This is a genomic window from Massilia pseudoviolaceinigra, assembly GCF_030846505.1.
Lineage (GTDB): Bacteria > Pseudomonadota > Gammaproteobacteria > Burkholderiales > Burkholderiaceae_D > Telluria_A > Telluria_A violaceinigra.
In genome coordinates this window covers 57,672-173,014 of record NZ_JAVCWL010000012.1, presented here as the reverse complement: position 1 = coordinate 173,014, position 115,343 = coordinate 57,672, and the positions used below count along the sequence as shown (strand labels likewise).

The 115,343-nt window shown below is 62.7% G+C and carries 99 protein-coding genes (1 of these 99 only partly in view); 37 read left to right on the top strand and 62 right to left on the bottom strand.

The window, feature by feature from the left end; translation table 11 throughout:
• Positions 1 to 112 precede the first annotated feature (112 nt).
• Positions 113 to 772: a hypothetical protein gene (locus RBA40_RS14050; RefSeq protein ID WP_306648439.1), complete on the top strand. Its 660-nt coding sequence runs from the start codon at positions 113 to 115 to the stop codon at positions 770 to 772.
• 76 nt (positions 773 to 848) lie between these two features.
• Here RBA40_RS14050 and RBA40_RS14045 read toward each other — a convergent pair whose 3' ends face one another.
• Positions 849 to 3,071 carry a bifunctional SulP family inorganic anion transporter/carbonic anhydrase gene (locus tag RBA40_RS14045; protein ID WP_306648438.1) on the bottom strand — a complete coding sequence of 741 codons (2,223 nt, stop codon included), beginning with the start codon at positions 3,069 to 3,071 and terminating at the stop codon, positions 849 to 851.
• 1,047 nt (positions 3,072 to 4,118) lie between these two features.
• Complete coding sequence (gene dsbD, locus RBA40_RS14040; RefSeq protein ID WP_306648437.1) at positions 4,119 to 5,990, bottom strand: protein-disulfide reductase DsbD; 1,872 nt, start codon at positions 5,988 to 5,990, stop codon at positions 4,119 to 4,121.
• A 332-nt stretch (positions 5,991 to 6,322) separates the two neighbouring features.
• On the opposite strand from dsbD, the gene RBA40_RS14035 reads away from it, so the two are divergent.
• The 5 genes from RBA40_RS14035 (at position 6,323) to RBA40_RS14015 (ending at position 8,762) form a co-directional block, all read left to right on the top strand.
• Positions 6,323 to 6,679: a hypothetical protein gene (locus RBA40_RS14035; RefSeq protein ID WP_306648436.1), complete on the top strand. Its 357-nt coding sequence runs from the start codon at positions 6,323 to 6,325 to the stop codon at positions 6,677 to 6,679.
• Between the two features lie 167 nt (positions 6,680 to 6,846).
• Positions 6,847 to 7,128 (top strand): pentapeptide repeat-containing protein, encoded by a 282-nt coding sequence (locus tag RBA40_RS14030; RefSeq protein WP_306648435.1) that lies wholly within the window; start codon positions 6,847 to 6,849, stop codon positions 7,126 to 7,128.
• A 522-nt stretch (positions 7,129 to 7,650) separates the two neighbouring features.
• A complete protein-coding gene (locus RBA40_RS14025) occupies positions 7,651 to 7,926 on the top strand; it encodes a hypothetical protein (protein WP_306648434.1) in 276 nt (91 codons plus the stop codon).
• 180 nt (positions 7,927 to 8,106) lie between these two features.
• Positions 8,107 to 8,262 carry a hypothetical protein gene (locus RBA40_RS14020; protein WP_306648433.1) on the top strand — a complete coding sequence of 52 codons (156 nt, stop codon included), beginning with the start codon at positions 8,107 to 8,109 and terminating at the stop codon, positions 8,260 to 8,262.
• Between the two features lie 317 nt (positions 8,263 to 8,579).
• Complete coding sequence (locus tag RBA40_RS14015) at positions 8,580 to 8,762, top strand: hypothetical protein (RefSeq protein WP_306648432.1); 183 nt, start codon at positions 8,580 to 8,582, stop codon at positions 8,760 to 8,762.
• A 405-nt stretch (positions 8,763 to 9,167) separates the two neighbouring features.
• Here the strand turns inward: RBA40_RS14015 and rplQ are convergent, their stop codons facing one another.
• From rplQ to RBA40_RS13870, 29 genes are all read right to left on the bottom strand, one after another.
• On the bottom strand, positions 9,168 to 9,563 hold the full coding sequence (gene rplQ, locus RBA40_RS14010; protein ID WP_099873839.1) for a 50S ribosomal protein L17: 396 nt from the start codon (positions 9,561 to 9,563) through the stop codon (positions 9,168 to 9,170).
• A 111-nt stretch (positions 9,564 to 9,674) separates the two neighbouring features.
• Positions 9,675 to 10,652 (bottom strand): DNA-directed RNA polymerase subunit alpha, encoded by a 978-nt coding sequence (locus tag RBA40_RS14005; RefSeq protein ID WP_054265842.1) that lies wholly within the window; start codon positions 10,650 to 10,652, stop codon positions 9,675 to 9,677.
• A gap of 164 nt (positions 10,653 to 10,816) precedes the next feature.
• Positions 10,817 to 11,440 carry a 30S ribosomal protein S4 gene (gene rpsD / locus RBA40_RS14000; protein ID WP_054265841.1) on the bottom strand — a complete coding sequence of 208 codons (624 nt, stop codon included), beginning with the start codon at positions 11,438 to 11,440 and terminating at the stop codon, positions 10,817 to 10,819.
• A gap of 229 nt (positions 11,441 to 11,669) precedes the next feature.
• A complete protein-coding gene (gene rpsK / locus RBA40_RS13995; RefSeq protein WP_008444339.1) occupies positions 11,670 to 12,074 on the bottom strand; it encodes a 30S ribosomal protein S11 in 405 nt (134 codons plus the stop codon).
• 12 nt (positions 12,075 to 12,086) lie between these two features.
• A complete protein-coding gene (gene rpsM / locus RBA40_RS13990; RefSeq protein ID WP_054265840.1) occupies positions 12,087 to 12,452 on the bottom strand; it encodes a 30S ribosomal protein S13 in 366 nt (121 codons plus the stop codon).
• A gap of 28 nt (positions 12,453 to 12,480) precedes the next feature.
• Entirely contained in the window at positions 12,481 to 12,594 is a 114-nt protein-coding gene (rpmJ, locus tag RBA40_RS13985) for a 50S ribosomal protein L36 (protein ID WP_010394471.1), read from the bottom strand.
• A 37-nt stretch (positions 12,595 to 12,631) separates the two neighbouring features.
• Positions 12,632 to 12,850, bottom strand: coding sequence for a translation initiation factor IF-1 (gene infA, locus RBA40_RS13980; protein ID WP_005663428.1), 219 nt, complete (start codon positions 12,848 to 12,850; stop codon positions 12,632 to 12,634).
• 36 nt (positions 12,851 to 12,886) lie between these two features.
• Positions 12,887 to 14,221 (bottom strand): preprotein translocase subunit SecY, encoded by a 1,335-nt coding sequence (gene secY, locus RBA40_RS13975; RefSeq protein ID WP_099873838.1) that lies wholly within the window; start codon positions 14,219 to 14,221, stop codon positions 12,887 to 12,889.
• Between the two features lie 32 nt (positions 14,222 to 14,253).
• A complete protein-coding gene (gene rplO / locus RBA40_RS13970; protein WP_054265838.1) occupies positions 14,254 to 14,685 on the bottom strand; it encodes a 50S ribosomal protein L15 in 432 nt (143 codons plus the stop codon).
• A 28-nt stretch (positions 14,686 to 14,713) separates the two neighbouring features.
• A complete protein-coding gene (rpmD, locus tag RBA40_RS13965; RefSeq protein ID WP_054265837.1) occupies positions 14,714 to 14,902 on the bottom strand; it encodes a 50S ribosomal protein L30 in 189 nt (62 codons plus the stop codon).
• 10 nt (positions 14,903 to 14,912) lie between these two features.
• Entirely contained in the window at positions 14,913 to 15,431 is a 519-nt protein-coding gene (gene rpsE, locus RBA40_RS13960) for a 30S ribosomal protein S5 (protein WP_054265836.1), read from the bottom strand.
• 12 nt (positions 15,432 to 15,443) lie between these two features.
• A complete protein-coding gene (rplR, locus tag RBA40_RS13955) occupies positions 15,444 to 15,806 on the bottom strand; it encodes a 50S ribosomal protein L18 (protein WP_054265835.1) in 363 nt (120 codons plus the stop codon).
• An 11-nt stretch (positions 15,807 to 15,817) separates the two neighbouring features.
• The gene (rplF, locus tag RBA40_RS13950) at positions 15,818 to 16,351 is read right to left on the bottom strand and encodes a 50S ribosomal protein L6 (protein WP_054265834.1); all 534 of its coding nucleotides are present in this window, start codon (positions 16,349 to 16,351) and stop codon (positions 15,818 to 15,820) included.
• Positions 16,352 to 16,363: 12 nt separating this feature from the next.
• Positions 16,364 to 16,759 carry a 30S ribosomal protein S8 gene (gene rpsH / locus RBA40_RS13945; RefSeq protein WP_054265833.1) on the bottom strand — a complete coding sequence of 132 codons (396 nt, stop codon included), beginning with the start codon at positions 16,757 to 16,759 and terminating at the stop codon, positions 16,364 to 16,366.
• Between the two features lie 14 nt (positions 16,760 to 16,773).
• Entirely contained in the window at positions 16,774 to 17,079 is a 306-nt protein-coding gene (gene rpsN, locus RBA40_RS13940; RefSeq protein WP_054265832.1) for a 30S ribosomal protein S14, read from the bottom strand.
• 4 nt (positions 17,080 to 17,083) lie between these two features.
• On the bottom strand, positions 17,084 to 17,623 hold the full coding sequence (rplE, locus tag RBA40_RS13935; protein WP_054265831.1) for a 50S ribosomal protein L5: 540 nt from the start codon (positions 17,621 to 17,623) through the stop codon (positions 17,084 to 17,086).
• Between the two features lie 6 nt (positions 17,624 to 17,629).
• On the bottom strand, positions 17,630 to 17,944 hold the full coding sequence (rplX, locus tag RBA40_RS13930; RefSeq protein ID WP_099873836.1) for a 50S ribosomal protein L24: 315 nt from the start codon (positions 17,942 to 17,944) through the stop codon (positions 17,630 to 17,632).
• Between the two features lie 9 nt (positions 17,945 to 17,953).
• Positions 17,954 to 18,322 (bottom strand): 50S ribosomal protein L14, encoded by a 369-nt coding sequence (gene rplN / locus RBA40_RS13925; protein WP_008444317.1) that lies wholly within the window; start codon positions 18,320 to 18,322, stop codon positions 17,954 to 17,956.
• 331 nt (positions 18,323 to 18,653) lie between these two features.
• Positions 18,654 to 18,926 carry a 30S ribosomal protein S17 gene (rpsQ, locus tag RBA40_RS13920; protein ID WP_054265829.1) on the bottom strand — a complete coding sequence of 91 codons (273 nt, stop codon included), beginning with the start codon at positions 18,924 to 18,926 and terminating at the stop codon, positions 18,654 to 18,656.
• Entirely contained in the window at positions 18,923 to 19,114 is a 192-nt protein-coding gene (rpmC, locus tag RBA40_RS13915) for a 50S ribosomal protein L29 (RefSeq protein ID WP_054265828.1), read from the bottom strand. Before rpmC ends, rpsQ begins: the two co-directional genes overlap by 4 nt.
• Positions 19,115 to 19,126: 12 nt before the next feature.
• On the bottom strand, positions 19,127 to 19,546 hold the full coding sequence (gene rplP, locus RBA40_RS13910; protein ID WP_054265827.1) for a 50S ribosomal protein L16: 420 nt from the start codon (positions 19,544 to 19,546) through the stop codon (positions 19,127 to 19,129).
• Positions 19,547 to 19,548: 2 nt separating this feature from the next.
• The gene (gene rpsC / locus RBA40_RS13905) at positions 19,549 to 20,397 is read right to left on the bottom strand and encodes a 30S ribosomal protein S3 (protein ID WP_054265826.1); all 849 of its coding nucleotides are present in this window, start codon (positions 20,395 to 20,397) and stop codon (positions 19,549 to 19,551) included.
• Between the two features lie 9 nt (positions 20,398 to 20,406).
• Entirely contained in the window at positions 20,407 to 20,739 is a 333-nt protein-coding gene (gene rplV, locus RBA40_RS13900) for a 50S ribosomal protein L22 (protein ID WP_181002795.1), read from the bottom strand.
• Entirely contained in the window at positions 20,736 to 21,011 is a 276-nt protein-coding gene (rpsS, locus tag RBA40_RS13895; protein WP_054265824.1) for a 30S ribosomal protein S19, read from the bottom strand. Before rpsS ends, rplV begins: the two co-directional genes overlap by 4 nt.
• A 9-nt stretch (positions 21,012 to 21,020) precedes the next feature.
• Complete coding sequence (gene rplB / locus RBA40_RS13890) at positions 21,021 to 21,848, bottom strand: 50S ribosomal protein L2 (RefSeq protein WP_054265823.1); 828 nt, start codon at positions 21,846 to 21,848, stop codon at positions 21,021 to 21,023.
• On the bottom strand, positions 21,848 to 22,165 hold the full coding sequence (rplW, locus tag RBA40_RS13885; protein WP_054265822.1) for a 50S ribosomal protein L23: 318 nt from the start codon (positions 22,163 to 22,165) through the stop codon (positions 21,848 to 21,850). The genes rplB and rplW overlap by 1 nt, the downstream gene beginning before the upstream one ends.
• Positions 22,162 to 22,782: a 50S ribosomal protein L4 gene (gene rplD / locus RBA40_RS13880; protein ID WP_099873835.1), complete on the bottom strand. Its 621-nt coding sequence runs from the start codon at positions 22,780 to 22,782 to the stop codon at positions 22,162 to 22,164. The genes rplW and rplD overlap by 4 nt, the downstream gene beginning before the upstream one ends.
• A 2-nt stretch (positions 22,783 to 22,784) precedes the next feature.
• The gene (gene rplC, locus RBA40_RS13875; RefSeq protein ID WP_099873834.1) at positions 22,785 to 23,441 is read right to left on the bottom strand and encodes a 50S ribosomal protein L3; all 657 of its coding nucleotides are present in this window, start codon (positions 23,439 to 23,441) and stop codon (positions 22,785 to 22,787) included.
• Positions 23,442 to 23,803: 362 nt separating this feature from the next.
• Entirely contained in the window at positions 23,804 to 24,307 is a 504-nt protein-coding gene (locus tag RBA40_RS13870) for a hypothetical protein (RefSeq protein WP_306648431.1), read from the bottom strand.
• 255 nt (positions 24,308 to 24,562) lie between these two features.
• On the opposite strand from RBA40_RS13870, the gene RBA40_RS13865 reads away from it, so the two are divergent.
• The 9 genes from RBA40_RS13865 to RBA40_RS13825 all read left to right on the top strand — a co-directional run bounded on the left by RBA40_RS13865 (position 24,563) and on the right by RBA40_RS13825 (position 36,046).
• Complete coding sequence (locus RBA40_RS13865; protein WP_306648430.1) at positions 24,563 to 25,138, top strand: TerD family protein; 576 nt, start codon at positions 24,563 to 24,565, stop codon at positions 25,136 to 25,138.
• Positions 25,139 to 25,340: 202 nt separating this feature from the next.
• Positions 25,341 to 26,678, top strand: coding sequence for a VWA domain-containing protein (locus RBA40_RS13860; RefSeq protein WP_306648429.1), 1,338 nt, complete (start codon positions 25,341 to 25,343; stop codon positions 26,676 to 26,678).
• Between the two features lie 39 nt (positions 26,679 to 26,717).
• Positions 26,718 to 27,752, top strand: coding sequence for an ATP-grasp domain-containing protein (locus tag RBA40_RS13855; protein ID WP_306648428.1), 1,035 nt, complete (start codon positions 26,718 to 26,720; stop codon positions 27,750 to 27,752).
• A gap of 2 nt (positions 27,753 to 27,754) precedes the next feature.
• On the top strand, positions 27,755 to 28,918 hold the full coding sequence (locus tag RBA40_RS13850) for a phosphoribosyltransferase domain-containing protein (RefSeq protein WP_306648427.1): 1,164 nt from the start codon (positions 27,755 to 27,757) through the stop codon (positions 28,916 to 28,918).
• Positions 28,899 to 29,666 carry an HAD family hydrolase gene (locus RBA40_RS13845; protein ID WP_306648426.1) on the top strand — a complete coding sequence of 256 codons (768 nt, stop codon included), beginning with the start codon at positions 28,899 to 28,901 and terminating at the stop codon, positions 29,664 to 29,666. The genes RBA40_RS13850 and RBA40_RS13845 overlap by 20 nt, the downstream gene beginning before the upstream one ends.
• On the top strand, positions 29,663 to 30,754 hold the full coding sequence (locus RBA40_RS13840) for a cysteine protease StiP family protein (RefSeq protein WP_306648425.1): 1,092 nt from the start codon (positions 29,663 to 29,665) through the stop codon (positions 30,752 to 30,754). The genes RBA40_RS13845 and RBA40_RS13840 overlap by 4 nt, the downstream gene beginning before the upstream one ends.
• Positions 30,747 to 31,661, top strand: a complete 915-nt coding sequence (locus RBA40_RS13835) for an HpcH/HpaI aldolase/citrate lyase family protein (protein ID WP_306648424.1) — start codon at positions 30,747 to 30,749, stop codon at positions 31,659 to 31,661. Before RBA40_RS13840 ends, RBA40_RS13835 begins: the two co-directional genes overlap by 8 nt.
• A gap of 28 nt (positions 31,662 to 31,689) precedes the next feature.
• Positions 31,690 to 32,880, top strand: a complete 1,191-nt coding sequence (locus tag RBA40_RS13830; RefSeq protein ID WP_306648423.1) for a TerD family protein — start codon at positions 31,690 to 31,692, stop codon at positions 32,878 to 32,880.
• Positions 32,881 to 33,169: 289 nt separating this feature from the next.
• Positions 33,170 to 36,046 (top strand): bifunctional diguanylate cyclase/phosphodiesterase, encoded by a 2,877-nt coding sequence (locus RBA40_RS13825; protein ID WP_306648422.1) that lies wholly within the window; start codon positions 33,170 to 33,172, stop codon positions 36,044 to 36,046.
• Between the two features lie 72 nt (positions 36,047 to 36,118).
• Here RBA40_RS13825 and creD read toward each other — a convergent pair whose 3' ends face one another.
• The 3 genes from creD to creB all read right to left on the bottom strand — a co-directional run bounded on the left by creD (position 36,119) and on the right by creB (position 39,808).
• Positions 36,119 to 37,552, bottom strand: a complete 1,434-nt coding sequence (gene creD, locus RBA40_RS13820; protein WP_306648421.1) for a cell envelope integrity protein CreD — start codon at positions 37,550 to 37,552, stop codon at positions 36,119 to 36,121.
• A gap of 145 nt (positions 37,553 to 37,697) precedes the next feature.
• Positions 37,698 to 39,128 (bottom strand): two-component system sensor histidine kinase CreC, encoded by a 1,431-nt coding sequence (gene creC / locus RBA40_RS13815; RefSeq protein WP_306648420.1) that lies wholly within the window; start codon positions 39,126 to 39,128, stop codon positions 37,698 to 37,700.
• On the bottom strand, positions 39,125 to 39,808 hold the full coding sequence (gene creB, locus RBA40_RS13810; protein ID WP_306648419.1) for a two-component system response regulator CreB: 684 nt from the start codon (positions 39,806 to 39,808) through the stop codon (positions 39,125 to 39,127). Before creB ends, creC begins: the two co-directional genes overlap by 4 nt.
• A gap of 235 nt (positions 39,809 to 40,043) precedes the next feature.
• On the opposite strand from creB, the gene RBA40_RS13805 reads away from it, so the two are divergent.
• Positions 40,044 to 40,739, top strand: a complete 696-nt coding sequence (locus tag RBA40_RS13805) for a PEP-CTERM sorting domain-containing protein (protein ID WP_306648418.1) — start codon at positions 40,044 to 40,046, stop codon at positions 40,737 to 40,739.
• Between the two features lie 6 nt (positions 40,740 to 40,745).
• Here RBA40_RS13805 and RBA40_RS13800 read toward each other — a convergent pair whose 3' ends face one another.
• From RBA40_RS13800 to RBA40_RS13770, 7 genes are all read right to left on the bottom strand, one after another.
• Positions 40,746 to 42,650, bottom strand: coding sequence for an alpha/beta hydrolase family protein (locus tag RBA40_RS13800; protein WP_306648417.1), 1,905 nt, complete (start codon positions 42,648 to 42,650; stop codon positions 40,746 to 40,748).
• 266 nt (positions 42,651 to 42,916) lie between these two features.
• Positions 42,917 to 43,234 carry a 30S ribosomal protein S10 gene (gene rpsJ, locus RBA40_RS13795; protein WP_005663509.1) on the bottom strand — a complete coding sequence of 106 codons (318 nt, stop codon included), beginning with the start codon at positions 43,232 to 43,234 and terminating at the stop codon, positions 42,917 to 42,919.
• A 112-nt stretch (positions 43,235 to 43,346) separates the two neighbouring features.
• Entirely contained in the window at positions 43,347 to 44,552 is a 1,206-nt protein-coding gene (tuf, locus tag RBA40_RS13790; protein ID WP_099873741.1) for an elongation factor Tu, read from the bottom strand.
• Between the two features lie 195 nt (positions 44,553 to 44,747).
• Positions 44,748 to 46,853: an elongation factor G gene (gene fusA, locus RBA40_RS13785; RefSeq protein WP_166881493.1), complete on the bottom strand. Its 2,106-nt coding sequence runs from the start codon at positions 46,851 to 46,853 to the stop codon at positions 44,748 to 44,750.
• A 132-nt stretch (positions 46,854 to 46,985) separates the two neighbouring features.
• On the bottom strand, positions 46,986 to 47,456 hold the full coding sequence (rpsG, locus tag RBA40_RS13780; protein ID WP_054265804.1) for a 30S ribosomal protein S7: 471 nt from the start codon (positions 47,454 to 47,456) through the stop codon (positions 46,986 to 46,988).
• Positions 47,457 to 47,583: 127 nt separating this feature from the next.
• Positions 47,584 to 47,967, bottom strand: a complete 384-nt coding sequence (gene rpsL / locus RBA40_RS13775; protein ID WP_025603541.1) for a 30S ribosomal protein S12 — start codon at positions 47,965 to 47,967, stop codon at positions 47,584 to 47,586.
• Between the two features lie 454 nt (positions 47,968 to 48,421).
• A complete protein-coding gene (locus RBA40_RS13770; protein WP_306648416.1) occupies positions 48,422 to 49,165 on the bottom strand; it encodes a M48 family metalloprotease in 744 nt (247 codons plus the stop codon).
• A 180-nt stretch (positions 49,166 to 49,345) separates the two neighbouring features.
• Here RBA40_RS13770 and RBA40_RS13765 point away from each other — a divergent pair, with 180 nt between their 5' ends.
• Complete coding sequence (locus tag RBA40_RS13765) at positions 49,346 to 51,166, top strand: phosphoethanolamine transferase (protein ID WP_306648415.1); 1,821 nt, start codon at positions 49,346 to 49,348, stop codon at positions 51,164 to 51,166.
• A 58-nt stretch (positions 51,167 to 51,224) separates the two neighbouring features.
• Here the strand turns inward: RBA40_RS13765 and RBA40_RS13760 are convergent, their stop codons facing one another.
• Positions 51,225 to 52,856, bottom strand: a complete 1,632-nt coding sequence (locus tag RBA40_RS13760) for a MutS-related protein (protein ID WP_306648414.1) — start codon at positions 52,854 to 52,856, stop codon at positions 51,225 to 51,227.
• Positions 52,857 to 53,079: 223 nt separating this feature from the next.
• Here RBA40_RS13760 and RBA40_RS13755 point away from each other — a divergent pair, with 223 nt between their 5' ends.
• From RBA40_RS13755 to RBA40_RS13720, 8 genes are all read left to right on the top strand, one after another.
• Positions 53,080 to 54,348, top strand: a complete 1,269-nt coding sequence (locus tag RBA40_RS13755; protein ID WP_306648413.1) for an efflux RND transporter periplasmic adaptor subunit — start codon at positions 53,080 to 53,082, stop codon at positions 54,346 to 54,348.
• 31 nt (positions 54,349 to 54,379) lie between these two features.
• On the top strand, positions 54,380 to 55,096 hold the full coding sequence (locus tag RBA40_RS13750; protein ID WP_306648412.1) for an ABC transporter ATP-binding protein: 717 nt from the start codon (positions 54,380 to 54,382) through the stop codon (positions 55,094 to 55,096).
• 9 nt (positions 55,097 to 55,105) lie between these two features.
• Positions 55,106 to 56,419: an ABC transporter permease gene (locus RBA40_RS13745; RefSeq protein WP_306648411.1), complete on the top strand. Its 1,314-nt coding sequence runs from the start codon at positions 55,106 to 55,108 to the stop codon at positions 56,417 to 56,419.
• A gap of 10 nt (positions 56,420 to 56,429) precedes the next feature.
• The gene (locus RBA40_RS13740) at positions 56,430 to 57,668 is read left to right on the top strand and encodes an ABC transporter permease (protein ID WP_306648410.1); all 1,239 of its coding nucleotides are present in this window, start codon (positions 56,430 to 56,432) and stop codon (positions 57,666 to 57,668) included.
• 39 nt (positions 57,669 to 57,707) lie between these two features.
• The gene (locus RBA40_RS13735) at positions 57,708 to 59,042 is read left to right on the top strand and encodes a sigma-54-dependent transcriptional regulator (protein WP_306648409.1); all 1,335 of its coding nucleotides are present in this window, start codon (positions 57,708 to 57,710) and stop codon (positions 59,040 to 59,042) included.
• A gap of 2 nt (positions 59,043 to 59,044) precedes the next feature.
• A complete protein-coding gene (locus RBA40_RS13730) occupies positions 59,045 to 60,376 on the top strand; it encodes a sensor histidine kinase (RefSeq protein ID WP_374710496.1) in 1,332 nt (443 codons plus the stop codon).
• A 46-nt stretch (positions 60,377 to 60,422) separates the two neighbouring features.
• A complete protein-coding gene (locus tag RBA40_RS13725; RefSeq protein ID WP_306648408.1) occupies positions 60,423 to 61,196 on the top strand; it encodes a spermine/spermidine synthase domain-containing protein in 774 nt (257 codons plus the stop codon).
• Positions 61,197 to 61,427: 231 nt separating this feature from the next.
• Positions 61,428 to 63,905 (top strand): TonB-dependent receptor plug domain-containing protein, encoded by a 2,478-nt coding sequence (locus tag RBA40_RS13720; RefSeq protein ID WP_306648407.1) that lies wholly within the window; start codon positions 61,428 to 61,430, stop codon positions 63,903 to 63,905.
• A gap of 62 nt (positions 63,906 to 63,967) precedes the next feature.
• On the opposite strand, the gene RBA40_RS13715 is transcribed toward RBA40_RS13720, so the two are convergent.
• The 11 genes from RBA40_RS13715 to RBA40_RS13665 form a co-directional block, all read right to left on the bottom strand.
• Positions 63,968 to 64,846, bottom strand: coding sequence for a DUF817 domain-containing protein (locus RBA40_RS13715; protein ID WP_306648406.1), 879 nt, complete (start codon positions 64,844 to 64,846; stop codon positions 63,968 to 63,970).
• 94 nt (positions 64,847 to 64,940) lie between these two features.
• Positions 64,941 to 66,473: a hypothetical protein gene (locus RBA40_RS13710; RefSeq protein WP_306648405.1), complete on the bottom strand. Its 1,533-nt coding sequence runs from the start codon at positions 66,471 to 66,473 to the stop codon at positions 64,941 to 64,943.
• A complete protein-coding gene (locus tag RBA40_RS13705) occupies positions 66,470 to 68,425 on the bottom strand; it encodes a DUF4175 family protein (RefSeq protein WP_306648404.1) in 1,956 nt (651 codons plus the stop codon). The genes RBA40_RS13710 and RBA40_RS13705 overlap by 4 nt, the downstream gene beginning before the upstream one ends.
• Positions 68,409 to 69,389, bottom strand: coding sequence for a BatA domain-containing protein (locus RBA40_RS13700; RefSeq protein WP_306648403.1), 981 nt, complete (start codon positions 69,387 to 69,389; stop codon positions 68,409 to 68,411). Before RBA40_RS13700 ends, RBA40_RS13705 begins: the two co-directional genes overlap by 17 nt.
• The gene (locus RBA40_RS13695; protein WP_306648402.1) at positions 69,386 to 70,273 is read right to left on the bottom strand and encodes a DUF58 domain-containing protein; all 888 of its coding nucleotides are present in this window, start codon (positions 70,271 to 70,273) and stop codon (positions 69,386 to 69,388) included. Before RBA40_RS13695 ends, RBA40_RS13700 begins: the two co-directional genes overlap by 4 nt.
• Positions 70,274 to 70,280: 7 nt before the next feature.
• Positions 70,281 to 71,279: an AAA family ATPase gene (locus RBA40_RS13690; protein ID WP_374710495.1), complete on the bottom strand. Its 999-nt coding sequence runs from the start codon at positions 71,277 to 71,279 to the stop codon at positions 70,281 to 70,283.
• A gap of 2 nt (positions 71,280 to 71,281) precedes the next feature.
• Complete coding sequence (locus tag RBA40_RS13685) at positions 71,282 to 71,902, bottom strand: DUF4159 domain-containing protein (RefSeq protein WP_306648400.1); 621 nt, start codon at positions 71,900 to 71,902, stop codon at positions 71,282 to 71,284.
• Positions 71,903 to 71,916: 14 nt separating this feature from the next.
• Positions 71,917 to 73,254 (bottom strand): TldD/PmbA family protein, encoded by a 1,338-nt coding sequence (locus tag RBA40_RS13680; protein ID WP_306648399.1) that lies wholly within the window; start codon positions 73,252 to 73,254, stop codon positions 71,917 to 71,919.
• Between the two features lie 14 nt (positions 73,255 to 73,268).
• Positions 73,269 to 74,906, bottom strand: a complete 1,638-nt coding sequence (locus RBA40_RS13675) for a TldD/PmbA family protein (protein ID WP_306648398.1) — start codon at positions 74,904 to 74,906, stop codon at positions 73,269 to 73,271.
• A 63-nt stretch (positions 74,907 to 74,969) separates the two neighbouring features.
• On the bottom strand, positions 74,970 to 76,307 hold the full coding sequence (locus RBA40_RS13670) for a TldD/PmbA family protein (protein WP_306648397.1): 1,338 nt from the start codon (positions 76,305 to 76,307) through the stop codon (positions 74,970 to 74,972).
• 15 nt (positions 76,308 to 76,322) lie between these two features.
• The gene (locus RBA40_RS13665; protein WP_306648396.1) at positions 76,323 to 77,960 is read right to left on the bottom strand and encodes a TldD/PmbA family protein; all 1,638 of its coding nucleotides are present in this window, start codon (positions 77,958 to 77,960) and stop codon (positions 76,323 to 76,325) included.
• Between the two features lie 376 nt (positions 77,961 to 78,336).
• Between RBA40_RS13665 and RBA40_RS13660 the strand changes: the two genes are divergently transcribed.
• The 4 genes from RBA40_RS13660 (at position 78,337) to RBA40_RS13645 (ending at position 84,475) form a co-directional block, all read left to right on the top strand.
• Complete coding sequence (locus RBA40_RS13660) at positions 78,337 to 79,134, top strand: class I SAM-dependent methyltransferase (RefSeq protein ID WP_306648395.1); 798 nt, start codon at positions 78,337 to 78,339, stop codon at positions 79,132 to 79,134.
• Between the two features lie 131 nt (positions 79,135 to 79,265).
• Positions 79,266 to 80,804 (top strand): S1C family serine protease, encoded by a 1,539-nt coding sequence (locus RBA40_RS13655; protein WP_306648394.1) that lies wholly within the window; start codon positions 79,266 to 79,268, stop codon positions 80,802 to 80,804.
• 147 nt (positions 80,805 to 80,951) lie between these two features.
• On the top strand, positions 80,952 to 83,285 hold the full coding sequence (locus RBA40_RS13650; protein WP_306648393.1) for a TonB-dependent receptor domain-containing protein: 2,334 nt from the start codon (positions 80,952 to 80,954) through the stop codon (positions 83,283 to 83,285).
• A gap of 29 nt (positions 83,286 to 83,314) precedes the next feature.
• Entirely contained in the window at positions 83,315 to 84,475 is a 1,161-nt protein-coding gene (locus RBA40_RS13645) for a hemin-degrading factor (RefSeq protein WP_306648392.1), read from the top strand.
• 7 nt (positions 84,476 to 84,482) lie between these two features.
• On the opposite strand, the gene RBA40_RS13640 is transcribed toward RBA40_RS13645, so the two are convergent.
• Both RBA40_RS13640 and RBA40_RS13635 read right to left on the bottom strand, forming a co-directional pair.
• A complete protein-coding gene (locus RBA40_RS13640; protein ID WP_306648454.1) occupies positions 84,483 to 86,120 on the bottom strand; it encodes a serine hydrolase in 1,638 nt (545 codons plus the stop codon).
• Positions 86,121 to 86,141: 21 nt separating this feature from the next.
• Positions 86,142 to 88,007 (bottom strand): M1 family metallopeptidase, encoded by a 1,866-nt coding sequence (locus tag RBA40_RS13635; protein WP_306648391.1) that lies wholly within the window; start codon positions 88,005 to 88,007, stop codon positions 86,142 to 86,144.
• A gap of 160 nt (positions 88,008 to 88,167) precedes the next feature.
• Here RBA40_RS13635 and RBA40_RS13630 point away from each other — a divergent pair, with 160 nt between their 5' ends.
• Positions 88,168 to 88,746, top strand: a complete 579-nt coding sequence (locus tag RBA40_RS13630; protein WP_306648390.1) for a TMEM165/GDT1 family protein — start codon at positions 88,168 to 88,170, stop codon at positions 88,744 to 88,746.
• A 268-nt stretch (positions 88,747 to 89,014) separates the two neighbouring features.
• Here RBA40_RS13630 and RBA40_RS13625 read toward each other — a convergent pair whose 3' ends face one another.
• From RBA40_RS13625 to RBA40_RS13615, 3 genes are all read right to left on the bottom strand, one after another.
• The gene (locus RBA40_RS13625; protein WP_306648389.1) at positions 89,015 to 91,762 is read right to left on the bottom strand and encodes an Ig-like domain-containing protein; all 2,748 of its coding nucleotides are present in this window, start codon (positions 91,760 to 91,762) and stop codon (positions 89,015 to 89,017) included.
• Positions 91,763 to 92,079: 317 nt separating this feature from the next.
• The gene (locus RBA40_RS13620) at positions 92,080 to 100,827 is read right to left on the bottom strand and encodes a GH36-type glycosyl hydrolase domain-containing protein (RefSeq protein ID WP_374710494.1); all 8,748 of its coding nucleotides are present in this window, start codon (positions 100,825 to 100,827) and stop codon (positions 92,080 to 92,082) included.
• Positions 100,828 to 101,127: 300 nt separating this feature from the next.
• Positions 101,128 to 103,242: an aminotransferase class V-fold PLP-dependent enzyme gene (locus RBA40_RS13615; protein ID WP_306648388.1), complete on the bottom strand. Its 2,115-nt coding sequence runs from the start codon at positions 103,240 to 103,242 to the stop codon at positions 101,128 to 101,130.
• A 150-nt stretch (positions 103,243 to 103,392) separates the two neighbouring features.
• On the opposite strand from RBA40_RS13615, the gene RBA40_RS13610 reads away from it, so the two are divergent.
• The 3 genes from RBA40_RS13610 (at position 103,393) to RBA40_RS13600 (ending at position 106,836) form a co-directional block, all read left to right on the top strand.
• Positions 103,393 to 103,878 carry an Lrp/AsnC family transcriptional regulator gene (locus tag RBA40_RS13610; RefSeq protein WP_306648387.1) on the top strand — a complete coding sequence of 162 codons (486 nt, stop codon included), beginning with the start codon at positions 103,393 to 103,395 and terminating at the stop codon, positions 103,876 to 103,878.
• Between the two features lie 67 nt (positions 103,879 to 103,945).
• Positions 103,946 to 105,079, top strand: coding sequence for a branched-chain amino acid ABC transporter substrate-binding protein (locus tag RBA40_RS13605; RefSeq protein WP_306648386.1), 1,134 nt, complete (start codon positions 103,946 to 103,948; stop codon positions 105,077 to 105,079).
• The gene (locus RBA40_RS13600; protein ID WP_306648385.1) at positions 105,079 to 106,836 is read left to right on the top strand and encodes a DUF885 family protein; all 1,758 of its coding nucleotides are present in this window, start codon (positions 105,079 to 105,081) and stop codon (positions 106,834 to 106,836) included. The genes RBA40_RS13605 and RBA40_RS13600 overlap by 1 nt, the downstream gene beginning before the upstream one ends.
• A gap of 3 nt (positions 106,837 to 106,839) precedes the next feature.
• Here the strand turns inward: RBA40_RS13600 and RBA40_RS13595 are convergent, their stop codons facing one another.
• Positions 106,840 to 107,145, bottom strand: coding sequence for a tetratricopeptide repeat protein (locus tag RBA40_RS13595; protein ID WP_306648384.1), 306 nt, complete (start codon positions 107,143 to 107,145; stop codon positions 106,840 to 106,842).
• Positions 107,146 to 107,157: 12 nt separating this feature from the next.
• Positions 107,158 to 108,579 carry an MFS transporter gene (locus RBA40_RS13590; protein ID WP_306648383.1) on the bottom strand — a complete coding sequence of 474 codons (1,422 nt, stop codon included), beginning with the start codon at positions 108,577 to 108,579 and terminating at the stop codon, positions 107,158 to 107,160.
• Between the two features lie 92 nt (positions 108,580 to 108,671).
• Here RBA40_RS13590 and RBA40_RS13585 point away from each other — a divergent pair, with 92 nt between their 5' ends.
• The 4 genes from RBA40_RS13585 to RBA40_RS13570 all read left to right on the top strand — a co-directional run bounded on the left by RBA40_RS13585 (position 108,672) and on the right by RBA40_RS13570 (position 112,263).
• Positions 108,672 to 109,307, top strand: a complete 636-nt coding sequence (locus RBA40_RS13585; RefSeq protein ID WP_306648382.1) for a helix-turn-helix transcriptional regulator — start codon at positions 108,672 to 108,674, stop codon at positions 109,305 to 109,307.
• 64 nt (positions 109,308 to 109,371) lie between these two features.
• A complete protein-coding gene (locus tag RBA40_RS13580) occupies positions 109,372 to 109,704 on the top strand; it encodes a DUF3817 domain-containing protein (RefSeq protein WP_306648381.1) in 333 nt (110 codons plus the stop codon).
• 299 nt (positions 109,705 to 110,003) lie between these two features.
• On the top strand, positions 110,004 to 111,821 hold the full coding sequence (locus RBA40_RS13575) for a DUF885 domain-containing protein (RefSeq protein WP_306648380.1): 1,818 nt from the start codon (positions 110,004 to 110,006) through the stop codon (positions 111,819 to 111,821).
• 67 nt (positions 111,822 to 111,888) lie between these two features.
• On the top strand, positions 111,889 to 112,263 hold the full coding sequence (locus tag RBA40_RS13570) for a hypothetical protein (protein WP_306648379.1): 375 nt from the start codon (positions 111,889 to 111,891) through the stop codon (positions 112,261 to 112,263).
• A 90-nt stretch (positions 112,264 to 112,353) separates the two neighbouring features.
• Here RBA40_RS13570 and RBA40_RS13565 read toward each other — a convergent pair whose 3' ends face one another.
• Together RBA40_RS13565 and RBA40_RS13560 are read right to left on the bottom strand one after the other, a co-directional pair.
• The gene (locus RBA40_RS13565) at positions 112,354 to 114,042 is read right to left on the bottom strand and encodes a M14 family zinc carboxypeptidase (protein WP_306648378.1); all 1,689 of its coding nucleotides are present in this window, start codon (positions 114,040 to 114,042) and stop codon (positions 112,354 to 112,356) included.
• Positions 114,043 to 114,097: 55 nt separating this feature from the next.
• Positions 114,098 to 115,343, bottom strand: partial view of a sensor histidine kinase gene (locus RBA40_RS13560; protein ID WP_306625151.1) — the 3' portion only. It continues 248 nt past the right edge of the window; only the last 1,246 of its 1,494 coding nucleotides appear in the window; the start codon falls outside the window, past its right edge — the gene reads right to left on this strand; it ends in the stop codon at positions 114,098 to 114,100.

The following is a 115,343-nucleotide window of genomic DNA, read 5'->3' as shown; positions in this document are numbered from 1 at the left end:
AGTGCGGGCATTCCTGCAAAGTGTAACGTGGTGTATCCTCGAGAAAATCTATCCGCGCGGCAATTCCAAACCATTTTCCGGCTGCGGTATCAAACCATATTCCGGGGGCAGCATGAGCACGATGGTGTACGACAAGACCGACAAGGGTCGAGAGGAAATTTCCACACGCAAAAATCAACTGTCGTCGCGCCTGCGCACGATCCTGGTGATGATCGACGGGCGCCATTCGCTCGAGGATTTGCTGCGCAATTTCGCCGGCATTGGCGTGACTGCGGACAGCGTCAAGGAATTACTGCAAGAAGGCTACATTTTCCTCGCCAGCGGTGAAGAGCCGGCGGCGCCGGCGGCGCCCAAGTTGCCGGCATCGGCGCGGGCGCGTCAGGTGGCGCGGCGCGTGGCTGGGGCCGAGGGCGCCCACCACGACGACCTGCACGACGACGGGGCAGCGCCGCTGCCTGCGGTCGCCAGCGCCGACGCGCCATCCGCGCCGGCGCTGGCCGAGAGCCAGCTCGATGACGCCACGCGCTTTCGCCATCTGTACGACTTCTACAACCAGACCATCAAGAGCACGATCGGGCTGCGCGGCATCATGCTGCAGCTGAAGGTGGAAAAGTGCAATAACGTCGACGACTTCCGTGCGCTGCGCCTGCAGTACCTGGAAGCGGTGCTCAAGGCCAAGGGCAGCGAAATGGCGCGCAGCCTGCGCGGCCGCCTAGACGAGCTGCTGGGCGGCAAGCCCACGCACGACGACTTCACCCTTCCGGACAATTAAGTTCCCGCGGCCCGCAGCGGCCGCATGCATTCCCCGACGCGGGCGCCGCGATGGCATTGCGTGCCCGCTCAACGGCTCAGGCCGCCTCAGGCGCGTGCAATCGCTGGAACAGTGCGATCTTCTCCTCCGTGACGAGTTCGCCGAACTGCACTTTGCCGACGGCTATATCGTGGTAAGCGCCGACCAGGCCGATCTCGCCCCGCTGCAGGCATCCACGCAGGTAGTCGCTGCTGTTGACGATTTCAGCGAGTGAATTCTCGACGTTCTGAAGCGCGACCTTCTCGAGCACCGACTTTTCGCCAGCGGCGATATCGTGCGCCGAACATTGGCACTGCCGGATGGCCAGCTCGATCTTGCCGGTGATCGCGCCGATGCTGTGCGCCTGTTCGCCCTTCATCGCCAGGCCGATCGCGCCGCAGTTGGAGTGCCCTTTCACGACAATCAGTTTGGCGCCGAGCTTGGACGCGATTTCCAGGCTGCCGATAATCTCGCGGCTGATGATGTTGCCGGCGATGCGAATGGTCAGCAGATCGCCCAGGCCGGCGTCAAAAATCAGTTCCGGGGATGTCCGCGAGTCGATGCAGTTGACCACCACGGCCATGGGGTGCTGGCTGGCGGCGGTGGCGCCGACCTGATGGTGGTAGTACTTTTCGGTACAGCGTCCCTCGAAAAACCGCTGATTCCCATCGCGCAGCAATTGCAGCACTTCTTCAGGGCGCAGCCTTTTCTGGGTTTCCTTATCCAGCACGGTGACGAACTGGATCGGATCGCTCAGGCTGTACTTCTCGCGCAGGCCGATCACGTTCAGCTGAACGTTACGTTCGGCCGCCACCACATCGCGGAAGTCCTGGATGGTTTCCAGTACATCGTGGTCGATGAAGTCCGCATTGCTTGCGTCGATCAGCACCTTCGAGCCGTTGGGCGTCTCCCACAGCGCGGTTTTGATGGTGGCCTTGTTCAGGAACGACACCTGGTTCGGCAAGACCATTTTGATGACTTCGCCGATGTGCAGACGGTACTGCTCAAGCGAGTAGGGATTGCGGAAATTGCTGCCCGCGAGATAAAACATACTGGTCGCAAGGCCGATCAGCACGCCCATCAGCAGGTCGGTGAACACGATAGCGACCACCGTGATGGCAAACGGCAGGAATTGCGACCAGCCTTTTTGGTACATGTCACGAAACAGCGACACTTTTGCCAGCTTGTATCCGGTCATGATGAGGATCGCCGCCAGGGCCGACAAGGGAATCAGATTGAGTACCGGACTTAAAACCAGGACGCTGGCGAGCATGAAAAAACCATGCAGGATGGCGGAGGCCTTGGTCTTGTTGCCGGTCTGGATATTGACCGAGCTGCGCACGATAACCGACGTCACCGGAAGGGCGCCGAACAGCCCTGCGAAAATATTGCCCACGCCTTGCGCGAGCAGTTCGCGATTCGGCGGCGTTTCCCGTTTATGGGGATCGAGTTTGTCCACCGCCTCGATGTTGAGCAGGGTTTCCAAGGAAGCGACGATCGCAATGGTGATGCCGACCACCCACACATCGCCGTTGGTGAAATGGGCGAAGGTGGGCAGGTGCAGATAGGCGCCCAGGTTACTGGTGTCGATAGGCGGCAGGTGCACCAGATGGTCCTTGCCGATCGCCAGCCAGGGCATGGAGTTCGTGAACACCAGATTGAGTAATACGCCCAGCACGACCACGAACAGCGAGGCGGGCAGCAACTTGAGATTCTTCAGCGGTGTTTTATCCCAGCAATACAGAACCAGCACCGACAGCACGGCAATGACAACCGCGCCCGGAGTGAGCACATCGAAGGCGCGGATAATATCCGAGAACGTATTTTCTCCGTTCGGCTGGATAAAAGAGAAACCGTCATCGCTCTGTTTATCATAGCCGATCGCATGCGGAATCTGCTTGAGTATCAGGAGAATACCGATGGCCGCGAGCAGGCCTTTGATTACATTGGAGGGTATATAGTTCGCGATAAAGCCGGCACGGAAAACACCCATCGCCAATTGCAGACATCCCGCGATCAGAACCGAGGTGAGCAGGAGCTCGAACGATCCCAGCTTGGTAATCGACGCCAATATCACGGCGGCGAGGCCGGCCGCCGGGCCGCTGACGCTGGTCTGCGATTTGCTGATTATTCCGACGACGATGCCTCCGATAATGCCGGCGATAATCCCGGAAATCAGCGGTGCGCCGGAAGCCAGGGCGACGCCCAGGCATAAAGGCAAGGCAACCAGAAAGACGACAATACTCGCGGGCAGATCGTGTTTGAGATTTTGAATATTCATGTGATAGCGTGATTACGAATGGTTATCAAGCAGACGCGCGCCGGCAAGCCGGCGCCAGTTGCCATGCCACAAGAAAAATTAATATATGCCTACAAATAAAACATATGCTCGAACATGATGCGTCCTAGCGGTTGGTCGGGAATTTTTCAACCGGCGAAATATAACACGTTCATTGAGGCCGAGGGATGCACAATAAACTATAGCTGCATTGAAAGAACCGTTTCAGGAAACCTATTTTTATGCGATATGAATATATTATCCACGGGCGCGTGATTAATAACGCCGGCATAAAAACCCGTGATAACTGATATATATAATTTTTATGGATGCGTATTTAACCCGAGGCGGGTGGCGCAAATCCCGGCAGACATATCGAAACGCGTTATATGGCTGTCATCCGGGCAACGCCGGGATTAAGCCTGGCGAGTGCGCTTGACGATGGCTTGAAGCCGTGGATTGCCACCTCAAGGCATGCGTCCCCATTCTTCGGGAAGTCGCTGACGCCGTGAACACGGCTGCGTATTCCGGGCCATTGCAAGCAGCGCATCCGGCCTGGCGTCACAGTGGATTGCGGTTCATTTTGACATGCGCATGGGCCACCAGCGGCGGCCTGGAGCCTATTCAAGCAGATAGGGCAAAGCGCATGGCGATGGGTGGCAAGAGCGCACAAGAAAGCGAGAAGGACCCATCACCCATGGGGCAACGAGCGTATCTGGCAGGCATGCGAGACAGGCCCCTCGACGGACGCCAGCAGCGACGCCTATCAACTCGCATAGGCTCCCTGCCCGCCCCCTTTCAAAGTGCATCCGGCGGCCGTACCCACTTCACAACAAGCTGCGCGTGGCGGTCAGGTCGAACGCTGGCGTGATACGTTGACGAGAGGCGAATTTGTGTGCGGCAAGCATCGATCTACTCGTCAGTTGGAGGCTATTGGCACCTATTTCGCATTAGATTATGCCGAACCGAAGCCGTTGGCATGGCCAAAGCTGGCCGATGCCGGACGCGCGCAGCGCCCGGTTTTGTGTGGGAATTGCCTGACTCACTACATTAGTTCAGCTTGTTCAGCGAGACCGTAAACTTATCCGCATTCTGATAGCCGATGACGCGGCTACCAGCAATTTCCTGACCGCTCTTGTCGAACAAGATGATCCCCGGCGGCCCGAACAGACCGAAGCGCTTGAGCATCGCCTTGTCGTCGGCATCGTTGGCGGTCACGTCGACCTGCAGCAAAAGCGTGCCGGCCAGTTGCTGCTTGACGCGCGCATCCACGAACGTCAGCTTTTCCATTTCCTTGCAAGAGACGCACCAGTCGGCATAAAAGTCGAGCATGGCGGTCTTGCCGGCGTTTTGCGCCAGCGCGGCGTCGAGCTGGGCCACGGTTTTGATGCGGGTGAAGGCCAGGCCATGCTGCTGGCCGCCAACGCCCAGGTGGACCAGCGGCGCGAGCGGATCGCGCCCGCCAGTGGCCACGCCGACCAGCTGGATCGCGCCCAGGATGGCGCAAACGACGCCCAGCGCGAGCCCGGTCCAGTGACGGACATGACGCAGCATGTAGACGCCGTAGCCGAGCAGGAGTGCGCTCCAGAGCAGCATCTGCAGCAGCGGCGGCAGCACGGGCGAGGTCAGCCACAGGGCCATGCCCAGCATGGTGACGCCGAAAAAGCGTTTGACGTGGTTCATCCAGGCGCCGGTGCGCGGCAACAGGGAACCGGCCGACAGGCCGACCAGCAGCAGCGGAATGCTCATGCCCATGGCCAGCGAAAACAGCGCGACGCCGCCGATGACGCCGTCGCGCGACTGGAAGATGAAGGTCAGCGCGCCGGCCAGCGGCGCGGCCACGCAGGGACCGACGATCAGGGCGGAAATGGCACCCATGACGAACACGCCGATGAGTTTACCGGCCGACTGGCGTCCGGAGGCGTCGACCAAGCGGTTTTGCAGGAAGGATGGCACTTGCAGTTCGTACACGCCAAACATGGACAGCGACAGGGCCACGATCATGATGCCCACGCCGATCAGGATCCACGGTTTTTGCAGCTCGGCGGCCAGGCCTTCGCCCATCAGGCCGGCGGCTACGCCGAGGGCGGTGTAGACCAGGGCCATGCCCAGCGAATAGGCCAGCGCCAGGATGAAGCCGCGCGTACGCGTGGTGCCGGCGCCCTCGCCCACGATGATCGATGCCAGGATGGGCACCATCGGCAGTACGCAGGGGGTGAAGGACAGGCCGAGGCCGAGGGCGATGAAGGTGGGGATGATCAGCCACAGCTTGCCGCCGCCGAGCAGCGCCGCGCCGTCGCCGCTGCTGGTGGCGGGCGTTGCGGCCGCGGGCTGGGCTGCGGGCGGGGCTTGCGCTGCCGACGTGGACGCCTTGGGCATGAAGTCGGCGTTGCCGGTATCCTGCTTCGGTTGGGCGACGGGAATGGATGCGGCCGGAATGGACATCGGCGGCTTGGACATGCCAGGCGCTGGCGACGAGCCGGCTGCGCCCACCAGGCGCGCCTCCGCATCCTGCGGCGCGTAGCACAGGCCGGCATCGGCGCAGCCCTGCGAGGTGGCCGTCAACGTGAACATGCCGGAGGACTGGACGGGAATCGTGATGGTGATGGTCTTGCGGTGGGTTTCGACTTCCTTCTGGAAGGTTTCGTCGAACTTGACCTTGCCGGGCGGGATGACCGGGGTGCCGAGGGTGGCGTTGGCGGCGGTGAACTTGAAGCGCTCGCGGTACATGTAGTAGCCGTCGGCGATCTGGTAGGTGACGGCGATGGTTTGCGGGTCGACCATGCGGGCCGAAAACTTGAAGGCCACCTCGGGGGCCAAGTAATCTTCTTCCGCGCGTGCGGGGTTGCCGAACAGGAAGGATAGGGCAAGCAGGAACAGCGCGAGGGCGTGAGCCGGCGCTTTCAACGAAAAGGCAAACATGACTTCCTTAGCGGGATGCGAAGCAGAATAGTACACCGGGGGAAGAGGTCTCGTCTGCGGAGGAGGCATACGATGGCCGGCGGATGCCCGAAAGGCCGGCCTGCGCGTTACCTATGCGAGAGCGGTCAGTTGCTCATGAATTAGGGAAAAGGTTCATTGATCTAACAGGCGCATACGTAGTTTCCATATGGAATTATTACGCTGCGCTAGACTGGGAGAATAAAATTTACCGCCAAGGCGATACTAAAGCTCTCAAAAGACCTTATAGTGATCAGGGCGGGCTCTGTGATTCTGCTATCTGGAACGATAATCTCGGCAAATATGGAATATTTATGATCCACGTAAAATTGGCTTGGCTAAGGTGGACGCCGGTAAAATGGGCGATCTTTTTTTCGTTGCCCGATATATTTGCAATTGTGTTTTTGAAAATTTCCTATTATTTCTTGTCTTCGGAAGAGGTAACTAGAGAAAGTATGCTTGGACGTTTAAATGATTTTGTCACGCTATGGTGGCGAAAAATTCACTTACCTCTTGGCCGGCTCCTGGAGCCTTTATATTTTCCTGCTATCGTTACTCATCCCTCGCAAATTAGTGAGGCATCGATTATTGCTTTTCAGCTATCGTGCGCTCTGCCATTCACGCTATTGGGCTTCTTGGTGGGGCTATTACTCATGAGATTCAAGCGTTAGCAGGGCAGCAGCCTGGGTATTGGCGGAACCACGCGGGACATTTTTGCTAGGGGTAACTGTGGTGAATGTGGCTGCCGCTCAATAACTTAAAAATTAGGTCTCTCTCACAAGCTTGAAATATTTTCAATGGACGAATTTTTGAAATCCGATCAATAGATGGAGAAATTTTGTTTGCACTTCCGGATCCCAGCGATTACAGGGGGCGCAATTTATTTACAGATGTAGAGCTTCAAAATGCCAACCTACAAAGAGCAAATTTAAAGGAAATGTTCTTCCAGGTTGGAAATTTTGACGAGTCGTCCTTTGATGGTTCGAAATTAATTGGTGTCGATTTTGAAGGTACCTCGCTCGTTGACGCCTCGTTCGTCAGAGCCGATCTGCGGAACGCGACGTTTTACTTGGTATCAGCACTATTCGCGACGTTCGCATACGCTCGCATGGAGAATTGAAAACTGCTCGGTGGGAATTTCACTGATGCAGACTTTTCATTCGCGAAATTGAACGTCAGCGTATTTGCCGGCGATAACATGGGAGGCGACGTTCTGATTTGCGGCGCAAATTTTACCGGCGCAGATATAAAACGCGTCTCGTTTGAAGGGGCGATCTATGACGAAGCTACCATATTTCCAATCGATTTCAACCCTGTCGCGCGTGGGCTGAAGAAGCAGACGGCGGGCTAAGACGCCCGATATGAGGAGCACGGAGTACCCCGGGTTTCATGGACGTTGGAATAGACCACGCTAAACGGCAACTCTGTTCCCGTCGGACCGCAGGTGAACGCTTACAATTCATATAAATTCGATGGATGCAAGCATGACGTCCGAAGATCGGCAAATAGGCGACCGCCAATTTTAGAGGGCGAAAATAAAAATTGTTCGGCTTGGCTGCTTACAATTAATCTGCGGGACTTAGAGAAATCGCCGGCCTCAAGACATTTCAAACAACGGTGCAATTAGGAAAGGTAATACATCGTGCACGATTGGACACTCGTATCACTGCTATTCGATTGGAAGGAGGCGCGTTTAACCCTTGCTTTACGCAACAGTAATTCCGATTCCGTTTCTTTGGTCGCTTATGGCGTTGTAAGATTCATGGTGCCGAAACAAAATGAATGGGGAGGAAGCGTCATGGTAAATCGGGTTACTGGCCCTACGCAGCAGCCAGATGGAACAGAAGAGCTGCAAATCGAGGTGCAGTCGGGAGACGTCATTCAGATCACAGCAGCTTCATTTGCAGTTCCTTCGTGATTTACGAGCAGATGGTCAGCGCCACTCAGACCATGCATGAACAGGGACATTGATTCCAGGTGAACCGGAAGCTCAATTGGGGAAGCAATTTCGAAACTTGGCTTGCCAGCATTTCCCAGATTCGCAAGAGGAAGAGTTTGGGCAAATTCGCCCATCTATAACCATGAATAAATAGAAGCCATGAACGAACTATTCACAGAAGTTATGGTTTGGAAACGTATTGACGCCTGCTCGGCAGTTCGATATTCCTGCGTGAGCAATTTAGAAACCGGCCTATTTGCGGTGCAAAGTGCGGACTTTTTTCCGATTGCCCCTGAGGAGGAACTCAAAAAATGACTTCACGGCGCAGTTTGCCGAGCTTGTCATCGAGACTTCGCCACGCGAGCGATGTACTTGGTTTAAATCCCTGGCCGATGCAATATTTCATCATGACGAGGTCTTTTCGTGACTGCTCTCATCCACTCCGAGTCGGCTCCCAGCGTCGCTTGTCACAGCGGCGCACCGCAGCCAAGATTCAGTACTAGGGCGAGAATCAGCCCGCGAACGTTCATTGTCCCGCCTACATCGAAGGGCACCCCATGCGCCAGGAACAAGGTCTCCGGCCCGTCGAACGATGGCCATGTGTGGACTTCACTTCCTGGCTTGGAGTCTCAATGAATAATATCTTCAGGGTGCTGATCGCTATTGCGCCTATCTGGATGACGCACGTGAATGCAACGCCGATAGCAAACAAATCCGCGGGCGACGTCGCGCAAGTTTCTATTTCGGCTTTGAAATTGAACGGGCCACGGGCATACCAGAACATCAAATGCGTGAGTACGGCTGTGCGCGCATAATTTCCCAGAAGAAATTTTTTAACCTTTTATTACCGGACTCACCCTCAACAAGCCAGTATCACAATCGGGACGTGCGGGCCGTGATTACCCTTGCCGACGGCCGAAAATACTTGTCAACCGTCTCGGCCTGATAAGAAATGGAAAGGCCATGTTAAGCTCGCCCCACGGACTTTCGTGGAACGCTTATCCTTGGTAAAGCCTGAAAAATGCACATAGTCGCCTTCGCCCGTATCAGCACGTGAGCTGCTGCGTTTCATCGGCCAGCACGCAGCCGGCTGTATCGAACCAGAATGGATAGTTCCCGACATGACGCAGCTGGCGCAAGATTTCATCGAGCGGCAATGAGGCTGCCCCAAACGTAAAAAAAGCCAGGCTAAGCCTGGCTTTTTTTACGTACCGCGCCGATTACTCAGCGGTTGGTGCGTCTTCAACTTCGGTGACTTCTGGACGGTCCATCAGTTCAACGTAAGCCATTGGTGCATTGTCGCCAACGCGGAAACCCATTTTCAGGATACGCAGGTAGCCGCCATTGCGGTTTGCGTAACGTGGGCCGAGTTCGGCGAACAGCTTCAACACCATTTCGCGGTCGCGCAGGCGGGCGAATGCCAGACGCTTGTTTGCCAGCGTGTCGGTCTTGCCCATCGTCAGGATCGGCTCGACTACGCGGCGCAGTTCCTTGGCTTTTGGCACGGTGGTTTTGATGGCTTCATGACGCAGCAGGGAAACGGTCATGTTGCGCAGCATTGCCAGACGGTGGGACGAAGTACGATTCAGCTTGCGAAGGCCGTGACGGTGACGCATGGTAATTCCTTTCGAGTTGTTTAAATCCAGCTCTTCGATCGCCTTTCAGCGCGGGCCGGTTTGTATGGAGTGATAAATGCCCGGAACACCTGTCCCGGACAGTGCTGCAAATTACTTCTCGAGGCCGGCCGGTGGCCAGTTTTCGAGCTTCATGCCCAAGGTCAAGCCGCGCGAAGCCAGCACTTCCTTGATTTCGTTCAGGGACTTGCGGCCCAGGTTCGGCGTCTTGAGCAGTTCGTTTTCCGAACGCTGGATCAGGTCGCCGATGTAGTAAATGTTTTCTGCTTTCAGGCAGTTGGCCGAACGCACGGTCAGTTCCAGGTCGTCGACCGGACGCAGCAGGATCGGATCGACCAGCGGTGCGCGCGAAGGCGCTTCAGCAGCTGCTTCGGTGCCTTCCAGCGCCGCGAACACGTTCAGTTGATCGACCAGCACGCGCGCCGATTGACGGATCGCTTCTTCCGGCGTGATGACGCCGTTGGTCTCGATGTTGATCACCAACTTGTCGAGGTCGGTACGCTGTTCGACGCGAGCCGATTCAACGAAGTACGACACGCGGCGCACCGGCGAGAACGAGGCGTCCAGAATGATGCGGCCGATCGTCTTGTTGGTGTCTTCCGACAGGCGACGCACGTTACCCGGCACATAGCCGCGGCCTTTTTCGACCTTGATCTGCATGTCCAGCTTGCCGCCAGCGGTCAGGTGGGCAATCACGTGGTCTGGATTGATCAGCTCGACGTCATGCGGCAGGTCGATGTCGGAAGCCAGGATCGCGCCTTCGCCTTCCTTTTTCAGGGTCAGCGTGACGGAATCGCGGTTGTGCACTTTGAACACAACGCCCTTCAGGTTCAGCAACAGGTCGACCACGTCTTCTTGCACGCCGTCCAGCGACGAATACTCATGGACAACGCCGGCGATCGTCACTTCGGTTGGCGCGTAGCCGACCATCGACGACAGCAGTACGCGGCGCAACGCATTACCCAATGTATGGCCATAGCCACGCTCGAACGGCTCCATCACGACTTTGGCGTGACCGGCACCGAGGGCTTCTACATCGATAATACGTGGCTTCAACAGACTGTTTTGCATGAAATGTCCTTTTCAATACCCTCGGCTCATTACACCGATAAGGCTGATGGCATTAGTGAAAACGCCCACTTGAATTAAAGTGGGCGGGAGAAAACGAAATTGGTTCCCCGCCTGCGCGGGGACGACCACTGGGCGGACAGCTACGCTGCCCGCAACGTGGTCGATTAACGCGAATACAGTTCGACGATCAGCGATTCGTTGACGTCGTTAGCGATCTCGTTACGCTCTGGGAACGAACGGAAGGTGCCTTCCATTTTCTTCGAGTCAACCGAAACCCAGCTAGGCATACCGACTTGTTCAGCCAGCGACAGGGCTTCAACGATACGCACTTGCTTTTTCGATTTTTCGCGAACAGCGATGACGTCGCCGGTCTTGACAGCGTACGAAGCGATGTTCACAACGTTACCGTTGACGGTGAACGCTTTGTGGCTGACCAGCTGACGCGCTTCGGCGCGGGTCGAGCCGAAGCCCATGCGGTAGCAAACGTTGTCGAGACGCGCTTCCAGCAAACGCAGCAGCGCTTCGCCGGTGTTACCCTTGCGACGGTTTGCTTCAGCGAAGTAGCGGCGGAACTGACGCTCGAGAACGCCGTACATGCGCTTGACTTTTTGCTTTTCGCGCAGCTGGTTACCGTAGTCCGAGGTACGAGCACCGGATTTGACACCGTGCTGGCCTGGCTTGACGTCCAGTTTGCATTTCGAATCGAGCGAACGACGTGCGCTCTTGAGGAACAGGTCCGTACCTTCACGGCGGGACAGTTTTGCTTTAGGTCCGATATAACGTGCCACAATGTTTCCTTTAGAATAATGACGCCCCGGCGGCATCCTGTGATGCTGGCCAGGCGCTAGTCCGTACACAACTGCGTCGGACGGTGGCTGACAATAAACCCGCACGCGAGAACGCGGCAGGCGACAACAGCCGGGCAGTATACCCTATTCGGGGACTGCGCCGGCGATCATCAACGACTAATTTACAACGAACGGCCGGAAACAACGTTCCGGTCGCCAGCGGGCCGTATCAGATACGACGACGCTTTGGTGGACGGCAGCCGTTGTGCGGCACTGGCGTCACGTCCTGGATTTCGGTGATCTTGATACCCAGGTTGTTCAAAGCGCGAACAGCCGATTCACGACCAGGACCTGGGCCCTTGATACGTACTTCGAGGTTCTTCACGCCGCATTCGACAGCGACCTTGCCTGCTGCTTCAGCCGCAACCTGCGCTGCGAACGGGGTCGATTTACGCGAACCCTTGAAGCCAGCACCGCCGGACGTCGCCCACGACAGGGCATTGCCCTGACGATCGGTGATCGTGATGATGGTGTTGTTGAACGATGCGTGGACATGTGCGATGCCTTCAGCGACGTTCTTTTTAACTTTTTTGCGAACGCGCGCTGCTGCGGCGCTGCTTTGTTGCTTAGCCATGGTGTTGTCCTATTATTTCTTAAGCGATTGTGCGGCCTTGCGCGGACCCTTGCGAGTACGGGCATTGGTGCGTGTACGCTGGCCGCGGCAAGGCAGACCTTTACGATGACGCATACCGCGGTAGCAGCCCAGATCCATCAAGCGCTTGATGTTCATGGACAGTTCACGACGCAGATCGCCTTCGACTACGAAAGTGCCGACGGCATCACGCAGTTTTTCCAGTTCGCTGTCGTCCAGGTCCTTGACCTTTTTGTTGGTCGCAACACCCGTTTGTGCGCAGATCTTCTGTGCGCGTGGGCGGCCAACACCGTAGATAGCCGTGAGGCCGATTACGGTGTGCTGATGATTGGGGATATTAACCCCTGCAATACGTGCCATTCGTTATTCCTCAATAAATAACGTTAAATTAACCTTGACGCTGCTTGTGACGCGGTTCCACGCAGATTACGCGGACGACGCCTTTGCGCTTGATGATCTTGCAGTTGCGGCAGATCCGCTTGACTGATGCGAGAACTTTCATATTTGCACTCTCTTATGTTCGGATTGATTACTTAAATTTACTTGGTCCGGAACACGATGCGGGCCCGGCTCAGGTCGTACGGCGTCAACTCCACCGTGACTTTGTCGCCGGGCAGGATGCGGATGTAGTTCATCCGCATTTTACCCGAAATGTGTCCGAGCACCACGTGCCCGTTTTCCAGCTTTACTCGAAACGTTGCATTAGGGAGATTCTCAAGAATCTCGCCCTGCATTTGTATGACGTCGTCTTTTGCCATTCGGTCTGTACACTCCTGGTTCGCGGTAACCGCCGGTTAGCGCGTCGGAATTCCGCCCTTGAAATTTGCCTTGCGCAGCAGCGATTCATATTGCTGCGACATGACGTAGTTTTGTACTTGAGCCATGAAGTCCATGGTGACAACCACAATAATCAACAGGGAAGTACCGCCAAAGTAGAATGGCACTTTCCAACGGGCTTGCATAAATTCCGGCAACAAGCACACTAAAGTGATGTACACCGCACCGGCCAGTGTCAAGCGCATCAGGATCTTGTCGATATAGCGCGCCGTCTGGTCGCCGGGACGAATCCCCGGCACGAAAGCACCGCTCTTCTTCAGGTTATCCGCTGTTTCCTTGCTGTTAAAGACCAGCGCCGTATAGAAGAAACAGAAAAATACGATTGCCACTGCATACAACAGAGCATGGATAGGCTCGCCTGGCCCCATCGATGCCGCCAAGTCTTTCAGGAAGCCGATCACTGGGCTGCTGGAGTCTTTGCCCTTCGTGAACCAGTCCACGATGGTGGCAGGGAACAAGATGATCGACGATGCGAAGATCGGCGGGATCACGCCGGCCATGTTCAGCTTCAAAGGCAGATGGCTGGTTTGACCGCCAACGACTTTGTTGCCAACCTGGCGCTTCGCATAGTTGACCAGGATCTTGCGCTGGCCACGTTCAACAAAAACAACACCAAAAGTAACGAATCCGACCAGGACCACGATAAAGATCGCTGACAGGTTGCCGATAGCGCCACTGGACACGAGCGAAAACAGGCTGCTCAGCGCCGACGGCAGGCCAGCGGCAATGCCGGCAAAGATGATGATCGAAATACCGTTGCCCAGACCACGCTCGGTAATTTGCTCGCCGAGCCACATCAGGAACATCGTACCGGTCAACAGCGATACCACCGCCACGAACCGGAAAGCCATGCCAGGCTCGATCACCAGATTCGGCTGCGATTCCAATGCCACGGCAATCGCCGTCGCCTGGAACAGTGCCAGCACCACCGTGAAGTAGCGCGTGTACTGCGTGATCTTGCGGCGCCCGGATTCGCCTTCTTTCTTCAATGCCTCGATGGCCGGAACTGCAAGGCCGGCCAGCTGCATGATGATCGAAGCCGAAATGTACGGCGTAATACCGAGTGCGAATACTGCCGCGCGCTCCAGCGCGCCACCCGAGAACATGTTGAACATGCCAAGGATGCCGCCTTGATTCCTGCTAAACGTCGCTGCCAGTTCCTCTGGGTTGATCCCTGGAACAGGGACATGGGCACCCAGACGGTACACGACCAATGCGCCGAGCAAAAACCAGAGCCGACCCCAAGGGAAACCGGCCGCTGCACTTTTACCAAGTTGTGAATTAGTCGCCAATTTATGCTCCGATCAAGCTGTTAGCCTGCAACTTACGCTACCGTGCCGCCAGCTGCTTCGATGGCCGCTTTCGCGCCTGCCGTTACTTTCAAGCCTTTGAGGTTCACCGCTTTGGTGATCTCGCCGGACAGGATCACGCGCACATCGCGCGCCAGCACTTGCAGAACGCCTGCTTGCTTGAGCACCAGGATGTCGACATCGCCGACCGCCAGGTTGTTCAAGTCGGACAGACGCACTTCAGCCTTGAACGTTGCATTGAGCGACTTGAAACCACGCTTAGGCAAACGGCGCTGCAGAGGCATCTGACCGCCTTCGAAGCCGACCTTGTGGAAACCGCCCGAACGCGACTTCTGACCTTTGTGGCCACGGCCAGCGGTTTTACCGATGCCCGAACCAATACCACGGCCTACGCGACGCTTGTAATGCTTGGCGCCTTCAGCTGGTTGAATTGTATTCAATTCCATTGTTTTCTCCGTTCATAAGCCCGAAGGCTTACGAAACAACTTTAACGAGGTACGAAACTTTGTTGATCATGCCGCGCACCGAAGGGGTGTCTTCCAGCTCGGAAACCGAGTTGACGCGACGCAGACCCAGACCGCGAACGGTGGCGCGATGCGATTCGCGCGTGCCGATCAGGCCCATGACCAACTGAACTTTGACTGTTTTGGTAGCTTGTGTCATTTTGTCCGCCTTAAGCCAGAATGTCTTCAACCGACTTGCCGCGCTTGGCGGCGATATCGCTTGCAGTACTCATTTTCGACAGACCGTCCAGGGTAGCGCGGACCAGGTTGTAAGGGTTCGACGAGCCCGTGGATTTCGCCACGACATCGGTTACGCCCATTACTTCGAAGATAGCGCGCATGGCGCCACCCGCGATTACCCCGGTACCAGGCTTGGCAGGCATCATCATTACTTTCGATGCGCCGTGACGGCCGGTGACTGTGTGGTGCAAAGTACCGTTCTTCAGAGGAACCTTGATCAGGTTACGACGGGCTTCTTCCATTGCCTTCTGCACGCCCACTGGCACTTCTTTCGATTTGCCCTTGCCCATGCCGATACGGCCATCGCCGTCGCCCACAACGGTCAGTGCTGCAAAACCCATGATACGACCACCCTTGACCACTTTGGTCACGCGGTTGATCGCGATCATCTTTTCGCGCATGCCATCATCCGGCTTGTCGCTTTGCATTTTCGCTTGCATTTTTGCCATGACGATTCTTCCTTAGAACTTCAGACCGGCTTCACGCGCGGCTTCTGCCAACGCCTTCACACGGCCGTGGTAACGGAAACCGGAGCGGTCGAACGCAACTTCGGTAATCCCTGCTTTCAGTGCTTTCTCGGCGACGCGCTTGCCAATCAGTGCGGCAGCGGCGGCATTGCCACCCTTGCCGGACTTGCCTGCCAGTTCGGCGCGAACTTCGGCTTCGGCGGTGGACGCCGAAACCAGGATTTTCGCGTCCGGGCTGATCAGGTTGGCGTAAATGTGCTGGTTGGTACGATGTACCGACAGACGATTTACTTTCAGTTCCGCGATCTTGATGCGGGTCTGGCGTCCACGACGCAGACGTGATTCTTTCTTGTCCATGGTCAGCCCTATTATTTCTTCTTGGTTTCTTTAAGCTTAACCACTTCGTCCACATAGCGGACGCCCTTGCCTTTGTAAGGCTCGGGGGAGCGGTAAGCGCGCACTTCTGCAGCGACCTGACCAACCTGTTGACGATCGATACCCTTGATGATGATTTCGGTCGGGGTTGGGGTGGCGCAAGTCACGCCTGCTGGCATCGAGTGCACAACAGGGTGCGAGAAACCCAGCGAGAGGTTCAGCTTGTCGCCGGCGGCCTGGGCTTTGTAGCCCACGCCCACCAGGGACAGCTTCTTCTCGAAGCCTTTGGTCACGCCGGTCACCATATTGTTGACCAGGGCACGCAAGGTGCCGGACATCGCGTTCGACTCACGGCTGTCGTCGACGACGTCGAAACTCAGCGTGCCATCTTTGTTTTCTACTTTTACCAGGCCGTTCAGGGCCTGGGTCATGGTGCCCAACGGGCCCTTGACGGTGATCGCTGCTGCAGTGATCGCCACATCGGCGCCAGCTGGGACAGCGATCGGCATTTTAGCTACTCGGGACATTGTCGATACTCCTTAAGCCACGTAGCAAATAACTTCGCCGCCGACACCGGTGGCGCGTGCTTTGCGGTCCGTCATGACGCCTTGCGGGGTCGACACGATCGCCACACCCAGGCCATTCATCACGGTAGGGATGTCATCTTTGCCTTTGTAGACGCGCAGGCCCGGACGGGACACACGCTCTAAACGCTCGATGACGGGACGGCCAACGTAATACTTCAAACCGATCTTCAGTTCCGCCTTGCCACCAGCTGCGGTGACGGCGAAATCTTCAATGTAACCCTCGTCCTTGAGGACGACAGCAATCGCTACTTTAACTTTCGACGATGGCATGGCCACGGTCGTTTTTTGGACACCTTGTGCGTTGCGAATGCGGGTCAGCATATCGGCGATAGGATCGCTCATACTCATTGCATATTCTCCTATTACCAGCTTGCTTTAGTCATACCCGGAATCTCACCACGCATGGCAAATTCACGGAGCTTGATACGGGCCAGACCGAATTTACGGAATGTGCCACGTGGACGGCCGGTCACGGCGCAGCGGTTACGCTGGCGGGTCGGGGCCGAGTTGCGCGGCAATGCCTGCAACTTCAGACGGGCTTCATAGCGCTCTTCTTCCGACTTAGACTGGTCGTCGATGATGGCTTTCAGAGCGGCACGCTTCGGGGCGAATTTCTCCACCAGGTCTGCACGCTTCTGTTCGCGGTTAATCAGTGCTAGTTTTGCCATGATCTCAGTTTCTGAACGGAAATTTAAAGGCGGCGAGCAGAGCTTTCGCTTCGTCGTCGGTCTTAGCGGTTGTCGTGATGCTGATATTCATACCGCGCAACGCGTCAATCTTGTCGTACTCGATTTCAGGGAAAATGATCTGTTCCTTGACACCGATGTTGTAGTTACCACGGCCATCGAACGAACGGCCGTTGACGCCACGGAAGTCACGCACGCGCGGCAGAGCCACGGTGATGAAGCGATCCAGGAATTCGTACATACGGGCACCACGCAGGGTGACCATGGTACCGATTGGATAGCCTTCACGGATCTTGAAACCCGCGATTGCCTTGCGCGACTTGGTGGTCACTGGCTTCTGGCCGGCGATCTTGGTCAGATCGGCGACAGCGTGCTCGAGAACCTTCTTGTCGGCGATTGCTTCACCAACACCCATGTTCAGGGTGATCTTGGTCAGGCGCGGCACTTCCATTGCCGATTTGTAGCCAAATTTGGCGACCAGGTCGGCAACGACCTTATCTTTATAAAATGCTTGGAGACGGGCCATGATGTCTTAAACCTTCACTACTTCGCCGGAGGACTTGAAAACGCGGACTTTCTTGCCGTCTACGTCTTTGAAGCCCACGCGGTCTGCCTTGCCAGTCGCTGCATTAAACAATGCAACGTTGGACACGTGAATCGGCATTGTCTTGTCGACGATACCACCAGTTACACCGGTCATTGGGTTCGGCTTGGTCGCTTTTTTAGCGACGTTGACGCCTTCAACCACGACATGCTCAGCATCGATACGTTGCTGAACAACACCGCGTTTGCCCTTGTCTTTCCCGGTCAGAACGATGACTTCGTCGTTTTTACGAATCTTATCCATTACGACTCCTTACAGGACTTCAGGTGCCAGGGACACGATCTTCATGAACTTTTCAGTGCGCAGTTCGCGCGTGACTGGTCCAAAAATACGGGTACCGATCGGCTCGAGCTTGGCGTTGAGCAAAACAGCAGCATTGCCGTCGAACTTCACCAGGGAGCCGTCTTGGCGGCGCACACCTTTAGCGGTACGCACAACCACAGCGTTATAAATTTCACCTTTTTTGACACGGCCGCGTGGCGCAGCAACCTTGACGGTTACCTTGATCACGTCGCCAATGCCAGCATAACGGCGCTTGGAACCGCCCAATACCTTGATGCACATGACTTCTTTGGCACCTGTATTGTCGGCTACTTCGAGCCGGCTTTCAGTTTGAATCATAGTATTCTCTTTCCCAACTTAAGCCGAAGAATCCCCACAATGTGGGCCTGCGGTCAGTCTTGGTCCCGCCAACCTCCCCTGCTGGGTCGATTGATTGGGTGATGGACTTTCCAAAAACTTTCGTTGCAGGCCGCGGCCACCGGGGTGACTAAAAATGCGGCGTTACATGAACGAAGCCCGCTAGTATCACATAATACTGGCGGGCCCGCAAGAACTTTTATCCGGAAGCTGGCTGCTGCACAACAAATGTGCAACACCCCCATCCGGCACCACTGGCATTACTGGAAGGATGCCCCCGCTTGCGCTTGAGCCACCCTGCCGTCTTCAAGTCTTAGATAACCTGCGCCGCTTGCACGACACGAGTAACAGTCCAAGCCTTCGTTTTCGAGATCGGACGACCTTCTTGAATCTCGACCGTATCACCGGTCTTGACCGAGTTGGTCTCGTCATGCGCGTGATACTTGTTCGAGCGCATGATGATCTTGCCGTACAAAGGGTGCTTGACGTGACGCTCGATCAGGACGGTAACAGTCTTGTCCATCTTGTCGGAAACCACTTTACCGACCAAGGTGCGCTTCAGGGCGACTTTAGTAGTTTCGGTCATTTGGCTTCCTTCGAGTTCATGACAGTCTTCACACGCGCGATGTCGCGGCGTACCTTCTTGAGTTGCGAAGTGTTGCTCAGCTGTTGCGTAGCGATTTGCATGCGCATGCCGAACTGTGCCTTCAACAAATCATTCAGCTCTTTCTGGAGAGCTGCCTGGTCTTTGCCGCGGAGTTCTGTTGCTTTCATATACGACTCCTTTTATTGGCCGACTTGGCGGATGACAAACGTCGTCGCCAGTGGCAGTTTGGCGGCGGCCAGACGGAACGCTTCCCGGGCCAGCGTCTCATCGACGCCGTCCATTTCGTACAGTACCTTGCCTGGCTGAATTTCAGCGACGTAGTACTCCGGGTTACCTTTACCGTTACCCATACGAACTTCAGCTGGCTTGTTCGAAATTGGCTTGTCCGGGAAAATACGGATCCAAATACGACCACCGCGCTTGATGTGACGGGTCATGGCACGACGAGCTGCTTCGATCTGACGTGCTGTGATACGGCCGCGGGCAACTGCCTTCAGACCGAATTCACCGAACGAGACAGCGGTGCCGCGGGTGTGCGAAATGCCGGTGTTACGGCCTTTCTGCTCTTTACGATACTTCCTGCGTGCTGGTTGCAGCATGATTATTCTCCTGCTTTCTCAGCTGGTGCAGCAGCAGCCGCTTCCGGCTTCTTCACTGCGACTGCAGGACGAGCACGGACGACTGGAGCGCCAGTTGGGGTTGAACCTGGACGGCCTGGAGCACCGGCTGGACGCGGACGGCCTGCTGGCTTGCCATCGTCACGGCGCGGACCGCGGCTCTTCTTCTCGTCGGCCGGGGTATCGATCACTGGTGCGTCGCCGTTCGGCGCGCGGTCACCTTTGTATACCCAGACCTTGACGCCGATGATGCCGTAGGTCGTTGCTGCTTCGCTGGTACCGTAGTCGATATCGGCGCGCAGGGTGTGCAGAGGCACGCGGCCTTCGCGATACCACTCTTTACGTGCGATTTCGATACCGTTCAAGCGGCCCGACGACATGATCTTGATGCCCAGGGCACCCAGACGCATGGCGTTTTGCATGGCGCGCTTCATGGCGCGGCGGAACATGATCCGCTTTTCCAGCTGCTGCGAGATCGAATCGGCGATCAGCTGCGAGTCGATTTCCGGCTTGCGGATTTCTTCGATGTTCACGTGCACAGGAACGCCCATGATCTTGGTCAGCGCCGACTTCAGTACTTCGATGTCTTCGCCTTTTTTACCAATGACCACGCCTGGACGCGAGCTGTAGATCGTGAAGCGCGCGTTCTTGGCAGGACGCTCGATGACGATGCGGCCGACCGAAGCGTTCTTCAGTTTCTTTTTCAGGAACGCACGTGCCTTGAGATCTTCGTTGAGCATTTGGGCAAAGTTACCATTGCCCGCGTACCAACGCGATGCCCAGTTACGGGTTACTGACAGGCGAAAGCCTGTTGGATGAATCTTCTGTCCCATCGTGACCCCTTAGTTGCCGACAGTCACGTAGATGTGACAGGATTGTTTTGAGATGCGATCACCCCGGCCTTTAGCGCGTGCAGTGAAGCGCTTCAGGATAGGACCCTTTTCAACGTAGATCTGGACGACCTTCAGCTCGTCGATGTCAGCGCCATCATTGTGCTCGGCGTTCGCGATGGCGGACTCCAGAACCTTCTTGATGATCGTTGCACCTTTTTTCGGGCTGAACTGCAAGATGTTGAGTGCTGCATCAACCTTCTTGCCACGGATCAGATCGGCAACCAGACGACCTTTTTGGTCGGACAGGCGCACACCTTTGAGGATAGCTTTGGTTTCCATTATTTCTTCGCCTTCTTGTCAGCGGCATGGCCCTTGAACGTACGGGTCAGTGCGAATTCGCCGAGCTTGTGACCAACCATGTTCTCGGAGATGTATACCGGCACGTGCAGCTTGCCGTTATGCACTGCGATCGTCAGGCCGATGAAGTCTGGCGAGATCGTCGAACGGCGCGACCAGGTTTTGACTGGCTTCTTGTCTTTGTTCGCTTGCGCGGTTTCGACTTTTTTCACCAGGTGGGCGTCGATAAACGGCCCTTTTTTCAATGAACGTGTCATGTCTTATCCTTATTTCTTGCCGCGGCGCGAGACGATCATCGAAGTCGTACGCTTGTTACGGCGCGTCTTCTTACCCTTCGTCTGTTGGCCCCAAGGCGACACTGGATGACGACCAGCTGCGGTTTTACCTTCACCACCACCGTGCGGGTGATCGACCGGGTTCATGACCACACCGCGAACGGTAGGACGAACACCGCGCCAGCGCATCGCGCCAGCTTTACCGATCTTGCGCAGGCTGTGCTCGGCATTACCGACTTCGCCAACCGTTGCACGGCATTCGATGTGCACGCGGCGCACTTCACCCGAGCGCAGACGCACTTGAGCGTAGGTACCTTCGCGCGCCATCAGAACAACACCAGCGCCGGCGGTACGTGCCATCTGGGCACCTTTACCTGGCAGCATCTCGACGCAATGCATCACGGTGCCGACTGGGATGTTACGGATAGGCAGGCAGTTGCCCGACTTGATAGGCGCTTCCGAACCATTCATCACCGAATCGCCAACGGACATGCCCTTGGTGGCGATGATGTACTGGCGCTCACCGTCCGCATAGCACAGCAGGGCGATGTTCGCGGTACGGTTTGGATCGTATTCGATACGCTCGACCTTTGCCGGAATACCATCCTTCTGACGCTTGAAGTCGATCAGGCGATAGTGCTGCTTATGACCACCGCCGATGTGGCGGGTGGTGATGTGACCGTTGTTGTTACGGCCGGCAGTTTTCGATTTCTTTTCAACCAGAGCTGCGAACGGACGACCTTTGTACAGGTCCGGGTTCACAACCTTCACCATGCCGCGACGGCCTGGTGAGGTTGGTTTCATCTTTACGAGTGCCATTATTTAGCCTCCTCGGAGAAGTTGATTTCCTGGCCAGGCTTCAGGCACACGAAAGCACGCTTGGTATGGTTGCGACGGCCATTGAAACGGCCCGAACGCTTTTGCTTACCTTCGCGATTGGCTGTCTGCACCGACAGCACTTCAACCTTGAACAACAGTTCAACGGCTGCCTTGATTTCAGGCTTGGTCGCATCCGGCAATACGCGGAACACGATCTGCTCGTTCTTTTCCGCGACCATGGTGGCCTTCTCGGAAATGACTGGCGCCTGGAGCACCTTCATCAGGCGCTCTTCGGAAAATTTGATTACGCCGCTCATGCGAACATCTCCTCGATCATGGCCAGTGCTGCTTTGGTGACCACGATTTTTTTGTAGAACACCAGCGACATCGGATCAGCGTGCTTCGGCTCGACGACCAGCACGTTAGGCAGGTTGCGCGATGCCAGCAGCAGGTTTTCTTCGAGCTTGTCGGTGATGATCATGACCGATTCCAGACCCATGCCCTGCAGCTTTTGCGACAGCAGCTTGGTCTTAGGAGCATCCAGGTTCATGCCTTCAACCACGACCAGACGCTCTTCGCGTGCCAGTTGCGACAAGATCGAGCAGATACCTGCGCGGTACATCTTCTTGTTCACTTTGTGGGTGAAGTTTTCGTCAGGCGAGTTCGGGAAAATCCGACCGCCGCCGCGCCACAGTGGCGAGGACGACATACCAGCACGCGCGCGGCCGGTACCTTTTTGGCGCCATGGCTTCTTGGTCGTGTGGTGAACTTCTTCACGATCTTTCTGCTTGCGGTTACCGCTACGTGCGTTGGCAGCGTAAGCGACGACGATCTGGTGGATCAGGGCTTCGTTGTAGTCACGACCGAAAACGGTATCGGCTGCGGCGACGTTCGAACCTGCTTGACCTTGCTCATTCAGAAGCTTGAGTTCCATAATTAAGCTCCCTTCTGAACTTTGGATTTAATGGCTGGCGAAACGATCACCTGACCATTTTTCGCACCTGGTACGGCACCTTTGACCAGCAACAGCTGACGGTCGGCATCGATACGGGCGATTTCGAGATTCTGTACGGTACGATTCACGTCACCGAGGTGACCGGTCATGCGCTTACCAGGGAAAACACGACCTGGATCCTGCGCCATACCGATGGAACCTGGAACATTGTGCGAACGCGAGTTACCGTGCGTTGCGCGACCGGAAGCGAAGTGGTAACGCTTGATGACGCCGGCGTAACCCTTACCGATCGTGACGCCTTGGACGTCGATCTTCTGACCGACTTCGAACAGGGAAGCGGCAACAACGTCGCCAGCTTTCAGTTCGGCAGCTTTACCAGCATCAACGCGGAATTCGCGCAACATGGTACCTGCTTCGACGCCAGCTTTGGCGTGGTGACCCGCAACAGCTTTGTTCACGCGGGAAGCGCGACGTTGACCGAATGCGACCTGAACAGCGGAGTAACCATCTGTTTCAGGGGTTTTGATTTGTGCGACACGGTTGTTCGACACGTCCAGAACGGTGACAGGGATCGAATCCCCTTCATCCGTAAAGATGCGCATCATTCCAACCTTGCGACCGAGAAGGCCTAGGCTCATTTTTTCTCCATTCCCACCTGCGATTGGGCGGGGCTGACTGTTTAACTACCAAGTAAAGGACAGATTCAAAAACACACGAATCCATACCGAAGCCGGCTAGGATAGCATGCAAAAAGGCTTGACGCAACAACTTAGTTGGAGGTATGTCGATGTGTTGTACCGCGGGGGATGCGGGGGTGTTGCGGGGGATGTTCAAGGCGGTAAAAACGCCCAAAAGCGGCTATTGCCGGCGCGTTTCGCTGACTGTTTATCCGTCTCCCCCGCGCAGGCGGGGGCCCATGGCACCTCGGATCAAAGCTGCCGCCGCCATGGGAAGACGGTTTGCGCCGGAGCTGCGATTGACGACAGCGGCCTGCGGCGTTTCATCGCGCCAGCGGCTGTCCGCCCGACCCGATCCGCAAGCGCAGCCAGAACTGCACCATCCGCTCCCACAGCCCGCGCCGCACCTTGCCCGTGCGCAGGCGCGTCTCGCCCGCCATCGGCACCGCCATTTCCCAGCGCACCGGATAAATATTCACGCGCTTGGTATACCGGCTCAGCAGCGCGGTGGTTTCCACCCCGGCAAAATCCAGGTGCCGGTCCAGCAGGAACACGAACATCGGCTCGATATGCTGCTTCTTGCCGCGCATGCTCACCTCCACGCAGGACGGCAGGATCACGCCATCGCTCAGGGTAGTGTTGGCCGCCACAATATAATGCCCGAGCGGGTCGAGCGGCACCGCGTCCAGGCTGGTCGGGCGCACGAAGGACTCGCCATTGCCCAGGTTGACCTCTTCATCGATCGCCCATTCCCAGATGGGATAGGAGGCAAAGTCAGCATGCGTGACCTTGCGGATGGAGCGGCGGATAGCAAGATCTGGGGTCATGGACAGGGTGGCGAAGCTTCTAGGTAACCTCGCCAGTTTATGGCCAGCGGTGATTTCTGTCCAGCAACGCCCAGCCGGCGTGACCGGAAAACCTCAAAACAAAAATATAAGGCTTGCCTACGAATCAAGTGCGCCCATATACAGGCTGGCAAGCACGTTGTATATTACGACCGGAAATTGCAACACTGTAATTTTGTTATCGAGCGCCACAGCGTTGGCGTGAAGTGTCCCTCAACCCGTTACAAGGAGTTATACATGGCAATCAGTTTGCAAAAAGGCGGCAACGTCAACCTGAGCAAGGAAGCTCCGGGACTGACCAAGGTCGTCATCGGCCTCGGCTGGGATCCGCGTGCGACCGACGGCAGCGCGTTCGACCTCGACGGCAGCGCCTTCATGCTCAAGGCCGACGGCAAGGTCCGCGCCGACGCCGACTTCATTTTCTACAACAACCTCAAGTCGAGCGACGGTTCGGTGGTGCACGGCGGTGACAACACCTCGGGCGCCGGCGAAGGCGACGACGAACAGGTGCGCATCGACCTGAGCGCGGTGCCGGCCGAGATCGACAAGGTATCGTTCTGCGTGACCATTCACGAAGCCGAAACGCGTAAGCAGAACTTCGGCATGGTCGGCAAGGCGTACATCCGCTGCCTGAACGCCGACGGCGACAAGGAACTGGCCCGTTACGACCTATCGGAAGACGGCTCGACCGAAACGGCCATGATCTTCGGCGAGCTCTATCGCGCCGGCGCGGAATGGAAGTTCAAGGCCATCGGCCAGGGCTTCAAGGGCGGCCTGGGGCCACTGGCCAAGTCGTTCGGCGTCAACGCGTAAAGCACGACCCGCCGGTCCTCGCCCGCAAGGATGGCTGCCCCGGGGCGGCGCCTTGCGGGCGTTGTGACGTGTGGGGGGTGTGTATGCATGAGTGCGGCCGTGAGCGTGCCGGGCCGCCGCCCTCCCCCGTCGTTCCCGCCTGCGCGGGAACGACGGTTTTAAGGTCACTGATCATTCTATCTCCACCTTTCGAACGGACACCATGGAAAACTTATCTCGCGGGCAGCGTCTGCCGCTGGCCAACATCGCCCCCAACGGCCGCTTCGACATCGGCCTGAACGCCGCCGGCCTGCGGCTCGACTTCGCCTGCTTCGGCCTCGGCGCCGACGGCAAGCTGCTCGATGAGTCGTACATGACCTTCTTCAACCAGCCGCGCACGCCCTGCGGCGGCGCCGAACTGATCGCCATCCCCGGCGACCTGCTCGGTTTCAGCATCGATACCCGCCTGCTGCCGGCCAACATCGACCAGCTGGCGATCACCGCCAGCGTCGACGGCGACGGCACCATGTCCCAGCTCGGCGGCAGCTACCTGCGCCTGCTCGCCGGCACCGAAGAAAAAGCGCGCTTCGCCTTTTCCGGCGCCGATTTCGCCCAGGAACGCGCCATCATGCTGGGCAATCTGTACCGCAAGGATGGCCAATGGCGCTTCATGGCCGTCGGCCAGGGCTTCAACGGCGGACTCGACGCGCTGGTAGCCCACTTCGGCGGCGCCGTGGCTGCGCCTGACGCCGCCCCGGTGGCCGCACCAGCGCCCCGCCCGGCTTCCGAGCCCGGCCGCATCTCGCTCGAAAAACGCATCGAAAGCAAGGCGCCCCACCTGGTCAGCCTGGTCAAGCACGCCACCGTCTCGCTGGAAAAAGCGGGCCTGGCCAACCACCGCGCCAAGGTCGCCCTGGTGCTCGACATCTCCGCCTCCATGGGTATGCTCTACCGCAAGGGCCTGGTGCAGCAATTTGCCGACCGCGTCCTGGCCCTGGGCTGCAAATTCGACGACGATGGCGAAATCGACGTGTTCCTGTTCGGAACCGGCATCCACCAGCCGGCGCCCATGAATCTCGGCAACGCCCTGACCTATGTGCGCGACGTGGTCCAGGCCCACCCGCTCGAAGGCGGCACCAACTACGGCAAGGCGATGGAAGCGGTGCGCCGCTTCTATTTCCCGGACGCCAACGGCGGCGCGCGCACCAGCGCGGTCACGGCGCCGCTCCCGGTGTACGTCATGTTCGTCACCGACGGTTCCACCTCCGACGAAGCGCTGACGGAAAAACAGCTGCGCTGGGCCAGCCACGAACCGATCTTCTGGCAATTCATGGGCATCGGCAGGGGCAGGAAATCGAAAAAGCGCTTTTTCCACGTCGGGCCCACCGACTTCCCCTTCCTCGAAAAACTCGATGAACTGTCCGGACGCCTGATCGACAATGCCGACTTCTTCTCGGTCGAATCGCCCGATGAATATTCCGATTCCGAGCTGTACGACCTGCTCATGGCAGAATACCCGGGCTGGATAAAACTGGCCAAACAACACCGCCTGCTCGCCTAGTACGACAGCAACAATGACGATTCAATAAGAAAGCAACTCATGCGTGTCTGGTTCAACAGGACGTTCTCGTCCGTGTACGCGGCAATCGGCCTCATCCGCGAAGCCGATCTGGAAGGCCGTTTCCATCTCATTTACACCAATGCCAATCCGCACGCCGTCGCCGGACGCGTCGCCCACGAATTCTTCGTCGAGCCAACCGGCCTGGACAACGACGCCTACATCGCCTGGTGCCTGGACTTTTGCCGCGAGCACCGGATCGACATATTCATCCCCGGCCGCCTGTCGACCGAGCTGGCGAGCGCGCACGCGCGCTTTGAAGCCCAGGGCACGCGCGTGCTCAGCGCCGCCTCGCAGGAACAGCTCGAACTGATCCACGACAAGGCGCGTTTCTACGCCACCACCAACCTGCCCGGCGCGCCGGTGGCCGAATTCCGCGTGTTCGACAACGTCGCCCAGTTCGACGCCGCCTACGCCGAGCTGCGCGCGCGTTATCCCACGCTGTGCGTCAAGCCCTCGCGCTCGGTGTACGGCCTGGGCTTTGCCATCCTCGACGAGGAACGCAGCAGCGCCGCCCTGCTGCTGGCCGGCGCCGAATATCATATCGGCCGCGACGACATGCGCCGCGGTCTGGCCGAGCTGGGCGAATTTCGCACCATGCTGCTGATGGCCTACCTCGATGGCGTCGAATACAGCGTCGACTGCGTGGGCGACCATGGCCGCCTGGTGTGCGCGGTGGCGCGCAAGAAGCCGATGAAAGCCGGCAGCGGCCAGCTGATCGACATGCGCGACGACATCATGGAAGCGACCGCCGAGCTGGCCCGCATCCATGGCCTGAACGGCGTGTTCAACGTCCAGTTCCGCGAAGGCGACGGCAAGCTGCACCTGCTCGAAATCAACCCGCGCATGTCGGGCGGCATCGGCATGGCCTGCGTGGCCGGCCCCAACCTGCCCTACATCGCCCTGTGCGGCTTTGCCGACGGTTTCGACAAGGTCGCCGTGCCGCCGGTGCGTGACGGCATCCGCGTGGCCGAACTGACTGCCCCGGCCGAGCTGACCTCGGTGGACCTGGTGTGAGCATGGCGCAAGCACCCGAGCGCCATCGCCTGAGCCTGCCCACGGGCGAACTCGAACTCGACATCCACGACAGCGCCTTCGCGCTGGACGACGTGATGGGCTTTGCCGCGCGCGCCAACGCCAAGCGCGGCTTCCTGTTCCTGAGCAAGGTGCTGGGCAAGCACTGGCCGGTCACACCTGGCATGATGCGCAAGGTGCACCAGAGCCTGGCCGACACCGTGCCTGAATTGCCCGGCCCGGTGGTCTTCATCGCCATGGCCGAAACCGCCATTGGCCTGGGCCAGGGCGTGTTCGAAGCCTGGCTGGCCGCCCATCCCGGGCGCGAAGGCTTGTTCCTGCACACCTCGCGCTACCGGGTCGGCGCCGCCCCCATCATCGAATTCGAGGAAGCGCACAGCCACGCCCCGCGCCAGTTCCTGCACATGCCGCCGGACGCGCATACGCGCGACCTGCTCCTCAATGCCAGGGCCCTGGTGCTGGTCGACGATGAAGCGAGCACCGGCAACACCTTCCTCAACCTGACCGACGCCTGCCGCAAGCTCAATCCCGGCATCGCCCACGTGCACCTGGCGACGATTACCAACTTCATGGGCGCCACGGCCACCGCCGCCCTGAGCGAGCGCTTCGGCCTGCCGGTGACGATGGGTGCGCCGGTCAGCGGCGAGTACCGTTTCACGCCCGGCCAGCTGGCCAGCGCCAGCGCCCCGGCCCAGCTGTTCGATGCCTCCGCCGACCGTGGCGCCAGCGGCGAGTTCGGCCGCTACGGCCTGCACCGCGCCCTCACCTTGCCCGATGGCCTGGCCGAACGCCTGGCGGGCGACGTCAAGCCCGGCGAGCGCATGCTGGTGCTCGGCACGGGCGAATTCATGCACCCGTCCTACCTGCTCGGCGCAGCGCTGGAACAACTGGGCGTGAACGTCGTTGTGCAATCGACCACACGCTCGCCGATCCTGACCTGGGGCGCCGTGACAGCCGCGCTCACGTTCCCGGACAATTATGGGGAGGGTGTCGCCAATTTCCTGTATAACGTCACCCCCGGCCAATACGAGCACGTCGTCATTTGCCACGAAACCGCGCCCCAACGCGCGCTGCTGGACCTTGCAGACACGCTCAAAGCGCGTCTTTTCCACTTTAAGACCGAGACCCATGTTGAAGAAGTTTCATAAATTCCTGTTCGCCGACCTGGACGACACCCTGTTCCAGTCGCTGGAAAAGTGCGAGGGCCGCGGCTTGCCGATCGAAGCGGCCGCCTTCCTCAAGGATGGCAGCCCGATCTCGTACACCACGCCCGGCCAGCGCGCCTTTCTCGCCTTTGCCCAGGATGGCATGACGATGATCCCCACCACGGCGCGCAACCTGAACGCGTTCCAGCGCGTGGGCATCGACTTCCACAGCTACGCCGTGCTCGACTACGGCGGGGTCATCCTGCTGCCCGACGGCAGCGTCGATCAGGAATGGCTGGAACACATGCGCGGCGCCATGCAAGCCGCCCTGCCCGGCCTGCAAGAATTGGCGGGGCTGATCGACGCCTGGGCCGGGCGCACCGGTTTCGGCAACCGCGCGCGCCTGATCGAGGATTTCGACACGCCCTTCTATCTGGTGGTCAAGGACCCGCAAAAAATCGCGGCCAACCTGGAGCCGATCGAGCGCGACGTGGTCCAACCATGGATTGACGATGGTGGCCGCGACTACTTCATCCATCGCAACGGCAACAATCTGGCGATTCTGCCCAAGGCGCTGAACAAATCGCACGCGGTGGCGCACGTGAGCGCGCGCCTGCGCGCCGAACATGGCGATATCCTGACCTTCGGCATGGGCGACAGCAAATCGGACGCGCGCTTCATGGCCGCCTGCGACTACGCCATCGTTCCGAGCCGCACCCAGCTCGCCGGCCTCACCCTGGAGACCCTATGAATTTTTCCGGCAGTTACCGTTCGGAAGACGTCAGCTTCCTGCTCAAGCCGCTGGCGATGCAGGACTTCGTCGATGTCCCGGAAAAAGAATTCCTGATCCAGTCGGGCCAGCGCCACTACAGCGAAATGCTCTCGCCCGAATCGCTGCCGTCGGAGCGCTACCTGGCGGTGTTTCGCGAAGCGTGCGCCGCCAACACGGCGCGCATGGCGCGCGACTGCCTGACCCTGGCCGGCCTGATCGCCCAGCGCCGCAGCGGCCCGGTGACCCTGGTATCGCTGGCGCGCGCCGGCACCCCGGTCGGCGTGGTGCTCAACAGCCTGCTGCCAAAAGTCTACGGCCGCGCCAGCACCCATTACTCGGTATCGATCATCCGCGACCGCGGCATCGACCTGGTCGCGCTCGAACACATCCTGGCGCAGGGCCACGCGCCCGAATCGATCGTCTTCATCGATGGCTGGACCGGCAAGGGCGTGATTTCGCGCGAATTGTCCGCCGCCATCGATGAATTCAATGCCCGCCGCGGCACGGCGATTGACGGCGGCCTGTACGTGCTGTCCGACCTGGCCGGCAGCGCCGCCTGCGCCGCGTCCTGCGACGACTACCTGATTCCGTCGAGCATACTGAACGCCACCGTGTCCGGCCTGATCAGCCGCTCGATCCTGAACGATGCAATCGGCCCGGGCGACTTCCACGGCTGCGTGTACTATCAGCAGTTCGAGGCGCACGACCAGTCGCAAAGCTTCGCCGACGGCCTGGTGGCCGCCGCGCTGGACATCGCCGCGGCCGGCACCGCGCAGCAGGTCCAGGCGGTCGACCGCGAGCAGGCCGGCGCCGTTTCGCGCGCCTACATGCTGGCCGCGCTGGACCAGCATGGCATTACCGACGTCAACATGATCAAGCCCGGCATCGGCGAAGCGACCCGCGTGTTGCTGCGCCGCAGCCCGCGTCTCTTGATCCTGCGCGACGCCGGCGCGCCCGACGTGGCCCACCTGGCCCTGCTGGCGCAGGAAAAGAATATCCCCGTGATCGTCGACCGCGCGTTGCCGTATCACGCCGTTTCATTGATCAGGAGTGCACTGGATGGTTAAGTCGATGGGAGCGTCGCTGTACGTGCCGGCGAATCACAAATACCTGATGGAAGTGGCCAATGGCGAGCGCATGGGGCACGTGCGCTCGCTGATTTTCTGCACCGAGGACGCGGTCGCCGACGCCGACCTGAGCTGGGCGCTGTTCAACCTGTCCGTTGTGCTGGCCAATATGAGGACCGAGGGCGTGGCCGAGCGCTTCGTGCGCGTGCGCAATCCCGAGGTCATGGCGCGCGTGCTGGCCATGCCGGGCGCCGACAAGCTGGCCGGCTTCGTGATCCCGAAAGCCACGCGCTACAACTTCGATGCCTACTTCAAGCAGATCCGCAATACCGATCACATGCTCATGCCCACGCTGGAAACGGCCGAAGTGTTCAACGACTGGGAAATGCGGCAATTTCGCAAGATGCTCGAAGGGCCCGGCGTGCGCCAGCGCATCCTGGCGCTGCGCATCGGCGGCAACGATCTGCTGGCCCTCTTGGGCCTGCGCCGTCCGCGCACCATGACCCTGTACCGCACTCCCCTGGGGCCGGTGATCGCGCGCCTGGTCACCACCTTCCGTCCCTACGGTTTCGTGCTGACCGCGCCCGTGTTCGAGCACCTCGACCTGCCCGAACTGCTCGACCAGGAAGTGGCCGAGGACCTGGCCCACGGCATGGTCGGCAAGACCGCCATCCACCCGAGCCAGATCGCGCCGATCGAGCAGCATTACCGGGTCAAGCCGAACGACCTGGCGGCGGCCAGGGCCATTCTCGACGTCGACGCGCCGGCCGTGTTCAAGATGCATAATTCGATGTGCGAAGTGGCCACCCACCGCGCCTGGGCCGAACGCACCATCGAACAATCGAATGTGTTTGGCGCTCATCACGACCACCCTCCGATGAGCTCGGCAATTCCACGGGAACTTTGAACCTGATTTGAGTGAAAAGGACGCTATCGTGACAAATTTTTCGCGCGGACAAAAAGGCAAACTGGCCGACCTCGGCCTGGCGGCGCCCTTCAATGTGGTGCTCGATATCGACTGCGCCGGCATGGTGGTCGACATCTCCTGCTTCGGCCTGGACAGCGCCGACAAGCTCTCCGACGAGCGCTACATGGTGTTCTACAACCAGCTGGCCAGTCCCGCCAATGAAATCAGGATGACCCTGGGCGGGCGCGGCGCCAGCTTCGCCGTCAACCTCGACGCGCTGCCGGCCTCGGTCGCCAAGCTGGTGTTCGTGGCCGCCATCGACGGCGGCGGCACCATGCGCAAGGTGGGTGCCAGCAGCCTGAAGCTGGGCGAGAGCGTGCAATTCCCATGGTCGGGTGCCGATTTCCAGGATGAAAAAGCTGTCATCGTCGGCGAAATTTACCGGAAAGACGGCATCTGGCGCTTCGGCGCGGTCGGCCAGGGTTTCAATGGCGGCCTGTCGGCCCTGCTCAAGCATTTCGGCGGCACCGAGGCGGCACCGGCGAGCGTGCCGGTCCCGCCCCCGCAGCAACAGCCACAGCCACAGCCACAGCCACAGCCAGTGTCGCTGTCGAAAGTCACGCTCGACAAGCGCGGCGACAAGGTCTCGCTCGACAAGCGCGGCGGCAGCAAGGGGTTCGGGCGCATCCACGTCAACCTGAACTGGAACCGCGGCGCCAGTGGCGGCAGCGGCAGCGGCAAGGGCATCGACCTCGACCTGGGCTGCATGTACGAACTGGCCGATGGCCGTCCGGGCCTGGTACAGGCGCTGGGCAACGTCTGGGGCGACTTCGACCGTCCGCCCTACATGCGCCTGGCGGCCGACGACCGCACCGGGCGCTCGGCCGAAGGCGAAAACCTGGCCATCAACGGCGACCACTTCCACGACATGAAGCGGGCCCTGATCTTCGCCTTCATCTACGATGGCGCGCCGAACTGGGCCGCCACCGATGGCGTGGTCACCATCAACATGCCCGACCAGGCACCGATCGAAGTGCGGCTCGACCAGGGCGGCAATCAGATGATGTGCGCCATTGCCATGATCGAAAACCGCGGCGGCAGCATGCAGGTGACCAAGCTGGCCGAATACTTCTCGCAGCAAGGCCGCGAAAGCGGGCACGAGCTGATGGACCGGCGCTTCGGCTTCGGCCTGCGCTGGACCACCGGCTCGAAGGAGTGAAACTGCGCGCCGCCGCAGCGCAAGCCGCCTGCGGCGCCGCCGTGCCGATCCGGCACCAGTGCACCGTGGGGGGCGGCCACCCGCCCCCTCCTCATCACCTCATCGCCTCATCTCCTCATCTCCAGAACTTTTCGTCACGATACCGGGTCTTAACTCCATAGGCCCAAGTTCGCGGGCACGCGAAATTTAACATTGTCGGCGGCGTTAAGACAGCGGAGCGATGGTGCGCTTCATCGCTGTCGGACCGGCGTCCTTCTCGTACCCGTAGACATCATCGGATGGATGAAACATGCAGACTCAGGTAATCCGCCAGAGTGGTGAGCTCCTCGTTCTCGCTCTTGCCTATTACATTACCGCCCGATTCGGCTTGCTGCTGGCGCTTTCCCCTGGCTATGCCGCACCCATCTGGCCTGCCGCGGGCATTGCGCTGGCCGCGGTCCTCATTGCCGGCAATCGCATTGCGCCCGGCATCTGGCTGGGCTCGTTTCTGGCCAATGCCGCGGTCTCATTCGATGCCGGCAGCACCGCTTCGCTCATCAAATCGCTGCTCTTGCCAGCCGCGATCGGCGTTGGCGCCAGCCTGCAGGCCATTGCTGGCGCAACCCTCATTCGCCGTTTCGTCGGTTTCCCGACGCCGCTGGACCGGGCACGCGATGTCATCACGTTTCTCGGCCTGGGCGGGCCGGCCAGTTGCGTCATCAGTGCCAGCGCGGGCACGACAATGCTGGTACTCGCTGGCAAGGTGCCAGCTGACGGTTACTCCTTCACCTGGTGGGCCTGGTGGTTCGGCGACGCCATCGGCGTACTGGTGGCCACGCCGCTGGTACTGACCTGGTTCGGACAGCCGCAGGCACTCTGGCGGCGCCGGCGCAAAACGGTGGCCCTCCCGATCTGCCTGGCATGCGCGGTGATCGTGGGCGTTTTCAACGGCGCCAAGGAACCGTATTTTTCTCCACCGCATCTTCGGGTTGCCTGGTCGGTGCTTGCCGGCGGACTGGCCTTCACCGGCGTGCTCGGTGCTTTCCTGCTCGTGACTAGCGGCCACGCCATGTTATTCGAGCAATTATGCAGCCAACGCACGCATGACCTGGAGCGTACGCGCCGGGCCGAGCAGGCCGCGCTTCAACTGGCCGCCATCGTCACCTCTTCCGACGACGCCATCATCAGCAAGGCGCTCGACGGCACCATCGTCAGCTGGAATGCCGGCGCCGAGCGCATGTACGGCTATGGCGCCGCGGAGATGCTGGGGCGGCCGATATCGACGCTGATCCCGCCCGAGCTGGCCCACGAGATGTCCGCGATCCTGGAGCGCCTGCGGCGCGGCGAGCGCATCGAACACCTCGAAACTGTGCGGCTGCGCAAGGATGGTAGCCGCATCGATGTGTCGCTCACCACCTCCCCGATCCGCAACGCCGAGGGCGTGATCACCGGCGTGTCGGCGATTGCGCGCGACATCAGCGAGCGCAAGCGTGCCGAGGAAGCGCTGCGGGACAGGGAGGCGCGCATCCGGCGCCTGGTGGACGCGAACATCATCGGCATTTTCATCGGCGATTTGAGCGGGCGCATCAGTGAAGCGAATGATGCCTTTCTGAAACTTTCTGGCTATTCAAGGGAAGACGTGCTGGCGGGAAGGTTGCGCTGGACCGACATGACGCCGCCGCAATACGATACGGCCGATGAGCATGCCCTGGAAGAACTCAAGACGACCGGACGCTGCACCCCGTACGAGAAGGAATACATGCGCAAGGATGGCCGCCTCGTTCCGGTACTGGTGGCCAGCGCCCTGTTCGAAGGCGTGCGGGAGGAAGGCGTGAGCTTTGTGCTCGACCTGACCGAACGCAGGCTGGCCGACGAGCGCATCCACCATATGGCCGATCATGATGCCTTGACTGGATTGCCCAAACGCACTTTGCTGCAGGACCGCATGCATCAGGCGATCGCCTTCGCCCACCGCAACCGGAGCCGGGTCGCGGTGTTGTTCATCGATCTAGACTACTTCAAGAATATCAACGATTCGCTGGGCCACTACATCGGCGATCAAGTATTAAAAATGGCGGCCATCCGATTGCAGCAATGCCTGCGCGAAGGCGACAGCGTTGCCCGGCTGGGCGGCGATGAATTCGTCCTCATCCTGCCGTTGCCGGGTGACAGCGGCGACGCCGCGCGGGTGGCGCAAAAGGCGCTCGACAGTCTGGCGCAACCCTTCAATGTCGAACAGAACCAGTTGCATCTGGGCGGCAGCATCGGCATCAGCGTGTATCCCGATGACGGCCTGGATGTCGACTCCCTGATGCGCGCCGCCGATACCGCGATGTACCACGCCAAGGAAATGGGGCGCGGCAATTTCCAGTTTTTCACTGCTGCACTCAACCAGGCGGTGCAGCAGCGCCTCGACGTCGGCAAGCGACTGCGCCAAGCCCTGGCGCAAGATGAGTTCATCCTGCATTACCAGCCGCAGGTGGCAATGGAAAGCGGCACGATATTTTCAGCCGAAGCGCTGCTGCGCTGGCAGCCGCCGGGAACCCAGCCGATTTCCTGTGGCGACTTCATCGCGAACGCGGAAGAGTCCGGCCTGATCGTGCCGATCGGCGAGTGGGTATTGCGCCAGGCGTGCCGGCAACTGAAAATCTGGCACGCCGCGGGCCACCCGGAGCTGAAAATGGCCGTCAACCTGTCGCCCCGACAACTCGAACAAGTGAACTTTTGCTCCCTGGTCGGGCAAATTCTGGACGAGGCTGGAATTCCCGCCAGCGCCCTCGAACTGGAAATTACCGAAAGCATCCTGATGCAGCGCAGCGAATACAATCTTGCCATGCTGACCCGGTTGAGCGACATGGGAATCGAGCTCTCGGTCGACGACTTCGGCACGGGCTATTCCAGCCTGGCTTACCTGCAGCGTTTTCCCGTGCATTCGCTCAAGATCGACCAGTCGTTCGTGCGCGACATCGGCACCGACCGGAATGACACGGCCCTGGTCACGGCCATCATCGCCATGGCTGGCAGCCTGCAACTGGGGGTGATCGCCGAAGGCGTGGAAACCCTGCAACAGGCACAGTTTCTAATGACTCATGGCTGCCATGCGGCCCAGGGCTTTTATTACAGCAAAGCGGTGCGCGCCGATGCGTTCTCGGAACTGATCGAAGATCAATTCGTGCTCCCGGCCTGACGCCGGAGTGGCACGACGTTTGCAGCGACGCACCGGAGTCGCACAGAAGACCGGCGGGCCGGCCGCTGGTGCTCAGTTCACGCCCTCGGCCGCGACCGGCTCGGTCTTGCCGATCTGATACCAGTCCACCTTGCGGGTGGCGACCATGATCGCGCCCAGTACCGCGAACAGCAGGATACTGCCCAGTACCAGCGCATTATTCTCCGAGCTGAGCAAGCCATACAGCGCGCCGTAGAGCACGGTCAGCGCCACGCCGAAACCCAGTCCGCGCATCCGGTTGCGCAGCACGAAACTCAGGTAAAAACCCAGCAGCAGGATGCAGGCCGTGCTGGCGATCAGGTACGCCGTGATGAACGGGATATGTTCCGACAAGCCCACCAGCAGCAGGAAGAACAGCACCAGCGCCAACCCGACCAGCAGGTACTGGACCGGGTGAATCGGCAAGCGCTTGAGGATCTCAAAAATAAAGAACGCGGCAAAGGTCAGCGCCACGAACAGCAAACCGTACTTGGTGGCGCGCCCGGCCAGCGAATACACATTCACCGGTTCGATGAAGGCCACGCTGAAGCGGTCGGCGCGCGCATCGGCGCCCGGGACCACGGGAATAGCGGCGGCGATGCGCTCGGCCGGCGTGGCGTTCGCGGCCGCCGCAGTGCCTTCCTGCAGGGCACGCAACTGCTGCTGGGTGGCGGTCGACAGCGAAGCGATCGACCAGTTGGCCTTGAAGCCATCGTCGCTGATGCTGCGGTCCTTGGTCGATGGCAGGAAACGCCCGCCAAATTGCGGATGCGGCCACTTCGATGCCAGCGTGATCTGGTTATTGCGCGCGACGGGCGAAAAATGCTGGCGTTCGATGCCGTCCAGGCCCAGGTTGAAAGCAAAGTTGACGCGCCCGCTCTGCTCCATGTCCATGGGCGGCAGATCGGCATGCAAGCCGCTGCCGAGGGCGATGCTGCCGGTGCCCTGCTGGAATTCGATCGGCTGCTTGCCCCAGGTAATGGTCGGAATATTGCGGATGCCGCGCACATCCTCGATCCCGACCGCGATGCTGGCCTGGCCCACGGTAATGCGCGAGAGCGAATTGGTGCGCGGCAGGGAAGACTTGAGCGGCAGGTCGAAGTCGCCCGACAGCGCGTGCTGGCCGCTGTAATACAAGACCCGGTGGATGCCGCGGTAACGGTAATCGGTATCGAAGCGGCCATCGAGCGTCAACTGGTTCGGAAACACCAGGTGCACCCGGCTGACCGAGCGCCGCACCGTTTCGGTCTTGCTGGCGGCATCGGTGGTGGCGGGCACGGTCACATCGAATTCATCGGTGTACGGGATGACCATGACGGGACCGATGATCGACTGTTCGCGCACCGAATCGGCGGCGATGCTGGCCACGGCCTCGGCGCGGAATTCGGAGCGGTCGTGGATGGTCCCCTGGATCATTGCCAGCAGCAGGCAAATCACAAGGGTAAGCGCCAGGATGGCGAGTATTTTGTACAGCAGTGTTTTTTGCATAAAGGCTCCCGATTGGTGATGGAGCCAGTGTAGGGAGCGTGTATGCGCTGGGTATGCGCTGCGTGTGAAGTGGCCCCCATGAAAGTTTCCTAACCAGGGTCAGACCGCCGAACAGAAAGATTTCCTTATTGAGGTCTGACCCCGGTTAGGAAACTATGACGATGGGCAAACAGAGCCTGGCGCAGACGCCGTGCGGCTGGACGTTGTCGACCGTCACCCGGCCGCCATGCAGCGCCATCACTTCGCGCACGAAAGGCAGGCCCAGGCCGGTGCTTTTGGCGCCGTCCGGACGCGGCAACGAGTAGAAGCGCTCGAACAGCCGCTCGCGCGCGAACTCCGGAATGCCATCCCCGCAGTCGCTCACGCTGATGACCGTTTCATCGCCCATTTGCTCGGCCCGCAAGGTGATGACCCCGCCCGGCGGGGAAAAATCGATCGCGTTGTCGAGCAGGTTGCCGACCGCCTGGCGCAGCAGCAGCGGGTCGCCCTTGACGATCAGGTTGCCGACGATGGCCTCCAGGGTCAGTCCGCGCGCCAGCAGCCGCGCCGACACGTCCGCGCGCACCTGCTCGCCCAGTGCGCGCAGCGGCACCGTTTCCGGGGCGCTCAGGCGCTGCTGCTTTTCCACGCGGATCAGCGCCAGCAGCTTGTCGATCAGCTGCTTCTGGCGCAGGTTCTGGTTGAGGATATTGCCGAGAAAATGCTGGCGCTCGGCGGCCGGCATGTCTTCCTGCATCAGCTCGGCCGAACCCTGGATCGCCGCGATCGGACTCTTGAGCTCGTGCGCCAGGGTGTGCATCAGTTCTTCCACGTATTCCTTGCCTTCGAGCTGGTGACGCATCGCTTCGAGCGCGCGCCCGAGCGTGCCGATCTCGTTGTTGCCCAGCGCCGGCAAGGTGGCCTTGCGGCCGGCCTCGACATCGGCGATGTACACCATCAGGGTGCGCAAGGCGCGGTTGAGCCACCAGGCGAAGGCCACGCCGATCAGCAGCGACAGCCCCAGCAGCACGGCGCCGCGCTGCAGGATGATGCGCTGGCTGCGTTCGACGAACGGTTGCACGGTCGAGACCGGCTTGGCGACGGTCAGCACGCCGATGATCCGTTCGCCGTCCATGATGGGCGCGGCCACGTGCATCACGGCGCTGGTGTCGTCGGTGCCGGCGTCGCGCGTGCTGCGCGCGCCGTATTCGCCGCGCAGGGTGAGGTAGACATCGTTCCAGAGCGAGTAATCCTTGCCCACATCCTTGCCGCTCGAATCGAAGGTGACGCGCCCGTGCTGGTCGGTGATGTAGACGCGGTAGTTCAGGCTGCGCTTGTTCAGGCCATCGATCTCGACATCCACATGGCGCCTGGCGAAGCTCTGGATGCGCGCGAGCATCTGCGAGTCGCCGATCTTGCCGGCCTTGACGTCGTCGGCCACCACTTCGGCCAGCAGGTGCGCGGTATCGACCAGGGTGTCTTCGAGGGTGGAGCGCACGCCCGGCTTGACCTGGGCCACGAACACATTGAGCAAGAACCACGCCGCCAGCCCGACGATCAGAAAGTAGCCGAGCAGGATGCGCAGGCCGATCCTCATGCGCCCGCCAGGCTGTAGCCCATCCCGCGGTGGGTCTGGATCGGGTCGTCGGCGGGGTCGACCTGGCGCAGCTTGGCGCGCAGCGACTTGATGTGGGCGTCGACGGTGCGCTCGAGCGTGTCGGGCGCGTCGGCCCAGACCCGGTCCATCAGCTGCGCGCGCGAGAGCACGTGTCCGGGATGCTCGCACAGGGCCTTGAGCAGCAGGTATTCGTAGCGGGTCAGGTCGAGCACCTGGCCGCGGTACAGGATGCGCGCCTGGGCCGCGCGGATGTCGAAGCGCCCGCCGGGCGTGGCGGCGGGCGGCGCCAGGCGGCGCAGCACGACGCGGATGCGCGCCACCAGTTCGCGCGGCGAAAACGGTTTGGTAACGTAGTCGTCGGCGCCGATTTCGAGCCCCACGATGCGGTCGATCTCGTCGCTGCGCGCGGTCAGGAAGATCACCGGGGCGTTGCAGAACTGGCGCAGCTGGCGGCACACCTCGAAGCCGTTCATGTCCGGCAGGCCGACGTCGAGCACCACCAGCGCCGGCAGGGCGGCCGGGTCGGCGCCGCGCATCGCTTCCAGCGCCTGCGCGCCCAGGGTCACATGCCGCGGCACGAAGCCGTCCGTGCGCAGGGCGTAGGCGATGCTATCGGCGATCGCCAGTTCATCTTCCACAATCAGGATCGTTACAGGCATGCGCTTCCGTTCATCGTGGTCATGGCGACAGTATCCGGGGCGGGCGCGGGCCAGTCAACCGGCGGCCGGGCGCGGCGCCCTGCCCGTGCGCCACGCTTGTCGGAAAATTTTACAAAAGTTCATGGGATTTCTTAACGGAAAATCCTAAGCCGATGATACCAAACACTAATTTCCCAATGGCATGTTCTTTGCTTGGCATATATGCCACCTTAACCAAACTATAAGAAAGAATATCGTGTCAGCAAAAACATTCTTCGCGTTCGCCCTCGTTGCCTCGGCCTGGATCTCCAGTGCCCACGCGACCATTCTCACCACCACCTCGCGCGGCGTGATCAGCAGCGTCTACCAGAACACGCTGGATGAATTCGGGCCCGGCAACCTGGTCGGCAAGCGCTACCAGATGACGCTGACGTTCGACGACACCGGCGCCACCCACGACCACTACCTGAACCAGTACGACGGCCTGTATGGCTTGAATCTGTTCAGCGCCAGCATCACCGTCGACGGCGTGACGCGCAACTACCGCCGCACCGGGCATTTCCAGCAGCAGACCGCCAACGGCGCCACGGCCGGCAATGCGTGGGGATCGGACCAGGCGTTTGCCGGGGTGAACTGGACCACGCGCGAAGAAAGCATGTACGCGTATCACGGCATCGAATCGGTGCAGCACTTTTTCGCCGGCGCCAACGCCAGCCTGACCACGCCCTTCTCGACCACGGTACGTCCCGACCTGTACGACTACACGATGAAACAGGCGCAGTTCGGCTACAACGATGTGCTCACGGGCCGCTCCACGGTGTTTTCTGGCGATATCGAGGAGTTTTCGATGAGCGCCGTCACGGCGGTGCCGGAACCGCTCAGCCTCGGCTTGCTGGGACTGGGGGCGCTGGCGATGCTGGGTGCGCGCCGCCGCACGCGCCAGCCGGCCTGACCGGGATCAGCGCGGGGCGCCCGGGCCGATGGTGCGGTCGAGCAGCTTGAACAGGGCGCCGTAGAATTTCTCGCGGTTGTCCTCGTGGTAAATGCCATGGCCCTCTTTTTCCAGGATCATCCACTCGACTTCCTTGTTCGCCTCCTTGAGCGCCTTGTGCATCTTGCGGCCGTGCGCGACCGGCACGCGCCGGTCCCACTCGCCGTGGGCCAGCAGCACCGGCGCCGTGATGCGCGCCGCGTTCTTGAGCGGCGACACCTGCTCGAACGCCTGTTTGTCACGCCCTGCCCCGCCCACCAGGATATTCATGCTCAAGCGTCCGGTCGCCCTGGCATTGGTATCGGAATCGTCCTTGAGCATGTACGCAATATCGCTGACGCCGGCAAAACTGGCGCCGCAGCGATACAGCTCCGGTGTCTTGGCCAGGCCCCACATGGCGGCATAGCCGCCGTAGCTGGCGCCGTAGATGCAGATGCGCTGCGGATCGGCATGGCCCTGCTCGACCAGCCAGCGCACGCCATCGCTGATATCGTCCTGCATCGCCAATCCCCACTGGCCGTAGCCGGCACGCATGAACGCCTTGCCGAAGCCGGAAGAACCGCGAAACTGCGGCTGCAGGACCGTGTAGCCGCGCGCGGCCAGCAGCTGCACTTCGGGATTGTAGGTCCAGCCGTCGCGCGCGGCAGGGCCGCCGTGGATCAGAATCACCGCCGGCTTGATCGCGCCTGTTTTGGCCGGCAAGGTCAGATAGGCCGGAATGCTTACGCCGTCGCGCGCGGCGTAGCGCACGATCTGTACCGGCCGCATGGCCGCGACATCGACCTCGGGATTGGCCGATGCCACCTTGCGCATCGTCGCGCTCGGCACATCGAGCAGGAGCCATTGGCCGGGGTCGACATCGCTGACGGAATGGATCAGCAGCTTCCCGGTCAGCTTACCCTCGATAAAGTTGAGGCGATCCGGCAAGGCGGCATCGACGCTTTTCTGCATGGCGGCCCAGGCCGGATCGAACCATTCGAGCGACGGCTTCATGCCGGCGGTGGCGACCACTCGGAACGAACCATCTTCCTCGGCGTCGGGAACTTGGATATCCTGGGTCGGGTGGCCGGCCAGCATGTCGGTGATGGTGCGGGTTTCCAGGCTGTAACTGAAGTAGGCGAACGTGTCGCGATCCTGGCGCGACCTTACCACCAGCGACTTCTGGTCGCGCGACAGGCTTTGCGGCCACCATTGCTCTTCGCTATAGCCGAAGGTGGCCAATTTTTCCCAGGGCTTGTCTTGCGCCGCCCGATACCAGTGGGTGATGCTGGTGTCGTCCGACCAGATGGCGGTGCTGATGGTGCTCACCACCCGGGCGTCGCCATTGCCGTCGAGTACCCACCACACCGGCTTGCCGGGCATATGGAAGTTGACCACCTCCGATTCGCCCGTCTTGAGCGTTATGCGGGCGATGTACGCCGGGGTACGGTACCGGTTGGCCAGGATCCGGGTGTTGCCAGCCGCGTCAGGAGTGATCTTGCCGATGAAGCGGCTGCCGAGGAAGGTGAGGTACTTCCCGCTCAGGTCGATCAACTCCACGCCATTGTCGGCATCGACCGCCAGCCGGGTATCGTCGGCCCAATCCACGTCGCTCGGGTTCGTCATAGGGGAACCTTTGCTTTCGAGAAAGCGCGGGGCCATGGTCGCCGTATCGATCAGCACCAACTTGCTGGCCTCGCCCTTGCGCGCGATCGCTGCGATGTGCTTGCCGTCCGGGGACAGGGTCATCGACAGGTAGGCCGGCAGGCGCAGTGCCTCCTTGATGCCCAGGATGGGAGGCTCGGCCCTGCAGGGAGCGGCGCCGAGGGACAGCAGCAACGGGAACAAGACACGCGCGTAACGCGGCAGCGAGAGGAGGAGGAAAGCGGTCATGGGAGCGGATCGATGGCGCACGGGCGGGAAGATAGGGCGCCAGAGTATAGACGCCGCCATGTCGCATCGCAACAATAGTAACTTTATGGATACTGAGAATCCCATAATGCGTGCGGGATGGCGAGGTTCGCAGCGCGGATCTCGTGAGCCCATTCAGGCATGCGGCCCGTAAAACGCATCAGGGCCGGGTCCGTTCGCTAAAAGCGAACTCGCCCGGCCCTGACTCGCCCGCGCATATCAATGCGCCGGCGGCAACACTGCAATGATTATTGCAGTTTGATTTCGACGTCGACGCCAGCTGGCAGATCCAGCTTCATCAGCGCGTCAACGGTCTTGTCCGTTGGGTCCACGATGTCCATCAGACGCTGGTGCGTACGGATTTCGAACTGATCGCGCGAGGTTTTGTTGACGTGCGGCGAACGCAGGACGTCAAAACGCTGGATGCGGGTTGGCAGTGGGACTGGGCCTTTGACAACAGCGCCGGTACGCTTGGCGGTGTCGACGATTTCCAGTGCGGACTGGTCGATCAGCTTGTAGTCGAACGCTTTGAGGCGAATGCGGATTTTCTGGTTTGGTGCGGACATGGTAATTCCCTTAAAAAGAACGAACCGGCATGGAGCCGGCAATATGAATTTTTTGCTTGGGCACATCAGGCAAGAAAGCAAGTATACCTGCTTTCCTGCCCTTTACTACGAATTACTTGCCAGCTACTTCGCTGAGAATCTTCGCAACAACACCTGCACCAACGGTACGGCCACCTTCGCGGATTGCGAAACGCAGGCCTTCTTCCATCGCGATCGGGTTGATCAGCTTGACGGTGATCGACACGTTATCGCCTGGCATAACCATTTCTTTGTCCGCTGGCAACTCGATCGAACCAGTCACGTCCGTGGTACGGAAGTAGAACTGTGGACGATAGTTGTTGAAGAACGGGGTGTGACGGCCGCCTTCGTCTTTCGACAGGACGTAGATCTCACCGGTGAAGTGATTGTGCGGCTTGATCGAGTTTGGCTTGGCCAGAACCTGACCACGCTGTACGTCTTCACGCTTGGTGCCGCGCAGCAGCAGACCGACGTTGTCGCCAGCTTGACCCTGGTCCAGCAGCTTGCGGAACATTTCCACGCCGGTGCAAGTGGTCTTGACGGTGTCGGAGATGCCGACGATTTCGATTTCTTCGCCGACTTTAACAACACCGCGCTCGATACGGCCGGTCACAACGGTGCCGCGACCCGAGATCGAGAACACGTCTTCCACAGGCATCAGGAAGGCGCCGTCGATTGCGCGCTCTGGCGTTGGGATGTAGCTGTCGAGTGCGTCGGCCAGAGCCATGATCGCCACTTCGCCCATTTCGCCGGTGTTGCCTTCGAGGGCCATACGTGCCGAACCCTTGATGATTGGCAGGTCGTCGCCTGGGAACTCGTATTTCGACAAGAGCTCGCGCACTTCCATTTCAACCAGTTCCAGCAGTTCTGCGTCGTCGACCAGGTCGCACTTGTTCAGGAACACGATGATGTAAGGAACGCCAACCTGGCGTGCCAGCAGGATGTGCTCGCGGGTCTGTGGCATTGGGCCGTCAGCTGCGGAGCAAACCAGGATCGCGCCGTCCATCTGTGCTGCGCCGGTGATCATGTTCTTGATGTAATCGGCGTGGCCTGGGCAGTCAACGTGAGCGTAGTGGCGGTTAGCCGTTTCGTACTCGACGTGAGCGGTGTTGATGGTGATGCCGCGCGCTTTTTCTTCTGGTGCTGCATCGATCTGGTCGTATGCTTTTGCTTCGCCGCCGAATTTCTTCGACAGAACGGTTGCGATCGCAGCCGTCAGGGTGGTCTTGCCGTGGTCGACGTGACCGATGGTGCCCACGTTGACGTGCGGCTTGGTCCGTTCGAATTTACCTTTTGCCATTTTGAATTTCCTTTAAAGACTATTTTTACAATTTTTGTTCGATGCCGGTGCGGCTTATGGCCGCGCCTGGCAAGTCAGAATTTAGTCAGTTGAGGACAGAGCAAAGGCGATGAACCCTGCTCTGTTCTGTACTAATCAGTTGAGGACCGGGCAACGGCGGTGAACCCTGCCCTGTCCCGCAAACGATTAAACTGATTATTTTGCTTTAGCAGTAACGATTGCGTCAGTAACGTGCTTAGGCGCTTCCGAGTAGTGCTTGAATTCCATCGTGTAGGTAGCACGGCCTTGCGTTGCGGAACGCAGCGAGGTCGAGTAACCGAACATTTCGGACAGTGGCACTTCGGCTTTGATGATCTTGCCGCCGCCGCCTGGGATCTCGTCCATGCCCTGCACCATACCGCGGCGGGACGACAGATCGCCCATCACGGTACCGGCGTAGTCTTCCGGCGTTTCCACTTCCACGGCCATCATTGGCTCGAGGATGACTGGCGATGCTTTACGGCAACCATCTTTGAATGCCATCGAAGCGGCCATCTGGAACGCGTTTTCGTTCGAGTCCACATCGTGGTACGAACCGAAGAACAGCGTGACCTTGACGTCGACCACCGGATAACCGGCCATCACGCCGGCGTTGAGCGTACCGCGCACACCCTTTTCAACCGCAGGGATGTATTCGCGTGGAACGGTGCCGCCCTTGATGGCGTCGACGAATTCAAAGCCTTTGCCGGCTTCTTGCGGCTCGATCTTCAGGACAACGTGACCGTACTGACCACGACCGCCCGACTGCTTGACGAACTTGCCTTCGGATTCTTCGCACACCTTGCGGATCGTTTCGCGGTAAGCCACTTGTGGCTTGCCGACGGTCGCTTCGACGCCGAATTCGCGCTTCATGCGGTCAACGATAATTTCCAGGTGCAACTCGCCCATACCACCGATGATGGTCTGGCCCGATTCTTCATCGGTTTTTACGCGGAACGAAGGATCTTCCTGTGCCAGGCGGTTCAGCGCCAGGCCCATTTTTTCCTGGTCAGCCTTGGTTTTCGGCTCGACTGCCTGCTGAATCACCGGCTCAGGGAAGACCATTTTTTCCAGCGTGATGATCGACGATGGATCGCACAGGGTTTCGCCCGTGGTCGCGTCTTTCAGGCCGACCGCGGCGGCGATGTCGCCGGCGTGGACTTCCTTGATTTCTTCGCGCTGGTTAGCGTGCATCTGCAAAATACGGCCAAGACGCTCTTTCTTGTTCTTGATCGGATTGTAGACGGTGTCGCCCGACTTGATCATGCCCGAGTAGACGCGGAAGAAGATCAGCTGGCCCACGAACGGGTCGGTCATGATCTTGAATGCCAGCGCCGAGAATTTCTCGTCGTCTTCCGCTTTACGCGTGGTCGGCTGGTCATCTTCGTCCATGCCCTTGACTGGCGGGATGTCGATTGGCGATGGCAGGTATTCGATCACGCCGTCGAGCATGGCTTGCACGCCCTTGTTCTTGAACGCGGTGCCGCACATCATCGGGACGATTTCCGACGCGATGGTACGCTGGCGCAGAGCAGCCTTGATCTCGGCTTCCGACAGGTCGCCTTCTTCCAGGTACTTGTTCATCAGTTCGTCGTTCGCTTCAGCAGCGGTTTCGACCAGCTTCAGACGCCACTCGGCAGCCTGCTCTTGCAACTCAGCAGGAATGTCGCGGTAGTCGAACTTCATGCCCTGCGACGCGTCGTCCCAGTAGATGGCTTTCATCTTGACCAGATCGACCACGCCCTTGAAGTTGTCTTCGGCGCCGATAGGAATCTGCAGCGGAATCGGGTTCGCCTTCAGGCGCGCGCGCATCTGCTCGTAGACCTTGAAGAAGTTGGCGCCGGTACGGTCCATCTTGTTGACAAAAGCAAGACGTGGAACCTTGTACTTGTTCGCCTGGCGCCATACGGTTTCCGACTGTGGCTGAACACCGCCCACTGCGCAGTAAACCATGCAAGCACCGTCGAGCACGCGCATCGAGCGTTCAACTTCAATGGTGAAGTCAACGTGGCCCGGGGTGTCGATGATGTTGATGTGGTGCTCAGGGAAATTGTTAGCCATCCCTTTCCAGAAGCAGGTCGTCGCAGCCGAGGTAATCGTGATACCGCGTTCCTGCTCTTGCTCCATCCAGTCCATGGTGGCCGCGCCATCATGCACTTCGCCGATCTTGTGGTTCACGCCCGTGTAGAACAGGACGCGCTCGGTCGTGGTGGTCTTGCCAGCATCGATGTGAGCCGAGATACCGATATTGCGGTAGCGCTCAATGGGGGTCTTGCGTGCCATAATTATTCCTAAATCTTTTAATGGACAAAACCGAGCGGCATTTTGTGAACAAAATGAGCCCGGCCTCGAACAACAGATACATGGCCGCGCCTGGGCTCGCACAAATGTGCAAACCGGGGCGTGGCCAATTGATTAGAAGCGGAAATGCGAGAACGCTTTGTTCGCTTCTGCCATGCGGTGAACTTCGTCCCGCTTCTTCATAGCACCACCGCGCATTTCAGCGGCTTCCATCAGTTCACCACCGAGGCGTTGCGGCATGGATTTTTCGCTGCGCTTGTTTGCGGCTTCGCGCAACCAACGCATGGACAGCGCCATACGACGAACCGGACGAACTTCAACTGGCACCTGGTAGTTGGCACCACCGACGCGGCGGGACTTAACCTCGACCATCGGCTTGGCATTGTTGATCGCGGTTGCAAACACTTCGAGCGGGTCTTTGCCGGACTTTTGCTTGATGTGCTCAAATGCACCGTAGATGATGTTTTCTGCAACCGATTTTTTACCGGACAGCATCAGTACGTTGACGAATTTGGCGACATCTTGGTTACCGAACTTTGGATCTGGCAAGATTTCGCGCTTGGGTACTTCACGACGACGTGGCATATCAATTCCTTCCTATCTTCAGTTGAGCGCGCGGTGCGCACTCGCGGAGGCCATCATAGCCATCCACTTACTCGACCATTACGGTCGGTTCAACTCGTTAAACTTCTAGTGAAAGCGGGGCGAAAAATTACTTCTTGCCTGCTTTAGCGCGCTTCGTACCGTACTTCGAACGAGCTTGCTTACGGTCTTTAACGCCCTGGGTATCCAGTGCACCGCGAACCATGTGGTAACGCACACCCGGCAAATCCTTGACACGACCGCCGCGCAGCAGCACGACACTGTGTTCTTGCAGGTTGTGGCCTTCACCGCCGATGTACGAAATGACTTCGAAACCGTTGGTCAGGCGAACTTTGGCGACTTTACGCAGAGCCGAGTTTGGCTTCTTTGGAGTCGTCGTGTACACACGGGTGCAAACACCACGTTTTTGCGGGCTGTTTTCCAGCGCCGGCGATTTGCTTTTCACGGTCAGAGCGACACGTGGATTGCGAATCAGTTGATTGATGGTTGGCATCGTTATAAATCCAACAAAATTACAACATGAATAACCCGGACAACGTGTCCGGGGACTAAAACGGAGTCCCGACGAGGACTACGCAGGAGAGGCACCGACAGCCGCCCTGCGGGGAGCGGCGCTGAATGCGTAAACAATGCGCAGAATAAAATCGAGAACTCGCGAGTATAGACGCGATGGGACAGGCAGTCAAACAGTTTAACGCTTGGCAATGCGGATGTGGGGCGATGGTGCCAGGGGAAACGGGGAGTGTGGCGGGGGTGAGACAGTGGTTAAGCGCCGCTGACTCGTCGTCCCCGCGCCAAGGCGGCACTCGGCGGGACCCAGGTTCGTAGCGCAGCCACCAACTGAGCGAGCAACTTGGGTCCCCGCCGAGCGCCGCCCTGGCGCGGGGAGTCGTTTCTGGCAGTGCCAGAAACGACAAAGCTAATTGAGCGGTACTGAAACCTGACTATTACAGCTTGTCAGCCGCCGCCTTCATGCGATCGGCGCGCGAGTTCGAACCCGGGTGGCTCGCCATCATGCTGCCTTCGCCCTGTTCCTGCTTGGCCAGCTTGCGAAATGCCGACTCCATCGCGCGCACGTCGTACTTGTGCTTCTGCATGAACTTGAAGCCATAGTCATCCGACGAGGTCTCATCGGACTGCGAGAACTGCGCATTGCCGAAGGCCTTGATGGTTTCTTCATTGGCTGCGACCATGCCGCCGATCTGGTTGCCGCTCGCGCCCGCCGCCTTGGTACCGGCCGACAGCAACAGCGCCTTTTTCATCTGCGACGCCGAGTGACCCAGCTTGGTATGGCCGATTTCGTGGCCGATCACGCCGCGCAGTTCGTCGTCGTTCATCAGGTCCATCAGGCCCGCGTAAATACGGATGCTGCCGTCCGGCGTGGCGAATGCATTGACTTCACTGGACTGGTACACCGCGAAGTTCAGCTTCAGGCCATCTTCATTTTCCAGGCCCTTGGTCAGCATCGCCAGGCGCTTGGCGTACTTGCTGCCGGCCGGCGCGACTTTTTCTTCCTTGTCCATCTGGCGCATCATCAGACGCGAACCTTCGATCACGTCCTTGTCGCTGATGGTGGCGGCCTTGGCCAGATCCTTGCCCGCGCCCAGCATGCCGCCGAGGTCGATGGCCGAAGCGGTGCCGGCGGACAGGAGGCACATGGCCAGTGCGGCAATACGAATTGTAGATGTCATGAAGTTACTCTCATTCAGGTTATTAGTATAAAAACATTGCCATTGTAGCAGCAGCCAGCATCATCCATTGCATCCGGCTACAGTTAATTACAATCCCGACAACACTTGCACCATCGAATATTTGGCAGGGAGAACTAAAAACCCGGGATAATGGCAATTTTGCTGGACCACGTTTCCCTGATGCGACATCTGCTGCGCCCTGCCCCGCTCTACCTGCTGCTGACGTACGCGGCACTGTCGGCCATCCCCTTCTTCCCCATGCTGCTGGGCAAGCGGCTCGACCGTCCGTGGCAGGTGCTCGGCATCGAGGCGGTAGCCTGGGTGGCGGTGTGGGCGCTGTTCAAGCGGCCCGCCCGGTTCCACTGGCTGCTGATCCCGGCTTTCCTGGCCCTGCCGACCGAAATCTACCTGTTCAGTTTCTACGGGCAAAGCATTTCGACCCACCATCTCGGCATCATTGCCGAAACCAGTCCCAAGGAAGCGCTCGAATTTCTCGGCAAGACGGTCTGGCTGATGCTGGCCGTGATGGCTGCGGTCGTTGCCTGGTGGGTGACGAGCTTCCAGGCCGCCCGCCGCGCCCGCGAGCTCGACTGGGACGACAGCTCGCGCTGGCTCAGCCTGGGCCTGCTGGCCATCGGCGCCGGCGTGTGGGCGTACGGTCACGAATTCGGCGTCGCTCCACGCGATGCCGCGCCAGGGGCGGCATCGAAGACGGCGGCGGCCAGCGCCAGCAAACCCGCCCCGGGCGCCGGACACACCGGCTGGAAGTCCCTTCCCCTGCCCCACTGGGCGGTGCTGCCGCTCGAACTGGGCGCGTTCGCGCAATCCTGGCCTTTCGGGATCACGGCACGCGGCGTCGACTTCTATAAAGAACGCAAGCACCTGGCCGAGCTGGGCCAGCGCAACAGCGGCTTCACCTTCGGCGCGCGCCAGGCAGCGCCCGATACGCAGCCGGAAATCGTGGTGATGGTGATCGGCGAATCGTCGCGCTTCGACCGCTGGAGCCTGAACGGCTACGCGCGCGACACCAATCCCCTGCTCGGCAAGGAAGCCAACCTGGTCACCCTGCCCGACGTGATCACGTCCGTCTCGGCCACGCGGTTGTCGGTCCCGGTCATGATCTCGCGCAAACCGGCCATCAAGAGCCTCAAGGACGGCTTCGCCGAAAAATCCTTCCTGACCGCCTACAAGGAAGCCGGCTTCAAGACCTACTGGCTGTCGAACCAGATCTCGTTCGGCGAATTCGACACGCCCGTCTCGGTTTTTGCCAAGGAGGCGGACGTGATCCAGTTCCTCAACCTGGGCGGCTTTACCAACAACTCCAATTTCGACGAGATCCTGTTCGAGCCGCTGCGAAACGCGATCGCCGACCCGGCCCCGAAAAAGCTGATCGTGCTGCACTCGCTGGGCAGCCACTGGAACTACAGCCAGCGCTACCCGAAACAGTTCGACCGCTGGCAGCCATCGCTGTTCGGCATCGACAAGCCGGTCTACACCGACCCGGCGCTCAAGACCGAGCTCAATAACAGCTACGACAGCACCATCTTGTATACCGACTGGTTCCTGGCCAGCGTCATTGGCCAGCTAAAAGGCTCGCGCCAGCGCAGCGCCATGCTGTACGTGTCCGACCACGGCCAGACGCTGTACGACAACAGCTGCAAGCTGGCCTTCCACGGCCACAATACCCAGTACGAATTCCACGTGCCCGCGCTGCTCTGGTATTCGGACCAGTACCTGGCGCGCTATCCCGACAAGGTGGCGCAGCTGCAGCGCCACGGCAAGGCGCGCCTGTCGACCGAGAACATGTTCCACACCCTGCTCGACCTGGCCGACATCCGCTACGCCGACGAGCGCCTGGAATGGAGTTTCGTCAATCCCGGCTTCAAGCAGCACAAGCGCTACGTCGACAGCTACGGCTGGAGCGACTACGACAACGCCACCTGGAAAGGCGACTGCCGCGAGATCATCGACAAGGGCACGCCGCTCAAGCGCGAAAAATAGCGTATCACCGCCCTTAAGGACGACATGATCCCGCGCAGGCGGCAATCCAGGGCCTGCGTTAAGGCGATACTGGTTCACTGATGGTGTCGCCCGCCAGCACCCCGTCGCAATCGCCCGGATGCGCCAGGTAGCCATTGAGCCAGTCGAACACCCTGCCCGCCCGCGCTTCGATGGCGGGACCGAAGCCGCGCTGCGCCAGCAGGGCGATGCCGTTGGTATGCGCCAGCACGCCCGCTTCCAGCGCCAGCCGGCCATCGGCGTGCTGCCGCACGCACAGGGGCGAGAGCCGCTGCGCCAGCAAGGACGCCAGCACCAGGTTGTGCGACGAGACCATCACCAGCCCCTTGGCCGCCAGCACATCGAGCACCGACGCGGCCGCCGACACCGATTCGAGGTGGTTGGTGCCGCGGAAAATCTCGTCGATGATGCAGATGCCCGGGTGCGCGCCGTCGGCCGCCGCCAGCAGCTCCTGCGCGCGCCGCAGTTCGGCCATGTACAGGCTCTCGCCGCCGAACAGCGAATCCTCGCTCTGCATGCTGGTGTAGACCGGCAGGTCCGGCACGCTCGCCTTATGGGCGTAGCAAAAGCCGAAGGCGCGCGCCGTCACCAGGTTCACCCCAACAGTGCGCAGCAAGGTGCTCTTGCCGACCCCGTTCTGGCCCGAGATGAAGGCGCCGCCGCCATCGAGCCTGACCGACAGCGCCTGCGCCTGCGGCAGCAGCGGATGCACGGTGCCCCCGAGCGCAATCGACTGGGACGTGTGGCGCTCGGCCCAGCACAGCACGGGCGCCTGGAGCAGATGGCGCGCCAGCGCGATATCGGCCTCCAGCTCGCCCACCCGCAAAAAACACGCGCGCAGGAAGTCCAGGTTGCCGTGCACCAGCCGCACGCCCTTGAAGTAGTGATTCACGTTGTGGAGCATGAACCAGTCCAGATAAGTGCGCGCGCCCGGCGTCATGACCACCATCGGCGCGCGCGACAGCTGGCGATTGAGCTTGCCCGCCGCCGCGGCCGGGCCGGCGAACGGCAGCAGCAACGCATCCTTGCGCGCGCCCAGGATGCTGGAGACCCGCAGCAGCATCTGCAGCGCGTTCATCGAGCGCTCCCACTCTTCCACCCGTTCGTAGTAGCGCATCTGGGTGCTCATTAACAGGTACGCGACCACGCCGGTGGCCAGCCACGCGGCCGGCGTGACGATGACGGCCGCGATCGACGCCAGCAGCTGCAGCGGCAGCGGCCAGGTCTTGCCGACCCACCAGGGCACGGACGGCGCAGCATCCTCGTACAGCAAGGTGGCGATCTCCTTGTCCGCATGGCGCAGCGAGGTGCAGTCGCGGTGCAGCGCGGCCAGGCGCTCCGGATCGCCCATCAGGTCGCGCACACGCTCGCCCACGGCGGCGCACGCGTCGTCGTCCAGCCCCGCGCGCAGGCGCTGGTACAGCACCTGCTGGCCGAAGATGCTCACTTCTTTCGATAACTGCGCGCGGTAGGTATCGAGCAGCAGGTCCTTCCAGGTGGCGTCATCGAGCGCGCCACGCGCCGGATCGGCGCACAGCCGGTGCACCTGCGCCACGTCGCTCGCCACGAAACCGTAATCAACCGGCTCCCTGTCGGGAATGATCAGGAACGCGCGCAACTGGGTCACAGCTTGCGTCCACACGGCGGACAAGGTCGATACGAACGCGGACATACTGCCTTTCTGGCCTGCGGCCGCGCGGGTGTCGCGCAACCAGCCTGCCAGATGTGGATAAATTGACAAAATGCAAGTCCGCACTGTCCGGGCGCTGTCCATACGCCGCGTCCGGACGGCGCGGACAGCCTCGCATCGATATCCGAATCCCCTATGAATCAAGCACTTGGCACTTGGCACAGTTCCTGCATAGATGTTGCCATTTACTGTTCAGACAACAACCATGATCCGAGATACCTCTTCCCAGGACGCCACCATCAGCGCGCCCCCCGCACAGAAGACCAGGCGCCGCATCGTGGCCGCCGTGGCGGCCATGGGCGCGCTGGGGGGCGTGGCGCTGCTGCTGTCGGCCTGGCGCACCAGCGAGCATGCGGTCAGCGCGGCGCGCCTGCGCGTGGCCGAAGTCACCCGCGGCACGCTGGTGCGCGACGCCTCGGTCAATGGCCGTGTGGTCGCCGCCGTCAGCCCCACCCTGTACGCCACCGCGCCGGCCACCGTCACGCTCCAGGTGGCAGCCGGCGACACGGTGAAAAAAGGCCAGGTCCTGGCGCTGCTCGAATCGCCCGACCTGTCCGACGCGCTCAAACGCGAGCAATCGAGCTACCAGCAGCTCGAAGCGGAAGTGGCGCGCCAGCGCATCCTGGCCAAAAAACAGAAGCTGCTGGCCCAGCGCGAAGCCGACACCGCCGAGATCGACCGCCTGTCGGCCCAGCGCACCCTGGAGCGCTACGACAGCGTGACCCAGGAAGGCATCATCGCCAAGATCGACTATCAAAAGGCGAAGGACGCGCTCAACTCGGCCGGCATCCGCGCGCGCCATGCGTCCCAGGCCGCCGCGCTGGAAGGCGACGACGTCGGCCTGGCGCTGCAAACCAAGGTGGCCGAACTCGATCGCCAGCGCCTGTCCATGGCCAATGCCCAGCGCCGCGTGGATGAACTGTCCGTGCGCGCGCCGGTCGACGGCTTCATCGGCACGCTGTCGGTGCAGAACCGCAGCGTGGTGGCGGCCAACGCGGCGCTCATGACGCTGGTGGACTTGTCGCGCCTCGAAGTCGAACTCGAAGTCCCGGAAACCTACGTCGACGACATGGGCCTGGGCATGAGCGCCGAGATCGCGCTTGGCAACGTCACTGCCAGCGGCAAGCTGTCGGCCCTCTCGCCCGAAGTGGTCAAGAACCAGGTACTGGCGCGGGTGCGCTTCGACGGCGCCCAGCCCAAGGGCCTGCGCCAGAGCCAGCGCGTCAGCGCGCGCCTGCTGATCGAAGAAAAGCGCGACGTCATCCTGCTGCCGCGCGGCCCCTTCGTCGAAAGCGAAGGGGGCCGCTTCGCCTACGTGCTTGCGGACGGCGTGGCCGTGCGCACTCCGATCAAGCTGGGCGCGACGAGCGTGTCGTCGGTCGAAATCCTGGCGGGCCTCAAACCCGGCGACAAGGTCGTCATCGCCGGCACCGACACTTTCGCCAACGCCGCGCGCGTCTCGATAAACAACTGATATCAACTAATTTCCAACGAAAGGACCGTCCATGCTGCGCATGACCAATCTGAGCAAGGTATACCGCACCCACATGATCGAGACGCACGCGCTGCGCGGCTTCGAGATCGACGTGAAACAGGGCGAATTCGTCACCGTCACCGGCCCTTCCGGCTCCGGCAAGACCAGTTTTCTGAACATCGCCGGCCTGCTCGAAGAATTCACCGACGGCGAGTATGTGCTCGATGGCGTGAACGTGAAAGGCATGGACGACAACGCCCGTTCGCGCCTGCGCAACGAAAAACTGGGCTTCATCTTCCAGGGCTTCAACCTGATTCCCGACCTGTCCCTGTTCGACAACGTGGACGTGCCGCTGCGCTACCGGGGCTTCAACGCCGCCGAACGCAGGGAGCGCATCGAGGACGCGCTGTCCAAGGTCGGCCTGGCCTCGCGCATGAAGCACTATCCGGCCGAACTGTCGGGCGGCCAGCAGCAGCGCGTGGCGATCGCGCGCGCGCTGGCCGGCTCGCCCAAGCTGCTGCTGGCCGATGAACCGACCGGCAACCTCGACACCCAGATGGCGCGCGGCGTGATGGAGCTGCTCGAAGAAATCAACGCCCAGGGCACCACCATCCTGATGGTCACCCACGACCCGGAACTGGCGGTGCGTTCGCAGCGCAACGTGCACATCATCGACGGCCAGGTGTCGGACCTGGTACGCAAGCCGCCCACCCTGGCCGGCGCCCGGGCTGGCGGCCAGCTCGCATAAGGAGCATCCATGTTTTCGTACTATTTTCTGCTGGGCGTACGCAGCCTGCGCCGCAACCCGGTCCTCACCGCGCTGATGGTGCTCACCCTGGCCATCGGCGTGGCGGCCAGCGTATCGACCCTGACCATCCTGCACGTCATGTCGAGCAACCCCATTGCGCACAAGAGCGAGCGCCTGTTCGTTCCGGAAATCGACAATGGCCGACTGGAAGGCTTCAACCCGCAGGACCAGGACCGCGACGATCCGCAATCGACGTACATGGACGCGATGAACTTTCTCAGGGATGGGCATGGCGAGCGCCGCACGGTGCTGTACGGCGTGTCCGCCCCGCTCGAACCGGAACGCAAGGACATGCCGGTGATGTCGGTCACCGGCCTGGCCCTGACGCGCGACTTTTTCGCGATGATGGACGTGCCCTTCCTGTACGGGCACGCCTGGAGCGACGCCGACGAGCGTGCCGGCGCCGATGTGGTGGTCCTCAGCCAGGCACTGGCCGAGAAGCTGTTCGGCGCGGTCAACCCCGTCGGCAAGCGCATCGGCCTGATGGAGGCGCAATTCCAGGTGGTCGGCGTGCGCAAGCCGTGGCTGCCGGTACCAAAGTTCTATAAGCTGATCGGCGGCGGCGCCTTCAGCCAGGAAGACGACATCATGATGCCGTTCGCCACCGCGATCCGGCATGAAGCCAACCCGGAAGGAAGCATCAGCTGCCAGGGGCGCACCGATCCGGGCTGGCAGGGCTTCCTCAAGTCGGAGTGCACCTGGCTGCAGGTTTTCTTCGAGACCAAAACCGGCGCCGGACGCGCCCAATTGCAGGATTACCTGAACAACTACGCCGACGCCCAGCGCAAGCTGGGGCGCCTGAAACGCCATCAGCCGAACCAGCTGTTCGACGTCATGCAGTGGCTCGAATACCGCAAGGTGGTGGGCAATGACAACCGCCTTGCCGCCTGGCTGGCTTTCGGCTTCCTGCTGCTTTGCCTGGTCAACACCATCGGCCTGCTGCTGGCCAAATTTTCGGTGCGCGCCTCCGAAGTCGGCATCCGGCGCGCGCTGGGCGCCTCGCGCAGGGAGATCTTTCGCCAGTTCCTGACCGAGACCGCGGTGGTCGGCCTGGCCGGCGGCCTGCTCGGACTGGCGCTGGCATTCGGTGCGCTCGCCTTGATCCGCATGCAATCGGAGCAGTTGCAGATCGTCGCCAACATGGACTGGCAGATGCTGGGCGCGACCTTCGTGCTGTCGCTGGGCGCGGCCACCCTGGCCGGCCTGCTGCCGACCTGGCGCGCCTGCCAGGTCACGCCGGCCATTCAACTCAAATCGCAGTAAGGTAATCAATATGGAAATCCGTCCCATCCTCTCTGCGCTATTGCGCAGCAAAACCGGCGCCATCCTGGTGGCGCTGCAAGTGGCGATCAGCCTGGCGATCCTCACCAACGCACTGCACATCGTCAATGTGCGCCAGGCAGTGGCAGCGCGCCCGAGCGGCATCGCCGGGGAGAGCGATGTGTTTCACATCAGGATGCGCCACCTGGTCGAGGGCAGCCATCAGGAGCAGCTGGCGCGCCAGCAGTCCGAAACGCAAGCCCTGCGCGCCATCGGCGGCGTGGCATCGGCGGCGTTTGCCAGCCAGGCCCCGATTTCGCGCTCCGGCTGGACCAGCACCGTGGCGGCATCGCGCGCCCCCGGCACCGAAACGGCGCTCGGGTCGATGTACTATTCGAGCGATTCGCTGGTCGATACCTGGGGCCTGCAACTGGTCGAGGGGCGCGACCTGAAACCGGAAGAACTGGTCGACATCGACGGCAACACCTCTCCCGAAACGCTGTTTCCTAAATCGGTGCTGGTCACCAGGGCGCTGGCCGCCAAGCTGTGGCCGGGCGCTGGCCAGGTGCTCGGCAAGACACTCTACTTTGGCAGCAACCCTGACGGTAACGCCGCTACCGTGGTCGGCGTCGTGGCGACGCTGCAGTCGCAGGGCGCGGAACTGGGCACACGCGGCGAATTGGCGCTCATCGTGCCGATGCGCAAGACGTTCAGCACGGTCATGTACACGGTGCGCGCCGAAGCGGGGCAGCTGGACCGGGTCATGAAGGAAGCCGAAGCGGCACTGCGCGCCAGCACCCGCGGCCGCGCGATCATCACCATGCAGACAGTGAGCGATGACCGCGAGGAGCGCTACCGCGCCGACATGGCGCTGTCATGGATGCTGATCGGGGTCAGCGTGCTGCTGCTGCTCATTACCGCCAGCGGCATCGTCGGCATGGCCAGCCTGTGGGTCACCCAGCGCCGCAAGCAGATCGGCGTGCGCCGCGCGCTGGGGGCGCGGCGGGCCGACATCCTGCGCTACTTCATTACCGAGAATTTCATGATCACCAGCGTGGGCGTGCTGTGCGGCGTGGCGATGTCGGTGGCACTGAACCAGTTGCTGGTGAGCCAGCTCGAGATGGCCCGGCTGCCAGTGGCGTATCTGGCGGTCGGCGCTGGCGTGTTCTGGGCGCTGGGCATCTGTGCGGTGTATGGACCGGCGTTTCGCGCCGCCTCCATTTCGCCGGCCACGGCCACCCGCAGCGCCTGACGGCGTGTACACCTGCGTTCCGATGTTATGCTAGCGACCATGCCTACTGTATTGATCATCGACGACAACGCCGCCGTCGCCATCGCCCTCGATGTCCTGTTTTCGCTGCACGACATCGGGGCGCTACGCGCCACCTCGCCCGAAGAAGGGCTGGCCATCCTGGAGCGCGCCAGCGTGGACCTGGTCATCCAGGACATGAACTTTTCGGCCGACACCACCTCGGGCGAGGAAGGCACGGCCCTGTTCCGCGAAATCCGCAAGCGCCACCCCGACCTGCCGGTGATCCTGCTGACCGCCTGGACCCATCTGGATGCGGCGGTCGACCTGGTCAAGTCGGGCGCGGCCGACTATCTGGCCAAGCCGTGGAGCGACAACCGCCTGATTGCCACGGTGACGAACCTGATCGAACTGGGACAGGCCAACCGCGCCTTGCAGCAGCGCGTGCAGCACGAACGGCGCGCCCGGCGCGACCTGGAACAGGGATTCGACTTGCGCGGCATGGTGTGGCAGGACGCGGCCATGGAACGCATCCTGCACCTGGCCTGCCAGGTGGCGCGCGCCGACGTGCCGGTACTGATCAGCGGCCCGAACGGCACCGGCAAGGAACGCATCGCCGAGATCATCCAGGCCAATTCGCTGGTGGAGGACGGGCCGTTCGTGGTGCTCAACTGCGGCGCCCTGCCGTCCGAACTGATCGAGGCCGAACTGTTCGGCGCCGAAGCGGGAGCCTTTACCGGCGCCTCGCGCGCGCGCGAAGGCAAGTTCGAGGCGGCCGACGGCGGTACCCTGTTTTTGGATGAAATCGGCAACCTGCCGCTGGCCGGCCAGATGAAGCTCTTGCGCGTGCTCGAAACAGGGCGCTTCGAGCGCCTCGGGTCGAACCGCGAACGGCAGGTGAAGGTGCGCGTCATCAGCGCCACCAACGCCGACCTGGGCGCGATGATCCGCGCCGGCACCTTCCGCGAAGACCTGTTCTACCGCCTGAACGTGATCGAACTGCGCCTGCCTGCGCTGGCGGCGCGCCCGGCCGACATTTTGCCGCTGGCGGCCGCTTTTCTCGCGCGCGGCAAAAGCTTGCACCACTGCGCCCAGGCCGCGCTGCTGGCGCACGCCTGGCCGGGCAATGTGCGTGAACTCAAGAACGTGATGGCGCGCGCCAGCCTGCTGGCGGCCGGCAACATCATCAAGGCCACCGACCTTGGCCTGCCGGTGACGCTGACGGTCGCCGCCAGCATCGAGGTGGAGCCGGACCGCGACGCCATTATCCAGGCCATGGCGCGCGCCAACGGCGTGGTGGCGCAGGCGGCGGCCGACCTGGGACTGTCGCGCCAGGCGCTGTACCGGCGCATGGAACGCCTCGGGATCGCCCGCTAGCGATGGGCATACGCCTGTCCCTGGTCACCCGCTGGACCGCCCTGGTCGGCACCCTGCTGGCACTGGGCATCATCATCGCGCTCGGGCTGGACCATCTGCTGCCGGGGCGTGCGCTACTGGTGCTCGTGCTGTCGCTGACATGCGTCGTGCCGATCGCGGTCATTACCATGCGCGCCCAGATCCGGCCGATCCTGTCGCTGTTTCGCGCGCTCGAAGGCACCGTCACCAGCTACAAGGATGGCGACTTTTCATTCAGCCTGCACTGGCCCCAGAACGACGAACTGGCCGACCTGGTGGCCGCCCACAACGCGCTCGGAAATGTGCTGCGCGAACAGCGCCTGGCGCTGGTGCAGCGCGAACTGCTGCTCGACACCATGGTCCAGAACACGCCGGTGGCGATGCTGCTCGTCGGTGACGGCGCCAGTGGCGCGGGTGGCGCGGGAGCGATCGTGTACGCCAACGTGTCGGCGCGCCAGATGCTCGGTGACGGCCGCAAACTCGAAGGCCATCGCCTCTCCGAGATCCTCAGCCAGGCCTCGCCCGCGCTGGTGGAAGCGCTGGAGCGCGGCGGCGACGGCCTGTTCACGGCCGGCGAAGGCGAGGATGAGGAGGTGTATCATCTGGCGCGCCGCAGCTTCAGCCTCAATGGCCGCAAGCACGAACTGCTGCTGCTGCGCCAGTTGACCCACGAACTGCGGCGCCAGGAAGTGCAGACCTGGAAAAAAGTCATCCGCGTCATCAGCCACGAACTGAATAATTCGCTCGCGCCCCTGACCTCCCTGGCCCATTCCGGCGCGGAGCTGGTGCGGCGCGGCCAGACCGAGCGCCTGCCACAGATCCTGGAAACCATCGAAGAGCGCACGCGCCACCTGGAAAGCTTCATCCTCGGCTACGCGCGCTTCGCCAAGCTGCCGTCGCCGCGCATCGAAGAATGCCCGTGGCCGGGATTCATCAGCCGGCTCGCCTCGCAGGTCGGCCTGACGGTTGCCGGCACGCTGCCGCCTGAACCGGCCAGGTTCGACCCGGCCCAGATGGAGCAGGCTTTGCTCAACCTGCTCAAGAACGCCCACGAATCGGGTTCGCCGGCCGCCGACGTGACATTGCAGGTGCGCCTGGCGCCGGGCCTGTTGCGCATCGAGGTGATGGACCGCGGCCAGGGCATGAACGACGCCGTGCTGACCAATGCGCTGGTGCCGTTCTACTCGACCAAGCGCAGTGGCACCGGCCTGGGACTGGCGCTGGCGCGCGAAATCGCCGAAGCGCACGGCGGGCGCATCACGCTCGGCAACCGCGACGGCGGCGGCCTGATGGTCACCCTGATCCTGCCGGCGTAAGCGGGGGCAATGGTAAGATCGGGTTCCATTTTCTACCCCGCCAGCGATGTCCGACACCCCTCTTTCCTCCCGTTTCGACGCGCCCGGCCACCCGCCGGCCACCATCACCGAATTCAAGGGCGTGCGCTTCCTGCATCTGGGCACCTCGTGGGTGCAGGGCGCCATGCGCCTGGCCAAGCCGGACAACATCGAGCTCGAATACGTGCAGATGATGATGATGTGGATGCTCTTCCTCGACCATCCGAAGCACATCGTCCAGCTGGGCCTGGGCAGCGCGGCCCTGACCAAATTTTGCTACCAGCGCTTTCCGGCGGCGCGCGTGACGGTAGCCGAACTCAATCCCAACGTGATCGACATCTGTCACGCGCATTTCGGCCTGCCGCCGAACGACGCGCGCCTCGATGTGCGCCAGATGGATGCGATGGATTTCGTGCTCGATGCGGCCAACCACGGCACGGTCGACGTGCTGCAGGTGGACCTGTACGACGAGGAAGCGCGCGGCCCCGTGCTCGACTCGCCCGAGTTCTACCAGGCCTGCATGGATTGCCTGGCCGACGACGGCATCATGACCACCAATGTATTCGGCGATTTTTCGAACTACGACAAGAATTTGCAGAACATGGAGCTGGTGTTCGACGCCGTGGTGTGGCTGCCCGAAGTGCATGACGCGAACATCGTCGTGCTGGCGTTCAAGCGCGCGCCGGCGATCGATTTTTCGGTTTTGTACGAGCGCGCGGGCGCCATCAAGAAAAGCATGAACCTGCCCGCCAAGAACTGGGTCGCCGGTTTGAAAGGCTGGATGCAGGACCAGCAGGAATAAGCTAATAACGGCAGCGTATAAGTGACTCGCGCGCGCGGTGTACGTAGTCGAGATTACAGCCTTTTGTGAATTGAAGCACGCAATATTGCTGCCATTGCACGGATTTACAACACTCTGTCATGACTCGTTGCGCGTGTCAAAACTCGTCAGGTAGTATCGTTTCACATTGGCTGGCCCCACCAGGGTGTGTCCAGTGACTTCCCTAAAAATGAAAAGAAACGAGACATTTACATGACGAAATACCCAGGCAGCCCTCACCTCAAACGCACCTTGCTCGCATCGGCCCTCCTGCTCGCGTTGAACAGCACCTACGCGCAGCAGGGCACCGCCCCCGCCGCCCGCAGTGGCGAGGACACCCCCGCTTCCGTCGTGATCCTCGGTTCCCGTTCGACCGCAAAGACCTCGCTCGATACCGCCGCGCCGGTCGGCCTGATCAACATCAAGGACATGCAGACCGCCGGTCCGCTGGAACTGGGCAAGCTGCTGCAAACGCTGGACCCGTCGTTCAACTTCTCGTCGACGTTCATCAGCGACGGCACCGACATCATCCGCCCTGCGACCCTGCGCGGCCTCGGTCCCGACCAGCTGCTGGTTCTCGTGAACGGCAAGCGCCGCCACCAGCAGGCGCTGGTCAATGTGCAGCAAACCGTCGGACGCGGCTCGGCCGGTACCGACATCAATGCCATTCCGCTGTCGGCCATCCACCACATCGAAGTACTGCGCGATGGCGCGGCCGCCCAATACGGCTCCGACGCGATCGCCGGCGTGATCAACATCGTCCTCAAGACCCAGACCAACGAAACGCAATTGAGCAGCAGCGTCGGCACCACGTCCGAAGGCGACGGCGACCTGATCTCCGGCAGCGCCAACAAGGGCTTCAAACTGGGTGAAAACGGTTACCTGAACCTGTCGGTCGAAGGCCGCCGCCGCAACGAAACCAACCGCGCCGGCCCGGACACCGCGCGGGTCGACCCGCCGCGCGTGACCCAGCGCATCGGCGACAGCCTGGCGAAAGACGCCTACCTGTGGTGGAATGCGGCGCTGCCGATCGACGACAGCAGCGAAATCTACTCCTTCGGCGGCATCTCCAAGCGCACCGGCGACTCGGCGGGCTTTTTCCGCTCGCCGGGCGACGGCCGCACCGTGCCTGCCGTCTACCCGAACGGCTACCTGCCGAACATCCTGACGACGGTGAAAGACGTCTCGTTCGCGGTCGGCTACAAGCGCGAGCTGGCCAACGACTGGAAGTTCGACGTGAGCGTGAATCACGGCCGCAGCGAACTCGGTTTCCATGAACGTAACTCGATCAACGTCAGCTACTGGTACGAGCCGAAACCGGGTGGTGGCATCTATGCCGAATCGCCGCTGGAAGCCGATACCGGCAAGCTGAAATTCAACCAGACCACCTTCAACGCCGACATCCGCGGTCCGATCAAGTTTGGCGACCGCACCGTGCAGCTGGCGACCGGCTTCGAGTACCGCAGCGACAACTACGCCATCGAAGCGGGCGACCCGGTCTCGTACCAGTACGGCCGCACCAACAACCCGGCCATCAAGATCTTCGACCAGGTCGGCGGCATCGCGGCCTCCGGCGCGCAAGGCTTCCCTGGCTATACCCCGGGCACCGAAGTTGACCAGGGCCGTCACAACATCGCCATGTATCTCGATGCGGAACACAACATCACCGAGAAGCTGCTGGTCGCCGCCGCGATGCGTTTTGAAAAGTACTCTGACTTCGGCAACACCACCACTGGCAAATTGAGCATGCGCTACGATCCGTCGCGCCAGTTCGGCATGCGTGGCAGCGTGTCGACCGGTTTCCGCGCACCGAGCGTGCAGCAGAAGTTCTACAGCTCCGTGTCGACCAACCTCAATTCGGCCGGCGTGCTGACCGAAACGCTGACCGCGCGCGAAGGCAGCCCGGTCACGCGTGCCTTCGGCATCTCCCCGCTCAAGGAAGAGACCTCGAAGAGCGCCAGCATCGGCATGATCGTGCGCCCGATGCCCAACTTCTCGGTGACCGCCGACTTGTACCGCATCGACATCGACGACCGCATCGTCTTCTCGAGCAATATCGCCCCGGAATCCGGCGCCTGCGTGCCGGCGTCCAAGTGCCCGATCAAGTCGATCCTCGATCCGCTCAAGGTCGGCCAGGCCCAGTTCTTCACCAATGCAATCGACACCACCACGGATGGCCTGGACATGGTGGCCGAGCACACCACCAAGTGGAGCGGCTCGACCCTGGTGCTGTCCGGCCAGATGAGCTTCAGCAAGACTGAAGTCAAGGCCCGCAAATCGCAGTCGCCGGTGCTGACCGGTGCCCAGTTGTTCGACGACGCGCAAGTGACCCTGATCGAACGCGGCCAGCCGCGCAAGAAGCACGTGCTCGCGGCCGACTACACCACCGGCCCATGGAACGTAAACACCCGCGCCAACTACTACGGCGCCGTGCAGGGCCAGGGCTTTACCGCCCCGTACATCCAGACCTGGGAAGCGAAGTGGCTGGTCGACATGTCGTTGCGCTATGCCTTCACCAAGAAGATCAGCGCATCGATCGGCGTGAACAACCTGTTCGACACCTACCCGACCGAGTGGGACAAGACCAAGGCCGCACCGTTCCCGCAACTGGGCTTCACCCACTGCTGGGAAACCTGCCCGATCGGCATCAACGGCCGCCAGATGTACGCGAAGCTTGACTGGGCTTTCTAAGCTTTTCTACCTCGCATGACAAGGCCACGCCGGCGACGGCGTGGCCTTTTTTCATTCACCGCCTATGCAGGCACGTGAATGCGCGCCTTGATGTGCTTGAGGTTGACGATGATCGTAAACGTCATCACGACCAGCAAGGACCACGAACTCCACTTCCCGACATGCACCATCGACCACGCGCCCAGCTGGTTGGGGTACTTCCAGATGCCGAAAAAGGTGCTGAGATTTTCGGCCAGCCAGATGAAAAAGCCGATCAGCACAAAGGCCAGCAGCAAAGGCATGCGGCGCTCCACGTCGAGCGGGCGCATGATGACGGTCGACCTGGCATACAGCCCGAGCGCGCACGCCGCCACGTACCAGCGATAGTCGCCGATGTAGTGGTGCGTGAAAAAATTGACGTAGATGAGGAGCGCGATCACCACCCCCATCCAGTGCGGCGGATGATGCTCGACCCGCAAATCGAACAAGCGCCACGCTTGAATGATGTAGCTGCCGACGGCGGCATACATGAATCCTGCAAACAGCGGCACGCCGAACAGCTTCGTGTACGCGAAGTCCGGGTAGGACCATGACTGGATGCTGCTGGAGGTCTTGAACACTTCCAGGGCGAAGCCGATCAGGTGAAACAAGGTGATTGCCTTGAGTTCATCGCGCGTCTCCAGCCTGGCCCAGATCATCCAGCCCTGTATGGCGAGGGCAACGATCAGCAGCACGTCGTAGCGCGCAACGCCCAAAAGGCCAGTGCGCGGCACCGAAAACACAGCTGCAAAGAACAGCCCCGCGAACAGGCAGGCGCGCGCCTCCTTGATGCCGAAGTAGAGAAACTCCGCGGCAAAGCGCGACAGGCCGGTGAGCCCGGGACGGGGATGAAATGCCAGCAGATGCGCATCGACCGCGCTTGGGCGCAACGAGAACAGCCGGGACAGAATGTGGGCGGCCATGCGGATAAAAACTCCAGGGTGACGAAATCGAAGGCGGGATGGTTATGCTGGCATCGGCATCTTAACCGAAGCCGGTCGTCGCGCTGGCCTGGCGCTAGCGCCGTTCCCGCCACCACAAGATCAGCATCGCCGCCGCGAACAGCAGCGCAAACGGCCACGCCGGCACCGGCACCGTGCCCGTTTGCGCCGGTGCGGGCGTGCGCGCCGCATAACGCGCGGTGGCTTCACGGCGCTGCGCCTTTTGCCACAGGGGCCAGTCGGCCTTGTCGTACACATACAGCTTGGCGGCCTGCGGTTTCGCGCCGCCGGTGTGCATCGCCAGCCAGCCAGCCTTGCGCGGCCATACCGCCACGCAGGAGGCGTCGGCCTTGTCCGGACGGCGCTGCCAGGCAAGCGTCTGTTTCAGTTCGGGGAAGGTGACGTCACCCTTCACGCCGAGCGCGCATACTTCCAGCCGCCGGCCGGGCAGCGGCATCTCCTGCGGGTCGAGCCAGGCCACGTCCTGCGGCCGCTCGATGCCGGCGCGATCAAACACCCCCTGCCACCACAGGCCGAGCGCCTGCGGCTCGCTGATCGCGTAGCGGTGCCAGTCGGCGACGCCAAGCCAGACGATGCGGCCCTTTTCCCACGCCCGCGTCCAGATCCTGTCGCCCGCGACGCTCCACGGACCCGAGGCCGTCGCCGGATTGAACGGCGCCGACGCCAGCGCCAGCGGCGTGCCGGAAGGCCGGGCATCAGCCTGCTCTTTCAGTTCCAGCTGTACGGAACGTGCCCACACCTGCTTGTTCTGCGCGTTCGCCGCCAGGATCACCAGCGGCATGCCCGCCGCCACCTGCGCCAGCAACGCTGCCCGTGCGCCATCGCCCAGATGCTCGATATGCGCGGCGTCGGCCACCAGCATATCGGGCTGCGTAAGGGCCGTCGCCGGGCTTTCACCGCGGGTGACGGTCTTGCCCAGGGTGACCTGCCAGTCCAGCGCGGCATGACTGTTGACCAGCAGATCATTGAGCGTGCGCGTATCGAACGACGGCGCGCCGAAGCGCCCCACCACCTGCAGCGGCACCGGCGCCGATACCGAAAACGGCACCGGGCCATGCGCCATCACCTTGCCGCTGCCATCGAGCATGCGCGCACTGAGCACCAGCGTTTCGGCCACCGGTGGCAGCCACTGCACGGTCAGCGCCGCGCCGTCGCCGGCGACATCGGCGATCACCTGTTTGTTCTCGGCCAGCAGTTGCAAGCGCCAGCTGGCCGCATGGCTGCGGCGCACGGTCAGCGCGAACATGCGTCCGAGGGTCAGTTCGCGCGGAAAATCCAGGTGCAACACCTCGCTGGTGGGCGTTTCCCACAACAGCGGCCGCGCCGGCAGGTCCTGCCATTGCGCGGCGCTCAAGCCATCGCCGGTGAGCTTCACCGCCGCCGCCGCCTCGTTGAGATCGATGGCCTCGGCATCGGAATCGATCGACAGCGTGGCGGCCACCCCGGCCGGCATGGGGAAGTCGCCGACGATCACGCCCAGCGCCGCCGCGGCCATCACGATCAGCAGCGCGTCGATCCACTGGCGCCGCCACAAGTACACCGCGGCGCTGCCGATGCCCATCAAGAAAATCAGGCCGGCAGCGATCATCGGGGAACTCCGTTGCGCAGGGCGCGGGTGAATGGGGTTTGCGGGGCAGCCTTGGCCTGCAACAGCACCGGCGCCTGGGTGATGGCGCCGCGCAGCCAGGCGCGCAGCACCGGACGGCACGCGGCGCAGCCGTCGGCCACGTCCTGCACGGCGCGCTGCGCTGCGAGGCGCTGTTCTTCGTTGGCGATGCGCTCGCGAATCCATGCGTGCGCATCGCGGCTCCACAGGGCCGGCAAGGCGCCGTCGCCATCGAGCGCTTCGATCAGGCGCCGCACGCCGTCGGGAATCGGCACCGCCGGGGCGCCCTGTTCGCGGCGATAGCTTTTGGTGCCGACCACATCGCCAGTCATGCGAATGTCTTCCTTGAGCGGGGGCGGCACAAAGGCGGTCTTGTGCAGGTAAATGCGGTCGGCCTGCTGCAGCTGCTTGATCGCATCGAGCGCCTTGTGTTCGGGCGGCAGTGCAGTTCTCGGGGTGATCGCGCGCAGGGCTTTTTCGGCGTCCCACATGGCGCTCAGGGCGCGCCGCAGGATTTTTTTGGTCGACTCGTCGAACAGGGTCGCATTTTCGGCCTGGTCGTGCATGTGGCCGAATTCGGCGACCACGTCGTGCTTCTCGTCCTCGTCGTGATGCTCCTCGCCGCCGAACAGGGTCGACTCCTCGCCCAGGAACTGGCCGTAACGGCGCCGCAACTGGGCCTGGTCGTCGGCAATGGCTTCGCTGCGCGAGCGCACGCTGGCCGGGTTCATGCCGGGCGTCGCCTTCAGGTCGGCCAGCAGCTGCTCGGTGTCGATGATGATCTGGCGCTGGCTGCGCAGGTTCTCGGGCTTGACCAGCATCGGCTGCGCCGACGATTCGTCGCTCTCTTCCACCGGTCCGGGCAGGCGCAGGGTGTAGGTGGGCGAGACGGTCGTGTGCGGACGCTCGGCATTGTCAGTCGCGCGCACAAAGAAATACAGTTCGTCCCCTGGCTCCATGCCCAGCTCCGCCAGCGTCCATTGCTTGTTCCACGTGCGCGTGCGCGGGTCGCTCGACTCGGGCAGCGGCAGTTCGCGGTCGCTGAAGCGGATGTTTTCGCCGCTGCCGCGCGCGAGCGTCAGGTGCAGGGTGGCGCGCCGGACCTGGTAATCGTCGCGCACCGCCAGCGTGATGGTGGCGTTGGCGGCTTCGCGCGCGAGCGTGTGGATCATCTCGCGCGGGGCGGACATGGTGATTTCGGGCGCCTGGTCGGGAATCACGCGCAGGTTGTAGCGCGCGCCGCGCCAGCGCCAGAACACCGACTCCGTCGCATTCCAGCGCGCGCATGCGCGCCCGATCCTGAGCGACTGGCCGTCGCTCAGTTCAATGGGCGTGTCCACCGGTTGCGGGGCGCGCAGGCACCATTCGACGACGCTGTGCTGCGGCACCTGAAGTTCGCGCGGTGCGCCAACGGACGTGGCAACGCCCGTGTATTTGGGCGGCGTCATGCGCACGGTGATCTCGCTGGTCTGCTTCGCAATCAGGGCTTTGACCTCGTGCGGCGTGGGCGGCACGGCCTGCACCTGGCGCCAGGCGAACAAGACAAGCGCCGCGCATACGCTCAACGTGAGCCAGCGCGCATTGATGCGCACCCGCTCCCTGACGATTGCCGCCATCACGTCGTCGGTGAGCGTGGTGGCGATGCGCGCCAGCAGGCGGCGGCGCTGGAGCTGGCCAATGGCGCTCGTGGCCCCCGCCAGCAGCGCGCTGCTGTCCTCGAACGCGGGCACGGTGGCGTCGAGCCAGCCGGTCCAGTCGCGCCGCACGCGCGCGCGCAGGCGCCGGCAATCCCACACCGCCCATGCGCTCCACAGCACGATGCCGGGAAACGACAGCAACAGTACCCATGGCAGGATCGTCGCGATCCACAGCGGCGCGCGCCGGCGCGTGGCGGCGAACTGCAACTGGTCGATGATGTCAGCGTCGGCTTGCATGGGCCAGTATCCGTTCCACTGCAAACAAGCCAAGCAGGATCAATGTGAGCAGGTAGCGCAAAGGGCCGCTGGACCGGGCCGGCGTGGCCGATGTCGTCGGCGCGATCAGTTGCGACGGCATGGTGTAGGGCACGGGTGCGTAATGCAGGCGCTGCCAGCTCTCGAACAGGCGGCGCGCGGCCTGCGGATCTGCCGGCGGCCATGCGTTCGATGCCCACACGCGCCCGCGCGCGCTGTCGGCATAACGGATGCCATAGGCCTGCGCGGCTTTTTTCAGTTCGGGGAAAGATGCCTCGTCGCCGGCCCACCAGAGCGGCGCGTGCAGGCTTGCTGGTGGCGCTTGCGGCACGTCCCAGACCACCAGTTCGGCCTTGCCGTCGGCGACGTCGTCGACCTTGTAGCGGCGAGGTCCGTCCAGCGCGGCGAACATGGCGCGCCATTGCGCGGCCCGTTTGCTGACGATGACAACGCGCTGTTCGGTGCTTGGGAACGGCGCCGCCTTGCTGCGCACCTCGATCCGGTGGCGCGAGCGTGGCGGCATGGCGGGCATGGGCACATTACCGAGTATCAGCAGGCGCGAATCGGGCCGCCATTCGCGGTCGTGGCGTGCCAGCCAGGCAAAGGGGTCGCCTGGCACCGCGATCCAGCTGGCGTCGTACAAGCCGGCCTGCCTGATCTGGCGCTCGGCCCAGACGCTGTCGGTGCCGGCCGGTATCAGCACGGCGTCGCGGCGCCACGGCAGTACCAGATCGGCCAGCCAGGCAATCACGGCCACCAACAGCAGGCAGCGTGCGAGCAGCAGCAATCGCTCGGTCCAGCGCCACACGCGCAGTTGCTGCGGATCGGCGCGCGGCAGGAAGCGCGCCGTGGCCAGCGGCTCCTGGCGGATGCGCTGGCGCCGCTGGCGGTGCCACAGCACCGGCAGTGCCAGCAGGCCCAGTCCGAGCCACCACAAGGCGTTCATGCGCGTGCGCCCTGGCGCAGCCACGCGCGCAGCACGGCGGGCAGCGGCTCTTCGATGCACGCGGCCAGCGCCGCAATATCGTTACTGCGGCATTGCGCCAGCATGCGGGCGAAGTGCTCGTCGCGGTTCTTGCGGTACACGCCGACCGTGTCGGGCGCGAAGCGGAATACGCCATCGGCGTTCTCGGGATCGCGCCAGGTGGTCTCGGGCGCAAAGCTGGCATCGCACTCGGCACGGGTCTGCAGGCAAAGCAGGCGCACATCGTGGCGCATGCGGCGCAGGCGCAACAGGGCTTCGGCCTGGCCGGAAGGCCAGTCGAGAAAATCGCTGGCGGCGAACACCAGGCCGGGCGCGCGCACGAACGGCATGCCGGTGCGCAGGGCCTCGCTGTTCGGGAGCGCGCCGCCGGCTTGCGTGCGCTGCAACTGGGCCAGCACGCGCTGCATCTGGCGCGGCCCGCGCGCGGCGGGTGTGAGCTGCACGCGCTCCCCGCTGCAGATGACCAGGCCGAAGGCGTCGCCCTGGCGCTGGGCGATGGCGGCGATGCAGGCCAGGATGGTGCGAGCGTACCAGAGCTTGTCGAGCCCCGACACACCGCTGCGGCTCGGTTCGGCCATCGACGCGGTGGCGTCGAGCCAGAGCCAGACGGCGACGTGGCTGTCGCGCTCCGCCTCGCGCACGTAGTAACGGTCGGCGCGCGCGAGCAGCTTCCAGTCGACGCGGCGCCATTCGTCGCCGGGCGCATAGGCACGGTATTCGGAAAATTCGACGCCCGCACCGCGCTCGCGGCCCGCATGGATGCCGTGACCGAGCCCCGCCAGCACATGGCGGATGATCAGGTTCAAGTCATTGGTGTGCGCGAGCAGCGCGGACGTCGACAGCATGCGATTGCTAATCCTTGTCGGCCTTGATCTCGGCGCGCAGGGCGAGCAGGATGTCGGCAATGGCCACGCCGTCGGCTTCTGCCTCGAAGTTGCGCAGCACGCGATGCGCCAGCACGGGCAACAGCATCGCGCCGATGTCCTCGCGCGTGACGGCCAGGCGGTTGTGCATCAGCGCGCGCGCCTTGGCGGCCAGCACCAGTGCCTGCCCGGCGCGCGGACCGGCGCCCCAGCCCACGTGCTTGGTGACGACGGCCACATGGCTCTCCTGAGGCCGCGTGGCACGCACCAGGCGCGTGGCATAGCGCAGCAGGTGCTCGCCGATTTCAATGTCGCGCACCAGCGTCTGCAAGCGCAGCAAACTGTCCACATCCATCACCTGCGGTGCGTCGGCAAGCCCCGCGTGGGTGGTGCGCGAGACCATCAGCGTCTCTTCGTCTTCGCTCGGGTAACCGACGTCGATGCGCAGCAAGAAGCGGTCGAGCTGCGCTTCCGGAAGCGGATAGGTGCCGGCCTGCTCGATCGGGTTCTGGGTCGCGAGTACAAAGAACGGCTTTTCCAGGCGGTGGGTAACGCCGGCAAAGGTGACCGCACGCTCCTGCATCGCTTCGAGCAGCGCGGACTGGGTCTTGGGCGGCGCGCGGTTGATCTCGTCGGCCAGCAGCACCTGGGTGAACACGGGACCCGGCTGGAAGCGGAACACGCGCTGGCGGGTGGCCTGGTTCTCTTCGAGGATTTCGGTGCCGATGATATCGGACGGCATCAGGTCGGGCGTAAACTGCACGCGCTGGAATTTAAGGTCTGTGGCCTGCGCCAGCGACTTGACCAGCAAGGTCTTGCCCAGACCCGGCACGCCTTCGACCAGCGCGTGGCCGCCGGCCAGCAGGCAGATGATCAGCGACTCGATCACACTATCCTGGCCGATGATCACGCTCGACATGCTCGCCTTGAGCGCGCCGATCTTGGCCGTCAGGTCGGCGATTTCTTTCTCTTCCCAGGCTACTGACACTGTCACGCTCCCAAAGCATACTGAATGATATTGACCGCAAAGCGGGTGTTGTCGACGACCAGCCAGCGCTTGTTGCGGAAGTCGTAATCCCACTCGCAGCCGTAGTCCTTGTTCGAATACAGCACCCGCACGCGCCCGTTGATTTCGATCGCCTTGAGGTAATCGTGTACCAGATCGTCGCCCCAGCCATTAAGTTCGTTGCCCGTGTTGGGCGGGCCGTCGAACTGGAAGAAGCTCGAATACACCGGGTGATTGTTGGGGATTTTTCTCAACGCCTTGGGGCCGAAAATGCGCGCCAGTTCTGCCTCGAAGGATTTGGCAAACAGGCCGTCGATATCGTGGTTGCAGTCGTCGACGAACACAAAGCCGCCGCCACGCACGTAGCGCTCGAAGTTCTTGCGCTCGGCGGGCGTGAACTGCACCAGCTTGTGCCCGGCCAGGTAGCAGAAGGGCGACTCAAGCATCTTCGCGTCCGACAACGCGATCACGCGCTCCACCGGGTCGACGCGCAGCGTGGTGTACTCCACCAGCGAATTGAGCACATTGCTGGGCATGCGGATATCCACGTCCCAGTCGCCCGACTCGTACATCAGGCGGGTGAAGTAGAAATCGTAGCTGCGCATTGCCCGGTCCCGCCTTACACCGCGTCCGACAGCGACGTGAAGTTGAAGTCGCGGATCTTCATCGGCGGAATCATCATCTGGAAGTTCATGCCGTCGCCGCCGAGAATCTGCGGCTTGCCCAGTTCATCGAGGTTGTTGAGCATTGAAACCGGGCTTTCGTTGAAGCGGAAGTTCTTGACCGGATGCTTGATCTTGCCGTTTTCGACGTAGAACGTGCCGTCGCGCGTCAGGCCCGTGAGCAGCAGCGATTGCGGATCGACGTCGCGGATGTACCAGGTGCGCGTGACGACGATGCCCTTCTTGGTCGAGGCAATCAATTCGTCGAGCGACTTGCTACCGCCCGACATGATCATGTTGCCGTGACGGCCGCGGGCCTTCATCTTTTGCTTGTTGGCCCAGAACAGCGAGTAGTCGAGCGAGACGATCTTGCCATTCCTGATGATGTCGGTGCGTTCGCGCGGCAGCATCGATTCGGTGTCCCATGGGCGCACCGGAACGTCCTTGTCCCACGGGTCGGCCCACACGTTGACCTGTTCGTCGAACAGTTTTTCGCCGAGGCGGTTGCCGCCGCCTTTTTTCGACAGGAAGCTGCGGCCTTCGTCGGCGCGGCGCGCATCGAAGGCGCCGAACATGCGGTCGATCAGGTCCGACGTGGCGGCCGGCTCCAGGATCACCGTGTAACGGCCCGGCTCCAGCGCCTTGGCGTCGACCGAGCGCAGGGCCTTTTCGATGGCCACGGCGGAGGCTTCGCGCGTATCGAATTTGCGCACGTCATTGGCCGAGCGGGTCACCCAGCCGGAACCGCGGCCATCTTCAGTGCGCGCGGTGCAGGTGAAGCTGACGTTGGTGAATTCGTGGTGGCCGAACACGCCGTTCGAATTGGCGATGGTCTCGAATCCGGTGTTATCGACAAAGAAGCCGGCTGTCACCAGTTTGTTCTTGCGCCCCGCGAGGATACTGTGCGACGCCACTTCGGCGCGAAACTCCGGGTCGATGGCGGCGGTCTCGCGGGCAAACGCGTTCGAGGCCTTGTACTCCTGCTTGCCGATCGCCGCCATGAATTCCGGATTCTCGGGCGCCAGGCGGGCCACGTCTTCGGCGCGGCGCACGGCTTTTTCGAGCGACTTGTCGTCGAACTCATTGATCGAGGCGGTGCCCTGGCGCTTGCCGAAGGCGACGCTGACGGTCAACTGCATGTTTTCGTTCAGGCCCGCCGTCGACACGCTGTTCTGCGCGTAGCGGATATTTCCGGTGCGGGTGCCATTGAGCACCACGCGGCATTCGTCGGCCTTGGAAAACCCGAGCACACGGTCGCAGATGCGTTTTGCTTCTTCCTGGTTCAGCTGTTTCATGCTGTGCTTTCTCCTTAGCCGATCTTGCGAGCGGTGTTGATGACGTTGATGCCGTTGAAACGGGTGGTGCTTGATCCGTGCGAGACCGCGCTGACCTGGCTGGGCTGCCCTTTGCCGTCGAAGAACGAGCCGCCCATGCGCCAGTCGCGCTGGTCGCAGATGGCACTGCAGGCATTCCAGAACTCCTGGGTGTTCGACTGGTAGGCCACGTCTTCCAGAGGGCCGATGATCTTGCCGTTCTTGATCTCGAAGTACAGTTGGCCGCCGAACTGGAAGTTGTAGCGCTGCTGGTCGATCGAGTACGAGCCGCGCCCGAGGATATAGATACCCTTCTTGACGTCCTTGATCAACTCGTCGGGCGTGAGGCGCTCCTTGCCGGCGGCGAGCGAAATGTTCGGCATGCGCTGGAATTGCACGCTGTTCCAGCTGTCGGCATACGAGCACCCGTGCGACTCTTTCTCGCCGATGATGTGGGCCTGATCGCGCGTGGCCTGGTAGTTCACCAGCACGCCGTCCTTGATGATGTCCCAGCGCTTGGCCGGCACGCCTTCATCGTCGTAGCCGACCGCGCCAAGCGAACCCGGTTCGTTTTTGTCGGCGATGAAATTGACCCGGTCGGCGCCGAACTTGAATTTTTTGGTCTGCCACTTATCCAGCGTGGCGAAGCTTGTGCCGGCGTAATTGGCTTCGTAGCCCAGCACGCGGTCCAGTTCCGTCGGATGGCCGACCGACTCGTGGATGGTCAGGAACAGGTGTTCAGGCGATAGCACCAGGTCGTACTTGCCCGGTTCGACCGTTTTGGCAGTCAGTTTTTCGCGCGCCTGGCGGCCGGCGGCGCGCGCGTCTTCCACGATGTCGTAGGACTTGGTGTAGAGCGTGGCGACGCCGCCGGCGGCCTTGATCTTGTCGGCCGGGCGGGCGTCGAAGTATTCGTAGCCCATGCCGGCCGGCGCGGCCAGGCTGTCGCGCGTGCGGAACCTGTTGCTGGCCTTGTCGACGGCGGTGGCGGTCAGCGGCGCCCACAGGCGGTGGATGTCCTGGTCGATGTAGGAACCGTCGGTGGAGGCAAAGTATTTTTGCTGGTTGACCTGGAACAGGGTCGAGGTCATGAAGCTGGCGCCGGCATCCAGGCCCGCCTTGTTGGCCGCGATGAGCATATCGGCTTTGTCCTTGATGGGCACCGTGCGCCAGTCGCGCGTGAACGGCGTGGTCCACGTCACTTCGCCCACGCCCTTGACCGGCGCCATGCGCAGCGGCTCGCTTTGCAGTTTGCTGTTGGCACGCGCGATGGCGACCGCCTGGCGCGCGGCGGCGGCGATGCTATCTAGCGACATGTCGTTGGTCGAGGCGAAGCCGTAGGCGCCGTTGGCGATCACGCGCACGCCCACGCCGGACGATTCGGTGTTGACGATGTTTTCCACGCTCAGGTCGCGCGTGGTGATGAACTGGTTCAGGTAGCGGCCGATGCGCACGTCGCAGTAGGTGGCGCCGGCCTTGGTGGCGGCGTTCATGGCGGCGTCGGCCAGCGACTTCTTGAACGCGATCGCGACCGGGTTCATTAATTCTTCGGCCGCGATGGCGTTGCCGAACACGGGCACGATGATGGCGCCGGCGGCGCCGCTGCTGATTTTGAGGAAGGTACGTCGTTCCACTTTTACTCCTGCTTACAAAGCTCCGTCATCGATTAATGCCGCGCTCTTTTGCCTGCACGGGGATTAAACCGCGTCCGACAATGAAGTGAAATTGAAATCCCTGACCTTCATCGGCGGAATCAGCATCGAATACGGCACCTCGTCGCCCGCGATCACCTGCGGCTTGCCGATCGCCTCGATATTGTTCAACATCGTCACCGGGCTTTCGTTGAACCGGAAGTTCTTGATCGGATACTTGATCTTGCCATTCTCGATGTAGAACGTGCCGTCGCGCGTCAAACCGGTCAGCAGCACCGACTGCGGGTCCACCTCGCGGATATACCAGGTGCGCGTGACCAGCACGCCCTTCTTGGTACTGGCGATCAGTTCCGCGGTCGATTTGCTGGTCCCGCCCATGATCATATTCCCCGGCGCGCCAATGGCGCGCACGCCTTTCTTGTTCGCCCAGAACAGCGAATAGTCGAGCGCCGACACCTTGCCATCCTTGATCAGGTTCATGCGCTCGCGCGCCAGCATGTTGCCCGCATCCCAGGGCACGACCGGCACATCCTTGTCCCAGGGGTCCGACCAGATATTAACCTGCGCATCGAACAGCTTGTCGCCCAGGCGCGTGCCGCCGCCCTTCTTCGACAAAAAGCTGCGGCCCTCGTCGGCCTGGCGCGCGTCGAAACCACCGAGCATGAAGCCGATCAGGTCCGACGTTGCGGCCGGCTCCAGGATGACCGTGTAGCGGCCCGGCTCGAGCGCCTTGGCCTCGACCGACCGCAGGGCTTTTTCGATCGCCACGTCGGACGCTTCGCGCGCATCGAAGCGCGCCACGTCGGTGGCGGAACGCTTGACCCAGCCCGACCCGCGCCCGTCTTCGGTGCGCACGGTGCAGGTGAAGTCAATGTTGGTTTTTTCCTGGTACCCGAACACGCCGTTCGAATTGGCAATGGTCTGGAACGAGTGGCTGTCGGTGAAGAAGCCGGCGCATACCAGCTTGTTCTTGCGGCTTGCCTCGATGCTGTAGGCCGCGGTCTGCGCGCGGAATTCCGGATCGATGGCGGCGGTGGCGCGGCTGAACGTCTGCGACGCCTTGTACGCCTGCTTCGAGACGGCCGGCATGAACTCCGGGTTTTCCGGCGCCAGGCGCGCCAGGTCCTCGGCACGGCGCACGACTTTTTCGAGCGACTTGTCGTCGAATTCGTTGATGCTGGCGGTGCCCTGGCGTTTGCCGTACGCGACCTGCACCACCAGCGAGGCGTCGTCCACCAGTCCCGCGGTCGAGACGTTGTTGCGCGCATAGCGGATGTTACCGGTGCGCCCGCCCGTCACGCGGACGGTGCATTCATCCGCCTTGGTCAGCGACATGACGCGGTCGACGATACGCTTGCTTTCTTCTTGGGTCAGAACTTTCATATGCGGTTCCCTGGCTTAGCCGATCTTGCGTGCGGTGTTGATGACATTGATGCCGGTAAAGCGCGCCGTGCTCGACCCGTGCGACACCGTGCTGACCTGGCTTGGCTGACCTTTGCCGTCGAAAAAGGAGCCGCCCATGCGCCAGTCGCTCTCGTCGCAGATGGCGCCGCAGGCGTTCCAGAATTCCTGGGTGTTCGACTGGTAGGCCACGTCTTCGAGTGGCGCGCCGATCTTGCCGTTGTTGATTTCATAGAACAGCTGGCCGCCGAACTGGAAGTTGTAGCGCTGCTGGTCGATCGAGAACGAGCCCGCGCCAACGATGTAGATGCCCTTCTTGACATCCTTGACCATCTGGTCGGGCGTGAGCTTGGCTTTACCCGGCTGCAGCGAAATGTTGGGCATGCGCTGGAACTGCACGCTGCTCCAGCTGTCGGCATACGAGCAACCGTGCGACTCCTTCTCGCCGATGATGTGGGCCTGGTCGCGGGTGGCCTGGTAGTTGACCAGGATGCCGTCCTTGATGATGTCCCAGCGTTTGCCCGGCACGCCTTCATCGTCGTAGCCGACCGCGCCCAGCGAGCCTGGCTCGACCTTGTCGGCCACGATGTTCACGCGCTCGGAGCCGTACTTGAATTTCTTGGTTTCCCACTTGTCGAGGGTGGCGAAGCTGGTACCGGCGTAATTGGCCTCGTAGCCCAGCACGCGATCGAGTTCGGTCGGGTGGCCCACCGATTCGTGAATCGTCAGGTACATGTGCTCGGGCGAGAGCACCAGGTCGTATTTGCCCGGCGCGACCGACTTGGCGGTCAGCTTTTCCTTGGCCTGGCGCCCGCAGGCGCGCGCATCTTCGATCAGGTCGTACGAATTCTTGTACAGGGTGCATACGCCGCCGGCGGCCTTGATCTTGTCCTCGGGGCGCGCGTCGAGGTATTCGTAGCCCATGCCGACCGGCGTGGACAAGCCCTGGCGCGAGCGGAATTTGTTGGTGGCCTTGTCGACGGCGGTGGCGAACACCGGCATCCACATGCGGTGCACGTCCTGGTCGATGTAGGAGCCATCGGTCGAGGCAAAATACTTTTGCTGGTTCACCTGGAACATCAGCGACTGCATGAAGCTCGCACCGCCCTCCATGCCGGCCTTGTTGGCGGCGATCAGCAGCTCGGCTTTTTCCTTGATGGGGACCATGCGCCAATCCTTCTTGATCGGGGTGGCCCAGGCCACTTCGCCCACGCCCTTCACGGGCGCCAGGCGCACCGGTTCGGATTGCAGCCTGGCGTTGGCCTTGGCGATGGCGACCGCCTGGCGCGCGGCGCCGGCCACCGCATCGGGCGACATGTCGGAGGTGGCGGCAAAGCCGTAGGCGCCGTTGCACAGCACGCGCACGCCCACGCCGGCCGATTCGGTATTGGTCACGCTTTCGACATTCAGGTCGCGCGTGGTGATGAACTGGTTCAGGTAGCGGCCGATACGCACGTCGCAATAGCTGGCGCCGGCGCCGGTGGCGGCATTCAGGGCCACGTCGGCCAGGGTCTTCTTGAACTTTGCCGCGAGGGGATTGAGTAATTCTTCAGCGGCGATGGCGTTGCCGAAAACCGGCACCAGCATCGTGCCCAATGCCAGGCCGCTGATATTGAGAAATGCACGTCGTTCCATAGTATCTCCTAACACTCACCACGAAGGTAGCGGCCCGCCGGACTGCGCGAACGCGCTTTGTTTTGCAGCTCACCTGAACCATGCCGAATACTGGCCTGAACGAAAATCAGAAAGAACCTTACCAGCAAAATGGCCAAAAGAATACGCAAAGATTGTGCCACTGGCTAAGTCCTTGATTCGGGAATCAGGGAGTGTCCGGCGGACGGCGTCCGCGCTGTCCGAAGCAGTGTCCGCACGCTGTGGCGGACAGTATGTACATATGAGATTCGGCTTGACCTTCAAGCGTGCATACTCGATCATCGCGCTTGTCGGCGATATCACATCGCCTGCCGTAGCTTATCCCCGTAGTACATACCAATACCGGAGACGAAAACACATGAAACAACTGATCCTGGCCACCATGCTGGCCGCTGGCATGACCGGCGCAGCCCATGCCGATGATGCACTCAAGGCAGCCATCGCCAATACCGAGCGCACGCCCGCCAACGTCGCACGCGACGCCGCACGCCATCCATACGAAACGCTGACCTTCTTCGGCATCAAGCCGACCATGACGGTGGTCGAACTGTCGCCGGGCGGCGGCTGGTACACCGAAATCCTGGCGCCTTACCTGCGCGAAAAGGGCAAGCTGATCGTCGCCGGCGAGTCGCCGACGTCGGCCAAGGAAGGCGCGCGCAAGTACGCGGCCAACCTGACCAAGAAGCTTGAATCGAAGCCGGCCATGTTCGACAAGGTCCAGCGCGGCGTATTCGAAGTACCGACCACGTACGACTTCGCCAAGCCGGGCAGCGCCGACCTGGTGGTCACCTTCCGCAACCTCCACAACTGGATGGGCAATGGCGACGACAAGGTCAAGGAAGTGTTCAAGAAGGTCCACGACAGCCTGAAATCGGGCGGCGTGTTCGGCGTGGTGGAACACCGTGCCCCGGCCGGCAAGGAGCCGAAAGCCGATACCGGCTACGTGCAGGAAGCGTACGTGATCAAGATGGCCGAAAGCGTCGGCTTCAAGCTCGCCGGCAAATCGGAAGTGAATGCCAACCCCAGGGACAAGGCTGACCACAACAAGGGCGTGTGGGCCCTGCCGCCGGTACTGGCCAATAAGGATGTCGATCGCGAGAAGTACCTGGCGATCGGCGAGAGCGACCGCATGACGCTCAAGTTCGTAAAGCCTTAACAGGTGATGACGGCTCCGCAAGGGGCCGTTTTCTTGTCTGCCTGTTCCGCACAGGCGGGACGCTGGAGCGGCGCGCCATGCGCGTGTATGATTAACGCTCGTCGCTCCTTCCTCCAACAAGAAATTACCCAATGAACATATCGCGTATCGCCGTTGCCGCCGTTCTTGCCGCGGCAAGCCTGCTGGCCCATTCCGCACAAGACGCCACCAGCAGCGCGTCGCCGGCCGCGCCGGTGGCCGCCATTCCCGCCAATCTCGAAAACTCGGTCGTCAAGGTGTTTGCCACGCTGCGCCGTCCCGACCCGTACAAGCCATGGACCAAAGCCTCGCCGCAGGAGGTGACCGGCTCCGGCGTGGTCATCGAAGGCAAGCGCATTCTTACCAACGCCCACGTGGTCGGCTATGCCAGCCAGGTCCAGGTGCAGGCCAGCCAGGCCGGCGGCAAGGTATCGGCCACGGTGGTGGCGGTCGCGCGCGGGATCGACCTGGCCATCCTCAAGCTCGACGACGAATCGTTCTTCGACACCCACGCGCCGGTGTCGCGCGCCAGCGTGCTGCCGGATGTGCGCGACCAGGTGTTCGCCTATGGCTACCCTACCGGTGGCACCTCGCTGTCGATCACCAAGGGGATCGTCTCGCGCATCGAATTCGCCAACTACAGCATGGGCACCACCGGCCTGCGCATCCAGATCGATGCCGCCATCAACCCGGGCAACAGCGGCGGCCCGGCCATCGCCAACGACAAGATGGTAGGCCTGGCCTTCGGCGGCGCCGCCAACACGCAGAACATCGGCTACATCATCCCCAACGAAGAAGTGGATCTGTTCCTGCGCGACGTCGCCGACGGCAAATACGACGGCAAGCCATCCCTGACGGACGAAGTGCAGACGCTGGAAAACCCGGTCCTGCGCGAGTTCCTCAAGCTCGGCAAGGACGTCTCCGGCGCCGTGGTGCAGCGCCCCAACCAGAACGACGCCGCCTATCCGCTCAAGGAATGGGACGTGATCACCCATATCGGCGATTCGCCGATCGACAACCAGGGCATGGTCAAGCTGGGCACCAATCTGCGCGTGCGCTTCCAGTACCGCGTGCAGCAGGTCACGAAAGATGGCGCGGTGCCGCTGACGATTGTCCGCGCCGGCAAGAGCCTGAACGTCAAGGTGCCGGCCGTGGGCGGGCGCAAGCTGCTCATTCCCGACCTGAACAACGGCTACCCGTCGTACTTCATTTACGGGCCGATCGTGTTCTCGCGCGCCAGCACCGATTTCCTCGCCTTCCTCAACTCGAACGTTACCAACATGGCGGCGGCCAGCTACATGGCCAACCCGCTGGTGACGCGCCGCGGCGAGCCGCCGACGCCTGAGCGCCAGGAACTGGTTGTGGTCAGCTCGCCCTTCTTCCCGCACAAATCGGTGGCCGGCTACTCCAACCGTTTCGGCTCGGTGATCTACTCGGTCAACAAGGTCCCCGTGCGCAGCCTGGCCCACATGGTGCAGCTGCTGCGCGACTCGAAGGATGAGCTGATCGTGCTGCACTTCGACCAGCGCGGCGGCGAAACCATCGTCGTGCGGCGCAAGGACATGATCGACGCCACCGAAGGCATCCTGTCCGATAACGGCATCCGCCTGCAGGGCAGCCAGGACATGATGGATGTCTGGAACCGCAAGTAAGCACCCGTCAAACCTGCCAGGTGGGGATACATTGCAAATGATAATGATTCTTGTTATCATTTGACACCCGCCAGCAAGTGTTCCTTCCCGACGCATCCGCGTCGCCAGGTCCGAGAGCCAGCCTGATACTCTCCGACCTGGACCACCATGATCACTTCGACCCCGATGCCGGCACCCGCTTCTGCGCGCCGGAGCGCTTCCGCGCCACTGCGCCGTGTTCTCGGCACCACCCTCAATGCCACGCTGCTGGCCGTGATCGGCACCTGCGCGGCCCATGCGCAAAGCCTGCGCGAACCGCAGCAGTTGTCCGGCATCGTCGTCACGCCCGGCCGCGCCAAGACACCCGATGCGCTGCAAGGCAGCGTGGCCGTCATCAGCGCCGCCGAACTGGCGCGCCGCAACGCCGGCGACATGAGCGCCATCGCGCGCTACGAGCCGCTGGTGGCGGTACCGGCCGCGTTCAGCGGCAGCGGCAGCGTGTGGGATGGCGCGGGAAACACCGGCTTCAATATCCGCGGCATCGAAGGCAACCGGGTCAGCCTGGACATCGACGGCATCGCCCTGCCCGACGCCGCGCCCAAGCCGGACGGCACCTCCATGAACACCTTCGGCATCGGGCGCGATTACTTTGATCCGGCCATGTTCCGCGAAGTGCGGATCGGCTCTGGCACGGGCGCGGCGGCCGCGGGCACGCCCGGCCTGGCCGGCAGCGTCGCCTTTGTCACCAAGTCGCCGGGCGACTATCTGAGCGACGGCAAGCGCAGCTACCTGGCGTATGCGCTCGGCTACAGCGATGCCAACAACAGCCGCTCGCACAGCCTGACCGGTGCCGCGCGCATGGGCGCACTCGACGCGCTGGCGGTGGCCGTGCACCGCAGCGGCAAGGAGCTTGAAAACAAGGGCAGCGTGGCGGCCAATCCGGACGACTGGGACTCGAACGCGCTGCTGGCCAAATTCCAGTGGACCGCGATGCCGGGCCAGCGCATCGGCCTGACCCTGGACGGCTATGAACGCGACAATGCGCGCAGCTACGTCAACAAGACCGGCGGCCTGTACCCGAATGGCGTGCTGCAGGATTCGCGCACCAAACGCACCCGCGTCAGCCTGGAACACCGCATGACCGGCGCCACGAATGGCCTGTTCGATACGCTGGAGAGCCGCATCTACGTGCAGGACGCCAGCGTCGACGACCGCACCCGAGCGCGCTACATCACCGGCAACCAGCCCTACCTGCGCAACATCGACACCGGCTACTTCAACAAGAGCGCCGGCGCCGGGGCCGACGCCACCCTGAAGATCGGCGAGTCGCTCAGCCTGGCCTACGGTGCAGCCTACGAGCAGTCCGAAACGCGCCGTCCGTGGCTGGAAGACCGCACCGTCATCGCCAGCGGCGCGCACCAGATTTTGATGAAGAACCGCATGGCCGACATGGACAGCGACAAGGCCAGCGCCTACCTGCGCGGCGAATTCGGCTTTGCGCTGGGCGCTTACGCGGCCACGCTCACGCCGGGTCTGCGCACGCAATACCGCAAGCTCACACCCAGGAACCTGGCCGGCTACCTGATCGCGGTGCCTGCGGCGGCCGGCGAAATCAAGACCGAGAGCGATGCCTACGCCACCCCGAGCCTGAACCTGGCCGTCGCCCTGGCGCCCGACCTGTCGGTGTATGCGCGCCTCAATCGCGGCGCGCGCCTGCCCACGGCGGCCGAGCGCACCGGCACCTACGACTCGTTCAGCTACACCGGATCGGGCGTCGGCTATGCCGTGCTGGGCAACCCGAACCTGAAGAAGGAAACCAGCCAGGCCTTCGAAGCGGGCCTGAAAAGCAGTCCGATCAAGGGCATGCAGATCAGCGCATCGGTGTTTCGCACCGAGTACAAGAACTTCATCGATTACGTGACGCAGGCGCCGGACCCGGTCAATTACCCGACCATCACGCGCGGCCTGTACCGGCCGCAGAACAATGGCAGCGCGCGCACCTGGGGCGGCGAAGCCTCGCTGCGCGCGGAACTGGGCACGTGGTCGGCGCCGCTGGCCGGCTACAGCATCGCCGCGGCGGCCGGCGTCTCGCACGGCAAGGCGCGCGACAGCAGCACCGGCAAGGAAGGCGAACTGGCCTCCACCCTGCCGCGCAAGGCCAGCGCCAGCTTCGCCTACGATGCGCCGAACGATGCGTACGGCGTCTCGCTGAGCGCCGTCGCTACCGCCGGCAAGCAGCCGGCGTCGGACACCGTTGGCGACGCCGGCACGCGGCGCTTCCGTATCGCCGGCGCCACCGTGGCCGATCTGGCCGCGTACTGGAACATCGGCAAGCACGTCAGGCTCCACGTCGGCATCTACAACCTGGGCGACAAGCGCTATTGGGATTACGCGACCTCGCGCTCGCTCGCTGCCGGCCTTGACGCCGCCACGCTGGCCGACATCGAACGCCAGGCGCGCCCCGGCCGCAATGCGGCGGCCATGCTGACGTTCCAGTATTAACCCCTTTTTTTCACCACCCCGGAGACTCCATGAAACGCCTACGCACCCTTCCGCTGGCCATTGCCGGCGCCCTGCTTGTCCTGGCTGGCCACGCCGGCGCCGCCACCCTGTCCGAGCGCTGGAGCGCGCTGCGCGCCGAACAGCCCAAGGTGATGATCCGCGATGCCGCGCGCACGCTCGGCGTATCGGAAGCCGAACTGCTGGCCACCGGCATCGGCAACACCGTCACCCGCCTGCGCAGCGACGGCAACGACCCGCGCGAGATCATGCGCCGTGCGCTCGACCTGGGCACCGTGCTGGCACTGACGCGCAACGAAAATGGCGTGATCGAACGCACCGGCGTGGCCACCAAGGTCAAGCCGCAGCCGGAGGACGACAAGGAAGCGAAGGAAGCGGTGAAGGACGAAGAACGCGAAGCGCGCCAGCGCAACATCGCCGGCGGCTACCTCGGTGGCGAGATCGACCTGCGCTTCACGTTCTCGAAGTGGAAGCACGCATTCGCGGTGGCGCAGCCGGGCGCCGACGGCGTGGTTAAACGCAGCCTACAGTTCTTCGACGAGAACGGCGCCGCGATCCACAAGATCTATCCGAAAGATGCCGCCGGCGTGGCCGTCTTCGACAAGCTGGTGGCCGACTTCCGCCATCCCGACCAGAAAGAGGCATTGAAAGTGCCGGCGCGCGCACCCAAGGCCGCCGAACTGGCCGACAGCAAGGTCGATGTGAAGGAATTCCAGCAGGCCTGGAACGAGATGAGCGACGTGCACCAGTTCAACCGCCTGCTAACCGAGTTCAAGATCACGCGCGAACAGGCGATGCGCCTGGCGCCGGCCGGCATGGTGCAGCGCCTCAAACCCGAAGCGGTCCGCACCCTGCTCGATGAAGCGGCCAAACAGCAGCTGCCGATCATGTCATTCCTGGGTAATGGCGCGCTGATCCAGATCTTCAGCGGCAAGATTACCAAGACGGCGGCGAGCCCGGGCTGGTACAACGTGCTCGATCCGGCCTTCAACCTGCACCTGCGCGAAACCGCCTTCAAGAGCGGCTGGGTGGTGCGGCGCGCCGGCGTGACCTCGGTCGAGTTCTACGACAACGAGGGTGAACAGGTGGTGAGCTTTTTCGGTGTGCGCGAACGCGGCCAACCGCAGCCGAAAAGCTGGGTTGACCTGACCGCCGCCCTGCCGAAGGGTTAAGCGGAGATTACTTTGCTTCCTTCGCGTCCTTCTTCTTCGCGGGCGTGAACAGCAGGTCCGCGAAGTCGTAGCTGAAATCGGTCTCGGACGACACCGGCGCCATCTTCATGCGCTCGATGCTGCCGTCCGGGTTCAGCGAAAACGTCACATAGGCGTCGGCGTTGAAATTGCGTTCCTTCCAGCGCACGATGAAGGTATCGTGCTGGAAGTGCTCCAACTCCCCGGTCAGGTCCGGCGTACGGGTAAAGCTCATTATCCGCTTGCCGCCCACCGGCTTGATGGTCACCGCGCCGTACCAGGCGTCGTTGTACTCGCCATCGTACGCCGCAATCGGCAGCGACGGGCGCGAGGTTGCGGTCCGGGTGGCGCTGGCGCTCTTCTGCTTGGCCAGGTCCTTGTTGCGCGTCTGGGTTTCCACATCGCTAATGAGCTTGATCCAGTCGCTCGGCGCCGCATCGAGATAATGATCGAGCAGGCGATACTGCAGCGACGTGAGCGCCCCGCTGCTTTCGGCATTGGTAAAAATCGCAATGCCCAGCTTCGCTTCCGGCACCATCACCACGCGCGAATAAAAACCCTGCAGCGCGCCGCCGTGCAAGGCCAGCTTGCGGCCCTTGTAGTCGCGCAGCTGGAAGCCCAGGCCATAGGCGAAGAAATTCGGCTTGGTCGCCTCCAGCGTCGGTTTCGGCTCGCTGATTTTCATCGGCGTTTGCGCGGTCCACATCTCGCGGCTTTGCGCTTCGCTGAACAGGCGCGCTTCCTTGCCCTGCGCGTCTTTCGGCGCACCGGCGATGGCGCCCCCGTCGAGCAGCACCGTCATCCAGCGCGCGATATCCTCGGCGTTGGTGTTGATGCCGACCGCGCCGACTGCATTGGGCACCGGCAGCGCACGCACCACGGCGGCTTTGCCGTTGATTTTGCTGTGCGGGGCCGAGACGTTGGGATTGCCCGCGTTCTCGGCCAGGCTGGTGGTGGTCGCATTCATGCCAAGCGGCTTGAGGATACGCTCGCGCACCGCATCGCCCCATGGCTTGCCGGCCTTTTGCGCGATGATCTTTCCAGCCACGATGTAGAGCAGGTTGTCGTAGGCATAGCTGTTGCGAAAGCTCGTCGCCGGGCGCACGTAGCGCAGCTGGGCGATGATTTCATCGGTCGTAAAACTGGTGGTCGGCCACCACAGCAGGTCGCCGGCCCCCAGCCCCAGACCGCTGCGGTGCACCAGCAGGTCGCGCACCGTCATCTCGTGGGTGACGTAGGCGTCGTACATCTGGAAGTCCGGCAGGTGCTTGGTGACCTTGTCGTCCCATTCCAGCTTGCCCTCGTCGACCAGCATCGCCAGCGCCGCGGCGGTGAATGCCTTGGAGTTCGACGCCACCTCGAAGATGGTCTTGCCGTCGGCCGGCGCCGGCTCGCCCAGCTTGCGCACGCCGAAGCCGCGCGCAGCGACTACCTTGCCATCCTTGACGATGGCAATGGCGATGCCGGGAACATCGAAGGTCTTCATCACGCGGGTGACGTCAGCCTCCAGGTCATAGGCGCGTGCCGGCGCACTGGCGCTGACGGGTGCTGCGGGAGCGGCGGGTGCCTGGGCAACGGCCGCGAAGCTGGTGAATGCGAGCAGGATCGCTGCCGCGATACGGTTCATGTGGAGCACGTGTCGTTCCTCTTATTTGCCAGCCATTTTCTTGTCGACGCTGGTCTGCGTGGCCGGGTGGTAGCGCTCGCGCGCCTTCTTGTAGACCGACTCCGCGAAGACCTTGTCGGCCGGCTTGGCGCGCAGCGCGGCGTACAGCGGCACCACAAATTTTTGGCGGCCGACGCTCATGAGGAAGGCTTCGAGCGGAGCGCGCACCTCGCTGTAACCGGCATTGATGGCGGCGCGGTAGAAGCGGAAGGCCACTTCGTTATTGGTGCTCTTGGCCAGGCCGAACGCCTGGTCGAGTTCCTTGAGCTGGGCGGCGCTGGCCTTGTTGTCGATATCGTTGAGGAACTTCATCCACTCGGTGGCATTCCACTTCTTGGTATCGAGCTTGGCGGTGGGCGTGGCGCCCGACAGCCAGCTGACGCGGGTCGCGTCGAGCGCGGCCAGGCGGGTCGAGACAGCGCGCTTGGCGCTGGCCGGAATGCCCGCGCCGTGCAGCCACTCTTCCAGTTCGGCCTCGCTCAGCACCGTCGGATGCTGGGCCAGCAGGTTCTTGCGCAGGTAATCGACGAACTGCTCGGTGGTCACGCTCTGGAACGCATGCTGGTCGAACCAGCCGCGCAGGAATGGATCGAACACCGCGCGGCCGGCGCGCTGCTCCAGGGTGCGCAGGAACCACGCGCCTTTCGGGTAAGCCAGGCCTTCATCGGTGTAGTTGGCCGACGAGGTGTCCGGGTCCTTGGTCAGCAAGGCCTGTTTGGCGACCGGGATGGTGGCCAGCGAAGCGATGGCTTCCTCCTGCTCCAGCTGCAGGTTCATGTCCGCCACTTCGGGGCCGTACAGCGACTCCAGGATGCGGGTGGTGACGTAGGTGGTGAAGCCCTCGTTGAGCCACCAGTGCTTCCACGACGCGTTGGTGACCAGGTTACCCGACCAGCTGTGCGCCAGTTCGTGGGCGATCAGGTCGACCAGGCTGCGGTCGCCCGCGATCATGGTCGGCGTGAGGAAGGTCAGGCGCGGATTTTCCATGCCGCCGATGGGGAACGATGGCGGCAGCACCAGCATGTCGTAACGCCCCCAGCGATAAGGGCCGTACAGCGATTCGGCGGCGGCGACCATCTTTTCGGTATCGCCGAATTCGTACGCGGCCGCGCCGATGCGCTTTGGCTCGGCGTACACGCTGGTGCGCGCACCGAGTGCGCGCACGTCGATCTCGCCAATGCCGATCGCCAGCAGGTAGGATGGAATCGGCTGCGGCATCTTGAAGTTCCAGCCGCCCTTGCCGGTGGCATTGAGATCGTTATCGGCGCTCATGACCACGCGCAGGTCCTTGGGCGCCTCGATGCGCGCGCTGTAGGTGAAGCGCACGGCGGGCGTATCCTGCAGCGGCACCCAGGAACGCGCGTCGATCGTCTGGGACTGGCTGAACATGAACGGACGCTTGCCCGACATGGTCTGCACCGGCGCGAGCCACTGCAGCGCGGTCGCCTTGGGCGAAGTGCGGTAATAGATGCGCACCTTCTGCGGCTGCGCAGGCAGCGCGGCCAGGTCGATGTGCATGGCCTGGCCTTTTTCGTCATCGAACTTGTCGAGCGAGTGGTGCACGGTGACCCACTTGCCGTTGGCGCCCTGCGCCTGCACCTTCGAGATGGTCAGCGCGCGCGTATCGAGATCGAGGCTGCGGGCCGACTTATCGAGCCAGTTCAGCGTCAGTTCGGCATGCCCGGACAAGGTCTTCTTCGCGAAATCGGCCTTCAGGTCAATGTGCACGGCGCTGGTTTTCACCTGGTCGTAGCGCGCGTAGCTGAGGGGATCGAGGGCGTACGCGTGGGCGCTCAATTGGGCAAACAGGGCGCAGGCGGCGGCGCGCAGGAGGGTCGATGTCTTCATGGTCTTTCCGGGTTCGGTGGCGTGTGAATTGGCGCAGGCAGAATATCACTTCCGCTGGCCGGACGAAAGCGCGCGGGCGCGTATTGACGGATGGCTGGCGCGCGTAGCCACACCGGTGGCTCTGCTATGATCCGCGCTTTCGCGCATCGGATCACACTGCATGGACGCCTTTCTTGTCTCAACGGGCATCGTCGCCCTCGCCGAAATCGGCGACAAGACGCAGCTGCTGGCGTTTCTGCTGGCGGCCAGGTTCCGGCGGCCGGTGCCGATCGTGCTGGGCATCTTCGTGGCGACCATCGCCAACCACGCGTTTGCGGCGGCGGTCGGAGCCTGGATCAGCACCCTGCTCGGACCGGATGTGATGCGCTGGGTACTGGGCGTGTCCTTCCTCGCGATGGCCGCGTGGACCATGGTGCCGGACAAGCTCGATGGCGACGACCAGCCGGGAATGGGGCGTTACGGTGTTTTCCTGACCACCCTGATCGCCTTCTTCCTGGCCGAGATGGGCGACAAGACGCAGATCGCCACGGTGGCGCTGGCGGCGCGCTACGACGCGATGCTGGCGGTGGTGGCTGGCACCACCTTCGGCATGATGCTGGCAAACGTGCCGGCGGTATATTTCGGCGAGCGGATTGCCGACAAGGTGCCTTTGAGACTGGTGCACGGCATCGCCGCCGCCATTTTTGCCGCGCTCGGCGTCGCCACCCTGCTCGGCGCCGGCGCCGGCTTCGGTTTTTAGTCCTAGCGACAGCTCCATTTCCCTACAACCGGGGTCAGAGCTTTAATGTGAAACATTGCAAAACCAGCGGCCGGGCGCACCGGCGACAGTCTTCCATCGTGCAAGTTCTGATGACGATTGTTCCAGTTCTGCTATCAAGACGACGTTTTGTTGTAATTACGGCGCCCGTCAAACCGGGTTTGCCAACCCACTCACCGGCGGCCGTTTTTACAACAAAAAAAGTTTCGAGTCAGAGCTCTGACCCCGGTTGAGAAATTGTTGCGATTGGTTACTGGGTCGTGAGGGTCACGTCGTCGATGAGGAAAGCGGTGGGGATCGTTGAGCCTTCCACGCCTTCAAAATAGATCCGCACCGTCTGCCCTTTGTAGGCCGACAGGTCGAACGTCTTTTGCACGTAACTGCTGCCCTTGTTCAGGTTCGAGTACGTCGCCAGCGTGGCCAGCACGGCGTTGCTGCCGCTGCGTACTTGCACCTTGAGCTTGTCGTAGGCGCTCGTGGTCGTCGTTTCGCTCGAAACCACCTTCAGCCAGAACGCCAGCTTCGCGCTCGTCGCCGTCGATGGGATCGTCACCTGCTGGTACACGCTGTCGGTATTGGCCAAGCCGGCGCCGTTGAGCGCGGCCTTCCAGCTGCCGCCATGCGCCGCCTGCCCCGACGAGGTGATCACGCCGCTGGTGGCAACCCACGCGCTCGCGCCCGACTCGAATCCACTATTGAATAGCAGCTGCTGCGCCGCGCCGGCGTTGCTCACGCTGAAACTGACCGGCGCCGATACCGCGCTGTTGAGCGCCACGTCGAACGCCTTCGCCGTCAACTGGTGGCTGCCGTTGCTCAGGGTCGCCGAGTTCAGGCTCAGCGCATACGGCGAGGTGGTATCCGTCCCCTTGAGGACATTGTCGACATAGAACTCGACCCGGTTGATCCCGCCGTTGTCGCTCGCCGTCGCCGCCAGGCTGATGGTGCCGCTGCTGCCGTTCGCGCTGGCACTGACCGCCGGCGGCGTGGTGTCGCCTCCGCTGGCGTTGCTGACGCTGAACGTCACCGCGGCCGAGGTGCCGACATTGCCGGCGGCATCGTAGGCCTTGGCCACCAGGCTGTGGCTGCCATTGCTCAGGGTCGCCGAGTTGATCGTGGCGCTGTACGGCGCCGCGCTGCTGGTCGCCTTGAGCTGGTTGTCGACGTAGAATTCGACCCGGGTCACGCCCACATCATCGCTGGCACTGGCGCTGAAGCTGATGTTGCCGCTGCTGCCCGATTGACCCGCAGTCACGCGCGGGGCCGTGGTGTCGCCGCCGCCATTGGTCTGGGTCACCCAGATCGGCGCCGACCAGAGGATCTTGCCGTCATCCTGGGTCAGCTTGGCGTAGTAAAAGTGCTCGCCCACGGAGGGCGTGATGGTGGTGTTGGCCGTGGTCGACAGCTGGCTGACCGTGCCGTTGCGCCCCGGTACGCCTTCGACGATGGACACCGTCGACACCGTCTTGCCGCTGGTGCTGGCGAAGTTGGCGATCAGGTTGAGCGGACCGCTGTTGCTGAAGCGCTCGCCCATGACGCGGCCGTTGGCCGTGAGCACCAGTTGCGAGGTCTTGTCCATGGTGGCGAACACGCGCCGCGCCTTGAGCGCCTCGATGAAGCTCGCTTGCGAGAGCGGGGTGCCGTTCGGAATGAGCACGCCGGTGCGGTTGGTGTAGGACGCGCCCCAGTTGGCGCAGTGATTATCCTGGTTGGTGGCGAATGCGATGTGGAAGCCGGATTCCAGCGCCTTGTTGCACGCACCCTCGAAAGTGCTGCGGCCGGTTTCGGTTTCGGTGGTGTTGGTCGAGAACGCCGAGGTGTTGAGCACTTCGCACAGGACCATGGCCTGGTCGCCGTCCGCCGTGTAGCCGAGCGGCACGCCATTGATGAGGAACTGTCCGCTCGACGATGGATGGTTGAACTGGCCGACCCAGCCGCGCTGGCGCATCAAAGTGTACAGGCCGCTGTAATCGCCCTTGGGCGTGAGCGTGTCGCCGATCAGCTGGCCGCTGCTGTTGAGCTCCCATTGCAGCAATTCCGGCGAGTTGAAGATGTTCAAGTGGCCGCCATTGCTGATCACGCCCCACTCGAGGCCGTACACGCCAAGGAAATCGGGATGGGCGGCATTGAAATCGGCGGCGGCCGTCAGGCCGGATTTGTACAGCGCCTTGGCGGTGGCCGGACTGGCCGACGCGTTGGTGCCGTCGGAACCGTCGAACATGTGGTTGTGCTCGGACGTGGCGAGGATGTCCAGGCCCTTGTTGCGGGCATACGCGAAGGCGTCGGCCGGGCCTAGCGCGGCGCTTTGCGGCGATTGCGAGCCGCTGCAGCTGCCCAGCGCCCCGCCGCCATCGCTGTGGTTGGTCTGGCTGTGCAGGTTGGCGAAGTAGACCGTGTATGGCAGCGAACCGGGCGCGGGCGCGGCCATTTGCACCGAAGACAGCTCGCCTGACTTGCTCTCGGCCTTGCTGTCGGTCTTGTTGGTAGGCAAGGCGCGAAAGGCGGGCATGGCCGCCTTGGCGGTCTTGCCCAGCGCCAAGTCCCAGCTCTGCTCGACGAGCTCGCCCGCGCCCGCCGCCAGCAAGCGGTCGACCGATTCTTCCGACAGATCCGGCTCACGGCCGCGCTCGGCGGCATCATTGGAGACGGCCTGCATGCGTACTTTATAGACGCCGTCCGGCAAGCCGGCCCGGCCAGCCCAGCGCACCTTGACGTCGACCGGTTTCTGGAACATGCGTTGCACGCCGTGCCAGCGCTGGACCACCTGGCCCGCCGGGCTGACCAGTTCCAGCTTCCAGCTCACTTCCTGCTGGCGCTCGACGTGCGGGTACTCGAACGCCAGGGTGAACACACGCGCCTGGGACGAGGTCGCATACGGCACATGCAGGGTCGCTTCGAACTCCTGGTGGTCCGTTTCGGACGCCATGACGGCATGGCTGGCGGAGAGCGCCAGGGCGATGGCGAGCGGGCGGAACAGCTTGAACGTGGTGAGGTGGCGCATGAGATTCCCGTTTACATTGATAGTGACGAACAACTGAATTCTCGCAACTATGCATGACGTAAACGTGACAAAGTATTTACATTTGGAAATTGAATCCGTCGTGAACGGCAGTTTTGTTACGTGAATCGACACGTGTTTTGCCGATAGTCAACGCAAGAGTAGCGGACTTAGCAGGGTGAGGGAGATTTGTTGCCTTGGAGCAGCGCGGCGCGCCTGTGGAAAACTAAATAAAACATTTGTAGTATGAAACACGAAAATGTCTCATTTGGGACAAAACCCGCGCAAGGCTGTGCGCCCTGCGCGGGAATCGGCACTGCTTAAGGCTGTACTGCCCCTTGGCGGCGCACCCGCAGTTCCACCTTGTGCGGCCGGCCGTCATCGACCAATTGGATCACATTCATCGGCTGCGGCACACCGTCGACCGTCATCGCATCGGCTTCGGCGGCCTGCACCGAAATCGCATACATCGTCTCGCGATAGCGGTACTGCAGCTTGAAGCCCGGCCAGTCGGCCGGCAAGTGCGGCGTCATGGTCAGCTTGTCGCCGGCCAGGCTCACGCCCAGCAGCGACTCGACGATCAGGCGATACATCCAGCCCGACGAACCGGTGTACCAGCTCCAGCCACCACGGCCGATGTGCGGCGAGACCGCGTACACGTCCGCCGCGACCACATACGGCTCGACCTTGTACAGGGCCGCGCTCTCCGGCGTACTGCCATGCTGCACCGGATTGATCATGCGCAGCAGTTCCCAGGCGCGCTCGGTGTCGCCCATCTTGGCGAACGCCATCGCGGTCCAGATCGCGGCGTGGGTGTACTGCCCGCCGTTTTCGCGCACCCCCGGCACGTAGCCGCGGATGTAGCCGGGATTGAGCACGCCATCGTCGAACGGTGGATCGAGCAGCTGCACCAGGCCATAGTCGCGCCGCACCAGGCGCTCGTCGACCGCCTTCATGGCCGACGCCGTGCGCTGCGGATTGGCCGCGCCCGAAATCACGCCCCAGCTCTGCGAGATCGAATCGATCTGGCATTCGTCGTTGGTATGCGATCCGAGCGGCGTGCCATCGTCGAAGTATGCGCGGCGGTACCACTGGCCGTCCCAGGCATTGGCTTCCACGTTGGCCGCCAGCGTGGCAGCCTCGCTCTTGCAGGTTTCCGCGAACGCGTGGTCGCCGTACACCACCGCCACTTCGGCGAAGCGCTGCAGCACTTCGTACAGGAAGAAGGCCAGCCACACGCTCTCGCCCTTGCCTTCGTTACCGACGCGGTCCATGCCGTCGTTCCAGTCGCAGGTGCCGATCAGCGGCAAGCCATGTTCGCCGAAGCGCAAGCCGCGCTTGATGGCGCGCACGCAGTGCTCGTACAGGTCGCCGGTCTGGCTCGAACGCCCCGGCATGTCGTAATAAGACTCTTCTTCCTGCTTGAGCGGGCGCCCTTCGAGGAACGGCGCCGGTTCGGTCAGCACGCTGCGGTCGCCCGTGCCGATGACGTAGCGGTGCGCCGCCAGCGGCAGCCACAGATAGTCGTCCGAACAATGGGTGCGCACGCCGCGGTCCGATGGCGGATGCCACCAGTGCTGCACGTCGCCTTCCACGAACTGGTGGGCCGCGCACATCAGCAGGTGCTCGCGCAGCAGGTGCGGCTCGGTATGGATCATCGACATGGCATCCTGCAGCTGGTCGCGGAAGCCGAAAGCGCCGCCGGACTGGTAGTAGCCGCTGCGCGCCCACAGGCGGCAGGCGATGGTCTGGTACATCAGCCAGCCGTTGGCGATCACGTCGAGCGACGGATCGGGCGTTTGCACCTGGATCGCGCCGAGCGTGTGGTCCCAGTGCTTGCGCACCATCGCCAGCGACGCCGCCGCAGCCACGCTGCCGCTGTATTTCTGTACCAGGCCGCTGGCGTCCGCATTGCGGCGGCCACCAACACCGAGCATGAACACCAGTTCGCGTTCCTGGCCCGGCTGCAGTTCCACCATCACCTGCAGCGCGGCGCACGGGTCGAGCGCGGCGCCGATCTTGCCGGACAGGCGCGCGCGTCCCATCGTCGCCGGACTGGCCAGCGTGCGGTTGCGGCCGATGAATTCATTGCGGTCGGCGGTGAACGTTTTCTGCTGCGCGTCGACGTGGAAGAATCCCACGCGGCCCGTGAACTCGGTGTTGTAGGCGTTGCGCGCGAAGATCGCGCCACTCATCGGATCCTGTTCGGTGGTGACGTGCATGGCCGACTTGGCGCGCAGGTCGCCCAGCACCCACTCCACGTAGCCGGTAGCCGACAGGCGGCGCGGCACGGTGCTGTCGTTGCGGATCTTGATGACCGAGTACTTGATCGAGGCATCCAGCGCCACGAAAGTGGACAGTTCGGTGTGAATGCCCTCTTCGCTGTGCTCGAACACGCTGTAGCCGAAGCCGTGGCGCGTGATGTATTCACCGGCCGCGCGCACCGGCAGCGCGGTCGGCGACCAGAAGCGGCCGGTCTGCTCGTCGCGGATATAGAACGTCTCGCCGCTGCTGTCCGACACCGGGTCGTTGGCCCACGGCGTGAGCCGGAACTCGTGCGCGTTTTCGCTCCAGGTGTAGGCCTGGCCGCTCTCCGATACCACGCTGCCGAAATTCGGGTTGGCCAGCACGTTGGACCACGGCGCCGGCGTGCGGTTCTGGCCATCGGTGCGGATGACGTATTCGGTGCCGTCGGCACTGAAGCCTCCCAGCCCGTTGTGCAGGATCAGGTCGCGTGCAGCAACAGCAATACCGGCGCGTGGCTGGTATTCCTCGCCGCGCGCTTCGACCACCAGCGGCGCCAGTTTCGGCGCCACCGGAACGGCACGCTTGACCTGGTCGGCCAGGGTACCGCGGCTGTCGGAAATAATGGCGCGCGCCACCGATTGCATCAGCACCCGGTCTTCCTGCGCGATCTGGTCGAGCAGGCGCACGAAGATGCCGCCCGGACGGTCGATCGCTTGCGCGTCGATGCCGGAGGCGATCAGGCCCATGATCTGGTCGTGCAGCAGCTGGCGGTAACCCGACTGGTCTTCGTACCAGATGACCAGGTCGACCACCAGGCCCTTGAGGCGCCAGTAAGCGTGCGCCTGCACCATCTGGCGCGCCAGGTCGATGTTGGCCGGGTCCTTGATCTGCATCAGCACAATCGGCAGGTCGCCCGAAATCGCGTACGCCCACAGGCCGGACTGGCCGCGCTGGTTGCGAATCAAGATGCCGGCATCGGCGCGTAGCGAGGCATTCGGGTAGATCACCGTGCTGGCCAGGCGGCTGTACAGCTGCGCGTCCGATTCGGTGGCGTTCAGCTGGCGCAGCACGACCTGGCTGTGCGTCCATGCCAGTTCGAATACGCGGTCGGCCAGATGGCGGTCCTGGTATTTGTCGATCAGGTGCACGGCCTGTTCGCGCGTTTCGGTCATGCCGGTGACGATGTCGAGCACCACCATCTGGTCCGGTTCCAAGGTCACCTTGTAGCGGATCGCGACCACCGGATCGAGCACCGAGCCTTCGCTGCCGCCCAGCGGCTGCGGTTCGAGCATGGCGCGCGGGGCGACCGTGCTGTTGGCGCGGCCGAGGAATTCGCTGCGGCTCGTTTCGTACGAGACGTCCATCAGAACGCCGTCGTGCACCGTCATCAGGTTCAGCATCCATGGCATCTGCTCGTCCTTGGCGCGCGGACGGCGGGTGCACAGGATGGCATTCTCGTTGCGCAGGATTTCGGTCTGCACGAACAGTTTGCTGAACGCCGGGTGGGCGTTGTCGGCAGCCGCCGGCGCCATCACCACTTCGGCGTAACTGGTGAATTCAATGGTGCGCTTGACGTTCGACTTGTTGGTGATGCGCGTGCGCCGCAGTTCGATGTCGTCTTCCGGCGAGACCACGATTTCGGTGTACAGGTCGAGACCACGGTCATGACGGCGGAATTCGGCGCGTCCTTCCGAGAAGATGACTTCATACGACTTCGGCTCGACCAGCGTCGGCTGGTAGGCGGTCGACCAGAAATGGCCGCTGTCGACGTCGCGCACGTAGCAGAAGTTACCCCAGTTGTCGGAGGTCCCATCTTCGCGCCAGCGCGTCACGGCCAGGTCTTTCCAGCGGCTGTAGCTGCCGCCGGCGCTGGTGACCATCACGTGGTAGCGGCCATTCGAGAGCAACTGGACTTCCGGCTGCACCGTGGTGGTCTGGGTAATGATGCGGGTGGCGGACGTCGACACTTCCTGCGCCGGGGCGCGCATGACCGCCAGTTCGGCGGTGTTGGAATAGAAGGCGCCGGCGCGCGGCACGCGTTCCTGCAGCACCAGCAAGGTGGCCTGGAACAGCGGGTCGGACTCGAAGCGGCGCTGCATCGGACGGTCGTGCAGCAGATAGCTCAGGGCCAGGAAGCCCATGCCCTGGTGGTGCGCCATGAAGGAGCGGATCACGGCAAAGGTCTGGCCGCGCGGCAGGCGTGCGGCGGTGTAGTCGATCGCCTCGTAGAAGCCATGCTTGCCCATGAAGCCCAGGTCGGCCATGCGCTGCAGATTTTCGACAGCGGCGTCGGGGTTCACCATCAAACCCATCATGGTTGCGTACGGGGCGATCACCAGATCGTCAGCCAGGCCGCGTTTGAGGCCAGTGCCCGGCACGCCGAACGCGCGGTATTGGTAATTGAGGCTGGCGTCGACGGTGTTGTAGCCGGATTCGGAAATCCCCCATGGCACGTCGCGCTGCTTGCCGTACTCGATCTGCGCATTGACGACCGAATGGTAGGTCTGGTCGAGCAGCGTGTTCTGGTAAGTCGGCATGACCAGCAGCGGCATCAGGTACTCGAACATCGAGCCGCTCCACGACAGCAGCAATTGCTCGTTGCCGATGATGCACAGCTGGCGGCCCAGCGCGAACCAGTGCTCTTGCGGGAACTGGCCCTGGGCGATGCCGACGAAACTGCACAGGCGCACTTCGGACGCCAGCAAGTCGTAGCAGGCCGCGTCCAGGCGGCGGTCGGATACGTTGTAGCCGATCGCCAGCAGGTTGGTCGTGGTGTTATACATGAAGCGGAAGTCCATGTTCGCGAACTCGCGCGCCTCAAACGCCATGCGGTTGATGTCCGCGATGCGCTGGGCGGCGCGGGCGCTGCCCTGGGCCACCAGATCGGTCAGGGTTTGCTGGCGTTCGCGCTCGCTTGGGGCGAGGTCGGTGCTGGCACTGCCGGTGAGGGCAAAGTTGGCCAGTTCGCGCAGGGTCGGAATGCGCGTCAGGCTGGTGTCGACCACGTACTCCTGGGCCGCACGCATCCACGGCGCCAGTTGCAGCAGTTCGTCGCGCGCGGTGTGGCACTGCTCGGCGAGCTTGTCGGCCCAGCCCTGCAGGTTCGGTTCGCCCACCGGATGCATGGCGGCCAGGATGGCGTCGGCGCAGCCGGACAGGCGCGCCAGTTCGGCGGCCATGCCAGGCAGGCTTTCGGTTTCGCGCACGCGGTCGGCCGACAGGTGGCTGCGCATGGCGTCGATCGCGGCCTTGACGGCCGGACCGGCATCAAGCGCGTGTTCCTGCACCACGTTCAAGGTGATGGCGATGCCGTCCAAGGTCTGCTTGCCGACGATCGGCTGGTCGGCCAGTTGGGTCAGGCCCGGCGCCAGCGTGAGCAGGTGGCCGGCCAGGTTGCCGCTGTCGACCGCCGAAATGTACATCGGGTGCAGCGGATTCAAGGTCAGCGTGTCGTACCAGTTATAGAAGTGCCCCTGGTGACGCTCCATGCGCGCCATGGTGTTGAGCGTGTCGCGGGTGCGCTTGAGCAGGCGCCCGGTGGTGATGAAACCGAAGTCCCACGCCGTCAGGTTGGCCAGCAGCGCCATGCCGATATTGGTCGGCGAGGTGCGGTGCGCAACCACCTTGACCGGATGCTCCTGCATGTTGTCGGGCGCGAGCCAGTTGTCTTCCGCCGTGACGTAAGTCTCGAAGAAGCTCCAGGTCTTGCGCGCCAGCGATTCGAGGAACAGGGTCTGCGGCGACGACAGTTCGGTCGCGGCGCGTTCTTGCGGAAGGCTGATCCACCAGGCCACGACCGGCGCGAAGAACCAGAGCAGCAGCACGGGCGCGGCAATCGGCAGCGCTTCGCGGTGGAAGTAAGCCAGCAGGACGGTGGTGGCCACGGCCAGCACCGGCGAGATCCACATGCTCTTCCAGTTGCTCTCCATGTCGGTACTGGAGCGGTTCAGGCTCGATGGACGCCATTCCAGCAGGCGGCGGCGCGTGACCAGCATGCGCCACGAGGCGCGCACGATGGCGTCGAGGCTGAAATGCGCTTCGTACGGCAAAAAGGCCAGTTGCAGCGCGGAGTGGCCGAACATCAGGCGCGCGCTCTTGAACGCGGTCGCCAGATGCTGGCGCCACAGGACGTCGTGCGGTTTTTCGATGATGTCGAACATGGCGCTGAAGAAGGTCGGCAGGAAGATCACCGCCAGCACGCCCAGGGTCCAGAACAACGGGGTCGGCATCAGGGCCCAGCAGAAGATCAGCAGGGCGGTCAAGGTGGTGGCGATCAGGCTGCGGCGCAGGTTGTCGAACAGCTTCCAGCGCGACAGCGCGGTCAACGGATTCGATTCGCGCTTGCCGTTCGCGCCAGGCACGCGCGGCAGCAGCCAGCCGGCCAGCTGCCAGTCGCCGCGAATCCAGCGGTGGCGCCGGCTCACGTCGTCGCTGTAGCGCGCCGGGTATTCTTCGTACAGTTGGGCGTCGCTCAGCAAACCTGCGCGCAGGTAGCAGCCTTCGAGCAGATCGTGGCTGAGAATCTGGTTGTCGGGCAGGCGGTGGCCGAGCACCGTCTCGAAGGTATCGACGTCGTAGATGCCCTTGCCGACGAACGAGCCTTCGTAAAACACATCCTGATACACGTCGGAGACGGTGCGGGTGTACGGGTCGATGCCCGGTTCGCCGCCGCACAGGTGCTCGTAGCGCGAGGCGGTGTCGCCCGGCAGCGCCGCGGCTACGCGCGGCTGCAGGATGCCGTAGCCTTCGACCACGCGTTTTCCGGCCTTGTCGAGCGTCGGACGATTCAGCGGGTGCGCCATGGTGGCGATGAACTGGCGCGCGGCGTCGCGCGGCAGCTGGGTATCGGTGTCGAGCGTGATCACGTAGCGCACGTTGGCCAGGCCGTCGGTGGAACCGGCGACCATGGAGAACTGGTCGCGCGCGCCGCCGCGCAGGAAGGCGTTCAGCGCGGCCAGCTTGCCGCGTTTGCGCTCGTACCCGATCCAGGCGTTTTCGCTGGCGCTCCACACGCGCGGGCGGTGCAGCAGAAGGAACGGTTGCAGGTGGCAGCGCGACATGGCCGGCTCGCCATCGGCGCCGAGAATCTCTTCGTCGACATCGCAGCCGTATTTCTCATTGAGTTCGGCGATGGTGGCGCGTGCTTGCTCGACCAGGTCCTCGTCGCCCGGCATGTGCTGCTTGGGCGCGTCGACGAAATCGGTCAGCAGGCAAAAGCGCAGGTTCGGATCGCGGTTGGCCAGGTAGCGTACTTCCAGCGCTTCGCACAGCGAGGCCACGTTGTCGCGGCTATACAGCAGGGTCGGAACCACCACCATGCTGCGCGCATCGGTCGGGATGCCTTCCTTGAAGTCCATGCGCGGCAGCGGGTGCGGGCGCGTGAGCTGGGTGGCCATGAAGTTGACCAGGGCCAGTGCCAGCTGGCTCGATCCGAGCAGGGCGAACACGCCCAGCAGCGCCAGCATCCAGTCGTCGACGCCGTCGGCGCGCGCGTGGATGATGGCCGTGCCGGTAAACAGCAGGGTGAGCACCACGATGCCGCCAAGGTAGGTCGACAGGGGCGATGCGCGCCCGCTTTTATTGAGCGCTTCGAGCGGCGGATTGCGCACGGCCAGGCGTTTTTCGAGCTGCGCCTGGCCGCTGCCGACCAGGTAGTAGCCGATGTGGCGGGTGCGTTCATCCAGGCCGCCGGCCGCCGGCGAGCGGTTCGCCAGCGCCAGTTCGAGCGCGGTTTCGGCGACCTGCACTTCGGTGAAGTCGCTGCGCTTGGCGAGCTTTTCGATCACGTGGCGATAATTGTCGCGCGTGGAGAAATCCATCTTGCCGTAGGTGCCGGCCGGGTCCAGGCGCAAAGTCTGTTCGACCGCGCTCATGGTTTCGACGAACTCCTGCCAGTCCATGGTGCCGAGGAAGCGCAGGCTGCCGATGCTGTTGCTGATCGAGACCTGGTCGGCGGCCTGCTGGCCGATTTCGGCCTGGATCTGCTGTTCGATGGTCAGGCCGGCGTCGGCCAGGCGCGTCGTCACCCACTGCAGCGCCAGGGTCAATGCCGGGCTCTGTCCCTGCAGGCGGCGCGCCAGTTCGGCCACGAAGCCGCTGTTCATCGGCTGGCCGGAACGGGCCATGTCGGCCACCAGCAAAATCAGGTCGCTCGGATTCTTTTCGGCCGTCTCGGCCATCTGGTCGGCCCAGGTGTTGGCGCGGTCGCGCTGGACGCGGTTGTCGTACACGCGCGCGGCCACGCGCCGCAGGTTCTCGATCAGCGCGATGCGCAGCATGATCGGAATGGCCCACAATTCGCCGAGTCTGAGCGTTGCCACTTCCTGGTAGGCGTCGACGAAGCGCGACAGGCTCTCCGGATCGACCCGGCCATCGCCGTGCGAAATGATTTCGAGCGCGATCTGGTACACGCGCGGATTGCCGTCGGCATCCTCGTTGGCCAGGCGCGGCAACTCCTTGGAGTAATCCTTCGGCAGGTGGCGGCGCGCGATGCGGATCTGCTCTTCGACCAGGTAGAAGTTATCGAGCAGCCATTCGGATGCGGGCGTAATCTGTCGCCCCGCCTTGATCGCGGTGGTCAGTTCCGTACAGGTGTCGGTGATGACCGTCGCGTTTTCGGTCAGCCGCGGCAACAGGCGGTCGGGACCGCCGCGCTCGCTGAGCTGGTGGGAGGAGGCAAGATGCTTGCCGTGCATCGCCATTTGGGCGGCACTGAACAATTCCGAGCGCAGGGGAAATTCGTCGTCGACGGGTCGTTCGCCGTCGAGGACGTTGCGCCAGGCATAGAGCGTGTCCGCTAATTTAGTGTTTTCTTGGTTCAACAGAGACCTCGCGTGGGCATGAGTAGCCAACACGCTGCGGGACAGCGAGTTGCGACCGGGTCGTACGGCTGTTGCAATCTTATAACGATGCCATGTTCACGACTGTGCGCCAGCGAACATTTCGGGGTTGTCAGTCAGAAGCAGACTGAGCAATTTTGGTGGAATTCACCGCGAATATTGCGCCTTGTATCATGGCCAGTGATACGAAGCATCAAACGATGAATGCTGTCATTGAAAGGCGTGGCGGGACACTGGCGTGCCCGGCCCAGGGCTTCGCGCCCCGACCGCCCCACTTCCGCGCTACGCCGCCAGCGGCAGCATGGCGCCGGCATCGCCGCCCAGTGCCACGCCGCCCGCCACATGCCAGGCATTGCGATAACCGAGACGGTGCAGGCATTGCGCCGCCTTGACGCTGCGCGCGCCGCTGCGGCAGAAGAACACCAGCGGGCGCTCGTGGGCGCGCAGCCAGACCGACAGGCGGTCGGCCAGGCGCGACAGGGGCACGCTCTGCACCGCGCGTCCGTGCCAGTGGTCCGCGTCCGCCGCCGCATGTTCGTAAGCTTCGCGCACGTCGATCAGCAGCGCATCGGGATGGTCGTTGAAGAAGCGCTCGAGGCCATGTGCCTCGAGCTGCATCGCCAAGGGGTTGGCGGGTGGTGCTGCGGCGCTGCGTTCGGCCACCAGGGTGGTGCAAGGCAGGCTGCCAGCCTCGCACGCCGGACAGACGATGGTCTTGCGCGACACCAGTTCCGCCAGTTGTTGAATCACCGCGTCCGGCCCGGTGAAGGCAAAGCGCACATCGCCGGCGGCCAGGCCCGCGGCCGAGCGCTCGCCGAGCAGGTAGCTGGCGCCGTTCGCGTGCGCCACGCGCGCCAGCACGCGGGTGCCGAACATCAGGGCACTGACGACCTGGCCGTTATCGAGCGTGGCTTCGTCGGCCAGCACGGGCCAGCCCAGCGCTTCGTGGCTGATGCCGCCGGCAAGCTGGCCGCCCAGCGCCGCCACCAGGGCTGCGCGTCCGTCACCGGCGCCGCCATGCGTGTCGATCACGGCGCGCACCCGGTAGCCCTGGCAGCGCACCTGGTCGGCGATGCGCACCGCCAGCGCGGCGAGCGGATTGATGATGGCGCAGGTGCGGCTGGCCGCGTCGAGCACCAGCCAGGTACAGGCTCCGCCAGCGCCCAGTTGAACCACGCCGTCGCTGTCCTGCGCGGGCGTGGCCGACGGGATCAGGCAGCTGGCGCGCAAGGCCGCGCCGCAGCGGGCGATGCGCTCGCAGGCGGCGTCGATCAGGGCCTCGTCCGCCATCGGCCCGAACGACATGCGCACCGCCGCGGCGCAGCGCCACGGTGCCAGCCGCATCGCCGTGAGCACATAGCTGGGCGCGGCCTTGGCCGCCGAACAGGCCGACCCCGCGCTGACGCGCACGCCGGCGGCGTCGAACAGGTCGAGCAGTTCCTTGCCGGCCAGGCCAGGCACGGAAAAATTGAGCGTGGTCGGCAAGCTGTGTTCGAACGGCGCATTGAAGACGATGCCAGGCAGCGCCGCGCGCAGGGCCGCGGCCAGCCGTTCGCGCATCCGGACCAGTTGCGCGTGGCTGCGAAAGCTCGCGCCATCGTCGAGCGCCGCGAGCACGGCACCCAGGGCGGCGATGCCGCTCATGTTTTCGGTGCCGGAGCGCTGGCCGGCTTCCTGCCCGCCGCCCATCATCAGCGCGGTGTAGGGCGCTCCCTCGCGCACATACAGCATGCCGATGCCCTTGGGCGCATACAGCTTGTGGCCCGAAAACGGCGCGTAATCGATGCGGGTCGCGGCCAGGTCCAGCGTGAGCTTGCCGAGCGCCTGCACGCTGTCGACCATCCACAGCGCCGTTGGCGCGCACTCGCGCAAGAGCGCTTCGATGCCGGCCAGGTCGGAGATGGTGCCGCTTTCGTTATTGGCGGCCATGGTGCACACGAAAGCCGCGCGCGGCGCCAGTTCGCGCAGCACGTCGAGCCGGTGGCGGCCGTCGGCGTCGACCGGCAGCGCGCGCAGTTCCAGGCCGGTGCCGAGCAGCGCGTTCCAGTGCGCCAGGCTTTCGGGCACCGCCTTGTGTTCGGTGGCGCCGTACAGCAGCAGGTCGCCGGTCGCTTCGCCCCGGGCGCGGCGCGCGCGGATATCGCACAGCGCCGACAGCACCGAGGTCTGGATGCCTTCCGTGGCGCCGCTGGTAAAGGTCAGCTTGCCCGGCCCCGCGCCCAGCACGCGGCGCGCCTGTGCGCGCACACCGTCGAGCATCGCCTTGGCCTTCAGACCGGTGGCATGGCTGCTGCTGGGGTTCCCGTAGCAGTCGCGCATGGCCAGGGCGGCGGCGGCGATGGCGGCCGGATGAACGGCCGAGGTGGCGTTGGCGTCGAGGTAAATTTCAGTATGCATGGCAGGTCCGGGCAGCGGCAACAGGATGGTGAAACGTTGATGTCATTCTTGCGTGATATGTTAACGTCTTAAACGTGAGAAAATATGCCAAAGTTTGCTGGTATTCGTACTCATTAAGCATATTCATACCAAATTTCAGCGGAAAGCAGAATGAGTTCTCTCGACAAGTATGATTGCGCCCTCCTCGCGGCCCTGCAGGCCGACGGAACCCTGTCGATCGCGGCCCTGAGCGAGAAGGTCGGCTTGTCCAGCACCCCATGCTGGAAGCGCGTCAAGCGGCTGGAGGAAGAGGGGTATATCCAGAGCCGTGTGAGCATCATCAACCGCGACAAGGTCGGGCTGCCGGTCACGGTGTTCGTCAGCGTGCGCACGACGGAACACGACGAAAAATGGCTGACGCGCTTCGCCGCCGCCGTCATCGCCCTGCCCGAGGTGATGGAGTTTCACCGCATGAGCGGCGACGTCGACTACCTGCTCAAGGTGGTCACCACCGATATCGGCGGCTACGACCTCTTTTACAAGAAGCTGATCAAGACGGCGCACCTGACGGGCGTGTCGTCGGCGTTCTCGATGGAGCAGATCAAGTACACCACCGCGCTGCCGCTCGATCTGATTTTGAAGCGTCTTCCTGCCTAAAACGGCATATAAAATTGTGCAGAATCGTGCGATGATGCCGCTGTCCAGATCAGAGGAGAGACATCGTATGGCATCGAACAATAAGAGTATTCCCTTCGCCGCGGCGGCCCTGCTGCTGGTATCCCAGGCCGCGCTGGCGCAGGAGCAGGTCGTCAAGATCGGCATCACCGGCCCGCTGTCGGGCGCCAACGCCTTTGCCGGCAAGGACAACGAAAACGGCGTGCGCCTCGCGCTGGAAGAACTGAACGCCAAAAAAGTCAGCATCGGCGGCAAGGCCATCAAGTTCGAACTCCATTCCGAGGACGACCAGGGCGATCCGAAAGCCGGCGTGGCGGTCGCGCAAAAACTGGTCGACGCCGGCGTGCGCTTCGTGCTCGGGCCCTACAACTCCGGCGTGGCCATTCCCGCCTCGCGCGTCTACAACGACGCCGGCGTGATCATGTCGACCGTCGGCACCAACCCCAAGGTGACGCAGAACGGCTACAAGGGCGTGTTCCGCATCGTCGCCAGCGACACCCAGCTCGGCGCGTCGATGGCCGGCTATGCGGCCAAGCAGCTCAAGCTCAAGACGATCGGCGTGATCGACGACCGCACCGCCTTCGGCCAGGGCATCGCCATGGAATTCGTCAAGCAGGCCAAGGCCTCCGGCATCACGGTGGCGGGCCACGAGTTCACGACCGACAAGGCAACCGACTTCGCCGCCATCCTCACCAAGCTGAAATCGAAAAACGTCGATGCGATTTTCTTTGGCGGCTACGCGCCCCAGGGCGCGCCGATGGTGCGCCAGATGCGCCAGCTTGGCCTGAAGGTCAAGCTGCTCGGCGGCGACACCCTGTGCAGCCCAGAAATGGCCAAGCTCGGTGGCGATGCGGTCGGCGAAAACGTGCTGTGCGCCCAGGGTGGCGCAATCCTCGACAAGCAGGCCGACGGCCCCGCCTTCCAGGCCCGCTACAAGGCGCGCTTCAAGCAGGCGCCCGATGTGTATGCGGCGTCGTTCTACGACCAGACCATGTTCATCGCACAGTCGATGAAGTCGGCCAATTCGCTCGATCCCTCGGTGGTGGCCGCGGCCATGCGCGCCAGCAGCTACAAGGGCGTGGTGGGTTCCTATGCTTATGATGCAAACGGCAATATGAAGCAGTCGACCGTGACCGTCTACACCTTCAAGAACGGCGTGCCTTCCGCGCTGGCCACCTACTGATGCGCGCGTCCCTGCTGCTGGCGGCGGCGCTGGCTGCGTCGGCCGCTGCGTCGGCTGCCGCTCAGACACCGGCCGCGCTGACGCCGCCGCTGGCCCAATTCGGCATCGCGCAACAGGCCATGCCGGCCTTTATCCAGCGCTACCAGCTCGATTACGCCAGTCTCGACAAACTGTACACGGTGGCCAACGGCACCGCCCGCGCGCGCCAGATGCAGGAGTTTTTCGAGCAGTGGCGCGCGGCGCTCGATGCCCTGCCGTTCGACAGCTACGGCGTGGAAGACCGCATCGACGTGGTCATGATGCGCAGCCAGATCGACTTCGAGCTGCGCGAACTGGCGGCCCAGCGCAAGCGTTTCGCCGAGGCCGAGCCGCTGGCGCCGTTCGTGCGTCCGCTGATCGACATGGCCGAAGCGCGCCGCGTGATGCAGGCGCAGGACGGCGCGGCCAGTGCGGCCGTGCTGCAGCGGGCGCTGGTGGCGGTGCGCAAGGCGCACGATGCGCTGCTGGCCGGCGCCGACATCAATGCGCCCAAACCGATGGCGTCGCGCAGCGTGGCCAACCGCGCGGCGCAGGTGCTGGCATCCACCGCGAAGGACCTGAAAGCCTGGTACGCCTATTACGAAGGGTACGACCCGCAGCTCACGTGGTGGGCCAAGCGCCCGTACGCGGACCTGGACAAGGCCATGAGCGATTACGCCGCCAGCCTGAACGAACGGCTGGTGGGCAAGGCGTCCGTCAAGTTGCTCAATGTGACGGGCGACCCGATCGGGCGCGAAGGCTTGATGAGCGCCCTGCAGCGCGACATGATCCCGTACACGCCGGAAGAACTGATGGCGCTGGCCGAAAAAGAACTTGCCTGGGGCGAGGCCGAACTGCGCGTGGCGTCGGCCGAAATGGGCTTTGGCAGCGACTGGCATGCGGCCATGGAGAAGGTCAAGACCATGTATGTGACGCCGGGCGAGCAGCCGGCCATGGTGCGGCGCCTGGCCAAGGAAGCCATCGACTACATGGCGGCCAACAAGCTGGTGACGGTGCCGGAAGTGGCGCGCCGCAGCTGGCGCATGGACATGCTCTCGCCCGAAGCGCAGCTGATCAGCCCATTTTTCCTGGGCGGCGACACGATCCTGGTGTCCTACCCCACGGCCGACATGACGCACGAGCAGAAGCTCATGTCCATGCGCGGCAATAACCCGCACTTTTCGCGCGCGACCGTGCAGCACGAGCTCATTCCAGGCCATCACCTGCAAGGGTTCATGGCGGATCGCTACCAGCCGCAGCGCCGCCTGTTCGACTCGCCATTTTTTGTGGAGGGCTGGGCCGTGTACTGGGAAATGCTGCTCTACGAGCGCAAATTCGCCGTCACGCCGGAAGACCGGATCGGGATGATGTTCTGGCGTAATCACCGGGCGGCGCGCATCCTATTCTCGCTCGGTTTCCACATGGGAAAAATCACGCCCGAGCAGGCGGTCGAGATGCTGATCAAACGCGTCGGCCACGAACCGGACAACGCGCGCGCCGAGGTGCGGCGCTCGTTCAACGGCGAATATCCGCCGCTGTATCAGGCCGGCTACATGGTCGGGGCGCTGCAACTGCGCGAACTCAAACGCGAGCTGGTCGACGGCGGCAAGATGACGCTGCTTCAATACCACGACCGCATTCTCGAAGGCGGCGTGCTGCCCATCGAACTGGTACGCGCGCGCCTGAAAAACGAGAAGGTCGCGCGCGACTTCAAGCCTGGCTGGCGCTTCTACAAATAGCCGTCAGCGCCGCAAGCGCTTGAGGAACACCGCCATCTCGCGCGAGGACTGGAGGTCGCCCTGCTTCACGGCGACCTCCAGTCCTTTGTTCCATGCCGCTTCGGCGTCGTCCGGCCGGTCCAGCGCTTGCAACGCCTTGCCGAGCAGCTTCCACGCCGCCGAGTAAGCCGGATTTTGCTGCGTAGCCTGCTCCAGATGGAGCGCGGCCGCCGCCGCATCGCCGTCTTTCAGACAGGCGTTGCCCAGCCCGAAGCGCAGCAGGGCGTTATCGCGCCCCGCCGCCAGCAGTTTTTCCAGTTGTTCGCGCATGATCGTCGTCTCCTATCGTTTGCCGGCCGCGCGCGCAAGCAGCGCCGCCAGTGCGGGCGCCAGCGCGAAGCTGGCGAACAGCCACATGGCCGCCGACTGCGCGCCCGCTTTGCCTCCCGGTTCGGTCAGTCCCGCAGCATTGGCCACCAGTCCCGCCACCGCCGCGCCGATCGCCATGCCGTACAACTGCACGGTGGTGATCGCCGCCGAGGCCAGGCCGCCCTCCCCCGCCGGCGCCAGCGTCAGCACGCGCGTGAGCAGATGCGGCCAGCCGAGTCCCACGCCGGCGCCGGCGCCGGCCAGCGCCAGGCCGCACAGCAGCATCAGCATGGCGGGCGAGAGCGCGTCGCCGGCCGGCACCAGCAGCGCGAGGGCCAGCAGGCTGATTGCGCCCAGCACCGGACCGGCGCGCAGCATCATCATCGCGGCGGCGCCTTCGCGGCCCGAGGACAGCATGGAACTGGCGCTCCAGCCGGCCGCCATGGCCGCGGTCAGGTAGCCGGCCGCCAGCGGCGTGTAGCCGTGCAGGGTCTGCAAAAAATACGGTACGTAGATTTCGGTGGTGGTGCCGACCAGGAGCAAGGCCACGCCGGCATACACCGCGCCCAGTGGCGACGTGAGTGCCGTAGTCCCCGCAGGCAGCAGGCGCACCGATGAGCGGCGCTCGACGGCGATGGCCGCCACGCCGAGCGCGATCCCGGCCGCCACGCCCAAGCCCTGCCAGGCGAGCATGCGCGACAGACCGCCGGCGGCCACCGCCAGCACGGAGGCGGCCAGCAGCGCGATCTGGGCCACCGGGATGACCGGCTGCGCGGATGCGGCGGCGCCGGCCGGACGCAGTCGCAGCGCGACCAGCAACGCCTGCAGCAAGGCCACCGGCAGCAGGGTCCAGAAGGCCCAGCGCCAGTGCCCGGCCTGGGCGAACAGGCCGCCCACGGCCGGCCCGCACAAGGTGGCCACGCCCCACATGCCCGACACCAGCGCCACCGCGCGCGGCCACAGGGGCGCGGGGAAGACCACGCGGATCAGCGAATAACTCAGGGCGGCCAGGGCGCCGCCGCCCAGGCCCTGCACGCTGCGCCCGGCCAGCATCCATGGCATGGACGTGGCACTGGCGCATGCCGCCGCCCCCAGCGCAAACATGCCGAGCGCCGCCAGGCAGGCGCCGCGCGGACCTGCGTCGGCCAGCAGGCGCACCGACAGGGCCGCGCCGATGATGGAGGCGACCACGAACAAGGTGGTGTTCCAGGCATACCAGTCCAGGCCCCCGATGTCCTGCACCACCGACGGCAGCACGGTGGTGACGATATGGACGTTGATCGCGTGCAGCGCCACGCCGCCGGTCAGGGCCAGGGCCAGCAGGCCGTTATGGCCGGAAAACAGCTCGCCCCAGGAGGCGGTGGAAGGTAAGGCAGCGGGTGAGGCGGAGGACATGGGCTGGTGATCGACAGGGATTCGGGATTGGACTAATATGCAAGAGATTGATTGGATAATAAGGCGCAGCCGTGAATTACGCAAGCAAATCGTTGGATAACTCAGCCGATGGCAAGACGGCCGACCGCATCCTGTTTTTCATCAAGTCCAATGGGCCGAGCGCCACGGCCCGGCTGGCGCAGATGCTGGAGATGACGCCCGAAGCGGCGCGCCAGCAGGTGCAGAAGCTGGTCGCGGCAGGGTTGATCGAAGGCCAGCAGCAGGGCGCCACGGGCGTGGGCCGGCCGCGCCAGAACTGGGTGTTGACCGAGGCCGGCAACCGGCGCTTTCCCGATACGCACGCGCAAATGACGGTGCAGCTGATCGGATCGATCCGCCAGCTGTTCGGCGAGGAAGGGCTGGACAAGCTGGTGGCGCAGCGCGAGAGCGAGGCGCGCGTGCTATACCAGCAGGCCTGCGGCGGCGCCACCGTGCCGGAGCGCCTGGAACAGCTGGCCGCGATCCGCACCGGCGAAGGCTACATGGCGCGCATCGAGTCCGACCAGCAGGGCTGGCTGCTGATCGAAGACCACTGCCCCATCTGCGCGGCGGCGCGCACCTGTCAGGGCTTTTGCCGCTCCGAGCTGCAATTGTTCACCGAAATCGCCGGCCCCGGCACGACGGTGACGCGCGAACAGCATGTGCTGGCCGGTGCCACGCGCTGTGTTTACCGGATCGCTCCTGTATAGAAGTTTCTTGATAGACTCAGCCGGATTGACTATGCTTCGCGCATCTGACTATCGCGGAGCTGGCATGACCATACTAAAACCAACAGGCATCGGAAAACTCTTTGCCGCCGCCTGCCTGATCGAAGGCCTGACCTGGACCGGCCTCCTGATCGGCATGTTCCTCAAGTACGTCACCGACACCACCGACCTGGGCGTGTGGCTGTTCGGGCGGCTGCACGGCGTCGCCTTCATGTTCTACGTTGTGGTGGCGGTGCTGGCCGCGCTGCGCCTGCGCTGGCCGTGGTGGGCCACCACCCTCGCCATCCTCGCCGCGGTGCCGCCGCTGGTGACGATTCCGATGGAAATCTGGTACCAGCGACGCGGCTTTCTCACCGAGAAACCCGCCGCGCAACCGTAAAATAAAAAGCCGCTCACGTGAATCGGTGAGCGGCTTGAATGGCAGAGGCCACAGGCTCGGCGCAAGGCGCTGCAAGCCGGGCTTGCCTGGGCCGGTCAGCATCTCGCTGTTTGCTGGCTCGGCGAAAGCACGTCGTCTGGCGTCGATCATACGCGCGCCCGCGCCGGCGCGACAATACAAATTCCCATTCGTGCGCGCGTGGCCGATAAGGCAAATCTATCGTGCATTTGGATGGCGTTATCCCATCTGAAAATCGCGTATCCTGATGGCCGATTTCATTTTTCCACCGGATATATATTATGCATAAAAGTCTTGCCCGGACCGCCCTGTGGGCGGCGCTCGCCCTGAGCTTTGCATCCAATACCGTGCTCGCGGCGCCGGCGGTGCCGCCGGCCGGCAAAGTGTCGGGCGTGGTGTCGGCCCAGGCCAAGAAGCAGCTCGATGCGCTGGCCCTGGAGTATTACGAAGCCGTGGCGCGCTTCGACCCGGTCAACGCCACCGACCGCGGCGATAACCGCTTCGACGACCAGATCGGCATGAGCATTGGTCCCAAGGAGCGCGCGCGCCAGAATGCGCGCTACAACGTCTTTCTGAACCGCCTGCACGCACTGGACCGGCGCGCGCTCGACCTGCGTTCGCAAACCAATTACGACGTGCTCGAATTCGAGTTGAACAGCCTCCTGTCGTTTGCCAATCTGCCGGAACTGATGCTGCCGCTGAACCAGATGGACAGCATCCCCGTCACCATCGCCAACTACGCCAGCGGCGACGGCGCCCAGCCCCTGAAAACGGTCAAGGATTACAAGGCTTACCTGAACCGCCTGACGCAGCTGCCGGCATGGATCGACCAGGCCATCGCCAACATGCGCGAAGGGATGCGCGTGGGCGTGACCCTGCCGCGCGCGACGGTGGTATCGATGCTGCCGCAGTACCAGAAGCTGATCAGCGCCAAGGCCGACGAGAGCATCTACTACACCCCGATCCGCAAGATGCCGGCCAGTTTCTCGGCCCGCGACAAGGCGGCGCTGACGGCCGGCTACCGCAAGGCAATCGACGCCAAGCTGGCACCGGCGCTGGTGCGCCTGGCCAGCTTCATCGAGAAGGATTACCTGCCGGCGGCGCGCACCAGCACCGGCTGGAGCGCCCTGCCCGAGGGGAAGGAGTGGTACGAAAAGAACGTGGCGATCCAGACCACCACCAGCCTGACGCCGGAACAGATCCACGCGATCGGCCTGAAGGAAGTGGCGCGCATCCAAAGCGAGTATGGCGTGGTGGGCCCGAAGATGGGCTACACCGGACCAGCCGCGGGGCTGCCGGCGTGGGTATCGCAGCAGGAAAAATACAAGCCGTTCAAGACCGACCAGGAAGTCATCGACGTGTACCGCAAGCTCGATGCGCTGCTGCGCACCAAGCTGCCGGCCTTGTTTACACTCATGCCGAAGGCGCCGCTCGACCTGCGGCTGGAGCCGGAACTGTCGCGCGCAACGGCCTCGGATCACTACACCGCGCCGGCCATGGACGGCTCGCGCCCGGGCGTGTTCTGGTCCGTGGTGAACGACCCCAAACAGTACGGCAGCACCGGCATGGTGACCCTGTTCCTGCATGAGGGCCAGCCGGGCCACCACTTCCACATCGCCCTGCTGCAGGAGCTGGACCTGCCCAAGTTCCGCCAGTTCAGCGGCAACACCGCCTACACCGAAGGCTGGGCGCTGTATGCGGAAACCCTGGGCAAGGAGATGGGCCTGTTCGACAAGCCGGAGGATTATTTTGGCCACCTCAATGACGAAATGCTGCGCGCGGTGCGGCTGGTGGTCGATACTGGCATGCACGCGAAAGGCTGGACGCGCGAGCAGTCGATCCAGTACATGCGCGATACGCTCGGCTTCCCGGAATCGATGGCACGGAGCGAAACGGAGCGCTACATGGTGTGGCCGGGACAGGCGCTCGGCTACAAGATCGGCGCGCTGAAAATCACGGAACTGCGGCGCCGCGCGGAAGCGGCGCTGGGCGATAAATTCAGCCTGCCGAAGTTCCACGAGATCGTGCTGGAAGACGGCACCCTGCCGCTGTCGCTGCTGGAAGTGAAGGTCAATCGCTGGATCGAGAAGAACCAGTAAGAAGATGAATGCCCCCGACGATGAATTAATCCGTTCATCGGCGGGGACGACACCAGGGAGAGACGCAATGAAAACCATCGTTTTGCTCGGCGTACTCCTGTCGCTCGCCAGCATGTCGCCAGCGAACAGCGAGGAAGACGCTTCCGGCTACACCAAATTGAAGGGCGCGTACCGGACCTATTCGCGTGGCATCGGAGACCCCGGTGCTCCCACCGCTGCCGACACCAAGATCATGTTTTCCATCGACGGCAAGGCCGCACGCGAGATGTTCGATGCCATGGGCAAGGACGTCAAGGACGCGTGTACCGAAGGTAGAGGAACGCGCGTGCGCACGAAGGATCAGGAACGCCTGTGGTGCGGCCGCAGCAAGCAGGGCGTGTATTCCTGCAATTTCGGGTTCGATCTGAAAAGCGGAAAGAGCATCGGCGGCATCGTGTGCTGAGCGACCATCCGCACCTGTGAAAACGGCACCGTCGCGAGACTGGTGCCATTTTTTTATGCTGAACACGTCAGCATTAGATAGCCGCCGTGCTTACATCACCGACAGCACCGGATAGCGCCGCCACTCCGGCTCCACATAGCGCGCGCAATTGGCGAAGATGAAGTCGAGTACCGCGCACTGGTCCGACAACAGGGCCGGATTGGCCGCCTTCCAGGCCTCGAACTTCGCCTGCAAGGCCGGCTCGTCGCGCAGCAGTTCCAGCGCGTGGTCCTCGAACACGTAATCGGAATACGCTTCCTTCTTCTCCAGCACACTGTTGAAAAATCCCCAGCGGAAGAAGCTGTCGTGGCCCTGCGGCTCCAGCGTTTCGATCGCGTAGCGCGCCATGTCCTGGTCGAGCGAAATCCACCAGTCGCCCGCGCGCAGGGTCACGGCCTGGGTGACCTTCTCCAGCTGCACGTCGTCATGGAACATGTGGCCTTCATACGCATTCGCGCGCGAGTCGACCGACACTATCCGGTAGCACTGCACCTGCTCCACGCGGTCGGCCTCGATGCGCTGCATCGCCACGCCGTTCCACTGCAGCCGCTCGATCACTTCGCGCCAGGCTTGCGGCACCACGTATGCGCGCGGCGTCGCCACCACGATATCGGCCGGGAAGCTGTTGAAGTAGGCGATGTCGCTCTCCCACGGCTCGTTGCGGTCGTACGACAGGCGCGTGTAATTGCCGATCACGCTAGGCGTGTATTTGGCGGCATAGCCGCGGAACGGGAAAGTCGACGGATTGTCCGCATCCATGGACCAGTGCACCGGCCACTCGCGGCGCGCTTTTCCTTCGTCGCGCGCGGCGCGGCGCAGTGCCTGGATGGTGGCCGCCTGCGCGACCGTGAAGTCGAGCGCCGTTTCGACCAGCGCGCGCATCGAGTCGTAGCGGTCGGCGAAGGGCTTGAGCATATGCGTCTCGGGCATGAAGCCGATGGTGTGATGCAGCGCCGCGAAGCCGGTCGAAAAGCGCGGCGTTTCCAAAAATTCGGCTATGCCGTGGTCCGGGCTGTCCTTGACCGGATTGACATACGGGCAGGTCGGCCAGCCGCGCCGCGCCATTTCGCCGAACATATGCGGCAGCATGGTGTCCTGCAAAAATTCACCGAGCGAGCCGCCAAGCTTGTCGGTCTGCGTGTGAATCAGGGTCATCGTGTACGGGTAATCGGCGCCGTTGGAGGTGTGGGTGTCGACCATCACGTCCGGGTCCCAGGCGGTGAACAGCTTGTTGAACACCTGCGCGGTGAGGCTGTCGCACTTGACGAAGTCGCGGTTCAGGTCGAGGTGGCGACTGTTGCCGCGAAAGCCGAACTGCTCGGGGCCATCCTGGTTCACGCGCGAGGTATCGGCGCGGTTGATGCTGCCGTCGACGTTGTACAGCGGGACGAACAGGAATACGGTCTTGCCCAGCGCGGCCAGGCGGGCCGGCTCGGTGCAGAAGTCGCGCACCAGCGCCATGCAGGCGTCAACGCCTTCCGGCTCGCCCGGATGGATGCCGTTATTGTTGAAGAAAACCGGACGCCCTTCGTCTTTCAGGCGCTGGCGGTCGAATACGCCGTCGGCAGTCACCACGCCGGCGTGGATCGGCAGGCCGCAATCGGAGGTGCCGACGACGCTGAAGTGAAGCACGCCGGGATAACGGCGCGCCAGCTCTTCGTACCATGCGATGCAGTCAGCCCAGGTCGTGGTCTGATTCTTGTTACCCTTTTCGTAGGGTGTTTTCAATTCGTTCGACATTATGTGTTGTGCGATGAAAGGTTGGAACGGTGCCGCTGCTGATATGGCACAGCAGTCAGGCGATTTGTGCGATCGGCAGGGCGATGCCGATCACGGTGCCTTTGTCAGGCTCGGAGCTGAAGTCGATGGTGCCGCCCAGCGCGTACACGCGTTCGCGCATGCCGATGATGCCGATCCCGGACGACGCGCTGGCGGTGCTGAAGCCGGCGCCATCGTCGGCGATTTCGATATGCAGCGTGTCGTCCTGCTCGGACAAGGTCATCGCCACCTGCGCATGCGTGGCGCCGGCATGCTTGAGCACATTCGACAGCGCTTCCTGCACGATGCGGTAGGCTGAAATGGCCAGTTCGCTCTCCAGACCCGAAAAATCGCCGTCGGAATGGAACTGGAAGTGGCATTCGGGATGGCTGGCGTCGTAGTGGCGGATCATCTCTTCCACCGCGCCGTGCAGGCCGAGCATGTCGAGTACCTCGGGGCGCAGGCGCCGCACCAGGCGCCGTCCGCTGGCGTACAGGTCGAGCGTGAGCTTGGTGATCGCTTGCGACTTCTGCTTGATCTCGTCGATCATCGGGCCCTGCTCCACCTTGCCGGCCAGGTGCAGGATACTTTGCGACTCCAGGCGCGCGGCGATCAGCGAGGCATTGAGTTCGTCATGAATCTCGATGGCGATGCTCTTGCGCTCATCTTCGACGATCGAGTTCACCTTTTGAATCAGCTTGCGCTTGTCGGCATCGGCCTTGAGCGCTTCGTTGCGCGATTCGACCAGGTCCTTGGTACGCTCGGCGACCTTGTTTTCCAGGTCCTGGCGCGAGCGGCCCAGCGCCACCGACATTTCGGTGATCGATTCCTGCAGCTCGCCCACCTCGCCGCCGGTGGTGACCGGCAGCGCCACCTGGTAATTCCCGCCGCGGATCTCGCGCAGCGCGCCGATCGAGGACTTGAGCGGAATGGTCAGGCTGCGCGCCAGCACGTAGGCCAGCGCGCCGCTGACCACCAGCGCCAGCGCGGCCATCGCCAGCTCGACCTGGAAGCGGCGCGCCTGCTTGTGCAGCATGTTCGTCGGCGACATCGTCACCCTTACGTAGCCCACCACTTCGGTCGGCACGGTGGTCGGCTTGGTGTCGCTCGAACCCGAGACGTGCGGCACGCCGTTGTCCGAGAACAGGTTAATCCAGATCATCTGCTTCTTGATCGGCGCCTCGTAGAAGCGGTCCTCGCCGATGGCGGAGTTCTGCGAAATGACGCTGATGGCGCCTTTCTGGTTGGCGTCGACCACTTCGATGCGGTGGATGCTCTTGTCC

What these genes read in the sequence shown, in the direction of transcription:
- RBA40_RS14050 (WP_306648439.1), top strand. Translation starts at nt 113, where the DNA reads ATGAGCACGATGGTGTACGACAAGACCGACAAGGGTCGAGAGGAAATT.
- rplC (WP_099873834.1), bottom strand. Translation starts at nt 23,441, where the DNA reads ATGAGCCTAGGCCTTCTCGGTCGCAAGGTTGGAATGATGCGCATCTTT.
- RBA40_RS13750 (WP_306648412.1), top strand. Translation starts at nt 54,380, where the DNA reads ATGCTGCGCATGACCAATCTGAGCAAGGTATACCGCACCCACATGATC.
- rpsQ (WP_054265829.1), bottom strand. Translation starts at nt 18,926, where the DNA reads ATGACCGAAACTACTAAAGTCGCCCTGAAGCGCACCTTGGTCGGTAAA.
- RBA40_RS13825 (WP_306648422.1), top strand. Translation starts at nt 33,170, where the DNA reads ATGCAGACTCAGGTAATCCGCCAGAGTGGTGAGCTCCTCGTTCTCGCT.
- RBA40_RS13855 (WP_306648428.1), top strand. Translation starts at nt 26,718, where the DNA reads ATGCGTGTCTGGTTCAACAGGACGTTCTCGTCCGTGTACGCGGCAATC.
- rpsK (WP_008444339.1), bottom strand. Translation starts at nt 12,074, where the DNA reads ATGGCTAAGCAACAAAGCAGCGCCGCAGCAGCGCGCGTTCGCAAAAAA.
- RBA40_RS13590 (WP_306648383.1), bottom strand. Translation starts at nt 108,579, where the DNA reads ATGTCCTCCGCCTCACCCGCTGCCTTACCTTCCACCGCCTCCTGGGGC.
- RBA40_RS13720 (WP_306648407.1), top strand. Translation starts at nt 61,428, where the DNA reads ATGACGAAATACCCAGGCAGCCCTCACCTCAAACGCACCTTGCTCGCA.
- RBA40_RS13570 (WP_306648379.1), top strand. Translation starts at nt 111,889, where the DNA reads ATGAAAACCATCGTTTTGCTCGGCGTACTCCTGTCGCTCGCCAGCATG.
- RBA40_RS13650 (WP_306648393.1), top strand. Translation starts at nt 80,952, where the DNA reads ATGATCACTTCGACCCCGATGCCGGCACCCGCTTCTGCGCGCCGGAGC.
- rpsS (WP_054265824.1), bottom strand. Translation starts at nt 21,011, where the DNA reads ATGACACGTTCATTGAAAAAAGGGCCGTTTATCGACGCCCACCTGGTG.
- rplW (WP_054265822.1), bottom strand. Translation starts at nt 22,165, where the DNA reads ATGAGCGGCGTAATCAAATTTTCCGAAGAGCGCCTGATGAAGGTGCTC.
- rpmC (WP_054265828.1), bottom strand. Translation starts at nt 19,114, where the DNA reads ATGAAAGCAACAGAACTCCGCGGCAAAGACCAGGCAGCTCTCCAGAAA.
- rpsE (WP_054265836.1), bottom strand. Translation starts at nt 15,431, where the DNA reads ATGGCAAAAATGCAAGCGAAAATGCAAAGCGACAAGCCGGATGATGGC.
- RBA40_RS13870 (WP_306648431.1), bottom strand. Translation starts at nt 24,307, where the DNA reads ATGACCCCAGATCTTGCTATCCGCCGCTCCATCCGCAAGGTCACGCAT.
- RBA40_RS13645 (WP_306648392.1), top strand. Translation starts at nt 83,315, where the DNA reads ATGAAACGCCTACGCACCCTTCCGCTGGCCATTGCCGGCGCCCTGCTT.
- rpsG (WP_054265804.1), bottom strand. Translation starts at nt 47,456, where the DNA reads ATGCCACGTCGTCGTGAAGTACCCAAGCGCGAAATCTTGCCAGATCCA.
- RBA40_RS13705 (WP_306648404.1), bottom strand. Translation starts at nt 68,425, where the DNA reads ATGCAAGCCGACGCTGACATCATCGACCAGTTGCAGTTCGCCGCCACG.
- creB (WP_306648419.1), bottom strand. Translation starts at nt 39,808, where the DNA reads ATGCCTGTAACGATCCTGATTGTGGAAGATGAACTGGCGATCGCCGAT.
- rpsN (WP_054265832.1), bottom strand. Translation starts at nt 17,079, where the DNA reads ATGGCAAAACTAGCACTGATTAACCGCGAACAGAAGCGTGCAGACCTG.
- RBA40_RS14015 (WP_306648432.1), top strand. Translation starts at nt 8,580, where the DNA reads ATGAATAATATCTTCAGGGTGCTGATCGCTATTGCGCCTATCTGGATG.
- RBA40_RS13850 (WP_306648427.1), top strand. Translation starts at nt 27,755, where the DNA reads ATGGCGCAAGCACCCGAGCGCCATCGCCTGAGCCTGCCCACGGGCGAA.
- RBA40_RS13610 (WP_306648387.1), top strand. Translation starts at nt 103,393, where the DNA reads ATGAGTTCTCTCGACAAGTATGATTGCGCCCTCCTCGCGGCCCTGCAG.
- RBA40_RS13845 (WP_306648426.1), top strand. Translation starts at nt 28,899, where the DNA reads ATGTTGAAGAAGTTTCATAAATTCCTGTTCGCCGACCTGGACGACACC.
- rpsH (WP_054265833.1), bottom strand. Translation starts at nt 16,759, where the DNA reads ATGAGTATGAGCGATCCTATCGCCGATATGCTGACCCGCATTCGCAAC.
- RBA40_RS13655 (WP_306648394.1), top strand. Translation starts at nt 79,266, where the DNA reads ATGAACATATCGCGTATCGCCGTTGCCGCCGTTCTTGCCGCGGCAAGC.
- RBA40_RS13695 (WP_306648402.1), bottom strand. Translation starts at nt 70,273, where the DNA reads ATGCTGTCGACGTCCGCGCTGCTCGCGCACACCAATGACTTGAACCTG.
- rplB (WP_054265823.1), bottom strand. Translation starts at nt 21,848, where the DNA reads ATGGCACTCGTAAAGATGAAACCAACCTCACCAGGCCGTCGCGGCATG.
- RBA40_RS13575 (WP_306648380.1), top strand. Translation starts at nt 110,004, where the DNA reads ATGCATAAAAGTCTTGCCCGGACCGCCCTGTGGGCGGCGCTCGCCCTG.
- RBA40_RS13680 (WP_306648399.1), bottom strand. Translation starts at nt 73,254, where the DNA reads ATGAAACAGCTGAACCAGGAAGAAGCAAAACGCATCTGCGACCGTGTG.
- RBA40_RS13640 (WP_306648454.1), bottom strand. Translation starts at nt 86,120, where the DNA reads ATGAACCGTATCGCGGCAGCGATCCTGCTCGCATTCACCAGCTTCGCG.
- RBA40_RS14005 (WP_054265842.1), bottom strand. Translation starts at nt 10,652, where the DNA reads ATGCAAAACAGTCTGTTGAAGCCACGTATTATCGATGTAGAAGCCCTC.
- RBA40_RS13625 (WP_306648389.1), bottom strand. Translation starts at nt 91,762, where the DNA reads ATGCGCCACCTCACCACGTTCAAGCTGTTCCGCCCGCTCGCCATCGCC.
- rpsJ (WP_005663509.1), bottom strand. Translation starts at nt 43,234, where the DNA reads ATGTCCGCACCAAACCAGAAAATCCGCATTCGCCTCAAAGCGTTCGAC.
- infA (WP_005663428.1), bottom strand. Translation starts at nt 12,850, where the DNA reads ATGGCAAAAGACGACGTCATACAAATGCAGGGCGAGATTCTTGAGAAT.
- rplF (WP_054265834.1), bottom strand. Translation starts at nt 16,351, where the DNA reads ATGTCCCGAGTAGCTAAAATGCCGATCGCTGTCCCAGCTGGCGCCGAT.
- rpsL (WP_025603541.1), bottom strand. Translation starts at nt 47,967, where the DNA reads ATGCCAACCATCAATCAACTGATTCGCAATCCACGTGTCGCTCTGACC.
- RBA40_RS13605 (WP_306648386.1), top strand. Translation starts at nt 103,946, where the DNA reads ATGGCATCGAACAATAAGAGTATTCCCTTCGCCGCGGCGGCCCTGCTG.
- RBA40_RS13630 (WP_306648390.1), top strand. Translation starts at nt 88,168, where the DNA reads ATGGACGCCTTTCTTGTCTCAACGGGCATCGTCGCCCTCGCCGAAATC.
- RBA40_RS14035 (WP_306648436.1), top strand. Translation starts at nt 6,323, where the DNA reads ATGATCCACGTAAAATTGGCTTGGCTAAGGTGGACGCCGGTAAAATGG.
- RBA40_RS13835 (WP_306648424.1), top strand. Translation starts at nt 30,747, where the DNA reads ATGGTTAAGTCGATGGGAGCGTCGCTGTACGTGCCGGCGAATCACAAA.
- fusA (WP_166881493.1), bottom strand. Translation starts at nt 46,853, where the DNA reads ATGGCACGCAAGACCCCCATTGAGCGCTACCGCAATATCGGTATCTCG.
- RBA40_RS13865 (WP_306648430.1), top strand. Translation starts at nt 24,563, where the DNA reads ATGGCAATCAGTTTGCAAAAAGGCGGCAACGTCAACCTGAGCAAGGAA.
- RBA40_RS13700 (WP_306648403.1), bottom strand. Translation starts at nt 69,389, where the DNA reads ATGAACGCCTTGTGGTGGCTCGGACTGGGCCTGCTGGCACTGCCGGTG.
- rplX (WP_099873836.1), bottom strand. Translation starts at nt 17,944, where the DNA reads ATGGATAAGATTCGTAAAAACGACGAAGTCATCGTTCTGACCGGGAAA.
- rplR (WP_054265835.1), bottom strand. Translation starts at nt 15,806, where the DNA reads ATGGACAAGAAAGAATCACGTCTGCGTCGTGGACGCCAGACCCGCATC.
- RBA40_RS13615 (WP_306648388.1), bottom strand. Translation starts at nt 103,242, where the DNA reads ATGCATACTGAAATTTACCTCGACGCCAACGCCACCTCGGCCGTTCAT.
- rpmJ (WP_010394471.1), bottom strand. Translation starts at nt 12,594, where the DNA reads ATGAAAGTTCTCGCATCAGTCAAGCGGATCTGCCGCAACTGCAAGATC.
- RBA40_RS13800 (WP_306648417.1), bottom strand. Translation starts at nt 42,650, where the DNA reads ATGACCGCTTTCCTCCTCCTCTCGCTGCCGCGTTACGCGCGTGTCTTG.
- RBA40_RS13635 (WP_306648391.1), bottom strand. Translation starts at nt 88,007, where the DNA reads ATGAAGACATCGACCCTCCTGCGCGCCGCCGCCTGCGCCCTGTTTGCC.
- RBA40_RS14045 (WP_306648438.1), bottom strand. Translation starts at nt 3,071, where the DNA reads ATGAATATTCAAAATCTCAAACACGATCTGCCCGCGAGTATTGTCGTC.
- RBA40_RS13710 (WP_306648405.1), bottom strand. Translation starts at nt 66,473, where the DNA reads ATGATCGCTGCCGGCCTGATTTTCTTGATGGGCATCGGCAGCGCCGCG.
- RBA40_RS13840 (WP_306648425.1), top strand. Translation starts at nt 29,663, where the DNA reads ATGAATTTTTCCGGCAGTTACCGTTCGGAAGACGTCAGCTTCCTGCTC.
- RBA40_RS14020 (WP_306648433.1), top strand. Translation starts at nt 8,107, where the DNA reads ATGAACGAACTATTCACAGAAGTTATGGTTTGGAAACGTATTGACGCC.
- rpsM (WP_054265840.1), bottom strand. Translation starts at nt 12,452, where the DNA reads ATGGCACGTATTGCAGGGGTTAATATCCCCAATCATCAGCACACCGTA.
- RBA40_RS13660 (WP_306648395.1), top strand. Translation starts at nt 78,337, where the DNA reads ATGAAACAACTGATCCTGGCCACCATGCTGGCCGCTGGCATGACCGGC.
- RBA40_RS13735 (WP_306648409.1), top strand. Translation starts at nt 57,708, where the DNA reads ATGCCTACTGTATTGATCATCGACGACAACGCCGCCGTCGCCATCGCC.
- RBA40_RS13860 (WP_306648429.1), top strand. Translation starts at nt 25,341, where the DNA reads ATGGAAAACTTATCTCGCGGGCAGCGTCTGCCGCTGGCCAACATCGCC.
- RBA40_RS13600 (WP_306648385.1), top strand. Translation starts at nt 105,079, where the DNA reads ATGCGCGCGTCCCTGCTGCTGGCGGCGGCGCTGGCTGCGTCGGCCGCT.
- RBA40_RS13740 (WP_306648410.1), top strand. Translation starts at nt 56,430, where the DNA reads ATGGAAATCCGTCCCATCCTCTCTGCGCTATTGCGCAGCAAAACCGGC.
- RBA40_RS13670 (WP_306648397.1), bottom strand. Translation starts at nt 76,307, where the DNA reads ATGAAAGTTCTGACCCAAGAAGAAAGCAAGCGTATCGTCGACCGCGTC.
- creC (WP_306648420.1), bottom strand. Translation starts at nt 39,128, where the DNA reads ATGAGGATCGGCCTGCGCATCCTGCTCGGCTACTTTCTGATCGTCGGG.
- RBA40_RS13730 (WP_374710496.1), top strand. Translation starts at nt 59,045, where the DNA reads ATGGGCATACGCCTGTCCCTGGTCACCCGCTGGACCGCCCTGGTCGGC.
- RBA40_RS13580 (WP_306648381.1), top strand. Translation starts at nt 109,372, where the DNA reads ATGACCATACTAAAACCAACAGGCATCGGAAAACTCTTTGCCGCCGCC.
- rplQ (WP_099873839.1), bottom strand. Translation starts at nt 9,563, where the DNA reads ATGCGTCACCGTCACGGCCTTCGCAAGCTGAATCGTACTTCGTCCCAC.
- creD (WP_306648421.1), bottom strand. Translation starts at nt 37,552, where the DNA reads ATGCAAAAAACACTGCTGTACAAAATACTCGCCATCCTGGCGCTTACC.
- RBA40_RS13715 (WP_306648406.1), bottom strand. Translation starts at nt 64,846, where the DNA reads ATGGCCGCCCACATTCTGTCCCGGCTGTTCTCGTTGCGCCCAAGCGCG.
- rpsC (WP_054265826.1), bottom strand. Translation starts at nt 20,397, where the DNA reads ATGGGACAGAAGATTCATCCAACAGGCTTTCGCCTGTCAGTAACCCGT.
- rplN (WP_008444317.1), bottom strand. Translation starts at nt 18,322, where the DNA reads ATGATTCAAACTGAAAGCCGGCTCGAAGTAGCCGACAATACAGGTGCC.
- RBA40_RS13725 (WP_306648408.1), top strand. Translation starts at nt 60,423, where the DNA reads ATGTCCGACACCCCTCTTTCCTCCCGTTTCGACGCGCCCGGCCACCCG.
- RBA40_RS13595 (WP_306648384.1), bottom strand. Translation starts at nt 107,145, where the DNA reads ATGCGCGAACAACTGGAAAAACTGCTGGCGGCGGGGCGCGATAACGCC.
- RBA40_RS13685 (WP_306648400.1), bottom strand. Translation starts at nt 71,902, where the DNA reads ATGCGCAGCTACGATTTCTACTTCACCCGCCTGATGTACGAGTCGGGC.
- rplP (WP_054265827.1), bottom strand. Translation starts at nt 19,546, where the DNA reads ATGCTGCAACCAGCACGCAGGAAGTATCGTAAAGAGCAGAAAGGCCGT.
- RBA40_RS13565 (WP_306648378.1), bottom strand. Translation starts at nt 114,042, where the DNA reads ATGTCGAACGAATTGAAAACACCCTACGAAAAGGGTAACAAGAATCAG.
- tuf (WP_099873741.1), bottom strand. Translation starts at nt 44,552, where the DNA reads ATGGCAAAAGGTAAATTCGAACGGACCAAGCCGCACGTCAACGTGGGC.
- RBA40_RS13770 (WP_306648416.1), bottom strand. Translation starts at nt 49,165, where the DNA reads ATGACATCTACAATTCGTATTGCCGCACTGGCCATGTGCCTCCTGTCC.
- rpmD (WP_054265837.1), bottom strand. Translation starts at nt 14,902, where the DNA reads ATGACACAAGCTACCAAAACAGTCAAAGTTCAGTTGGTCATGGGCCTG.
- rplE (WP_054265831.1), bottom strand. Translation starts at nt 17,623, where the DNA reads ATGGCCCGTCTCCAAGCATTTTATAAAGATAAGGTCGTTGCCGACCTG.
- rplD (WP_099873835.1), bottom strand. Translation starts at nt 22,782, where the DNA reads ATGGAACTCAAGCTTCTGAATGAGCAAGGTCAAGCAGGTTCGAACGTC.
- rplO (WP_054265838.1), bottom strand. Translation starts at nt 14,685, where the DNA reads ATGGAATTGAATACAATTCAACCAGCTGAAGGCGCCAAGCATTACAAG.
- RBA40_RS13665 (WP_306648396.1), bottom strand. Translation starts at nt 77,960, where the DNA reads ATGGAACGACGTGCATTTCTCAATATCAGCGGCCTGGCATTGGGCACG.
- RBA40_RS13760 (WP_306648414.1), bottom strand. Translation starts at nt 52,856, where the DNA reads ATGTCCGCGTTCGTATCGACCTTGTCCGCCGTGTGGACGCAAGCTGTG.
- RBA40_RS13745 (WP_306648411.1), top strand. Translation starts at nt 55,106, where the DNA reads ATGTTTTCGTACTATTTTCTGCTGGGCGTACGCAGCCTGCGCCGCAAC.
- dsbD (WP_306648437.1), bottom strand. Translation starts at nt 5,990, where the DNA reads ATGTTTGCCTTTTCGTTGAAAGCGCCGGCTCACGCCCTCGCGCTGTTC.
- RBA40_RS13765 (WP_306648415.1), top strand. Translation starts at nt 49,346, where the DNA reads ATGCGACATCTGCTGCGCCCTGCCCCGCTCTACCTGCTGCTGACGTAC.
- RBA40_RS13755 (WP_306648413.1), top strand. Translation starts at nt 53,080, where the DNA reads ATGATCCGAGATACCTCTTCCCAGGACGCCACCATCAGCGCGCCCCCC.